This is a genomic window from Bacillus sp. FSL K6-4563 (genome assembly GCF_038630405.1).
GTDB lineage: Bacteria > Bacillota > Bacilli > Bacillales > Bacillaceae > Bacillus > Bacillus pumilus.
Window position 1 is genome coordinate 2298701 of record NZ_CP152030.1, and the last position, 115343, is coordinate 2414043.

The 115343-nt window shown below is 40.7% G+C and carries 128 protein-coding genes and 3 pseudogenes (2 of these 131 running past the window's edge); 24 read left to right on the forward strand and 107 right to left on the reverse strand.

Annotated features, from left to right (window positions below; all coding sequences use genetic code 11):
- Positions 1-1235: the 5' portion of a DEAD/DEAH box helicase gene (locus MHH54_RS11580; RefSeq protein WP_065098411.1), read on the reverse strand. It extends 85 nt beyond the left edge of the window; 1235 of the gene's 1320 nt are visible here — the first part of the coding sequence; the start codon lies at positions 1233-1235; its stop codon lies beyond the left edge, outside the window.
- Between the two features lie 155 nt (positions 1236-1390).
- Between MHH54_RS11580 and vrrA the strand changes: the two genes are divergently transcribed.
- Positions 1391-2089, forward strand: coding sequence for a VrrA/YqfQ family protein (gene vrrA / locus MHH54_RS11585; protein ID WP_342500263.1), 699 nt, complete (start codon positions 1391-1393; stop codon positions 2087-2089).
- Positions 2090-2247: 158 nt separating this feature from the next.
- Complete coding sequence (locus tag MHH54_RS11590) at positions 2248-3192, forward strand: 4-hydroxy-3-methylbut-2-enyl diphosphate reductase (protein ID WP_003217509.1); 945 nt, start codon at positions 2248-2250, stop codon at positions 3190-3192.
- Positions 3193-3226: 34 nt separating this feature from the next.
- Here MHH54_RS11590 and MHH54_RS11595 read toward each other — a convergent pair whose 3' ends face one another.
- From MHH54_RS11595 to rpsU, 25 genes are all read right to left on the reverse strand, one after another.
- Positions 3227-4348 carry a Nif3-like dinuclear metal center hexameric protein gene (locus MHH54_RS11595; RefSeq protein WP_003217458.1) on the reverse strand — a complete coding sequence of 374 codons (1122 nt, stop codon included), beginning with the start codon at positions 4346-4348 and terminating at the stop codon, positions 3227-3229.
- On the reverse strand, positions 4341-5057 hold the full coding sequence (locus MHH54_RS11600; protein ID WP_342500264.1) for a tRNA (adenine(22)-N(1))-methyltransferase TrmK: 717 nt from the start codon (positions 5055-5057) through the stop codon (positions 4341-4343). The genes MHH54_RS11595 and MHH54_RS11600 overlap by 8 nt, the downstream gene beginning before the upstream one ends.
- Before the next feature lie 120 nt (positions 5058-5177).
- Entirely contained in the window at positions 5178-5537 is a 360-nt protein-coding gene (cccA, locus tag MHH54_RS11605) for a cytochrome c550 (protein WP_003217503.1), read from the reverse strand.
- A 303-nt stretch (positions 5538-5840) separates the two neighbouring features.
- Positions 5841-6962: an RNA polymerase sigma factor RpoD gene (gene rpoD, locus MHH54_RS11610; protein ID WP_008342392.1), complete on the reverse strand. Its 1122-nt coding sequence runs from the start codon at positions 6960-6962 to the stop codon at positions 5841-5843.
- 201 nt (positions 6963-7163) lie between these two features.
- Entirely contained in the window at positions 7164-8993 is a 1830-nt protein-coding gene (gene dnaG, locus MHH54_RS11615) for a DNA primase (RefSeq protein WP_106029135.1), read from the reverse strand.
- 33 nt (positions 8994-9026) lie between these two features.
- The gene (locus tag MHH54_RS11620; RefSeq protein WP_003217513.1) at positions 9027-9527 is read right to left on the reverse strand and encodes a YaiI/YqxD family protein; all 501 of its coding nucleotides are present in this window, start codon (positions 9525-9527) and stop codon (positions 9027-9029) included.
- A gap of 261 nt (positions 9528-9788) precedes the next feature.
- Entirely contained in the window at positions 9789-10610 is an 822-nt protein-coding gene (locus tag MHH54_RS11625; protein ID WP_003217375.1) for a pyruvate, water dikinase regulatory protein, read from the reverse strand.
- A 25-nt stretch (positions 10611-10635) separates the two neighbouring features.
- Positions 10636-11274 carry a helix-turn-helix transcriptional regulator gene (locus MHH54_RS11630; protein ID WP_034620854.1) on the reverse strand — a complete coding sequence of 213 codons (639 nt, stop codon included), beginning with the start codon at positions 11272-11274 and terminating at the stop codon, positions 10636-10638.
- A 166-nt stretch (positions 11275-11440) separates the two neighbouring features.
- Positions 11441-13486, reverse strand: coding sequence for a glycine--tRNA ligase subunit beta (gene glyS / locus MHH54_RS11635; RefSeq protein WP_342500265.1), 2046 nt, complete (start codon positions 13484-13486; stop codon positions 11441-11443).
- Positions 13479-14366, reverse strand: coding sequence for a glycine--tRNA ligase subunit alpha (gene glyQ, locus MHH54_RS11640; protein ID WP_003217487.1), 888 nt, complete (start codon positions 14364-14366; stop codon positions 13479-13481). The genes glyS and glyQ overlap by 8 nt, the downstream gene beginning before the upstream one ends.
- A 329-nt stretch (positions 14367-14695) precedes the next feature.
- Positions 14696-15466: a DNA repair protein RecO gene (recO, locus tag MHH54_RS11645; protein WP_034661344.1), complete on the reverse strand. Its 771-nt coding sequence runs from the start codon at positions 15464-15466 to the stop codon at positions 14696-14698.
- A 35-nt stretch (positions 15467-15501) separates the two neighbouring features.
- On the reverse strand, positions 15502-15645 hold the full coding sequence (locus MHH54_RS11650; RefSeq protein ID WP_003217288.1) for a YqzL family protein: 144 nt from the start codon (positions 15643-15645) through the stop codon (positions 15502-15504).
- A gap of 148 nt (positions 15646-15793) precedes the next feature.
- A complete protein-coding gene (era, locus tag MHH54_RS11655; RefSeq protein WP_003217394.1) occupies positions 15794-16699 on the reverse strand; it encodes a GTPase Era in 906 nt (301 codons plus the stop codon).
- Positions 16692-17090 (reverse strand): cytidine deaminase, encoded by a 399-nt coding sequence (locus tag MHH54_RS11660; protein WP_003217296.1) that lies wholly within the window; start codon positions 17088-17090, stop codon positions 16692-16694. Before MHH54_RS11660 ends, era begins: the two co-directional genes overlap by 8 nt.
- A gap of 113 nt (positions 17091-17203) precedes the next feature.
- Positions 17204-17590, reverse strand: a complete 387-nt coding sequence (locus tag MHH54_RS11665) for a diacylglycerol kinase family protein (protein WP_003217363.1) — start codon at positions 17588-17590, stop codon at positions 17204-17206.
- Entirely contained in the window at positions 17568-18047 is a 480-nt protein-coding gene (ybeY, locus tag MHH54_RS11670; RefSeq protein WP_012010615.1) for an rRNA maturation RNase YbeY, read from the reverse strand. The genes MHH54_RS11665 and ybeY overlap by 23 nt, the downstream gene beginning before the upstream one ends.
- Positions 18048-20135: an HD family phosphohydrolase gene (locus MHH54_RS11675; protein ID WP_189286497.1), complete on the reverse strand. Its 2088-nt coding sequence runs from the start codon at positions 20133-20135 to the stop codon at positions 18048-18050.
- Positions 20136-20273: 138 nt separating this feature from the next.
- Positions 20274-21233 carry a PhoH family protein gene (locus MHH54_RS11680; protein ID WP_003217430.1) on the reverse strand — a complete coding sequence of 320 codons (960 nt, stop codon included), beginning with the start codon at positions 21231-21233 and terminating at the stop codon, positions 20274-20276.
- A gap of 3 nt (positions 21234-21236) precedes the next feature.
- Positions 21237-22427: a sporulation protein YqfD gene (gene yqfD / locus MHH54_RS11685; protein WP_342500266.1), complete on the reverse strand. Its 1191-nt coding sequence runs from the start codon at positions 22425-22427 to the stop codon at positions 21237-21239.
- An 18-nt stretch (positions 22428-22445) separates the two neighbouring features.
- Positions 22446-22727 carry a sporulation protein YqfC gene (gene yqfC / locus MHH54_RS11690; RefSeq protein WP_003217398.1) on the reverse strand — a complete coding sequence of 94 codons (282 nt, stop codon included), beginning with the start codon at positions 22725-22727 and terminating at the stop codon, positions 22446-22448.
- A gap of 207 nt (positions 22728-22934) precedes the next feature.
- The gene (locus MHH54_RS11695; RefSeq protein WP_003217339.1) at positions 22935-23432 is read right to left on the reverse strand and encodes a hypothetical protein; all 498 of its coding nucleotides are present in this window, start codon (positions 23430-23432) and stop codon (positions 22935-22937) included.
- 31 nt (positions 23433-23463) lie between these two features.
- Positions 23464-24456: a flotillin-like protein FloA gene (gene floA / locus MHH54_RS11700; RefSeq protein ID WP_003217317.1), complete on the reverse strand. Its 993-nt coding sequence runs from the start codon at positions 24454-24456 to the stop codon at positions 23464-23466.
- Positions 24457-24482: 26 nt separating this feature from the next.
- Entirely contained in the window at positions 24483-25796 is a 1314-nt protein-coding gene (locus MHH54_RS11705; RefSeq protein WP_106029130.1) for a nodulation protein NfeD, read from the reverse strand.
- A 141-nt stretch (positions 25797-25937) separates the two neighbouring features.
- On the reverse strand, positions 25938-26387 hold the full coding sequence (locus MHH54_RS11710) for a GatB/YqeY domain-containing protein (RefSeq protein ID WP_003217508.1): 450 nt from the start codon (positions 26385-26387) through the stop codon (positions 25938-25940).
- Positions 26388-26401: 14 nt separating this feature from the next.
- Positions 26402-26575 (reverse strand): 30S ribosomal protein S21, encoded by a 174-nt coding sequence (rpsU, locus tag MHH54_RS11715; protein WP_003152957.1) that lies wholly within the window; start codon positions 26573-26575, stop codon positions 26402-26404.
- Between the two features lie 182 nt (positions 26576-26757).
- Between rpsU and MHH54_RS11720 the strand changes: the two genes are divergently transcribed.
- Positions 26758-27687 carry a Na/Pi symporter gene (locus MHH54_RS11720; RefSeq protein WP_003217427.1) on the forward strand — a complete coding sequence of 310 codons (930 nt, stop codon included), beginning with the start codon at positions 26758-26760 and terminating at the stop codon, positions 27685-27687.
- A gap of 38 nt (positions 27688-27725) precedes the next feature.
- On the opposite strand, the gene mtaB is transcribed toward MHH54_RS11720, so the two are convergent.
- The 12 genes from mtaB to gpr all read right to left on the reverse strand — a co-directional run bounded on the left by mtaB (position 27726) and on the right by gpr (position 41697).
- The gene (gene mtaB / locus MHH54_RS11725; protein WP_106032753.1) at positions 27726-29084 is read right to left on the reverse strand and encodes a tRNA (N(6)-L-threonylcarbamoyladenosine(37)-C(2))-methylthiotransferase MtaB; all 1359 of its coding nucleotides are present in this window, start codon (positions 29082-29084) and stop codon (positions 27726-27728) included.
- On the reverse strand, positions 29084-29854 hold the full coding sequence (locus MHH54_RS11730; RefSeq protein WP_106032752.1) for a 16S rRNA (uracil(1498)-N(3))-methyltransferase: 771 nt from the start codon (positions 29852-29854) through the stop codon (positions 29084-29086). Before MHH54_RS11730 ends, mtaB begins: the two co-directional genes overlap by 1 nt.
- Positions 29855-29877: 23 nt before the next feature.
- Positions 29878-30813: a 50S ribosomal protein L11 methyltransferase gene (gene prmA / locus MHH54_RS11735; RefSeq protein WP_003217481.1), complete on the reverse strand. Its 936-nt coding sequence runs from the start codon at positions 30811-30813 to the stop codon at positions 29878-29880.
- 22 nt (positions 30814-30835) lie between these two features.
- Positions 30836-31969, reverse strand: a complete 1134-nt coding sequence (gene dnaJ / locus MHH54_RS11740; protein ID WP_342500267.1) for a molecular chaperone DnaJ — start codon at positions 31967-31969, stop codon at positions 30836-30838.
- Positions 31970-32134: 165 nt separating this feature from the next.
- Positions 32135-33973 carry a molecular chaperone DnaK gene (gene dnaK / locus MHH54_RS11745; RefSeq protein WP_050943738.1) on the reverse strand — a complete coding sequence of 613 codons (1839 nt, stop codon included), beginning with the start codon at positions 33971-33973 and terminating at the stop codon, positions 32135-32137.
- 24 nt (positions 33974-33997) lie between these two features.
- Positions 33998-34555, reverse strand: coding sequence for a nucleotide exchange factor GrpE (grpE, locus tag MHH54_RS11750; RefSeq protein WP_003217485.1), 558 nt, complete (start codon positions 34553-34555; stop codon positions 33998-34000).
- 64 nt (positions 34556-34619) lie between these two features.
- Positions 34620-35651, reverse strand: a complete 1032-nt coding sequence (gene hrcA, locus MHH54_RS11755) for a heat-inducible transcriptional repressor HrcA (RefSeq protein ID WP_003217350.1) — start codon at positions 35649-35651, stop codon at positions 34620-34622.
- 81 nt (positions 35652-35732) lie between these two features.
- Positions 35733-36872 carry a radical SAM family heme chaperone HemW gene (hemW, locus tag MHH54_RS11760; RefSeq protein ID WP_342500268.1) on the reverse strand — a complete coding sequence of 380 codons (1140 nt, stop codon included), beginning with the start codon at positions 36870-36872 and terminating at the stop codon, positions 35733-35735.
- A gap of 117 nt (positions 36873-36989) precedes the next feature.
- Positions 36990-38828, reverse strand: a complete 1839-nt coding sequence (lepA, locus tag MHH54_RS11765) for a translation elongation factor 4 (protein ID WP_050943735.1) — start codon at positions 38826-38828, stop codon at positions 36990-36992.
- Positions 38829-38959: 131 nt separating this feature from the next.
- On the reverse strand, positions 38960-39292 hold the full coding sequence (locus tag MHH54_RS11770) for a YqxA family protein (RefSeq protein WP_044139432.1): 333 nt from the start codon (positions 39290-39292) through the stop codon (positions 38960-38962).
- A 14-nt stretch (positions 39293-39306) separates the two neighbouring features.
- A complete protein-coding gene (locus MHH54_RS11775) occupies positions 39307-40515 on the reverse strand; it encodes a stage II sporulation protein P (protein ID WP_106029129.1) in 1209 nt (402 codons plus the stop codon).
- Between the two features lie 66 nt (positions 40516-40581).
- Positions 40582-41697: a GPR endopeptidase gene (gene gpr / locus MHH54_RS11780; RefSeq protein ID WP_342500269.1), complete on the reverse strand. Its 1116-nt coding sequence runs from the start codon at positions 41695-41697 to the stop codon at positions 40582-40584.
- A gap of 198 nt (positions 41698-41895) precedes the next feature.
- Here gpr and rpsT point away from each other — a divergent pair, with 198 nt between their 5' ends.
- Positions 41896-42162, forward strand: coding sequence for a 30S ribosomal protein S20 (gene rpsT, locus MHH54_RS11785; protein WP_003217506.1), 267 nt, complete (start codon positions 41896-41898; stop codon positions 42160-42162).
- Positions 42163-42296: 134 nt separating this feature from the next.
- Here the strand turns inward: rpsT and holA are convergent, their stop codons facing one another.
- The gene (gene holA / locus MHH54_RS11790) at positions 42297-43316 is read right to left on the reverse strand and encodes a DNA polymerase III subunit delta (protein WP_342500270.1); all 1020 of its coding nucleotides are present in this window, start codon (positions 43314-43316) and stop codon (positions 42297-42299) included.
- A 236-nt stretch (positions 43317-43552) separates the two neighbouring features.
- On the opposite strand from holA, the gene MHH54_RS11795 reads away from it, so the two are divergent.
- Complete coding sequence (locus MHH54_RS11795; RefSeq protein ID WP_012010638.1) at positions 43553-43687, forward strand: YqzM family protein; 135 nt, start codon at positions 43553-43555, stop codon at positions 43685-43687.
- A 39-nt stretch (positions 43688-43726) separates the two neighbouring features.
- Here the strand turns inward: MHH54_RS11795 and MHH54_RS11800 are convergent, their stop codons facing one another.
- From MHH54_RS11800 to MHH54_RS11810, 3 genes are all read right to left on the reverse strand, one after another.
- Complete coding sequence (locus MHH54_RS11800; RefSeq protein WP_342500916.1) at positions 43727-46054, reverse strand: DNA internalization-related competence protein ComEC/Rec2; 2328 nt, start codon at positions 46052-46054, stop codon at positions 43727-43729.
- Positions 46047-46616, reverse strand: coding sequence for a ComE operon protein 2 (locus tag MHH54_RS11805; protein ID WP_044139437.1), 570 nt, complete (start codon positions 46614-46616; stop codon positions 46047-46049). Before MHH54_RS11805 ends, MHH54_RS11800 begins: the two co-directional genes overlap by 8 nt.
- A 65-nt stretch (positions 46617-46681) precedes the next feature.
- Positions 46682-47311, reverse strand: a complete 630-nt coding sequence (locus MHH54_RS11810; RefSeq protein WP_106029126.1) for a helix-hairpin-helix domain-containing protein — start codon at positions 47309-47311, stop codon at positions 46682-46684.
- Positions 47312-47401: 90 nt separating this feature from the next.
- On the opposite strand from MHH54_RS11810, the gene comER reads away from it, so the two are divergent.
- Positions 47402-48250, forward strand: a complete 849-nt coding sequence (gene comER / locus MHH54_RS11815) for a late competence protein ComER (protein WP_003217379.1) — start codon at positions 47402-47404, stop codon at positions 48248-48250.
- A gap of 48 nt (positions 48251-48298) precedes the next feature.
- Here the strand turns inward: comER and MHH54_RS11820 are convergent, their stop codons facing one another.
- The 8 genes from MHH54_RS11820 to MHH54_RS11855 are packed head-to-tail and all read right to left on the reverse strand — an operon-like array spanning position 48299 to position 53316.
- Positions 48299-49042, reverse strand: a complete 744-nt coding sequence (locus MHH54_RS11820; protein WP_106035374.1) for a class I SAM-dependent methyltransferase — start codon at positions 49040-49042, stop codon at positions 48299-48301.
- Positions 49039-49395, reverse strand: a complete 357-nt coding sequence (rsfS, locus tag MHH54_RS11825) for a ribosome silencing factor (protein WP_003217467.1) — start codon at positions 49393-49395, stop codon at positions 49039-49041. Before rsfS ends, MHH54_RS11820 begins: the two co-directional genes overlap by 4 nt.
- A gap of 12 nt (positions 49396-49407) precedes the next feature.
- A complete protein-coding gene (gene yqeK / locus MHH54_RS11830) occupies positions 49408-49971 on the reverse strand; it encodes a bis(5'-nucleosyl)-tetraphosphatase (symmetrical) YqeK (RefSeq protein ID WP_106035373.1) in 564 nt (187 codons plus the stop codon).
- Positions 49961-50530: a nicotinate-nucleotide adenylyltransferase gene (locus MHH54_RS11835; protein WP_342500271.1), complete on the reverse strand. Its 570-nt coding sequence runs from the start codon at positions 50528-50530 to the stop codon at positions 49961-49963. Before MHH54_RS11835 ends, yqeK begins: the two co-directional genes overlap by 11 nt.
- A gap of 13 nt (positions 50531-50543) precedes the next feature.
- The gene (gene yhbY / locus MHH54_RS11840) at positions 50544-50834 is read right to left on the reverse strand and encodes a ribosome assembly RNA-binding protein YhbY (protein ID WP_342500272.1); all 291 of its coding nucleotides are present in this window, start codon (positions 50832-50834) and stop codon (positions 50544-50546) included.
- On the reverse strand, positions 50828-51670 hold the full coding sequence (gene aroE / locus MHH54_RS11845; RefSeq protein WP_342500273.1) for a shikimate dehydrogenase: 843 nt from the start codon (positions 51668-51670) through the stop codon (positions 50828-50830). The genes yhbY and aroE overlap by 7 nt, the downstream gene beginning before the upstream one ends.
- 21 nt (positions 51671-51691) lie before the next feature.
- Complete coding sequence (yqeH, locus tag MHH54_RS11850) at positions 51692-52792, reverse strand: ribosome biogenesis GTPase YqeH (RefSeq protein WP_044139444.1); 1101 nt, start codon at positions 52790-52792, stop codon at positions 51692-51694.
- Between the two features lie 2 nt (positions 52793-52794).
- Positions 52795-53316 carry a YqeG family HAD IIIA-type phosphatase gene (locus tag MHH54_RS11855; protein WP_034620856.1) on the reverse strand — a complete coding sequence of 174 codons (522 nt, stop codon included), beginning with the start codon at positions 53314-53316 and terminating at the stop codon, positions 52795-52797.
- Positions 53317-53678: 362 nt separating this feature from the next.
- On the opposite strand from MHH54_RS11855, the gene MHH54_RS11860 reads away from it, so the two are divergent.
- Complete coding sequence (locus MHH54_RS11860; RefSeq protein ID WP_003217327.1) at positions 53679-53819, forward strand: sporulation histidine kinase inhibitor Sda; 141 nt, start codon at positions 53679-53681, stop codon at positions 53817-53819.
- Positions 53820-53954: 135 nt separating this feature from the next.
- Here MHH54_RS11860 and MHH54_RS11865 read toward each other — a convergent pair whose 3' ends face one another.
- From MHH54_RS11865 to MHH54_RS11880, 4 genes are all read right to left on the reverse strand, one after another.
- Positions 53955-54104, reverse strand: a complete 150-nt coding sequence (locus MHH54_RS11865; protein WP_003217499.1) for a hypothetical protein — start codon at positions 54102-54104, stop codon at positions 53955-53957.
- A 78-nt stretch (positions 54105-54182) separates the two neighbouring features.
- The gene (locus tag MHH54_RS11870; protein WP_223251261.1) at positions 54183-54911 is read right to left on the reverse strand and encodes a GDSL-type esterase/lipase family protein; all 729 of its coding nucleotides are present in this window, start codon (positions 54909-54911) and stop codon (positions 54183-54185) included.
- Positions 54912-54993: 82 nt separating this feature from the next.
- Positions 54994-55734, reverse strand: a complete 741-nt coding sequence (locus tag MHH54_RS11875) for a polysaccharide deacetylase family protein (protein ID WP_003217495.1) — start codon at positions 55732-55734, stop codon at positions 54994-54996.
- A 175-nt stretch (positions 55735-55909) separates the two neighbouring features.
- On the reverse strand, positions 55910-57031 hold the full coding sequence (locus tag MHH54_RS11880; RefSeq protein WP_003217469.1) for a Rap family tetratricopeptide repeat protein: 1122 nt from the start codon (positions 57029-57031) through the stop codon (positions 55910-55912).
- 234 nt (positions 57032-57265) lie between these two features.
- Here MHH54_RS11880 and sigK point away from each other — a divergent pair, with 234 nt between their 5' ends.
- A complete protein-coding gene (gene sigK, locus MHH54_RS11885; protein WP_034620857.1) occupies positions 57266-57991 on the forward strand; it encodes an RNA polymerase sporulation sigma factor SigK in 726 nt (241 codons plus the stop codon).
- A gap of 446 nt (positions 57992-58437) precedes the next feature.
- On the opposite strand, the gene MHH54_RS11890 is transcribed toward sigK, so the two are convergent.
- From MHH54_RS11890 to MHH54_RS11925, 8 genes and pseudogenes are all read right to left on the reverse strand, one after another.
- Positions 58438-59451 (reverse strand): NADP-dependent oxidoreductase, encoded by a 1014-nt coding sequence (locus tag MHH54_RS11890; RefSeq protein WP_003217281.1) that lies wholly within the window; start codon positions 59449-59451, stop codon positions 58438-58440.
- 372 nt (positions 59452-59823) lie between these two features.
- Complete coding sequence (locus tag MHH54_RS11895; RefSeq protein WP_003217405.1) at positions 59824-60576, reverse strand: SDR family NAD(P)-dependent oxidoreductase; 753 nt, start codon at positions 60574-60576, stop codon at positions 59824-59826.
- Positions 60577-60762: 186 nt separating this feature from the next.
- Complete coding sequence (locus MHH54_RS11900; RefSeq protein WP_003217300.1) at positions 60763-61548, reverse strand: SDR family oxidoreductase; 786 nt, start codon at positions 61546-61548, stop codon at positions 60763-60765.
- A gap of 338 nt (positions 61549-61886) precedes the next feature.
- Positions 61887-62945 (reverse strand): alkene reductase, encoded by a 1059-nt coding sequence (locus MHH54_RS11905; protein ID WP_003217428.1) that lies wholly within the window; start codon positions 62943-62945, stop codon positions 61887-61889.
- Between the two features lie 16 nt (positions 62946-62961).
- Positions 62962-63810 (reverse strand): alpha/beta hydrolase, encoded by an 849-nt coding sequence (locus tag MHH54_RS11910; RefSeq protein ID WP_003217483.1) that lies wholly within the window; start codon positions 63808-63810, stop codon positions 62962-62964.
- A 109-nt stretch (positions 63811-63919) separates the two neighbouring features.
- Positions 63920-64495, reverse strand: coding sequence for a TetR/AcrR family transcriptional regulator (locus tag MHH54_RS11915; RefSeq protein ID WP_003217451.1), 576 nt, complete (start codon positions 64493-64495; stop codon positions 63920-63922).
- 144 nt (positions 64496-64639) lie between these two features.
- Positions 64640-64764 (reverse strand): annotated as a pseudogene (locus MHH54_RS11920) (TetR/AcrR family transcriptional regulator); the annotation flags it as partial.
- 203 nt (positions 64765-64967) lie between these two features.
- Complete coding sequence (locus MHH54_RS11925; RefSeq protein ID WP_003217523.1) at positions 64968-65804, reverse strand: helix-turn-helix transcriptional regulator; 837 nt, start codon at positions 65802-65804, stop codon at positions 64968-64970.
- A gap of 103 nt (positions 65805-65907) precedes the next feature.
- Here MHH54_RS11925 and fabF point away from each other — a divergent pair, with 103 nt between their 5' ends.
- A complete protein-coding gene (gene fabF / locus MHH54_RS11930; RefSeq protein WP_342500274.1) occupies positions 65908-67140 on the forward strand; it encodes a beta-ketoacyl-ACP synthase II in 1233 nt (410 codons plus the stop codon).
- A gap of 173 nt (positions 67141-67313) precedes the next feature.
- Here the strand turns inward: fabF and MHH54_RS11935 are convergent, their stop codons facing one another.
- The gene (locus MHH54_RS11935; protein ID WP_003217377.1) at positions 67314-67514 is read right to left on the reverse strand and encodes an NUDIX hydrolase; all 201 of its coding nucleotides are present in this window, start codon (positions 67512-67514) and stop codon (positions 67314-67316) included.
- A gap of 149 nt (positions 67515-67663) precedes the next feature.
- On the opposite strand from MHH54_RS11935, the gene MHH54_RS11940 reads away from it, so the two are divergent.
- Positions 67664-67795, forward strand: a complete 132-nt coding sequence (locus MHH54_RS11940; RefSeq protein ID WP_003217310.1) for a hypothetical protein — start codon at positions 67664-67666, stop codon at positions 67793-67795.
- A 52-nt stretch (positions 67796-67847) separates the two neighbouring features.
- Here the strand turns inward: MHH54_RS11940 and MHH54_RS11945 are convergent, their stop codons facing one another.
- From MHH54_RS11945 to MHH54_RS11970, 6 genes are all read right to left on the reverse strand, one after another.
- Positions 67848-68039, reverse strand: a complete 192-nt coding sequence (locus tag MHH54_RS11945) for a hypothetical protein (protein ID WP_003217441.1) — start codon at positions 68037-68039, stop codon at positions 67848-67850.
- A 100-nt stretch (positions 68040-68139) separates the two neighbouring features.
- Positions 68140-69552, reverse strand: coding sequence for a polysaccharide deacetylase family protein (locus tag MHH54_RS11950; protein ID WP_342500275.1), 1413 nt, complete (start codon positions 69550-69552; stop codon positions 68140-68142).
- Positions 69553-69711: 159 nt separating this feature from the next.
- Positions 69712-70251 (reverse strand): delta-aminolevulinic acid dehydratase, encoded by a 540-nt coding sequence (locus MHH54_RS11955; protein WP_095117944.1) that lies wholly within the window; start codon positions 70249-70251, stop codon positions 69712-69714.
- Between the two features lie 116 nt (positions 70252-70367).
- Complete coding sequence (locus MHH54_RS11960) at positions 70368-70703, reverse strand: GNAT family N-acetyltransferase (RefSeq protein WP_342500276.1); 336 nt, start codon at positions 70701-70703, stop codon at positions 70368-70370.
- A gap of 18 nt (positions 70704-70721) precedes the next feature.
- Positions 70722-70889, reverse strand: coding sequence for a hypothetical protein (locus tag MHH54_RS11965; protein WP_159037604.1), 168 nt, complete (start codon positions 70887-70889; stop codon positions 70722-70724).
- Between the two features lie 18 nt (positions 70890-70907).
- Positions 70908-71201 carry a CotD family spore coat protein gene (locus MHH54_RS11970; protein ID WP_003216648.1) on the reverse strand — a complete coding sequence of 98 codons (294 nt, stop codon included), beginning with the start codon at positions 71199-71201 and terminating at the stop codon, positions 70908-70910.
- A gap of 178 nt (positions 71202-71379) precedes the next feature.
- On the opposite strand from MHH54_RS11970, the gene MHH54_RS11975 reads away from it, so the two are divergent.
- Positions 71380-71697, forward strand: a complete 318-nt coding sequence (locus MHH54_RS11975; protein WP_106029119.1) for a hypothetical protein — start codon at positions 71380-71382, stop codon at positions 71695-71697.
- A 35-nt stretch (positions 71698-71732) separates the two neighbouring features.
- Positions 71733-71945, forward strand: coding sequence for a hypothetical protein (locus MHH54_RS11980; protein ID WP_003216677.1), 213 nt, complete (start codon positions 71733-71735; stop codon positions 71943-71945).
- A 35-nt stretch (positions 71946-71980) separates the two neighbouring features.
- Here MHH54_RS11980 and MHH54_RS11985 read toward each other — a convergent pair whose 3' ends face one another.
- The 4 genes from MHH54_RS11985 to MHH54_RS12000 form a co-directional block, all read right to left on the reverse strand.
- On the reverse strand, positions 71981-73321 hold the full coding sequence (locus MHH54_RS11985) for a sugar porter family MFS transporter (RefSeq protein WP_106029118.1): 1341 nt from the start codon (positions 73319-73321) through the stop codon (positions 71981-71983).
- An 81-nt stretch (positions 73322-73402) separates the two neighbouring features.
- Positions 73403-74824, reverse strand: a complete 1422-nt coding sequence (araA, locus tag MHH54_RS11990; protein ID WP_342500277.1) for an L-arabinose isomerase — start codon at positions 74822-74824, stop codon at positions 73403-73405.
- Positions 74825-74841: 17 nt separating this feature from the next.
- Positions 74842-75546 carry an L-ribulose-5-phosphate 4-epimerase gene (locus MHH54_RS11995; RefSeq protein WP_003216476.1) on the reverse strand — a complete coding sequence of 235 codons (705 nt, stop codon included), beginning with the start codon at positions 75544-75546 and terminating at the stop codon, positions 74842-74844.
- Complete coding sequence (locus MHH54_RS12000; protein WP_106029115.1) at positions 75540-77165, reverse strand: FGGY-family carbohydrate kinase; 1626 nt, start codon at positions 77163-77165, stop codon at positions 75540-75542. The genes MHH54_RS11995 and MHH54_RS12000 overlap by 7 nt, the downstream gene beginning before the upstream one ends.
- Before the next feature lie 273 nt (positions 77166-77438).
- Between MHH54_RS12000 and MHH54_RS12005 the strand changes: the two genes are divergently transcribed.
- Complete coding sequence (locus MHH54_RS12005; RefSeq protein WP_342500278.1) at positions 77439-78539, forward strand: GntR family transcriptional regulator; 1101 nt, start codon at positions 77439-77441, stop codon at positions 78537-78539.
- 33 nt (positions 78540-78572) lie between these two features.
- Here MHH54_RS12005 and MHH54_RS12010 read toward each other — a convergent pair whose 3' ends face one another.
- The 13 genes and pseudogenes from MHH54_RS12010 to MHH54_RS12070 all read right to left on the reverse strand — a co-directional run bounded on the left by MHH54_RS12010 (position 78573) and on the right by MHH54_RS12070 (position 88213).
- On the reverse strand, positions 78573-79298 hold the full coding sequence (locus tag MHH54_RS12010) for a DsbA family oxidoreductase (protein ID WP_003216513.1): 726 nt from the start codon (positions 79296-79298) through the stop codon (positions 78573-78575).
- 140 nt (positions 79299-79438) lie between these two features.
- The gene (gene hxlB / locus MHH54_RS12015) at positions 79439-79996 is read right to left on the reverse strand and encodes a 6-phospho-3-hexuloisomerase (protein WP_065098472.1); all 558 of its coding nucleotides are present in this window, start codon (positions 79994-79996) and stop codon (positions 79439-79441) included.
- On the reverse strand, positions 79993-80625 hold the full coding sequence (gene hxlA, locus MHH54_RS12020) for a 3-hexulose-6-phosphate synthase (protein WP_003216301.1): 633 nt from the start codon (positions 80623-80625) through the stop codon (positions 79993-79995). Before hxlA ends, hxlB begins: the two co-directional genes overlap by 4 nt.
- A gap of 189 nt (positions 80626-80814) precedes the next feature.
- Positions 80815-81171, reverse strand: a complete 357-nt coding sequence (locus MHH54_RS12025) for a winged helix-turn-helix transcriptional regulator (protein ID WP_065098474.1) — start codon at positions 81169-81171, stop codon at positions 80815-80817.
- Positions 81172-81246: 75 nt separating this feature from the next.
- The gene (locus MHH54_RS12030; protein ID WP_003216335.1) at positions 81247-82116 is read right to left on the reverse strand and encodes an alpha/beta hydrolase; all 870 of its coding nucleotides are present in this window, start codon (positions 82114-82116) and stop codon (positions 81247-81249) included.
- 169 nt (positions 82117-82285) lie between these two features.
- On the reverse strand, positions 82286-82438 hold the full coding sequence (locus tag MHH54_RS12035) for a hypothetical protein (RefSeq protein ID WP_223251147.1): 153 nt from the start codon (positions 82436-82438) through the stop codon (positions 82286-82288).
- 18 nt (positions 82439-82456) lie between these two features.
- On the reverse strand, positions 82457-82804 hold the full coding sequence (locus MHH54_RS12040; protein ID WP_003216235.1) for a YxiJ family protein: 348 nt from the start codon (positions 82802-82804) through the stop codon (positions 82457-82459).
- Positions 82805-82992: 188 nt separating this feature from the next.
- Positions 82993-83469: a hypothetical protein gene (locus MHH54_RS12045; protein WP_003216582.1), complete on the reverse strand. Its 477-nt coding sequence runs from the start codon at positions 83467-83469 to the stop codon at positions 82993-82995.
- A 93-nt stretch (positions 83470-83562) separates the two neighbouring features.
- Positions 83563-84168, reverse strand: coding sequence for a hypothetical protein (locus MHH54_RS12050; RefSeq protein WP_342500279.1), 606 nt, complete (start codon positions 84166-84168; stop codon positions 83563-83565).
- A 56-nt stretch (positions 84169-84224) separates the two neighbouring features.
- Complete coding sequence (locus tag MHH54_RS12055) at positions 84225-84854, reverse strand: hypothetical protein (RefSeq protein WP_342500280.1); 630 nt, start codon at positions 84852-84854, stop codon at positions 84225-84227.
- Positions 84855-85210: 356 nt separating this feature from the next.
- Positions 85211-85870: a hypothetical protein gene (locus MHH54_RS12060; RefSeq protein ID WP_003216579.1), complete on the reverse strand. Its 660-nt coding sequence runs from the start codon at positions 85868-85870 to the stop codon at positions 85211-85213.
- Between the two features lie 262 nt (positions 85871-86132).
- Positions 86133-86876, reverse strand: a pseudogene (gene blaBPU / locus MHH54_RS12065) (BPU family class D beta-lactamase).
- Positions 86877-87049: 173 nt separating this feature from the next.
- The gene (locus MHH54_RS12070; RefSeq protein ID WP_003216433.1) at positions 87050-88213 is read right to left on the reverse strand and encodes an acyl-CoA dehydrogenase family protein; all 1164 of its coding nucleotides are present in this window, start codon (positions 88211-88213) and stop codon (positions 87050-87052) included.
- Between the two features lie 144 nt (positions 88214-88357).
- Between MHH54_RS12070 and MHH54_RS12075 the strand changes: the two genes are divergently transcribed.
- The 4 genes from MHH54_RS12075 to MHH54_RS12090 are packed head-to-tail and all read left to right on the forward strand — an operon-like array spanning position 88358 to position 91400.
- Positions 88358-89122 carry an amino acid ABC transporter ATP-binding protein gene (locus MHH54_RS12075; protein ID WP_034620634.1) on the forward strand — a complete coding sequence of 255 codons (765 nt, stop codon included), beginning with the start codon at positions 88358-88360 and terminating at the stop codon, positions 89120-89122.
- Positions 89119-89979 (forward strand): amino acid ABC transporter substrate-binding protein, encoded by an 861-nt coding sequence (locus tag MHH54_RS12080; RefSeq protein WP_106035316.1) that lies wholly within the window; start codon positions 89119-89121, stop codon positions 89977-89979. Before MHH54_RS12075 ends, MHH54_RS12080 begins: the two co-directional genes overlap by 4 nt.
- A complete protein-coding gene (locus tag MHH54_RS12085; protein WP_265208139.1) occupies positions 89976-90674 on the forward strand; it encodes an amino acid ABC transporter permease in 699 nt (232 codons plus the stop codon). Before MHH54_RS12080 ends, MHH54_RS12085 begins: the two co-directional genes overlap by 4 nt.
- Before the next feature lie 12 nt (positions 90675-90686).
- Positions 90687-91400 (forward strand): amino acid ABC transporter permease, encoded by a 714-nt coding sequence (locus MHH54_RS12090; protein ID WP_106035314.1) that lies wholly within the window; start codon positions 90687-90689, stop codon positions 91398-91400.
- 156 nt (positions 91401-91556) lie between these two features.
- Here MHH54_RS12090 and MHH54_RS12095 read toward each other — a convergent pair whose 3' ends face one another.
- The 5 genes from MHH54_RS12095 to MHH54_RS12115 form a co-directional block, all read right to left on the reverse strand.
- A complete protein-coding gene (locus MHH54_RS12095) occupies positions 91557-92597 on the reverse strand; it encodes a 2,3-butanediol dehydrogenase (RefSeq protein ID WP_050943700.1) in 1041 nt (346 codons plus the stop codon).
- A gap of 70 nt (positions 92598-92667) precedes the next feature.
- On the reverse strand, positions 92668-93888 hold the full coding sequence (locus MHH54_RS12100) for an MFS transporter (protein ID WP_106032674.1): 1221 nt from the start codon (positions 93886-93888) through the stop codon (positions 92668-92670).
- A gap of 371 nt (positions 93889-94259) precedes the next feature.
- Positions 94260-95009 (reverse strand): SDR family oxidoreductase, encoded by a 750-nt coding sequence (locus tag MHH54_RS12105; protein WP_106032673.1) that lies wholly within the window; start codon positions 95007-95009, stop codon positions 94260-94262.
- A gap of 164 nt (positions 95010-95173) precedes the next feature.
- Positions 95174-96331 carry an iron-containing alcohol dehydrogenase gene (locus MHH54_RS12110; protein ID WP_342500281.1) on the reverse strand — a complete coding sequence of 386 codons (1158 nt, stop codon included), beginning with the start codon at positions 96329-96331 and terminating at the stop codon, positions 95174-95176.
- A complete protein-coding gene (locus MHH54_RS12115; protein ID WP_342500282.1) occupies positions 96328-97779 on the reverse strand; it encodes an alanine/glycine:cation symporter family protein in 1452 nt (483 codons plus the stop codon). Before MHH54_RS12115 ends, MHH54_RS12110 begins: the two co-directional genes overlap by 4 nt.
- A 139-nt stretch (positions 97780-97918) precedes the next feature.
- On the opposite strand from MHH54_RS12115, the gene MHH54_RS12120 reads away from it, so the two are divergent.
- Positions 97919-98812: a LysR family transcriptional regulator gene (locus MHH54_RS12120; protein ID WP_342500283.1), complete on the forward strand. Its 894-nt coding sequence runs from the start codon at positions 97919-97921 to the stop codon at positions 98810-98812.
- Positions 98813-99029: 217 nt separating this feature from the next.
- Here the strand turns inward: MHH54_RS12120 and fdhA are convergent, their stop codons facing one another.
- The gene (gene fdhA, locus MHH54_RS12125) at positions 99030-100244 is read right to left on the reverse strand and encodes a formaldehyde dehydrogenase, glutathione-independent (RefSeq protein WP_050943691.1); all 1215 of its coding nucleotides are present in this window, start codon (positions 100242-100244) and stop codon (positions 99030-99032) included.
- A 421-nt stretch (positions 100245-100665) separates the two neighbouring features.
- Positions 100666-101268 (reverse strand): class I SAM-dependent methyltransferase, encoded by a 603-nt coding sequence (locus MHH54_RS12130; protein WP_003216605.1) that lies wholly within the window; start codon positions 101266-101268, stop codon positions 100666-100668.
- Positions 101269-101585: 317 nt separating this feature from the next.
- Between MHH54_RS12130 and MHH54_RS12135 the strand changes: the two are divergent.
- Positions 101586-101660: pseudogene (locus MHH54_RS12135) on the forward strand (YjcZ family sporulation protein); the annotation flags it as partial.
- A 43-nt stretch (positions 101661-101703) separates the two neighbouring features.
- On the opposite strand, the gene MHH54_RS12140 reads toward MHH54_RS12135, so the two are convergent.
- The 7 genes from MHH54_RS12140 to MHH54_RS12170 form a co-directional block, all read right to left on the reverse strand.
- Complete coding sequence (locus MHH54_RS12140; RefSeq protein WP_223250656.1) at positions 101704-101859, reverse strand: hypothetical protein; 156 nt, start codon at positions 101857-101859, stop codon at positions 101704-101706.
- A 166-nt stretch (positions 101860-102025) separates the two neighbouring features.
- Positions 102026-102160, reverse strand: a complete 135-nt coding sequence (locus MHH54_RS12145) for a YrzI family small protein (protein ID WP_003216232.1) — start codon at positions 102158-102160, stop codon at positions 102026-102028.
- 445 nt (positions 102161-102605) lie between these two features.
- Entirely contained in the window at positions 102606-102836 is a 231-nt protein-coding gene (locus MHH54_RS12150) for a YrhC family protein (protein ID WP_003216296.1), read from the reverse strand.
- Positions 102837-102908: 72 nt separating this feature from the next.
- Entirely contained in the window at positions 102909-104057 is a 1149-nt protein-coding gene (locus MHH54_RS12155; protein ID WP_003216259.1) for a bifunctional cystathionine gamma-lyase/homocysteine desulfhydrase, read from the reverse strand.
- Position 104058: 1 nt separating this feature from the next.
- Positions 104059-104982 (reverse strand): cysteine synthase family protein, encoded by a 924-nt coding sequence (locus MHH54_RS12160; protein WP_003216685.1) that lies wholly within the window; start codon positions 104980-104982, stop codon positions 104059-104061.
- A gap of 55 nt (positions 104983-105037) precedes the next feature.
- Entirely contained in the window at positions 105038-105724 is a 687-nt protein-coding gene (gene mtnN / locus MHH54_RS12165; protein ID WP_003216576.1) for a 5'-methylthioadenosine/S-adenosylhomocysteine nucleosidase, read from the reverse strand.
- 15 nt (positions 105725-105739) lie between these two features.
- Positions 105740-106381 carry a class I SAM-dependent methyltransferase gene (locus MHH54_RS12170; RefSeq protein WP_003216751.1) on the reverse strand — a complete coding sequence of 214 codons (642 nt, stop codon included), beginning with the start codon at positions 106379-106381 and terminating at the stop codon, positions 105740-105742.
- 186 nt (positions 106382-106567) lie between these two features.
- Here MHH54_RS12170 and MHH54_RS12175 point away from each other — a divergent pair, with 186 nt between their 5' ends.
- Positions 106568-106771 (forward strand): YrzA family protein, encoded by a 204-nt coding sequence (locus MHH54_RS12175; protein WP_034620637.1) that lies wholly within the window; start codon positions 106568-106570, stop codon positions 106769-106771.
- 35 nt (positions 106772-106806) lie between these two features.
- Here the strand turns inward: MHH54_RS12175 and MHH54_RS12180 are convergent, their stop codons facing one another.
- The 3 genes from MHH54_RS12180 to greA all read right to left on the reverse strand — a co-directional run bounded on the left by MHH54_RS12180 (position 106807) and on the right by greA (position 109806).
- Positions 106807-107472, reverse strand: coding sequence for a YrrS family protein (locus tag MHH54_RS12180; protein ID WP_050943687.1), 666 nt, complete (start codon positions 107470-107472; stop codon positions 106807-106809).
- Positions 107473-107539: 67 nt separating this feature from the next.
- Positions 107540-109282 (reverse strand): penicillin-binding protein 2, encoded by a 1743-nt coding sequence (locus MHH54_RS12185; RefSeq protein WP_342500284.1) that lies wholly within the window; start codon positions 109280-109282, stop codon positions 107540-107542.
- A gap of 50 nt (positions 109283-109332) precedes the next feature.
- On the reverse strand, positions 109333-109806 hold the full coding sequence (gene greA, locus MHH54_RS12190) for a transcription elongation factor GreA (protein ID WP_003216248.1): 474 nt from the start codon (positions 109804-109806) through the stop codon (positions 109333-109335).
- Between the two features lie 975 nt (positions 109807-110781).
- Here greA and MHH54_RS12195 point away from each other — a divergent pair.
- The 3 genes from MHH54_RS12195 (at position 110782) to MHH54_RS12205 (ending at position 112658) form a co-directional block, all read left to right on the forward strand.
- Positions 110782-111441: a hypothetical protein gene (locus MHH54_RS12195; RefSeq protein WP_342500285.1), complete on the forward strand. Its 660-nt coding sequence runs from the start codon at positions 110782-110784 to the stop codon at positions 111439-111441.
- A 132-nt stretch (positions 111442-111573) separates the two neighbouring features.
- Complete coding sequence (locus tag MHH54_RS12200; protein ID WP_342500286.1) at positions 111574-112395, forward strand: hypothetical protein; 822 nt, start codon at positions 111574-111576, stop codon at positions 112393-112395.
- Between the two features lie 71 nt (positions 112396-112466).
- The gene (locus tag MHH54_RS12205; RefSeq protein WP_226803766.1) at positions 112467-112658 is read left to right on the forward strand and encodes a hypothetical protein; all 192 of its coding nucleotides are present in this window, start codon (positions 112467-112469) and stop codon (positions 112656-112658) included.
- Positions 112659-112703: 45 nt separating this feature from the next.
- Here MHH54_RS12205 and MHH54_RS12210 read toward each other — a convergent pair whose 3' ends face one another.
- The 3 genes from MHH54_RS12210 to MHH54_RS12220 all read right to left on the reverse strand — a co-directional run bounded on the left by MHH54_RS12210 (position 112704) and on the right by MHH54_RS12220 (position 114046).
- Positions 112704-113204, reverse strand: coding sequence for a hypothetical protein (locus MHH54_RS12210; protein WP_137054925.1), 501 nt, complete (start codon positions 113202-113204; stop codon positions 112704-112706).
- A 124-nt stretch (positions 113205-113328) separates the two neighbouring features.
- A complete protein-coding gene (locus MHH54_RS12215) occupies positions 113329-113532 on the reverse strand; it encodes a hypothetical protein (protein WP_137054924.1) in 204 nt (67 codons plus the stop codon).
- Positions 113533-113788: 256 nt separating this feature from the next.
- Positions 113789-114046, reverse strand: a complete 258-nt coding sequence (locus tag MHH54_RS12220) for a DUF5776 domain-containing protein (protein WP_342500287.1) — start codon at positions 114044-114046, stop codon at positions 113789-113791.
- 50 nt (positions 114047-114096) lie between these two features.
- On the opposite strand from MHH54_RS12220, the gene MHH54_RS12225 reads away from it, so the two are divergent.
- On the forward strand, positions 114097-114852 hold the full coding sequence (locus MHH54_RS12225) for a site-specific integrase (protein WP_268492073.1): 756 nt from the start codon (positions 114097-114099) through the stop codon (positions 114850-114852).
- A 69-nt stretch (positions 114853-114921) separates the two neighbouring features.
- Here MHH54_RS12225 and udk read toward each other — a convergent pair whose 3' ends face one another.
- A protein-coding gene (gene udk, locus MHH54_RS12230) for a uridine kinase (RefSeq protein ID WP_003216283.1) crosses the window boundary here: on the reverse strand, positions 114922-115343 show its 3' portion. It continues 205 nt past the right edge of the window; 422 of the gene's 627 nt are visible here — the last part of the coding sequence; its start codon lies off the right edge, out of view; its stop codon occupies positions 114922-114924.

A 115343-nucleotide genomic window follows, 5' to 3' on the forward strand; every position in this document is an offset into this window, starting at 1 on the left:
TTGACGGCTTTCGGTTTTCTCACAAGACGCTTTGCTTTTTCTTCAATTTCATTAGGTGCTTTTTTACGTCTTTGACGCTTCAAGCGGTCATCTGCATCTCGCCATTCGCCATGAACAATGGTTTTGTTTTCAAACACAACGCCCATTTTCTCGATTTGAATGAGTGCATCCTCATCAGCAAGCTCATAAATAGTCATCGCGATTCCAGATGAACCAGCTCGAGCCGTTCTACCAACACGGTGAACATAAAAATCAAGATCAGATGGAAGCTCATAGTTGATCACGTGGCTGACGCCTTTAATATCAATTCCGCGGGCTGCAAGGTCAGATGCCACAATATAAGTGAACTCTAAATCATCAATTTGTTTCATCACTTTTTTACGTTCGCGCGGCGTTAATCCGCCATGAAGCACTCCAACTTTCATTCCTTTTTCTTGTAGGAATGATGCGATTTCATCAACGGTTGTTTTTGTATTGGCAAAAATGATACCTAAATAAGGCTGTACATTCGTCACCATTTCATGGAGCAATTTTAGCTTGTCGCGCTGTTTAGATGGGACTAAAATATGCTGGATGTTTTCAGCTGTAATCCGTTTTGGTTCAACATGGGCATATTTTGGATTGTCCATATATTTTTTCAGGAATGGCTTTAGTTTTTCTGGAATCGTTGCTGAGAACACAAGCATTTGCAGCTGTTCTGGCATTTGTGAACCAATACGGTCCACATCTTCTAAAAAGCCCATATCCAGCATTAAATCCGCTTCATCAATGACAAGAGATGTCGCTTTGTAAACGTTCAGCGCCTGCTCATGAATGAGGTCCGCAATACGTCCAGGTGTGCCGACAACCAAATGCGGCTGGTTTTTTAGCTTTTGAATGGATTTCTGCTTGTCCGTTCCGCCAATGTAAAGCTTTGCTTTAATTTCTTCTTCTGGAGAGGCCTTCTTTAAGATTGTTTGGGCTTCTTTGAAAATTTGATTGGCTAATTCTCTTGTAGGTGCAGTAATCACAACTTGTACTTGCTCTTTGCTTGGATCAATTGAATGAATAAGCGGCAATAAGTACGCGTGGGTTTTTCCTGTTCCTGTTTGTGATTGACCAATCACGCTTTCTCCTTTTAACACAGCAGGGATGATTCTTTTTTGAATATCAGTTGGCTCATAAAAGCCCAGTTCATGAATAGCATCTATTATAAAAGACTTTAATTCATATGTCGTAAATTTTGTTTCGTTCATGTTTTCACTCCTTAAGGCAATGCCTTTTTGCTCATCTCCTCATTATAGCTGATTTTCAGCAAAAAAACCATGTCCGCTTTTCTTACAGGAAACCAATTGATGCTTCCTTGCATAACCTATGATTAGAAAGAGAATGCAGTAAGGGAGGTACAAGTATGTTAGGGCAAAGGCCTATGGGCGATTTTCAGCCGCACCGTCCCTCACGCCGGCATCTTGGAAATGGCGGACAGCCCGGGATTTTTCAAAGGAGGCAGCAGGCTCCTATCGAACAGCCTTTTCAAGGGCAAGGCAATCAATTTCAGCAAATGATGCCTCGCTCCCCGTCTGTACAGGGAGGCGGTGTACGCGGAATGGGCGGAATTCCAGGAGGCGAAAGCCGTGCACTAGGCGGCGGAGCAGGAATGAAAGGCTTGCTCGCTAAATTTCTTCCTGGCGCAGGGGGAGCAGGGGTTTCTGGAGGTGGTGCGGGATTACAAGGAATCCAGAGCTTCGCAAATCCTGCAACCCTCTCAAGCATGTTGGGAAATGTTCAAAAGGTGCTCGGAATGGCGCAGCAATTTACGCCAATGATTCAGCAATACGGTCCTTTAGTCAGAAATTTGCCTGCGATGATTAAGCTGTACAGCCAGCTTGGCAGTGCAGATGATGATGAAACAAGTACAGATGAAGAACCTAAAGAAATCGGCGAGGAAACAGAAGTGCAAAAAGAGGTTGCATCAGGAGATGATGAAATAGAAGAAAACGAAGAACCAGAGGACATCCTCGTCAAAAAAGCAGCTCCTCACACATCACCTGCTCCTGAAGCAAAACCGAAAAAAAGACCTGGCAGCTCTGTTCCAAAACTATATGTCTAGTGATCTTTTAACGGCGAAGTGTCCCCTGCGTATAACAATCTTTGATATATACGCTTACTTTGGCTATAATGGAAGCTAGAGAATGATAAAAAGCCGTTTTTCCACGGCTTTTTATATTGTTCTTCTCTAGCAGCACTTCCCTACAGGAGGACGAATAAATGAATGTAATTAAAATTTCGCCGCGTGGCTATTGCTATGGCGTTGTAGATGCAATGGTCATTGCTAAAAATGCCGCACTTGATAAAAACTTGCCACGCCCAATTTATATATTAGGTATGATTGTGCACAACAAACACGTGACAGATGCCTTCGAAGAAGATGGGATCTACACACTGGACGGCCCAAACCGCTTGGACATTTTAAAGCAGGTTGAAAGTGGAACAGTCATTTTCACTGCTCACGGCGTTTCACCTGAGGTTCGTCAAATTGCAGAAGAAAAAGGTCTTGTCGCCATTGATGCAACCTGTCCCGATGTAACGAAAACACATGAACTCATTTCAGAGAAAACAGCCGATGGGTATGACATTATTTATATCGGAAAAAAAGGTCATCCTGAGCCAGAGGGAGCTGTCGGAGTAGCCCCTGACAAGGTGCATCTTGTCGAATCAGAAGCGGACATTGAGGCGCTCGATTTAACGTCAGATAAATTGCTTATCACCAATCAGACAACGATGTCTCAGTGGGATGTCCACGATCTGATGGAGCTCATAAAAGAGAAATATCCTCACGTCGAGTACCATCAAGAAATTTGTCTTGCGACACAAGTACGTCAGGAAGCTGTATCTCAGCAAGCTGGCCAAGCCGATCTTACCATTGTTGTCGGCGATCCAAAAAGTAATAACTCCAATCGTCTGGCACAAGTGTCAATGGAGATTGCTGGAACGCAGGCTTACCGTATTGGTGACCTAAGTGAGCTCAAGCTGGAGTGGCTGCAAGGCGTAAATACCGTTGCCATTACTGCTGGCGCTTCTACACCAACGCCTATTACAAAAGAAGTTATCCGTTTCTTAGAAAACTACGAGCCGGATGATGAATCAACTTGGAAGATTGAACGATCGGTTCCTCTTTCGAAAATACTACCGCGCGTGAAAACAAAGAAATAAACGTCAGAGCTTCTATGCTCTGACGTTTTTTTGTTTACATAAATTGAAATGGATTTGTGTTTGATTCAGAAACAAAGAGCTGTACATCATACTTTTTCTCTGAACATAGCGATTGAAGCTTCGCCTTTACGCCCTCTTTCATCATCTTTTCTGCATAATGCCCTGGGTCCACTACGTTCAGCCCGAGCATCATGGCATCATGGGCGACATGGAAATAAAGATCCCCTGTCACATACACATCAGCACCCATTCTTTTTGCTTGATGAATGTATTTATTTCCGTCTCCGCCAAGCACAGCTACTTTTTTCACAACAGCGTCCTGATCACCTACAAAGCGAGCACCATTTACATCCAGCTTTGTCTTCACAAATCGCGCGAAGTCTCCAAGGGTCATAGGCTCTCTTAGCTCCCCTATACGGCCAAGCCCTTTTTGAATAGGAGGAAGGTCTGTCGTGTGTACACTATAAGCGACTTCTTCATAAGGATGTGCTTTGATCATTTCACGAATGACTTGTTTTTCAATACTTGCCGGGAAAATGGTTTCAATCCGTACTTCTTTAACAAATTCCAATTGACCGGTCTCACCAATGAACGGGTCCGCATCTTCTGATGGCAAAAAGCTGCCTGTCCCTTCATTTGAAAACGCACAATGGCTGTAGTTGCCAATATGGCCGGCGCCCGCATTTCCTAAAGCTGTCCGGATGGCTTCTTCAAATTCCTGCGGGACATAGAGGGCAAGCTGTTTGATTTGATCTTCATATGTCGGGACTAACACACTTGTTTCTTCAAGCTCTAAAGCCTCCGCAAGCAAGTCATTGACTCCTCCATCAGCCACATCTAAATTCGTATGTGCCACATATACTGCAATATCATGTTTGATGCATTTCTCAATGATTCGTCCAGCTGGCTGATCTGTCGCTACATGTTTTAACGGACGGAAGATCGGCGGATGGTGAGCAATCATGAGATCCACATTTTTTTCGATCGCCTCATCTACCACATTCTCTAGTACATCTAAGGTGATCATGACATTGTTTACCTTTTTATTTAACGTCCCAATCTGGAGACCGATTTTGTCACCTTCCATGGCATATGCCTTTGGTGAAAATTGTTCAAATAATTGGATGATTTCATGTCCGTTTACTGTTTTAGCCAACAGTCAAAACCTCCTTTAGAATCTTTATTTTTACATGCAGCTCTTCAAGACGCTCCTTGTTCTCTTCTGTTCGCGCTGCCTGCTGAATTTGACTTTCTATCTTCTCCATATGCTGAAGCTCTTGCATCCACTTGCGCCGGAAGACGTCATTTTGCTCTTTCGCAAGAAACGGACCAACTAGCATGCCTGTTTCAATTGACATCCCTTCATAGGCTTTATCTTTGTCGCCTTTTTCGGCGATGATGATTTCGTATATTTTGCCATCCTCTTCTAAAATGACTTCACCCATCAATTCATACCCCTCTTGATAGAGCCATAAACGAATGTGGTGAGCATGGGTATTCGGCTGAAGAATAAGCCTTTCATGGCCTGTGAGCTTATGCTTGCCGTCATGTAAAATGCTTGCGATGAGTGCTCCGCCCATACCTGCAATCGTTACAGCATTCACTTCGCCCTTTTCAATGACTTCAAGACCATTACCTTTTCTGACCGAGATCTGGTCATCTAATTCAAGTCTATGTACTTGCTGCTTCGCCGATTGAAGCGGTCCTTCTGTAATTTCACCAGCAACCGCTTTTACTGCTTTTTGATGCAGGATTGCATAGCACGGCAAATAGGCATGATCTGAGCCGATATCAGCAAAGACAGCCTCATGTGGTAAAAAGTCTGCGACTCTTTTTAATCGTTTTGATAAATTCATTTCATTCATACGTATCACTACTTTTCTTTAATGTTCATACTTGTCTATCTTATATAAATTATGGACTTTTTAAAAGTCGTTTTCAAATGAAAAAAGCTCTTCTGATCAAAAAGAGCTTTTTGCGTAACATTATTTAATTTTGGATACCCATTCTGACATTTCATCGAGCTTTTCATTCGGGATTAGCCCGCCTGGCATCCCGTTGCCGCCTTCTTGAATTTTCTTCTTGATGTCTGCTACTTCAAGCTTGTCTCCAACACCTTTTAATGCAGGACCTGCACCGCCTTCATAGTTTTCCCCGTGACAACTCAGACAGTTTTGCTTATACAATTCTTCCGGCGTCGCATTCGCTGTTTCTTCTTGCTTTTGCTCCTCGCCTCCAGAGGCGATTTTGTCTTCATCTTTCAGCCCCTTCATTGATAAGAAAAAAGTGAGTCCAATACCTAAAATGGCAATCAATAAAAATGGTATAAGTGGATTCCGTTTCATTTCTTTCATCCTCCCCTTTGTGAAAACCCCTTTAAGACTATACAAACAATTCTAATTCTACTTTAATTTTACAAAAAGTAAACGAATTATGATACAAAACTTTGGTCAAGTTCACAGATTAGACAAAAATGATGCAAAGATGAGAAATGAAGCCTTCAGCACATTTTGATGTATTTTTTATACATCTTTTCTCTAAGAACGTTGCAAATTTATTATTTATTCAGTAAAATATAATCAGATTGAAAAAAGCGTTTTCATTTTTGATGAAGAAAGAACGGATCTCTTTCAAGATCCGTCCAGTTTCTACTCTAAGAAGTCTTTTAATCGTTTACTTCTGCTTGGGTGTCTTAATTTACGCAGAGCTTTCGCTTCAATTTGGCGGATACGCTCTCTTGTGACGCCGAACACCTTTCCAACCTCTTCTAACGTACGTGTTCTTCCGTCATCTAGTCCGAAACGTAGTCTCAGTACATTTTCTTCACGGTCCGTTAGCGTGTCTAGTACATCTTCAAGCTGCTCTTTTAACAATTCGTATGCAGCATGGTCAGATGGAGATGTCGCCTCTTGGTCTTCAATAAAATCACCAAGGTGCGAGTCATCTTCTTCACCAATAGGTGTTTCTAAAGATACTGGCTCTTGTGCAATTTTAAGAATTTCTCTAACCTTTTCTGGCGTTAAATCCATGTCTTCAGCAATTTCCTCTGGCGTTGGTTCTCTGCCTAGGTCTTGCAGAAGCTGTCTTTGAACACGGATCAATTTATTAATGGTTTCTACCATATGAACCGGGATCCTGATTGTTCTTGCCTGATCGGCAATCGCACGCGTGATCGCCTGTCTAATCCACCAAGTCGCATATGTTGAGAATTTGTATCCTTTGCGGTAATCAAACTTCTCAACTGCCTTCATAAGACCCATGTTTCCTTCTTGAATCAAGTCAAGGAACAGCATACCACGTCCGACGTAGCGTTTCGCGATGCTGACAACGAGACGAAGGTTTGCTTCCGCTAATCTTCTTTTTGATTCCTCATCGCCTTCTTCGATCTTTTGAGCATACGTAATTTCTTCTTTAGCAGATAACAAATTGACGCGTCCGATTTCTTTTAAGTACATACGAACAGGATCATTAATTTTGACACCTGGTGGTACGCTTAAATCATTTAGGTCAAATTCTTCTTCTGCTTTAGCCAGCTGCTGAACATTTGGGTCTTCTGTCTCTTCGTTTTCACTAATGAGCTCTACACCCTGTTCGCCTAAATATTCATAGTATTCATCCATTTGGTCTGATTCAATTTCAAAGCTAGACATACGCTCTGCAATTTCTTCGTATGTTAAAACGCCCCGTTTTTTACCCGTTTCAGTGAGCTTATCTCTCACCTGTTCAAAGGTTAATTCAGTTTCGGTTTCGTGGGCTTGTTTATCAGCCATTATGGATCCCTCCTTCCAAAGCTTGCAACGAATTCTAAAGTAACTTGCGATTTGCTTCCGCTCTGCTTTTCTCTCTTTATCAAACAGATGAGCAAATAGGAATAAAATAAAAAATGATGAAGGCAAGATGCTTGCGGTCTTATGCTCCTCCCGTAAAGGATTCATTGCCAGCCGTAAGTCTTGTCATAAATATTAGACGTATTACTTCAGCGAACGGTTCAACTGAACAATTTCTTTTGCAAGTGTTGCCGCTTTGAAGAAATCTTTTTGCCTCTCCGCTTCTGCACGTTCTAGTTCTTTTTCCTTTATCATTGACAAATTCCGATGATTCAACACTTTTTTTACATAATCACTTAATTCAGCTTCACTTAGTTCGTCTCCAACTTGAATCATGAATATATCCGTCAGAAGCTGATTGATGATATCATCTTCTATACGGTTCATCAGGTGCTGCGGCGTTGGTTCTTTGCCTTCTTCATACAAAGCATAAATGTACGTGGCCAGCGCCCTGTGAGAATCTATATTAAATTCAATCCCTACTCTGTCAAGTACTTTTCGGATCACGTCATCGCTTTTTAACATATGAGCAAGCAGCATTCGCTCTGCATTTTCATATGCTGGCCGCAGACGCTTTCTTCGTACCTGTGTTGACAGATGTGCACGCCGTTTTTCAAGCCCGCTTTCTTCCTGCGTGCTTTTGTCTTCTTGACGCTGCTGTTTTTCAAACAGCTCCAGTTGTTCCTTTAATGAATCAAGTGAGATCGAGAACTCTCCAGCAAGCTGTTTCATGTAAATCTCTTGTTCCAAGGAACCGTTTAATCGGCTAATTTCTCGGAGTACCTGCTTCATATAAGTAAGCCGGTCTCCTTCATCAGATAAATTCTTTCCCCTACGGAAAAAGTTCATCTTAAAAGTCATTAATGTCACACTTGCATCTATGATGTCATTCCTAAATTTCTCGCCACCATATTTACGAATGTAATCATCTGGATCAAGTCCATCTGGTATCATGGCAACGCGAACTTTACATCCTCTTTTTCCAAGCAAATCTGATGCTTTCATGGTGGCTTCATAACCGGCCGTGTCAGAGTCATAGCAAAGAATGATCTCTTCTACGTTCCGTCTGAGAAGTTTTACGTGCTCTTCTGTTAGAGACGTACCCATTGTTGCAACACTTTCGCCGACACCTGATGTGACAGCTGAAATGACGTCAGCAAATCCTTCGAAAAGAACCGCCCGTTCGCGTTTTCGAATATGCATACGCGCGTCATGAAAGTGATAAAGCAGCTTACTTTTATGAAAAAGTGGCGTTTCAGGACTATTCATATACTTAGGCTGCTGATCACCAAGCGATCTTCCGGAAAAAGCGATGACTGTCCCGTGATGATCATGAATGGGAAACATCACACGATCCCTAAAGCGGTCAAAAAAGCCTGTTCCGTTTTCACGTTGAATCAAAAGACCGGCCTTCTCCATCATCACAGGATCAAACCCTCGCTTTTCTAAAAACTTGGTCACGAAATCCCAAGAGTCAAGAGCATATCCGATCTCAAACTTGGCAATTGTTTCATCTGTAAAGCCTCTCGCCCGTAAATAATCGAGTGCATTTTGACCTTCCTTTGTATTTACCAGCAAATGGTGGTAAAATTTCTTAAGAAGCTCATGCGCTTCAATCATTTTATGATCTGCAGTGTCCTCTTGCTGTGAGGAGATGATCTGAGCATTTGCTACATGATCAGGCAAATCAATATGGTACTTATCAGCAACATGTGAAACGGCTTCAATAAATGAGTAGCCTTCCATTTGTCTGAGGAACGAAAATACATTACCTCCTGCACCACAGCCAAAACAATGGAAGATTTGCTTATCTGCTGAAACAGAGAATGAAGGAGTATTTTCACCATGGAATGGACAAAGACCGAAATAATTTCGACCTTGCTTTCTAAGCTGTACGTATTCTCCAATCACTTCGACAATGTCTGCGTTTTTTTGGATTTGCTCCAAAAGTTCATCTGGTATACGTTTGCTCATCCTAATAACACTCCGTCGTACATTATTCGCCTTTTAATTCAAAAATCCTTCATGATTCGACAGGATTTTTTGTAGTTGCGTAATAAATCGCTTTTTATCCTCTTCTAAAAGCTTTTTGGGACCTTTTCCATATACACCTTTTCTTCGCTGTTTACTGGAAACATGTCTGCGTTCCAAATCAAAATCAATTGTTTCGTTTGTGTACATCCGTCCTCTTTCAGACAGTACAATGACCTGTCTTGGAAGCAGTAAGGAGGCAAGACCAATGTCTTGGGTGACGACAATATCATGCGCTGAAGCTGAGTTCGCAATGACTAAATCCGCTGCTTCCTTATGTGTATCTACAAACCGCCAATCTTCAAGTGGAGATCTTTTGGTTTGAAAATGCTCATATGAAGCAATGAACGTCACAGGTACTTGAAATTGAGATGCGACAGAAAGGATTTCGTCTTTTACAGGACAAGCATCTGCATCGACATAAATCGTCCTCTCTTGTTTATGTTCATTCAGGTGACTAATTCTCCATCCCTCCACCTTATTCCTGCTTTAGAGAAGCAAAAAGACCATACTTTTCCCCCATATAGCAAACAACAGTAAAACTCATTTTGTCGAAAAGTTATGTTCAGAATCACTTGACTTCTGCCAATAATAGTTTATTCGTTCTTGACTTAACTTAAACCTAAAATCAATCATTTTATCACAATTTTTTATTATAATACAAATGCAGCAAATATGCCATTGTTTTTGTTTACCCGTTTCCCACCATAGGAAAAACCCAGGAGGAGCATCCTGAGTTTATTCGGAACCTCTTTTGGTCAGCATTTGATGAATGACATTTGCCGTTTCTTCAACTGCTTTATTCGATACATCAACAACTTGACAGTCAATGCGGTCCACCACTTTTTCAAAATACTCTAGCTCTTCTTTAATCCGTTCAATGTTCGCATAAATCGCGCGATCATTTAAACCTAGAGATTTCAAACGCTCTTTACGAATATGATTTAGTTTGTCTGGACTGATTTTCAGACCGATGCATTTCTTTGGATCAACTGAAAATAACTCCTCTGGCGGATCTACTTCAGGAACAATTGGAACGTTTGCTACCTTCAGCCGTTTATGCGCCAAGTATTGAGATAGTGGTGTCTTAGATGTGCGTGATACACCGATGAGCACAATATCAGCCTTTAGAATGCCTCTTGGGTCTCTGCCGTCATCATACTTCACTGCGAACTCAATGGCTTCAACCTTTTTAAAATAATCCTCATCTAATTGACGTACACGCCCCGGCTCATGTTTCGCTTCATTTCCATAAGCAGTCTCCATTTTATCGATCAGTGGTCCGATGATGTCATAATAAACGACTCCGTTTGCTTCTGCCTCTTCAATTAAGAATTGGCGCATTTCTGGCACAACAAGAGTAAAGCAGACGATTCCGTTATCTGCTTTCGCCAGTGAAATGACTTCTTTAATCGTACCGACATCCTCTACATACGGGATTCTTCTGATATTTGAATGGTCTGATGAGCCGCCATCAAATTGGCTAAGTGCCGCTTTGACTACGAGCTCTGCCGTTTCTCCTACTGAATCTGATACCACAAAAATTACGCGATTACTCATAACATCCCCTCGCAGTCTTCTGTAATTAGATTATTTCATTCTCCGATAAGTTAACAAGTATTTTCGTCATGTTTGTTTTCGTAATTCTGCCGACCACTTCAAAGCCTTTATCCGTATCTTTTATAACAGGAAGTGCGTCTATCTGCTTTTCAATCAAGTGCTTCGCCACACCCATAATGAAATCTTCCTTGCGGCAAACGGTGATGTTCGGCATTCTTGTCATAATAATATGGACAGGAATAGATGGAAGCTCCTGTTTTCCAATACTTGCGCGAAGGAGGTCTTTCCTTGACAACACGCCTGTTAAAATAGAGTGATCGTCCACAACGAATAATGTGCCCACATCTTCTAAAAACATCGTACAAATCGCATCATAAACTGAAACATTCTCATGTATCACCACTGGAATGGATTGAAAATCTTTCACTTGAAGTTTTTTCAACTTATCTGCTAGAAGCTGCGTACCTGTTTTTCCTGTGAAAAAGTAGCCGACCCTTGGTCTTGCTTCTAAAAAGCCTGACATCGTTAATATGGCTAAATCCGGTCTGAGGGTCGCCCTAGTTAAGTTCAGCCGATCGGCGATATGCTCTCCAGTGATCGGACCATTCTCTTTGACAATCTGTAAAATCTGCTCTTGCCGTTTATTTAACTCGATTGTACTCACCACCTTTAAATAGAGAGAGCGAATCTTTACTTTATGTATATCATTTTCATAACTCATCATATTATAGCGCATCTTTGTCCGAATGAAACAAAAATCCACTCAAAAACCGTGAATTAAATGAGTAAAAAACGATTGCCCTTCAAAAAAGGCAACCGTTCTTAGGTATTTATTTTACTATTAAATTGTTCATATTCGCAAATGATTGAATGACTTTTGCTAGTTTGACCATTTGTGCCAAACGATTTCGCTTCAGCTTTTCATCATCTGCATGAACCATTGTGTGATCGAAATAATGAACAATCGGTGTTTTTAACGTATCAAGCGCCTCAAGTGCTGCGCTGTATTGCCCTGCTGCTACATGTTCATTGACAGCTGTCTCTACTTGCTGATACGCCTCATATAGCTTTTGCTCATGCTCATTTTCAAACAGCTCAGGCTGAATCTCTGCGTCTTCCCCTTTTTTACTGATTGAAATGACGCGTCCTAATGCTTCTGCTGTTTCTTTGAAGCTTTCTTGTTTCACGCTCTCTTCAAGAACAGCTGCTTTTTTCACGACTGCATAAGGTTCAATATTTTCAACATCCAGTACTGCATCGACAACATCATGACGGATATGCTCTGCTTGGAGGACATATTTTAAACGGTGTGTTAAAAATTCAATGAGAGCCGTTTCATGTGCTGCTTCTACTTGAGCAAGTGCCAAAAGCTCTTTGAATGAAATGTTCCAATGACGATCAAGCAGAATTTGAACGATACCGCTCGCTTGTCTTCTTAGTCCATAAGGATCTTGAGAGCCCGTTGGAATGACATCAATTGAGAAGAAGGAACAAATAGAATCCAGCTTATCGGCTACTGCCACAATCGCACCAATTAAAGTGGAAGGCGCCTCATCACCGGCAAAGCGCGGCATATAGTGCTCATTGATGCTCTTTGCCACTTCTTCATGTTCACCAAGTGCTTTTGCATATTTCTCGCCCATGATTCCTTGTAATTCTGGGAATTCATAGACCATTTGAGTCACAAGATCAAATTTCGAAATACTTGCGGCTCTTGCCACACGCTCTGTCGTTTCGTCATCTGCACCGACATGCGCTGCTAGACGCGTCGCAATGTCTGTCACTCTCTTGAGCTTGTCGCCAATTGTGCCAAGTTTCTCATGGAATACAACCTTATCAAGCTTTTTAATATTGTCTTCAATGACTAGTTTTTCGTCTTCTTTATAGAAGAAGGCAGCATCTGATAAACGTGCACGAAGTACTTTTTCGTTCCCTCTTGCGACATTTTCAAGCGCCTCACTGTTTCCATTTCTCACCGTAATAAAGTGAGGCAATAATTCACCTTGCTCATTTTTCACAGGGAAATAGCGCTGATGCTCTTTCATTGTCGTTACCAATACTTCTTCCGGCAATGCAAGGAATTCTTTTTCAAAGGAACCAGATAGTACCGTTGGGTATTCTACAAGATTGTTGACCTCTTCTAGAAGCTCAGGATCAACAGGTATCACCCAGCCTTTTTCTGAAGATAGAGCATTTAGCTGCTCGGTAATGGATTGTTTTCTTTTATCTGAATCTGCAATGACAAATTGATCGCGCAATGTTTGCTCATAAGAAGCAGGCGAGTCGATGGTGGCTGCCTTACCAAGGAAACGGTGTCCCCTTGTCTCGCGGCCGCTTTTCACCCCAGCAATGTGAGCAGGTACAATCTCCTCTCCAAATAAACAAACAATCCATTTAATCGGACGGATGTAGCGTAAATCTTTGCTTCCCCATCTCATGTTCTTTGGAAAACTTAATGAAGTGGCGATCTCACCTAATGCTGGCAGAAGATCTTTAACTTGCTTTCCTTCTTGAAACTTCTGGACATGGACATAATCTACTCCTTTGATCTCTTTAAAATAGAGATCATCTGTTGAAGCACCTTGTCCGCGGGCAAAGCCTTCCGCTGCTTTTGTCCAATTGCCTTCCGCATCTTGTGCGATCTTTTTAGCCGGACCTTTTGCTTCTTCTTTGATGTCTTCTTGTTTTTCTGCGACACCTTTCACAAGTACAGCAAGACGTCTTGGTGAGTTAAATAGAGCAACATCTTCAAATGAAATGTTTTGCTCTTCAAACCACACTTTTACTTTCTCGCCTAGCTGCTTTGTGCTTTCTGGCATGAAACGAGCCGGCATCTCTTCTAAGCCGATTTCGAGTAATACATCTTGTTTATTCATGAGAAGCCGCCTCCTCTTTTAGCATAGGGAATCCCAATTTTTCTCGTTCTTCATAATATGTTTTGGCTACTTTTCTTGCTAACTGGCGCACTCTTCCGATATAACCAGTTCGCTCAGTAACAGAAATTGCGCCCTTTGCATCGAGCAGGTTAAACGTATGAGAGCATTTGAGCACATAATCGTATGCAGGGTGAACAAGCCCTTTGTCCATTTGGCTATGCGCTTCTTTCTCATAGGTTGTAAATAAATCAAACAGCATATCAGTATTAGATGTTTCAAATGTATAAACAGAATGCTCATATTCAGCCATTAAGAATAAATCTCTCACCGTGAATCCGTCAGTCCATTCAAGATCGAAGACATTTTCTTTGTCTTGGATGTAGGAAGCAAGACGTTCAATACCGTATGTGATTTCAACGGAAACGGGCTTACATTCTAAGCCGCCGACTTGCTGGAAATACGTGAATTGGGTGATTTCCATCCCATCAAGCCATACTTCCCAACCAAGCCCTGCACAGCCAAGAGATGGGTTTTCCCAGTTGTCTTCTACAAAACGAATATCATGTTTCAGCGGGTCAATACCAAGCGCTTTCAAAGATTCAAGATACAGTTCTTGAATATTGTCAGGTGACGGCTTAATGATTACTTGGAATTGATGATGCTGATACAATCTATTTGGGTTTTCTCCATATCTGCCATCAGCCGGGCGTCTTGAAGGCTCTACATACGCTACCTTCCATGGCTCTGGACCAATGCTTCGCAGGAACGTGTATGGACTCATCGTTCCGGCACCTTTTTCTGTGTCATACGCCTGCATTAATACGCAGCCTTCATTTGACCAATGCTTTTGCAACGTCAAAATCATGTCTTGAATATTCAATGATCGCACCTCCATCTTTTCTACACCATCCGCTATGTATGGCGGGTGGGTCTAGAACCCCGCAAAAGAACACAAAAACTCCCGTCTCTATGCTCGCAAGGCTCCTTGCAAACATAGGGACGAGAGTTTTTCCCGCGGTTCCACCCTATTTGCTGGTATCGTAGCATCCAGCCGCTTTGTTTTACGTTGCTCAAGAATGCCTTTCGTTACGCCTCCATCCTTAGCTCACACCGCCCTAAGGTCGCTTTTATGGATTTTGCGCAAGTACTTCTTTCTGTCAATGCAACATATTTTATCTTAGATGATCTTACAAAAAGTCATGGAAGATGTCAACTTTTGTTTTCCCCACCCATGAGCTTTTTCATGGATTCCATCTGATTCATGAATTTTTTTGATTTCAAATAAAGGCCTGAATACTCTTCATAGTAGTGATCGAGCACTTGACGAATTTCTTGTTTCGTCTGCGGTTTCACATCAACCTGACCGAGCCTTGATAAATCAAAATAATGAAATAAACGGAGCAGCCTTGCAGCTGCTGGAGATAAGGGCAGTTTATACGGATCTTTAGAAAAGCAATTTTGGCAAATAAAGCCGTTGTCTCTAATCGAGAAATGAAACTGCCCTTCCTTTTGACCACAGTGGACACATTGATCCAGTTCGGGCTTCATTCCCATCACTGATAACATTTTGACCTCTACGATAAATAAGATAATATCAGCATCTGTGCCTTCATTCAGATGACGCAAAGATTGAAGCAGGAGCTCAAACAAATAAGGGTTTGGCTTTTTTTCTTCTGTGCCTTTATCGAGTAACTCTGTCATATATGCGGCATATGCGGTCAAAAATAAATCCTCCCGAATGGTTCGCATACTTTCAATCATTTCGCCTTGCTGGAGCGTTCCAAGTCCTGTTGATGATTGGATCAGGAAGGTTCCGTATAAAAACGGCTGGCTTATGGCTGACAGGCGGCTGTTTGATTTTTTTGCGCCTCTTGCCATCACACCAATTTTCCCATGTTCTCTAGTGAGCAGCGTGACAATTTTGTTTGTTTCGCCATAATCTGTTGTTCTAAGGACGATTCCTTCACTTTTAATGAGCATTTGTCTACACTCCGAGCATTGGAGGGGGTCAAGAATTATAAGATTGGAAAATCAAATCGTGCTATCTCTTCTTCAAGTACATCGGGTCTTTCCAGGTTCTCCTTTTCTAACTCTTTGAAAAGCAGATACGTGTCAACGCTTCCTGTTTGTGAAAATACGTTCCATGTAAAATTCAACATAAAAACCCCACCTTTCTTTATTAGAAGCAGCAACGCTACATCCAACATATTAATTATATCTTGACCAGGCTACCTCCATTTCATGATAAACAATTTTTACTAATCGAACCGCACCATTGTCAGATTTTATGACAACAGCAGCAATTTTTTAATATTCGTCGTCTCTAAATCCGAAGTCACGAAGGTGAGTGGATTTATTACGCCAGTCCTTCTGAACCTTTACCCAAAGCTCCAGATACACTTTTGAACCGAGAAGTGCTTCAATATCTCTGCGCGCTTTTTGTCCCACTTCTTTTAATAAGCTGCCTCGTTTCCCAATAACAATCCCTTTTTGTGAATCACGTTCTACGACAATGGTCGCCGCCACATGGATCTTGCCATTTTCATCTGGCTTAATGGATTCGATCGCCACTGCAATGCTGTGCGGGATCTCTTCTCTTGTTAAATGCAGCACTTTTTCACGAATTAATTCAGAAATAATAAACCGCTCTGGATGATCTGTTACTTGATCTGCTGGATAAAATTGCGGGCCCTCAGGAAGATAACCTTCAACCTGCTGAAGAAGCGTGTCAATGTTGTTTCCTTCAAGAGCTGAAATTGGCACAATTTCCTTAAATGGATAACGTGTGCGGTATTCATCAATTAAAAGGAACAGCTCATCTGGGTGAATTTGGTCGATTTTATTGACGACTAGGAATACCGGTGTAGATGTTTGCTTGAGTCGTTCAATGATGAATTCATCACCCTTGCCATAGCCTTCCTTTGCATTGATCATAAACAAGATCAGGTCGACTTCCTTCAGTGTATTTGTAGCCACTTTCATCATAAAATCACCAAGCTTATGCTTAGGTTTATGAATCCCTGGTGTATCGATAAAGATCGTTTGTGACGTATTTGTTGTTAAGACACCTTGCACTTTGTTTCGTGTCGTTTGGGGCTTATCACTCATGATGGCGATCTTTTGTCCAATCACACGATTAAGAAAGGTTGATTTTCCTACATTTGGTCTTCCAATAATGGATACAAATCCTGATTTGAAGCTTTCGTTAGTCATTTAAATCCTCCGGTGAAAATGCGCCTGGCAATAGTTCGTTTACTGTTGTTTCGTATATTTGTCCTTTTAAGTTCGTTAGAATCACTGGCATGTCAGGTGCACATAGCTCTGAAATAACCTGTCTGCATGCGCCGCACGGCGAAACAGGCCGGTCTGTATCAGCCACTACCGCTAGCATTTGAAACGATGTGATGCCTTCTGAATAGGCTTTAAAAAGTGCTGTTCTTTCCGCACAATTACACATACCATATGCTGCATTTTCAATGTTGCAGCCGCCATACACTTTTCCATCATTCGACAACAATGCTGCACCGACTTTGAATTTTGAATAGGGTACATATGCAAAATCTCTTGCTTTAACTGCTTCTGAAATCAACTCTTGTTTGTTCATTCCTAGTTCCCACTTTCAGAAGAAATGGACCCACTGTCACATTTATATTTTACATAATTCACGTGACATTTTCACGCCCATTTCTAAAAATGTTAATAAATAGTAATATTGTTCTATTGCATGATCTTCGGTAAGAAGATCATCAACCCAATCATAACCGAAATCGCGGCGTAAACGCAAACAGCGCCTGCTGCGGCGTCTTTCGCTTTCTCAGCAAGCGGGTGCCTCTCTTCTGTCATAAGGTCCACTGTATGTTCAATGGCTGTATTGACAAGTTCAAGCGCAAACATCCCCCCGCATAAAAGCAAAACGATCATCCATTCGAATGGTTCAATGTGAAACCAAAAGCCGCAGATCACCACGATGATGGCTGCGACTGTGTGAAATCGAAAATTCCGTTCATTCAAGAAAGTTCGCCATATTCCTCTAAATGCATAATAAAAGCTCCGAAAAAAACGGGCAAGCGGCCTTCTTTTCTTACGAAGATCTTGAAAGGCCATAATCATCCAAGATCTTTGTCTGTTTGGCGAACATTTCTTTTTCATCTTCCTCTGTCATATGATCAAACCCGAGCAAATGCAGGAACCCATGAATGGTGAGAAATCCAAGCTCTCTCATAAAGGAATGTCCATATTCCTCTGCCTGCTCTTTCGTACGGTCCACACTAATGATGATGTCACCGAGTACAGGCGGAATATCATCAGCACCAATGATTTCAATTTCCCCTTCTCCTTCTTCTTCGAGTGCAAAGGAGATCACATCCGTTGGTGCGTCTTTTCCGCGGTATTCTTTATTAATTTGATGAATCTCTTCATTTGAAACGATCGTCACTGATACCTCCGCTTGATCTTTGACCTCAAGGGCATCAGCAGCGAACTGAAGAAGCTTTTCCACTTCTTCAAGCTGCTCTTTTGATACTTGTCCTGTTTCATCTATTAAATCGATTAACAATGTCATTTACTTCACCTTCTGCTTCGGGGCATCTGGATATTCAATCCGAGAATGGAAAATCCCCTTTAATGTTGTACAAATCGTTTGACTAATAATATTTAACTCTTTAAATGTCAGATCACATTCGCTAAATTGCCCATCCTGCATTTTATCGGAAATAATGCCTTTGACGAGCTTTTCGATCCGCTCTGGATTTGGATTATGCATCGATCGTACCGCCGCTTCCACGCTGTCCGCTACAGAAATAATCGCCGCTTCTTTTGATTGCGGTTTTGGCCCAGGATAACGGAATTCTTCTTCTGTCACCTGATCATCACGCTCTTTTGCCTTATAGTAAAAGAACTTTAACAGCGACTTCCCGTGATGCTGTTCAGCAATATCGACAAGCTCTTCAGGAAACTTCTTTTCTCTCAGCATATCAGCTCCATCTGTCGTATGGGCAATAATGATATTTTTACTTAGCTGAGGAGAAAGCTTGTCGTGCGGATTATCAATATTCATTTGGTTTTCGATAAAGTATTGCGGTCTTTTCGTTTTCCCAATGTCATGATAATAAGCGCCAACCCTTGCTAAAAGACCGTTTGCTCCGACTGCTTCACATGCAGCATCCGCTAAATTTGCCACCATGACACTATGATGATATGTACCTGGTGTCTCTGTTAAAATCTTTTTAAGCAGCGGATGATTTGGGTTTGATAGTTCAATCAGCTTCATTGTTGAAAGAATGCCGAACATACTCTCAAACACAGGCATTAGCCCAATGACCAAAATAGATGATGCAAACCCTGACACAATCGCCATCATAAGGTTCACACCGATTTCAAGTCCTGATGGTGAGGAGTTTTGAATCAGCGTAATGGATAGAACCACAAGGACATTCACCAAAGCGACCGAAAGCCCTGCCTGCAATATTTTTGAACGTGCATTATGCTTTCTCAAAAATAAAATGCCCGCCATCCCGCTCACAAGGTAATAAGCGCAGATCACATAGTTAAAGACGCCGGTTACTCCTTGATTAAACATCATACTGCCGCAAAGAGCAAATACAAGGCCAGAGAAGATCGCTAGTCGTTCATTGATAAGCAGCTTGATCAGCATCGTGCCAAGTGCCACTGGCACCACATAACCTATCGTCGTATACTTCGTTTCCTGGAAGAGACTGAATACTTCCATGATAACTAAAATAATGGTAAAAATGAGCGAGTAGAGCAGCAATGACTTATTCTTATGAACAAGCGATTTTTTCCTCGATTCAAGTGAATGAATAATCGCTGCTAAGAATAGACCAATCAAGATCATAAGACCGCTTACAGGTTTAATCAAATTGGAGCTATTTAAGAGCCCTGTCAGTTCTAATTTACGATACACTTCTCGGTCGATAAGTTCTCCTTCTTCGACTAAGATTTGCCCTTGCTTAATTTGAACCGGCTGAATATTATCAGCGGCTTCTTGCCTTTTCTTCTCTGTCGCCACTGGATCAAATACATAGTTTGGAATGATCGCAAATTCACCGATTTCTTTCGCCGCATTTAAGTATTTGGATGGAATTGAGTTATTTTCAAGCTCTGTTTTCACTTGTTTTTTCTCATCTTGTAATTTCGCTGCTGTGATTTCTTTACTCATCAGTGAATTCACCACTGTGATGATGGAATCCTTAGTAAAAGAGAGATTTTCGTCACTTGCCTGAAGCAGTGCTTTGATGGATTGGTCTGAAACAGCCTCCTGCATATCTGATGTGAGTTTTTCTTTGACACGCTTGACCATTTCTGTATCTGATGGCGGATTTTCTTTTTCATCAGCTGCTTTCTTCTCTTCTTTAATGGCTTCGAAAAGGGAGGAGATGAGGTCAACACGATTGTCAGAATACGCTTTTTTGAGTGTATATTGATCCTCTACTTGATCTGTTGCTTCTTGCTTCTTTTCTTCTGTCGCTTCTTGATCATCGACGGTTGATGGAGAATAGATGGTCTGTTCGCTCACTGAAAATAAATCTAAGTCGAGCGATTCAGGCTTTACATGGAAGAAGAGCACCACGAATAGAATGGCTGCTAAACCAGCGTATAGCAAAACATTTAAATAACGTGAGCGCTCCATTTTCTGAGGTTCTTTTTTAGACAGCAGTCTTTTGCGCTTACTGTCTTTCTGATTCTTTCTCAAGGAAAGTACCTCCTTTTTTACTTTAAACCACGATCGAAACAAAATGACCCGATGAAGACGATCGGGTCACTAAGGTCATTTTTGCTTTTCGTATGCTCCGATGATCTTTGCCACAAGCGGGTGTCTGACCACATCTGTCTGGTCTAGCTCAATAAATGAGATGCCCTTGATCTCTGCAAGCATGTCCTTTGCAGCTGCAAGGCCAGACTGCATGCCCTTCGGTAGGTCAATCTGTGTAATATCTCCTGTAATGACCATTTTAGAGCCAAACCCAAGTCTCGTCAAAAACATTTTCATTTGGGCAGGCGTTGTATTCTGCGCTTCATCTAAAATAACAAATGCATCATCGAGTGTCCGTCCTCTCATATAGGCAAGAGGCGCTATTTCAATCACACCGCGCTCGATTAAACGTTCCGTATGATCACTGCCAAGCACATCATGCAAGGCATCATATAGTGGTCTTAAATAAGGATCTACTTTTTCCTTTAGATCACCTGGTAAAAAGCCAAGACTTTCTCCTGCTTCAACAGCTGGTCTTGTCAGGATAATCCGTTTCACATGTCCATTTTTCAGTGCATGAACGGCATTGACGACTGCCAAATACGTCTTCCCTGTTCCAGCTGGTCCAATTCCAAAGACCAGGTCATCTTTTTTCATCGCCGCAGCATATTCCCGCTGGCCAATGGTTTTTACCCTGATTGACTTTCCTTTAGCATTTTTCGTAATTTCATCTTCATACATATTTTCAAAATAATTGAGCTTGTCTTTTTGCGCCATTTTGATGGCATATACGACATCCCGTTCAGAAATCTCAATTCCTTTTCGGATGAGATGTAAGAGAGATGTCATCAGACGGCTCGCTGTTTCTCTTGATGCTTCCTGACCAGAAACATACACCTTTTCTCCGCGCGTAATAATGGAGACATTCAGCTCGTTTTCCATCAGTTTCAGATAAGCATCTTGATTTCCAAATAAAGCAATGGCTTCGTTTGGGCTATCTAATTTTTGTTGAATTTCAAGTAAATGTTCTGTCATTCTCTAGTCTCCCTGAACAATAGGTGTTGGTTGAACAATATCTTCTATTACTTGGTAAAGGATGATTAACTTAACTTTACCATTCCCTGTTGTCTCGTGCAAAACTTTTTCATTTTTCACCTCTCCTGTTTGACCTAGCTTCTCTTCTAATTCTTTTTTACCCATTTTAATCCCTGCTTGAACCGCTTCTTTATTTGTGTATGTCCGGTTTATTTTTTCGCTTTCGCGTGTCGTTTCTTTTTCATAGGAAAATGGGAGCTGGAAGTTTAAGAAATGGAGTGGGTGAACTTCAGTTTCTGTTTTTGGCTGCTTAAAATCACCCTTTTTAAAGGAAAAGCCCCAAAATGGCATTGAACCTCCAAATGCTGAGAGCTTGTGCTTTGTCTTCATTTTACCCGTAAAGACATCAAAAGATGTTCGAAGAGGGACAGAAACTTCAGAACGATACCACGTTTCACCATAAATTTTCGCTTTAGCACCAACCGTTTTTTGCTGGTCTTCGCTGCCGATGAGGCCAGAGACGAGCATTTGTCCTTTCTTCACATGTTCATCAACTGCGGCAAGCGGCTCCCCTTTTTCCACATACATTCTCGTGATGACCGCCTTCTTCTTGGCCACAATATGCTGAGGACTCGTATATTTCTCTTTTTCCGGCTCATTTTTTTCCACAACTTTCATTTGAAATGTTGTACCGTTTAGTTCAACGCCAACCCATGTAATGCTTTGAATATTGGCGGTCAGTGATTTTTGAATTTTTTCAGGTGTTCCCATTAGAAACTGAAAACGGCCTTTTTGCACACCAATCTCGTCTAAATGCTTTCTCATCTGATGTTCAGTTTCTGGATTGGCCCCTTTAATATCAATTTTCCACACCATGTTTGAAAGTGCCAATATCGTCACTAGAAAAAACACAATCCCAAGGGTAAACCCAATATTCTTCCTTGACCATAGGAGAAGGAACGGAAATCCTTTCTTTTGATGAAATGAACATGTTACCTCATGATGTCTTTGTACTTTTCTGAAGGCATGTACATCTGATAAGCGAATAAATAAGCGCACGCTGTCTTGACGGCGGCTCACTTGAAACATTGTGATCCCCTGTCTCGTGCACTCATTGATGAGCCGCTCAATGCCGTTTCCCTTGATTTCCACTTCCACTCTGCCAATAAAATAGGCGAACCATTTATTCTTCACACTTCTCCCCTCCGTCAGTTAAGAATCAATATAACGGACCTCATCGATTTTCCCTTCTAATAAGATCTCTTCTGGCAAAATCGTTTTAATCACAAAATCTTTCCCTGAAATAATGCATTGTCCTTGTTTGAGCATCAGCCTTACCTCTTGATCACTGAAAAGCAAAAGCCCTTTATGATTCTCTATGTAAATGTGGAGTCTGCCAACCATCGTAATACGGGGAAGATCCATCATGACGTCTGGAGGGATTTCAAGTGTTCTTGTCAGCCATGCTTTAAGTTGATTTTTTCTTTTTCCCATTCAATAAGAACCCCTTCCCGCCTCATGTGTATGAGATCAAACTGAAAGATGGTGAGACTGATGAGAAAGCCTCTATATCATCCTATTCCTCAGCGGTTCAGATCATGCTAATGAATCCCGCAAAACAGCCGTTTCAGCATTTTTACTGCAAGAAATCTCCATCAGGTCAAACAAAAAAAGCCCCTTTATATAAAGGGACTTTCTCGTTTATCTGTTATATGGCCGTTTCATCGTTCTGTGCGGCTTTTTCGCGCGCGGCTCTCCAAATACTTCTCCAAGGATCATCCCCTGAACAATTGTATCTTGATTGAGCTTCTCAATGATCTTTGGCTTCACTTCGGCAGAAGCAGCCTTTGGCCTTGTCAGTTCTCTTTCAAGCGATTGGAATTCTCTATTCAGCTCGCTTTTTCTTTCTTCCATTTCGGCAAGTGTAGCGGTATAGCGGTCCTGTAAGGATTGAGATGTTTTTTTCTTCATCCCGCCATGATCATGTACATCGCCGAAATCGTCCATCTGATCTGTCACGACTGGATCTGGACTTGTTTGTTTTGTTTGCTTTTGGGGCATCTGCTTACGCTGAGGAGCTGGCTTGTTTTGCTGATTCTTTTGTTCGTTCTCCTCTTGTTTGCCGATTTTCCCAAAGACAGCAGAGATGATACCGATGATAATCGCAATTAGTAACGGATTTTCAAATAGAATGTCCATTGGGCTCCCTCCTTAAAGCGTGAGAGGATGCTTATTTGTTTTCATTATCAGATGGACCTTTTGTCATTTTACCAAATGAATCTCTCATGTCCGTATCAGCATCGATATTCTTAATATTCATGTAGTCCATGACTCCAATATTACCTTCACGTAATGCTTCAGCCATTGCAAGTGGTACTTCAGCCTCTGCTTCTACAACTTTCGCGCGCATTTCTTCAACTCTTGCACGCATTTCTTGCTCCTGGGCAACAGCCATTGCGCGGCGTTCTTCCGCTTTTGCCTGTGCAATGTTTTTGTCTGCTTCTGCTTGGTCTGTTTGCAGAATCGCCCCGATGTTCTTACCGATATCAACATCTGCGATATCAATCGAGAGGATTTCAAACGCAGTACCTGAATCTAATCCTTTACCAAGAACTGTTTGTGAAATCATATCAGGGTTCTCAAGAACCTTTTTATGATTATCTGATGAACCGATTGTAGAGACAATCCCTTCACCTACACGAGCAATAATCGTTTCTTCCCCTGCACCACCAACAAGTCGGTCGATGTTTGCACGAACTGTAATACGTGCTTTTGCTTTCACTTCAATCCCGTCCATCGCCACACCAGAGATAAATGGTGTTTCAATGACTTTAGGGTTTACACTCATTTGAACTGCTTCAAGTACGTCACGGCCTGCTAGGTCGATCGCTGCACAGCGTGCAAAGTTCAATTCGATATTCGCGCGTTGAGCTGCGATTAATGCGTTCACAACTCGGTCCACGTTACCACCTGCAAGATAGTGGCTCTCTAACTGGTTAATCGTCGCATCAAGACCTGCTTTATGTGCTTTAATAAGCGGGTTGACCACTCGGTTTGGAATAACGCGGCGAAGTCTCATTCCTACAAGTGTAAAAATGCTTACCTTTACGCCAGCCGCTAGGGCAGAAATCCACAGCATCACCGGTACAAAGGTGAAGAAGATCGATAGAACGATCAGACCTGCTGCGATAATCACAAATAATAGTAAAGTAGATGGATCCATTTTATTCCTCCTATAAAATCAGTTATCTATACTTTCCTCACGACAATGCGTGAGCCTTCCGCTTTCACAATTTTTACTTGTTCATTCTTATCGATGAATGCACCTTCTGACACAACATCAATGCGCTCATCTCCAAATACTATTGTACCTGACGGACGAAGTGCGGTTGCTGTCACCGCGATTTGCCCAACAAGATCTTCTCTTGTTTCATTTGAGACATAACCGCTTTCCTTATTGGTTGAATCGGTTAAAATGAACTTTTTGAAAAATTTCATACGTTTCCCCAACACCTTTGTCAATAAAATAACTGCTACGATTGAAACAGCAGTGGCAATCAAGATGGAAATCGCCATTTCTGTAAAGCTTCCAGCTGCTAAAAACAAGCTGACAACCACACAGATCAGTCCAATGACACCTACGATTCCCCCCGGCAAAAACAATTCCAGAATCATGAGCAATATCCCTGCTATAAACAGGAACAACGTCTCATATCCTGCAAAACCAGCCACGAGATGACCATAAAAGAATAAAAGAAGCGCTGTCACTCCCATGGTGCCTGGAATCCCAAAGCCAGGAGAATAGAGCTCAACAATTAACCCTAAGCTTGCGATGGATAAAAGGATTGGAATGACGATTGGGTGCGTGAGAAAGCGCGCAACCTTTTCAGCAAAGCTCACTTCATCGTATTGAACAGAAGCATCGGCTAAATTCAGCTTTTGAAGCAAGTCATCCATATTTTTCGCTTCCCCTTCTGCATAACCGAATTGAAGCGCACGGTCTGTGTTGAAGGTGAGCAATTCTCCTTTTGGTGCACCAGCTTCTTTTGCGTCTATATCTACATCTGCCATTGCAAGTGCATACTTTGGATCACGCCCCTGCTTTTCGGCAGCATCACTCATTTCAGCAAGCCATAGCGATTCAGATTTTTGATCGGCAGCATTGCCTTCTCCATCAATGATCGCCGCAGCCCCCATCTTTCCATTTGGGGTCATATAGATTTGATCGGCATTTAGTGCAAGGAATGCCCCAGCTGAAAGCGCTCTATGATTCACAAACGCTGTCACAGGGATATCAGACGCACGAATGGTATCTGCGATCTCAAGCGCAGCATCGACTGCACCACCTGGTGTATTGATGTCTAGAATGATATGTTTTGCTCGTTCGGACTTTGCCTGCTCAAATGATCGTTCAATAAATTGAGAAAGTCCTTTTTCTACTGTATCTTCAATTGGGATAACATGAACTTTCTGATCTACTGATTTCGCGGTCAATTGAACCCCTAATAATAAGCATATTATAAAACAACTGAAGAGAGCAATAGAAATTTTTATTTTTTTCATCTATTTGGTGATCCCTCCTCTCTATCTTCCATTTTACTGTTCCTTTACATACGTTACAAATGTATCATAGGTTTCATTTTTATATGACAGAATGATGAAGGTATAAAAAAAGTACCCTTCTAACAATAGAAGGATACTTTTTTATTGAGACAGCTGTTCGCTGACAAGTCTGTTAATGACAGCTCCATCAGCTTTACCTTTTACTTTTGGCATAATAGCGCTCATGACTTTACCCATATCAGTCTTCGATGAAGCACCTGTTTCAGCAATCGTTTCTTTCACGATCGTTTGCAGTTCTTCTTCAGAAAGCTGTTCAGGTAAATAAACGTCTAAGATGTCAATCTCTTTTTGAACTTTATCTACTAAATCTAAGCGATTAGCTTTCGAAAATTCATGGAGGGAGTCTTTACGTTGCTTAATCTCGCGGGAAAGGACGGTTAGTTCCTCATCGCCGGTCAAACTGTCTTTCTTAAGCTTAATTGCTTCATTTTGGAGCGAAGCCTTAACCATCCGAATGACAACAAGCTTGTCTTTCTCACGGTTTTTCATAAAAAGCTTCATATCAGAATTTAATTGCTCAAGAAGACTCATAAAATCCACCCTCTTTAGAATTTACGTTTTCTAGCAGCTTCAGACTTTTTCTTGCGCTTTACGCTAGGCTTTTCATAAAATTCACGCTTTCTTGCTTCTTGCAATGTTCCAGTTTTGGATACACTGCGTTTAAAGCGACGAAGAGCATCTTCAAGCGATTCGTTTTTTCTAACGACCGTTTTTGACATTCTCTTTCCCTCCCTCCGAATACACCAATCGACTGCATTAAAAAAAGATATACATGTAAAACATGTACCTAGACATTATAATATAAGCCTAGTGTGAGGTCAACTAAGTGATTTGGAAATATATTTTCGTCATGAGCAGGTAGACAAGTCCATATATTCATTGGTAAGAGGAGGACTTTTCTATGATGGCGATCATTTATTTTTGTGCACTTATTTTCATTTTTTTATGGTCAATGGGTTTGCTGAGAAAAGGATTAATGGCGCTTGCGTCGTCTCGTATTGAGAAATCACTTCTTCTCTTTACAGATCATCCGGTAAAAGCATTCTTAGTCAGCATCGTATTTACAGGGATTCTTCAAAGCAGTTCAGCGTTTATGGTCATCGTGATTGGCTTTGTCAGTACAGGTATTCTCTCTTTTAAAAAATCCATTCCAATGATTCTTGGTACCAATATTGGCTCTACGTTTACAACAGAATTTATCGCCATTAAAATGGATGTTTTCATGTGGGTTTTAATCCTAGCTGGTCTGATATGCATGATGTTAGGCAAAAAATCTTTTAGGCATGCAGGAAAAAGTATATTTGGACTCGGGATGATCTTTTTTTGTATTCAAGGCTTTTCTAAAATTGCAGGTATGATGACAAGTCAGCCTGAGACATTGCGCTTTCTCGAAATGATGCAGCATTCTGACTGGACGGCGCTGCTTTCGGGTACTATCTTCACAGCGATTGTTCATTCAAGCTCCGTCTGTATCGGCATTTTAATGGGGTTTATGAATGAAGGAACGGTTGGGCTTCAGGAAGGCATCAGCTTTGTGTTAGGGTCCAATATTGGGACATGTATTACAGCCGTAATGGCTGCCATATCTGGCGGCTATGCAGCACGTCAAACGGCTTATGCACACGTTTTGTTTAATGTGCTCGGAGTGCTTTTATGTCTCCCATTTCTCGCCATGATGACAGAATTCGTCGCCCTTCTTGCAAACGCTCCCGCACAGCAAATTGCGCACTTCAGCCTGCTGTTTAATGTGGCAAGCTCTTTGCTTTTCTTCCCGTTCATCCGTCCATTTCACACATTGATTTTATGCCTTTTACCGAATCAATCAAAATAAAACACCGGCTTGCCCTTTTGGCACCGGTGTTTGATTGATTATGAGGTCATTCTCACTTTGTCTGTTTGTACTTCATCGCTTATACGAACGAATTGTCCTTCGTTATAAGGATAACCCGCTTTCGTAATTTTCACTTTGACCAAACGGCCGATCATGTCCTCTGTTCCTTCAAAAACAACCTTCATATAGTTATCTGTATAGCCCACATAAAGATTGTGCTTTCCTTCTTGTTCTTTGAAGGATTCTTCCGGAATAATCTCTAGGACATCTCCTTCATAAGCTGATGCGTATTCTTTCGCAAGCTGATCAGAAAGAGCGATCAAGCGGTGGACACGTTCGTTTTTTACATTTTCATCCACTTGATCTTCCATTCTTGCAGCTGGCGTACCTGTACGTTTGCTGTAAGGGAATACGTGCAGTTCAGAAAATTGATGGTCTTTGACAAAGTTGTATGTTTCCAAAAACTCTTCTTCTGTTTCTCCAGGAAATCCTACAATCACATCAGAGGTGACAGCAAGACCTGGCAATGCTTTTTTCAGCTTTGTTAAACGCTCTGCAAAGAATTCCATCGTATATTTACGGCGCATTCTTTTCAGCACTGTATTAGAGCCAGATTGAAGCGGGATGTGAAGGTGTCTGACAATCTTATCTGACTGATCAAGCACTTCTATCACTTCATCTGTAATTTGACTTGCTTCGATAGATGAAATACGAATTCGTTTTAAGCCGTTGACACGTCCATCTAATTCTTTCAGAAGCTTTGCAAAGTTATAATCCTTTAAGTCTTCTCCGTATCCACCTGTGTGAATACCTGTTAATACAATTTCTTTATAGCCGGCATCCACAAGCTGCTGCGCTTGGTTGATGACCTCTTCTGGATCACGAGAACGAAGAAGTCCGCGAGCCCAAGGAATAATGCAGAATGTACAGAAATTGTTACAGCCTTCTTGGATTTTTAATGACGCACGTGTTCTGTCTGTAAAAGCAGGAACATCGAGTTCTTCAAACACACGTGCTTTCATAATATTGCCAACCCCATTAATCGGCTGTCTTTCTCTGCGATATTCTTCAATGTAACCGAGTAATTTATGTCTGTCTTGTGTTCCCACGACAATATCAACACCAGGAATCGCCATGATTTCTGCTGGAGATGTTTGCGCATAACAGCCTGTTACACAAATGACACCATCCGGGTTATGACGAATGGCTCTTCTAATGACTTGGCGGCTTTTTTTATCGCCAGTATTCGTGACCGTACATGTATTAATGACATATACGTCTGCTTTTGATTCGTACTCTTTTCTTTCATAGCCTGCTTCTTTAAACAGCTGCCAGATCGCTTCTGTTTCATAGTGATTGACCTTACAGCCAAGTGTATGGAACGCTACTGTTCCCATCATGATTCACCTCTTAATAACTCTGTTTGATAAGATATAGCAGAAAGCGCGTAAAGAGGAGCTGTTTCTGTTCTTAAAATGCGTGGTCCAAGCCCGCAAATGACTGCACCATGCGTTTCAAGCGCTTCAATCTCCTTTTCTGCTAAACCGCCTTCAGGGCCAAAAACCACTAGCAAGGTTTGTCCGCCTTTCATCTGTTGGAGCACAGTTTGAAAGCGGCTTTGCTCTCCTTCTTTCGATGATTCTTCGTATGCAACGACACATTTATCGAATTCACCAGCTAATTGAGTCAGCTCTTTAAATGTTGATACTGGATCAACACGAGGAATGATATTCCGGTAGGACTGTTCAGCTGCTTCTTTCGCGATTTTCTCCCAGCGCTCTCGTTTTTTATGTGACTTCTTTTGGTCAATTTTTGTAATAGAACGAGCCGCTTGAAACGGGATAAATGCGCTTGCGCCAAGCTCTGTGCCTTTTTGGATAATCAGCTCAAGCTTATCTCCCTTTGGGAGACCGCTCGCAATTGTTACTCTTACCGGAAGCTCTCTGTTCTGATTTGTCCAGCCTTCAACGTGACAAATGACTTCTTCCTTTGTTATTGTATCAATTTTACTGAGCGCTTCAAAGCCGTCTGTCGTTAAGCAAAGGATTTCCTGCCCTGCTTTCATGCGCATGACGTTGGAAAGGTGATGTACATCTTCACCATTGATGACGATAGATCCCTTTGCAATCACTTCTTCTTTCGTGAGGTCGATAAAATATCGTTGCATACGTGTCCTGACACCTACTCGCTTTATTTTTTCGCTATAATGCTGACCCAATCTTCCATTGACAGCACTTCAACAATGTCAAAACCTGCTTCTTCTAATGCTGTTTTGACTTGTAGTTTCTTTTGTCCAATGATGCCTGATGTAATGAAATAGCCATCTTTCTTCAATAAGTCATAGGCTTGATCTGTAAAGCGCAAAATCACTTCTGCGAGAATGTTGGCGACGATCACATCACGTTCACCTGAAATCCCATCAAGTAAGTTGTTTTGCTTGACCGTCACTTGTTCGCTTACACCATTTAGCTCGATGTTTTGCTTTGCACTTTCAACCGCAACGGTGTCGAGATCAAAGGCTTGAATGTCCTTTGCACCAACCATCGCTGCTGCCACACTTAAAATCCCAGAGCCTGTTCCAACATCAATCACCGTATCGTTTTCCTTCACATAGCGCTCAAGCGCCTGAATACAAAGAACGGTTGTTGGATGTGTCCCTGTTCCAAATGCCATTCCTGGGTCCATTTCAATAATCAGTTCATCAGAATGAACCGGAGTATATTCTTCCCATGTTGGAACGATGGTGAATTTTTCAGAGATTTTCACAGGATGATAGTATTTTTTCCATGCGGTGGCCCATTCTTCTTCATTTACTTCACAAATGGACAGCGTATTTCGTCCAAGGTCAATATCGTATAGAAGAAGATTGTTGATGGCTTCTTTGATCTCATCTACCGTTTCCATTAAAAAGCTGTTCATTGGAAGATAGGCTTTGACGATGACCCCTTCTTCAGGATAGTCATTCGGATCGAGCTGGTAGATCTCACCGTATACATTTTCACGTTCCTTGACTAAATCAAGCGGGTCCTCAATCACGACACCACTCGCACCTGCTTCATGCAAAATATTGGTGATTGGTTCCACCGCTTCATTTGTTGTATGGACGCTAATTTCTGACCACTTCAATACTACCAACTCCTTATCCGTCTTACTCGCCTTTAAATGCGCGTTTTACCTTATCGAAGAAGCTCATTTCTTGTTCGTCCGGTTTATTTCCGCTCACTTCAGCAAATTTTCTAATGATATCTTTTTGATTGTCCGTTAAATTTGTTGGTGTGACGACTCGTACAACGATATGCTGATCGCCTTGGCCATAGCCGCGTACATTTTTCACACCTTTTCCTTTGAGTCTAAACTTCGTGCCAGTTTGCGTGCCAGCAGGAACTTTTAATTTCACTTTACCGTGTAATGTTGGCACTTCAATTTCGTCACCTAATGCAGCCTGTGCAAAGGTTAACGGCATTTCGCAGTAAATGTCATCCCCGTCACGCTCGAAGAATTCATGCGAACGCACATGGAACACAACAAATAGATCGCCTGGAGGTCCTCCATTTACACCTGGCTCCCCTTGACCAGACACTCTGAGCTGCTGACCATCGTCAACACCAGCTGGGATCGTCACATTGATTTTCTTACGCTTACGCACTTTACCAGAGCCGCCGCATGTAGAACATTTGTGATCGATTTGTTTTCCTGTTCCGCTACAGTAGTTACATACTCTGCGGTTGACCACTTTACCAAACGGAGTTGACTGCTCAACATTTAATTGACCAGAGCCGCCGCAATGTGAACAAGTCTTCGCATCTGTTCCAGGCTTTGCCCCTGATCCATGACATGTTTCACATGATTCCTCACGAGGAATTTCAATCGTTGCTTCTTTCCCAAATGCTGCTTCTTCAAATGAAAGCGTCATTGTATATTGCAAGTCTGCTCCTTGACGCGGTGCATTTGGATCTCTTCTTCTGGCTCCGCCGCCAAAAATACTAGAGAAGATGTCATCAAAGCCACCGAAGCCGCCAAAGTCTCCTCCTCCGCCAAAACCGCCGCCACCAAAGCCTTGGTTTGGATCGGTATGACCAAACTGGTCATACTGCGAACGTTTTTGATCGTCAGAAAGCATTTCATAGGCTTCTTTTACTTCTTTGAATTTCTCATCTGAGCCAGCTTCTTTATTAATATCAGGGTGATACTTTTTTGAAAGCTTGCGGTATGCCTTTTTGATCTCGTCCTTTGAGGCGCTCTTACTCACGCCAAGCACTTCATAGTAATCACGCTTACTCATCTCTTCACACTCCCGATTTTCTCACATAAGTACGATTGTATCATTTTGATTTGACCTTTTTCAATTGCTTTCATCGTTGGAAAGAAAAAAAGTCAAAGCCAAGAGATCCTGACTTTGACTTTCTGACGAGTACGTTTCAGCAGTCTTTTTCAAAAGTAAAGGTGATTATTTTTTCTCTTGATCGTCGTTTACTTCTTCGTATTCTGCATCCACTACATTGTCATCTGCTTTTTGAGCACCTTCAGCGCCTTCTTGCTGAGCTTGTGCTTGTTTTGCAGCTTCTTCATAAAGCTTTGTCGTTAGTTCTTGAACGATTGTTTGCAGCTCATCTTTTTTCGCTTTGATGTCTTCAAACTCGCCTTTTTCGATCGCAGCTTTTAGTGCATCTTTCGCATCGTTTGCTTTTTTCACTTGCTCTTCATCGATTTTGCCTTCTAGATCTTTTAATGTTTTTTCTGTTGTAAACACTAATTGATCTGCTTCATTGCGCACTTCGATTTCTTCTTTTTTCTTCGCATCTGCTTCAGCATTTTCTTCTGCTTCTTTGACCATTTTTTCGATCTCATCATCAGAAAGACCTGAAGAAGATTTGATGGTGATGTTTTGCTCTTTGCCTGTACCCATATCTTTCGCACGTACGTTGACAATACCGTTTTTATCGATATCAAAAGATACTTCGATTTGTGGTACGCCGCGTGGTGCTGGCGGAATGTCAGTCAATTGGAAACGACCTAATGTTTTGTTGTCTGCTGCCATTGGGCGCTCACCTTGCAGAACATGGATGTCTACCGCTGTTTGGTTGTCAGCAGCCGTTGAGAATACTTGAGATTTACTTGTTGGAATTGTTGTATTACGTTCAATCAGCTTTGTGAATACGCCGCCCATTGTTTCAATTCCTAAAGAAAGTGGTGTTACATCAAGAAGAACAACGTCTTTGACATCTCCTGTGATGACTCCACCTTGAATCGCCGCACCAAGAGCAACCACTTCATCAGGGTTTACACCTTTATGAGGCTCTTTGCCTGTTTCTTTTTTGATTGCTTCTTGAACTGCAGGAATACGAGTTGATCCACCAACAAGGATGACTTTATCAATCTCGCTAGCAGATAAACCAGCATCTTTCAATGATTGACGTACAGGTGTCATTGTACGCTCTACAAGATCTGCAGAAAGCTCTTCGAATTTAGCACGTGTTAGCGTTAATTCAAGGTGAAGAGGACCTGCATCTCCAGCTGTGATAAATGGCAGTGAGATTTGTGTAGAAGATACACCAGAAAGATCTTTTTTCGCTTTTTCAGCAGCATCTTTTAAACGCTGAAGCGCCATTTTATCTTTTGAAAGGTCAATGCCATTTTCTTTTTTGAATTCAGCTACTAAGTGATCAATGATCACTTGGTCAAAATCGTCTCCACCTAGACGGTTGTCCCCAGCAGTTGAGCGTACTTCAAAGACGCCGTCTCCAAGCTCAAGGACTGATACGTCAAATGTACCGCCGCCAAGGTCGTATACAAGGATTGTTTGATCTTCATCTGTTTTATCTAAACCATAAGCAAGCGCAGCTGCTGTTGGTTCGTTGATGATACGTTCTACTTCAAGACCAGCAATTTTACCAGCATCTTTTGTAGCTTGACGTTCTGCATCGTTGAAGTAAGCAGGAACTGTGATAACAGCTTTTGTTACTTCTTCGCCAAGGTAGCCTTCAGCGTAAGATTTAAGGTGTTGAAGAATGATTGCAGAGATTTCCTGCGGTGTATAGTTCTTGCCTTCAACTTCTACTTTATAGTCTGTACCCATATGTCTTTTAACAGACATGATTGTGTTCGGGTTTGTAATTGATTGGCGTTTCGCTACTTCACCAACTTGGCGCTCTCCATTTTTAAAAGCGACAACAGATGGTGTTGTACGTGCTCCTTCAGCGTTTGCAATGACTTTTGGCTCTCCGCCTTCAAGTACTGCAACACATGAGTTTGTTGTTCCTAAGTCAATCCCAATGATTTTACTCATAATCGATGACCTCCCATTATGTAGTTATTGATTTACTTTTACCATTGATGGACGAATAACTCGGTCTTTGAGTTTATAGCCCTTTTGCAATTCTTCTACTACGATATTTGAATCAAAGTTTTCATCTTCAACTTGCATGACGGCTTGATGAAGGTTTGGATCGAACTCTTTGCCGACAGCTTCAATTGGTTCAACGCCTTCATTTTTCAACGCTTCTACCAGCTGGCGGTAAACCATTTGCATTCCTTCTAACAAACTTTTCGCCTGCTCATTGTCTGGATCAATTCCAAGCGCTCTTTCAAAGTTGTCAAGAGCTGGGAGAAGATCGCTGACAACATGTTGAGAACGATATTTTTGCACGGTCTCCACTTCAGTTCGAGCACGGCGTTTATAGTTTTCAAAATCTGCTTGAACACGCAGAATCTTGTTTTCTTTTTCATCTAGAAGCTGCTGCAATTCATCGATTTTCTCTTGGAAGGCAGACTGTTCATCATGCTTTGCTTCCTCAGTATCTGCTTGAACTGCTTCTTCTTGTGCTTCAACCTCTGCTTCTTGCTCAGGTGTCTGTTTTTCTTCTGACATTGTGTTCACCTCCCTCAAAAGATTCAAGAATACGAAGGGGCAGTGCCCCTATCTTTTTATCACCCTACTCATCATACAAATTGGAAAGTGCGTTTGACAAGTCTTTTGATACATGATGCAAAAGACTAACGACTCGCCCGTAATCCATGCGGGTTGGTCCGATGACGGCAATGGAGCCGAGTGATTTTTGATCAATCGAATAAGTCGCTGTGATCAAACTACAGTTCTCCATTGCTTCCAAATTGTTTTCTGAACCGATTTTAATGGTGATACCTTGCTGATTTGGATGAAACAGCTGCATGACATCATTCTTTTGCTCAATCAGCATCATGAGTGAGCGAATGCGGTCGATGTCATGAAATTCAGGCTGATTCAACATATTAATCTTCCCGCCAAAGAAAAGTTTTGATTCATTTTGTGTCGATGTAAATGTGTTGCCAAGCGCATCTAAAATGTGATCATAATCTTTTAAATGTGTGCGCAGAAGCATGACTACTTCTTTATACATCCTGTCCTTCAACTGGTCCATTGGAACGCCAGCTAAGCGGCTATTCAAAATATTCATCAGCTTCTCAATATCGGAGACATCGAGATGCTCAGAGAAGGTAATGGTTTTGTTTTCAACATGTCCGCTGTCTGTAATCATGATTGCTACGGCTTTATTTGGCTGAACGGGGACAAGCTGAATTTGCTTTAATCGATTTTCACTCAGCTTTGGACCAAGCACGATCGATGTATAGTTTGTGAGATCTGATAAAATTTCCGCCGATTTTTGAACTGTTTTTTCCAGCTCAAAAATTTTCTCCTGAAAAGCCGACTGGATAAGCACAAGCTCTTTAGACGACAGTTTTCGCGGAGAGAGCAAATGATCTACATAATAACGATATCCTTTTTCTGAAGGAATTCTTCCTGATGAAGAATGGGTCTTTTCGATAAAACCAAGTTCCTCCAAATCAGCCATTTCGTTTCTAATCGTCGCAGAGCTGAATGTGATGTCCTCTTTTTTAGAAAGAGTCCTTGATCCAACTGGCTGCGCCGAACGAATAAAGTCATTAATGATGACTTGCAGAATCAAAAGCTGACGATTTGTTAACATCATCATCACCCCTGTTAGCACTCTCTTTCAACGAGTGCTAATTGTATAAACAAAATTACCAAACTCAAATTAAAATGTCAATTATAACTCACCGAGAAACGCTTGAAATACTTCATTTCCTAACAATTTCCCTTTTCTTGTTAAACGAATTCCAATGTCATCTTTTACAATGAGACCTTTTTCTTCTAATTCTTCAAGAACTGAGGGAAAAAGAGCTTCTGGTGAAGCACCATATTTGGCTTGGAAGTCGGCACTTTTCACCCCTTCGATTTTTCGAAGGCCTAAAAACATTTCTTCTTCTATCTGCTCTGCTTTTGTGACTTGATGAGTTTCTTTATACGGGAACCCAGTTTGCTCAATCAGTTCCAAGTAATGCTTCACTGGTCCTGCGTTCACATTTCGGATGCCATCTACATACCCGTGTGCCCCTGCACCGAAACCGAAGTAGTCTTCATTGCTCCAATAGGTCAGGTTATGCTGGCTTTCAAAGCCCGGTTTGGCGTAATTGCTGATTTCGTATTGATGTAATCCATGGCGCTCCATTTCATCCATCACAAGTTCATACATTTCAGCCTCACGTTCTTGCGGCGGTAAATGCAGTTTTCCTTTTTGCATTAAGTTGTAAAACACCGTTTTTGGTTCCACAATCAGTGAGTAGACAGAATAATGCTCTGCTCCTAATGAGAAAGCTGTCTCAAGTGAATTCATGACATGATGCTTTTCTTGATGCGGCAAGCCAAACATAAGATCTAGGCTAATATTGTCAAATCCAACCGCTCTAGCTCTCTCAAAGGACGTGAGAACATCTTTCTTTTGATGAACTCGTCCGATTTTTTTGAGTAAATCATCTTCAAAGGTTTGGACGCCAAAGCTTAGTCGATTGACACCGGCTTCTTTTAACACATGTAGCTTCTCGAGTGATAATTCATCTGGATTCGCTTCAACTGCAAATTCAACCAGGTTTTTTGCCGGCTTTAACACATGGTGAATACTGTTCATAAGCTGGTCTAGCTGGCTAACGGTCAATGATGTCGGAGTTCCCCCGCCAATAAAGATCGTCTTGAGTTCTTGCTCGCCCTTTTGCTCGATCGTGTGCTGCATCTCTTTTTCAAGAGCCGCTAAGTATTCATCGACTGGCTGCGTTTTAATGAAAAATTTATTGAAATCACAATAGTGGCAAATGTGCTCACAAAATGGAATGTGAATGTATGCTGCTTTCATTTGATGACACCTTCTTTACAGGTAAAGAGCCGCAGTTTATCGCTGCGGCACCTTTGTTTGTTTTCGACTATAAACGCCAAGGCTGACATTGTAAAGCAGGTTGCCTTGAGGAGGATGTTATTTTTTCGGTGTGCTGTCGTCCATCTTCAGCACAGCCATAAATGCTTCTTGCGGGACTTCAACAGAGCCCACTTGTTTCATGCGCTTTTTTCCTTCTTTTTGCTTCTCAAGAAGCTTTCTTTTCCGGGAAATGTCTCCACCATAACATTTAGCAAGTACGTTTTTACGCATCGCTTTAATGGTAGAGCGAGCCACGATTTTTTGTCCAATCGCTGCTTGAACTGGTACTTCAAAATGCTGGCGCGGAATGAGTTCTTTCAGCTTTTCTACGATGATCTTGCCTCGTTCATAGGCGTAATCGCGGTGAACAATAAAGGAAAGAGCATCGATTTTTTCGCCATTCAGCATGATGTCCATTTTCACTAGAGTAGATGGACGATAGCCAATCAGCTCATAATCAAAGGACGCATAGCCTTTTGTGTTGGACTTGAGCATATCAAAGAATTCATACACGATCTCCGCCAAAGGAATTTCGTACACAATGCTCACTCGGTTTGCATCAAGGTATTGCATATCAATGAAATGCCCGCGCTTTCCTTGGCAAAGCTCCATGACAGAGCCTACATAGTCATTCGGCACCATCATTGTTGCTTTCACGTATGGTTCTTCAATTTTCTCAATCTTTTGCGGATCAGGCAGATTTGACGGGTTATCGACGATGATTTTTTCTCCGTCTGTCATATACACATCGTAAATAACACTTGGTGCTGTCGTAATGAGATCGATTTTAAATTCACGCTCAATCCGTTCTTGGATGATTTCCATATGAAGCATTCCAAGAAAGCCGCAGCGGAAACCGAAGCCAAGTGCTTGGGACGTCTCTGCCTCATATTGAAGTGAAGAATCATTTAATTCAAGCTTTTCTAGTGCTTCACGTAAATCGTTATATTTCGCTGTATCAATCGGATAAAGACCGCAGTAAACCATTGGGTTCAGCTTTCTGTATCCTGGCAGTGCTTCTTTCGCTGGGTTTACCGCACTTGTGATCGTATCCCCCACACGTGTATCGCCGACATTTTTAATTGCTGCTGTTAAGTAGCCAACATCTCCAACAGTGAGTTCATCTGTCGGCATGGCTTTTGGTGTGAATACGCCGACTTCAAGTACTTCAAATTCTTTCCCCGTCGCCATCATTTTGATTTTCTGACCTGGTTTGACGGTTCCTTCCACAATTCGTATGTACGCAATAACGCCGCGATACGCATCGTAGAGAGAATCAAATATAAGAGCTTGAAGCGGTGCTTCTGGGTCTCCAGCAGGTGCTGGCACCTTTTCGACGATTTGTTCTAAAATATCTTCGATCCCAATACCAGCCTTAGCAGAGGTGAGAACAGCTTCAGATGCATCCAACCCGATGACATCTTCAATTTCTCCTCTTACACGCTCAGGCTCTGCACTTGGCAGATCGATTTTATTGATAATCGGAAGAATTTCTAAGTTGTTATCAAGAGCTAAATAAACATTCGCAAGTGTCTGTGCTTCAATTCCTTGTGCTGCATCTACTACGAGAATCGCACCTTCACAGGCAGCAAGGCTTCGAGATACCTCATAGGTGAAGTCGACATGCCCTGGTGTATCAATCAGGTGCATAATATATTCTTCTCCATCCTTCGCCTTATATTTCAGCTGGACAGAGTTTAATTTAATCGTTATGCCGCGTTCACGCTCTAAGTCCATGGAATCAAGTAATTGTTCTTTCATTTCTCGCTGCGTAATCGCCGCTGTTTTTTCTAAAATACGGTCGGCCAATGTGGATTTCCCGTGGTCAATATGGGCGATAATGGAGAAATTTCGAATTCTTGATTGCCGTTCTAATCGTTTTTCTTTATCTGTCACAATCTATCACTCCTACTATAAAACGCGGGTTGCGCTAGGTTAGATTATATCAATAGGGCTGTAAAGATTCAATCGAAATCAAGAAAAGCCGCTCATTGATTAGCGGCTTTAGTCATATGGTGTAGATTTATTTATTTTCCATTTACCCAATCATAAAGAGAACGAGCTGCATGTGTCATGCCATCAGACAACGCCTTTCCTGCCTTGGAGAAGGCATTAAAGCTCTCTATTTCCTCAAGCTGCTTTTGTTTTTCGGCAAGATCCTTTTCTGTAACAGCCGTTCCTAAGATAGAGGCTTCTCGTTCTTCTTCGTCGTTCATTTGGATGGAGAAAGCGCCTTTTAATTGCGGGTCATGGTAACCCTTCATTTGCAGCATGCCATTATTTGCCTGCTGCATTCCTAAAAAGACGCCAAATAGCAAGACCAGTCCTAAAATAATGGTTTTTCCAATAAATGATCCCATGCACCGTCACCACCTTAAGAACGTTTTTTCTCATCCTTTGCTTTGCCGTCTACTTTTTCCGCATCCCAGAATATATCACTGAAGACATCAGCTGCTGCATTGGATGCATTTTTCAATTCTTCCATATTATTATCCACTCCGCCAAATTCTAAAAGAAGGGCTTTGTCGGATAAATCTTGATTATAAATTCCATTATCACCAATTTCGCCTTTGGCAAACACACCGACACTGAGCCCTTTATATTTTTTCTCCATCAAATGGTGGAACTCCGTCGCAAGCTCGAGGTTTTTCTCATAGCTTTGATTCTTCTTTCCCACAACAAACGCAATTCTCGCATATTTTTTCCCCTTGATCTCGGCAGTAGTGTCTTTCTTTCTTCTTGAGTCACGGTGGATATCGATTAAATATTCGAGATCATCATTTTTCGCTAAGGCTTCTTTTACGACCAGTCTTGATTCATTATAAGACTGGGGATACTTTAGTCCTTTTTGCAGAAGCCGTTTTTCAACTTCTGTTTTGTCGACCGTATTCCCGATTCCTTGCTGATCAAGCGCCTTTCCGAACATGTCGCCGACAAGGGTGACATTCACTTTTGAGTGCCGTGCATTGTTTGGATTCGTTTCTCCTTTTAAAAAAGGTAAATATGATTCCGTATTATGTGTATGGTAAATGTACACAGCTTTTCGTTTTCCTGTCGACCGGTCCGGCTCTTTCGCAGGCTTTTTTGGCACATCTTTGTCGAGCTTGTCCAGCTCTGCTAAATTTGCTTCTTTTTCATCTTGAATGACTTCACTTGGCGGCGGCGATTCCATTGGCATGTTGGTATAATCTGTTCCTTCACCCGCTAAGATGATTTTTGTATCAAAATGTTCAAAGCCTGGAAGTTCTCTCCCTAGAAAACTACGCGGGTCTTCTAAATTGATACTGGTCGCAAGCTTGAGTGACAGTCCAGAGAAATGAAACCCTTTTTGATCTTTCGGGACGGCTGAGGCGAAATATTGGTTTTCCATGCCCATTAATGTGGCGAAAAACGCCCCGGAAAGCTCATCTGCTACACCATATAGCGAGGCTTGTGGCCTCAGCTCAGGTTTTAAAGATGTCAACGCCCCTGACATCACAAACACTACAACAAGCGAGGCTATAAATAAGAAAATGCTTTTGACTACTTTTGTTCCATTAATCGCAACGACCAACTGTCGAGGACGGCGGGGTCTTTTTTTCATGATTTACTCCCTCCAGCACGCTTTCTAGTAATTACACTATGAGCGAGCTAGAGAAAGTAGAACCGATTAATGATTATAAGAACCCATGTTATCTTGAGAGATTTTTTGATGAAGCGCTGTGTTTAATCCATTGGCGAGCACGTTTGCCATATCATCAATGAATGTATCTACTTCCTTAGGCGTGACCATGAGATTTTGCCCTAGCGGCGCAAGCACTTCATGGATCAGCTGCCGTTTCTCTTCTTCTGGAAGAGTTCCTACGATACCTAAGAATGATTGACGCGTTTCTTCATCTGGTAAGTCTTCTTCGTTTAGTACTTTTTTCTTCCCAAACGTCAAACCAGCCGGCACAAGAGAGCGGGACGGCCTGTCATCTCTCAGTTCTCTACCAAAATGCTTTAAGACATAATCAATTGTGTCACTTGCAATGGTGACTGCATCTACCACTGTCGGAACGCCAATCGCAATCACTGGAATTCCCAACGTTTCTTTGCTTAATTCTTTTCGCTTATTCCCTACACCTGAACCGGGATGGATACCTGTATCAGAGATTTGAATCGTCGTATTCACCCGTTCCACTGCACGAGCAGCAAGGGCATCGATTGCAATGACAAAATCGGGTTTGGACCGCTCAATCACGCCTTGTATAATGTCGCTTGTTTCAATACCAGTCAGTCCCATCACTCCCGGTGATAAAGAGGACACTGGGCGGTAGCCTTCCTGTACATTTTCCGGCTGTAATTCAAAGAGATGCCGGGTCACAAGAAGACTTTCAACCGTGAGCGGACCTAACGCATCTGGCGTGACATTCCAGTTTCCTAGCCCTACTACAAGACAGCTTGCATCAGTCTGAATACCTCGATCTTTTAAAAACTGAGCAAAATGATGGGCAAAAACTTCAACAACTTTTTCCTGCATCTCAGAATCTTTCTCCCGAATGCCCTGCGCCTCAAGTGTCAAGTAAGTTCCTGCCTTTTTGCTGGTCAGCTCCTCCCCTTCTTTCGTAATCTCCACCGTTCGTATACGGATGCCGTGCTCCTCTTTTTCCTTTTCGACAATCCCTTCAATTCCATCCTTTTTGACAACATTCGGATCGTTCTCTTGTTCTAGTATCTCTTTTGTTTCAACAGCCAAGTCTGTCCGAATTTGATAAGCACTTAAATCAAGTTTCTGTTTCTCCATAAAAAGACTCCTTCCACCAAGTAATTAACAGTAGTCTTTCCATCTCTTGAAAGAAACATTCGAGCGCTTCATCAATGAAAAATACTTTACATTTATATTGCATTCTAAAGGTGTGTTTGATAGAATACAACTTGTTCTATTGTGAAGATTTAACCTTAAGACAATTGTGTTTAGGTTGTATCTTAGGAGGTGAAACACATGCCAAATATTAAATCAGCGATCAAACGTACAAAAACGAATAACGAACGCCGTGCACACAACGTGACAATCAAGTCTGCGATGCGTACTGCGATTAAACAAGTTGAAGTTTCTGTAGCTAACAACGATGCTGAGCAAGCAAAAGCTGCTCTTTCTTCTGCTGCAAAACGCATTGACAAAGCCGTTAAAACTGGTCTTGTACACAAAAACGCAGCTGCGCGTTACAAGTCAAGACTTGCTAAACAAGTAAACGGACTTTCTGCATAATGCTTGCAACGCCTCAGTAATGAGGCAACTGTTTAACTGTACGTCCGTCCTGACCGGCTCAGCCATTAGGACAGACTGACAATTATACATCTAAACAAAAACGACCCTCTTTTTAGAAGGTCGTTTTTTTATGTTCAAGCGCCTAATAGGCGAAGCAGAAACAATTCTAGCAATAGCTGCTTGTCCTTTTTACCCGTTTTCATTTCATAATCGATCGTTGATAGCTCTTTGACAATCTGCTTCAGCTCTTCTTCTGAAAACAGCCTTGCCTGATCCATAGCAAGTTTGACGCGGAATGGGTGGACTTTTAGATTTGAAGCAATTTGTTTTTGCCCATATCCTTGCTGAGCGAAATACTTCGTCTGCAAAATCAAACGAAATTGAGTGGATATAAGTGCTAATATTTTAATGGGTTCTTCATTTTGTTTCAGCAAATCATAAAACATTTGCATGGCCTGAGAGCGGCGTCTGTTGACAATTTGGTTAATTAATTCGAAAATATTCTGCTCTAAGCTTCTTGCAACGAGCTGATTGACATCCGTTAATTCAATTTCTTCTCGCTCTCCAATATATGTACTTAGCTTCCTCACCTCTTGAAACAATGAGGATAGGCTCCCGCCGCACAGCATCACAAGCTGCTCAGCCGCTTCAGATGTCATCACCTTTCCTTCTGTATTCACCAGTGTAATGGTGAAATCCGTTGTTTCTTTTGGGTTTAACTCTTTTGCCTCAATCATAGCCGCTTTCTTTTTTAGCAATTTGGTGATTTTCTTCCGTTCATCCAGCTTTTCATATGGTGCTAATAAGACGAGAATGGTATAAGGCGCCGGTTTTTCTAAATAAGCTTCTAACAGAGAAAGCTCATGCTCAATCTTCTCTTTTTTCTTTTCCGCTGTAAGAAAATAAGGGTTCTTGATCACAACGAGACGCCTTTCTCCCATGAACGGAAAGGTTTCTGCATCTGTCACAGCCTGTTCAAGCGGCACCTCTTCCATATCAAAGACAGAGAAATTAAAATCCTTTGTCTCTTCGTCTACTACAGCTTGTCTTAATTTAGCTGCTGTTTCTTGCAGTAAATACGTTTCTTTTCCATATAAGCAATAAACGGGATGGATATCCCCTCTTCTTAAATTGTTCCAAACCTCAAAAACCATAAATTGAATCCCTCTCTTTCACTTCCTCCTCTATCCTAAAGTGTGCGAAGACATTAGTAAAGAGGAAGCTGAAAGTACCGCCTCCTCATTTATAGTAAACGTCTGGTGCAAGCTCCCGGGTCAGCTTGCTTCAGACGATATTCATAAAATGATCATGAAAATGGAAAACGGTTACTTTACCTTCTAGCAATTCCAAATGAGTTCAAGTATACTAAAATTAGCCAGGAGGGATGAAAATGAATGAATTTGAAAAAAATGTTCAAAGCAAGCGGAATGATGTGACCGACTCAGCCGTTGGTTTTATCGTCACATTCGGATTTTTCGCCTCAATGTTTATTTTGGCAACCATTATACACCTCGTTGGATCTTAACTTCATGAATGTTACATGACTGCCGTTTTGGCAGTTTTTTTATTGATTTTGTAAGATATCATATGGAGGATGCGTGTAAAACGTTCCTTTCTCCTCAAGAAATTCAAAGGTCACACTCCCATCTCGATCTGTGCGGTACACCTTCGTTTGATGATCCTTTAGTTTTTTCAAGACTTCCTGATGAGGATGCTGATAACGATTGCGTTCACCAGCCGAAATGAGTGCGTGCGACGGCTCCAGATGCCGAAGCCACTCATCACTTGTTGACCCTTTGCTCCCATGATGCCCAACCTTCAAGACATCTGCTTGCAGGTGAGGATAGGCTACTATAATATCTCGTTCCCCTTCATGTTCAAGATCTCCAGTGAACAGAAAGCGTTTCCCGCCAAGAGTAAAAGCTAGAACAAGTGAATCATTGTTCTTACTTGTCACCCGGTCTTGCGAAGGGTGAAGAACCTCAAATATATGCTCTCCAACTTGGAACTGATCTCCTCTTTCTAATTCATCAATTATAATCCCTTTTTCAGCTGCTTCTTTTAGCAGCTTTGCATCTTCTGGACTTCGGGCAAAACCTTTTGGTATGGCTAGCCGCTTTACCTTATTTCGCTTGATTAGACGAACTGCCTCTCCCATGTGGTCTTGATCTGCATGCGTGAGAATCAGCACATCAAGTTTTGCTATACCTTTTGAATGGAAAAACGGGATTAGTGTTTGATCACCGATCGTAGACACTTTACGTCTTTTTTTCCATGGTTCATCATCAAAAGAAAGTCTGCCACCTGTGTCCACAAGTAGATGTCCCTTTCGGTAAGGGAGCTGAATAAACAAACTATCCCCTTGTCCGACATCCAGCATCGTGACCTCCCCTTTTTGGAGAAAATTCGGGGTGAAATAGTGTGCACTCAAGACACCAATGAGTAATATAATCGGCACGGCATAAGATTTCACGGACATTTTGCACTCCATCACAAATAGCAAAAAAACAATGGCGCTCACTTCAAGCAGAATATGCCACCAAGTCGATTTCATAAAAATCAAGTTGAACCCATCAAAAACTGCCATATATGCTGACAACTGATGACTTAGCTGGATGACCGAATCAAGCAGCTGGAACAACACTTGTCCAAGCGGAAGATAAATGATAGACCAAAGATAAAAGAGTAAGGACAGAGGCAGGACAACTGTTGTATAAAAAGGGACAAATATCATATTCAACGGGATGCTCAGCAAAGAAAATTGCTGAAAATGATATAAAAGAACAGGAAGCGAGGCAAGCTGTGCAACAAAGGAGATAAGGAATAACTGCATCACTGCGCTTTTCGCTTGTGATAAGATTTTGGTCGATAACAAAATAAAAAACGTTACCACGAATGAAAGCTGAAATCCGATATCGAATAGATATAAAGGATGAATCGCTAATAAGAATAAAAACGTTGCGCTTAATACGACAGCAGAAGGCTGTTTCATTTCTTTTGGCAGGCTCGTCATCACTAAATAGATTCCTGCCATGAGGCAAGCTCTTAAAACTGATGGTGCAGCACCTGTCAAACAAGCATAAACAGGAAGAAAGCATAATAGAAGAAGACGCGCTGTCTCTCTTGTCACACCGGCACGAAGCAGACACCAAAATAAACAGGCAAGAAGCGTTTGCACATGCAGTCCTGAGATCGCTAACAGATGAATAATGCCGAGCATTTGATAGTCTCTTAGCGTGTCAGGATCAATCAATTCTCGGTCTCCAAAAATAAGAGCTTGTACAATACCTACAGAGTTTTTCGGCACATGATCTTCTAAAAATTTTAAGCCCTTTTGCCTCATCATTTGAAGATAATAGGAAGGGCGATCATTTTTTGTACAGCCTTTGATTGACTGCGGTAAGAAAATAGCGCGAATGCCTTTTGATTTTAGAAATTGATCGTATTGAAACCCGTTAGGAATGGTTGCGTGTTTAGGCGCCCGAACTTCACCTGTCATATGACAGCTCATACTCGGCTCTACGTCTTTTAACGTCTCTTTTTCACGCTCTGTTTGAATGGTATAGAAAGCGGCTAATCGGTCATCTTCTGTTGACACAGTTGCCGAAAAACGATTGCCATCTGTTTTCGGAATCGTTTCAATCACAACAGAGCCGGAAAAGAATTTTTCTTGAACAGGTTGATCCGTTTCAAAAAACTCATGAACCATAAAAATAAGAGTATAGATAGCTCCACATAGGCTGATCATGAGAAAGAGTTTGGGAATTTTTTTCAGTAGGCTGAGAAGTAAGATGATGAGAAGAAAGAGAAGGAAATACATCTGAAGATGATATGCAGCCAGAGCAATTCCAACTGCTGCTGAAATTGCCCCAAACGGCAAATAATTAAACATAGGAAGTAAATAATTGATTCGCCTTCTCATGCATATCGCGAATTTCTGATTCACTAAGTCCTGATTCACTTAGTTTGCCAATTAAATCTGCAACAAAGGCTAATTTTTCTTGATTTTTTAAGTCAATGATCATTTCATCGAGTTCAACTTGTTCCGTTTGAACACCTGCCTGCTCAAATAAATCAATGGCGTATGGGTGATTTTTATAATCCTTTGCATAGTACACGGTTCGAATACCTGCTTGAATAATGGCTTTACAGCACTGCAAACAAGGAAAATGTGTGACATATATTTCAGCATCGGCTGTAGGTGCACCAAATTTGGCACATTGTAAAATAGCGTTCATTTCCGCATGGATGGTGCGAACGCAGTGATGATCAATGACATAGCATCCCACATCTGCACAATGGACATCACCAGCAATTGAGCCATTATATCCCCCTGCAATGATACGCTTGTCTCTGACGATGGTCGCCCCAACAGCTAACCGCTCACAGGTGCTTCGCAGAGCAAGCAAATGGCTTTGCGCCATAAAATATTGATTCCATGAAATTCTTTCCACGAGCTGATCCCTCCAGAATGATGGTTGGTATTAAGTGTACATGCCTTCCTTCTATACCGTCAATTCTACTTAACGGTCAATTCATTTTTCAGCCGTTCAATGGTCTTCTCCCCAAAACCTGAAATGTTCCGCAAATCTTCAATTTGTTGAAATTCTCCGTGTTCCTCTCTGTACGTAATGATGGCTTCTGCTTTAGCTGGCCCTATTCCATTAATGGTTTGCAATTCCGCTGCATCAGCCTGATTCACATTGACACCTTGACTCTTTTCATTACCCGATGGAGCATCTACAACTGCTATTTGTGCCTCTCTTTCTGCTTCTCCCTGCTTCCGGACATAAATCATCATACTGTCTTCTAATTTTGCTGCTTGATTAATTTCAATCGTGTCTGCTTTACTAGTAAAACCTCCTGCTCTTCGAATGGCTTCTTCTACCCGTGCATCAGATTGAAACGTATAAACACCTGGCTTTTTTACAGCCCCTTTAACTTCCACAAAAATGGAGGATGATTCATTATCGGTTTTTTCTTCTTTGTCTTCTAATGTGACTTGTTTGTCTTGATCGCCCTTCAATACACTTGGCTCTCTAGTGCTCTCCTTATTTCCTGCCAAAAGGAAGAAAGTGATGATGATCGTGCCCATGAGCCCAGCTCCGATATAAAGACTGTATTTTTTCAATGGAATGAGTCGCTTCACGTGCTCACGCTTCTTTCAATCATATTTTTATATTGCTCAACATACTGTTTAGAAGATAACAGATCCTATGCGCCTAAGGAGGGAGAACGTTTGAATATCGGGATAATCGGTACAGGAAACATGGGTACCATACTTACTGAGGCATTTATTGAATCAAAGGCAGTCAATCCCTCATCCATCACCATTACAAACCGGACCATAGAAAAAGCGTTCAATATAAAAAAGAACCACCCAGAGCTTGAAGTAACAAAACAGCTTACAGGAGCTGTCATGGATAAAGATTTCATCTTTGTTTGTGTCAAGCCGCTTGATATTTATCCTCTTTTAAAAGAGCTGAGCCCTCTTTTAAAAGAGCACCAAACCATTGTCATCATTACAAGTCCGGTTCATCCTGAACAGCTTCAGGATATCGTTCCTTGTCAAACAGCCAGGCTGATTCCAAGCATTACGAACCGCGCTTTATCAGGTGCGTCACTTTTAACATTTGGATCGTCATGCAATGTCGCGACGAAAACAGCATTAAGACAGTTAGCTTCCTGCATTTCAACACCCATTGAAATTCATCATTCGATTACAAGAGCGGCGTCAGATATCGTCAGCTGCGGTCCTGCCTTTATCAGCTTCCTCGTTCAGAAAATGATTGAAGCAGCCGTTGAAGAAACAGATATTTCTAAAGAAGAAGCCACCACCTTATCAGAAGATATGCTTGTAGGGCTTGGCCGTTTGATTGAAAAAAGAGTCTATACCCTTCCGACGCTGCAAGACAAAGTGTGTGTAAAAGGCGGCGTTACGGGTGAAGGGATTAAAGCACTTGAAGCAGGTGTTCAAGATATGTTCCACCGCCTTTTTCAAAACACCCATGAAAAATTTGATGAAGATCTTGAAGCGGTTGCGCATCAATATCCGCCAAGTGTGTTTACTGATGATCGCAGAAATTAATCAACTCTGCAACAAGCGAAAAAAGGGTTTTAAAAAACCATCGTTCCATTAAACGATGGTTTTTGGTTTCTTAGCTGAAATGAAATATCTTTCGGCGAATTCCCCGGGCGCTTCATTTGTAAAATCAGCGGTCACTTCTATTTGTTCAAAGCCAGCGGACTCAAGGAACGCCGCATAGGTCTCAAATGGAAATGTACGCTGTTCATGTGTCTCATCATAACGCTGATACACGTCTCCGTCCTTTACAAAAAAGCTTAAATCGTGAATGACCGAATACATGTCATCCCCTTTATCACTCTGCCAAATATAGCTGATCTCTTCATCTTGATCGGCATAAGTCGAACCTGGGAATACCTCTTCCATTTTATAAGGAGTATGAACATCAAAGAGTAAAACCCCATCTGCCTCTAAAAGCTGAAACATGTTTTTAAAGGTTTTTTTGACGTCATTTTCGTTTTTTAAGTAATTCAAGGAATCACAGCATATAACCGCCGCTTGAAAGACTTGCTCAAAACCCGTCAGCTCTCTCATATCTTGATGTAAAAATTGAATGGACTGCTTTTTCGCCTGTGCTTTTTGCTGCGCGAAAGCCAGCATTTCTTCACTGAGGTCAATTCCAGTGACTGCGTGACCCTTTTCAGCTAACCGAAGAGAAATCTCTCCAGTTCCACAGCCAACATCAATAATGGCAGCATTCGGTTTGATATTCTGCTGGATCCACTGAACCCATTCATCATAAGGTGCATGTGTCATGAGCTCGTCATACACACCTGCAAACCCTTGATAAATCATGAGTTAATGCCAAGTGAAAGCGTTTCTCTCGGCGCATCTCCCCATAGCTTCTCTAGGTTGTAGTATCCTCTTTCTTCTTTGTGGAACACATGAGCAATGACATCACCAAGATCAATCAATACCCATCTTGCTTCATCAAAGCCCTCCATCTTCTTCACTTCGATTCCACTTTCCTCTGCAAGATGTTTCACTTCTCTTGCAATGGCCTGCACTTGTTTATCAGAGTTCCCGTGACAAATGAGAAAATAATCGGCAACAAGTGAGATTCCTTGCATATTAAGGGCAATAATATCCTCAGCCCGTTTATCATCGCACGCTCCTGCCGCGACGTTTAAAATTGATGATGAATCCATCCAAATTCCTCCTTAATTGTTCTTATGCACAAGTGAGTTGTAAGTCGCAAGCGTATCTGGATAGACTGGCTGATTCTTTTTCAATAAAAAGCTGATCGTGTTTTTTAGTGACTGAATCAGTGCACTATCCAAATCTTGCTCTGCTAACTCTCTTACTTCTTCAACACCAGGGAAATGACGTCCTGGTTCGATATAATCAGCGACATAAATGACCTTTTCAAGTAACGTCATGTTTGGTCTGCCTGATGTATGAAATTCAATAGCCGTTAAAATGTCTTGGTCGTTAATAGCTGCTTCCTTTTTAACCAAATAGGCACCAACTGGGGCATGCCAAAGCTCGGGCGAATATTCCAGCAATAGAGGGTTCATCTGTTTCTGCTGGATAATCCCCTTCATTTCATCCTTTGGCCTAAATTTCGCATAATCATGAAAAATAGCGGCGATCTCTGCTTTTTTCACATCTGCACCGAACCGTTCCGCTAAAGAAATAGCTGTCTCCATAACCCCGAGTGTATGTGTATATCTATGCTCTGTTAACTGCTCTTTGACACAGCTTAATGCTTCTTCACGATTCATATAAGTGATGCTCCTTTATATAACGCTCAACAGCTTTCGGTATCAAATAATCGACAGGTTTTTCCTGCATGATTCGCTGCCTAATCAATGTCGATGATACATCAAAAGCTGGAACATCTGCAAATAAAAGAGGATATGTCGTATTTCCGGTATAACCCGGTCTTTTCATCCCAATAAAAGTAATCATCTGAAGCAAATCATCTATCCGATGCCATTTTGGCAAATACTCGACCATGTCCGCTCCAATCATAAAAAAGAACTCATCTTCAGGATGACGCTTCTTTAAAAGCTCCACCGTATCTACTGTATAAGATGGACCCTCTCGCTCCATTTCAATGAGCTCCAATCGAAAATGTGGATTTGACTGGATCGCCGCATCCACCATTTTCACCCGGTGACGACTATCTGCTCGCTTCCGTTCTGTTTTATGAGGAGGCTTGTGATTTGGGATAAACCAAATTTCATCAAGCCCTACTTGAAAACGCACCTCATTTGCCATCAGCAAATGCCCATTATGAGGAGGATCAAACGTACCGCCAAACAACCCTATTTTTTTCATATCACATCCACCTTTACGGCAGCTTAATTTGTTTATTTTCCTTTGATTCTTTATAAAGGACAATCACATTTCCGATCGTTTGAACAAGTTCAGCTTTTGCACCTTTGACAAGTGCTTTCGCAACTTCCGTTTTGTCCTCGTCGCAGTTTTGTAATATGCTGACCTTTAACAATTCTCTTACTTCAAGCGCCTCGGAAATTTGCTTGGTCATATTGTCATTTACCCCACCTTTTCCTACTTGAAAAATAGGTGATAAATGATGTGCTTTTGCACGTAAAAAACGTTTTTGTTTCCCTTTTAACATGGTGTTCCTCCTAATTTCTGTATCACAATTGACTTCATTTTTCTTGCGTCAGGCGTGATGCCTGTCCACAGTTCAAAGGCTCTAGCTGCTTGTCCAACAAACATGCCGACACCATCTACTGTTTTCAAACCTAACCCGGCTGCTTCTCTGAGCAGTTTTGTTTCTATTGGATTATACACAATATCACATACAACCGCTGTTTTTTTTGCGTTTGCTAAAGAAATCGGGGTTTCTTCAACATTCGGGTGCATACCAATTGAGGTTGTATGGATGATGACATCATATTCCCCAAGCTGCTCTTCCGCCGTCTTTAATGTAACGGCACTAGAAGTGAAGTTCCCATCTGCACTTTCAATTAAAGCCTCAGCTTTTTCAATGGTACGATTGGTGATATCAAAGCTTTTCGGTTCATAGTCAGCGATTGTCGTATAAATCGCATTTGCCGCTCCGCCAGCACCAATCATTAGAAATGACAGCTCTGATAAAGGCTGATCCAAGGCTTCAAGCAATGAATGAAGAAAGCCCTCTCCATCTGTGTTGTACCCGACGAACCGACCTCCTTCAAGCCGCACCGTATTGACGGCACGCAGGCGTTCAGCTGTCACATCAATTTTGTCCAGGTACTGCATGATGTCTACCTTGTGCGGAACAGTGACGTTAAAGCCGCTGATTCCTAAGGCTTTCATACCGCTAATGGCATCTTTCAGGTCATCATTTTCTACTTGAAAGCCATGATAATGTCCATCAATTCCAGCATCCTTTAATGCTGCATTATGAATATCCGGAGACATTGAATGGCCAACAGGGTTACCGATTACTCCGTATAAAGGTTTCAAGGTCTCTCCCCCTCTGAACATTTAAATTAACGAACGTCTCATAAACACATGCACGCCTTTTGGCGCATAGACTTTGATTTGCTTACCTGCATCATTTGCCGTGATCCACCCTAAGCCTGAGAAGACGATATCCATTTTCGGCTGATCAATGGTAAAGGTATGTGGAACGAGTGGAGGAAAATCTTCCATCCCCTCTTTTGATGGCGGTGATAGCAGTTCACCGGCATGTTTTTCATATAAATCATCTGCGTTCTCTAACTTTGTTCTGTGTATGTTCAGCTCATTTGGCATATAGCAGACAAATGACGTTCTGCCGCCTTTTACATAATCAAATCGAGCAAGCCCGCCAAAATAAAGCGTTTGAGCTTCATTTAATTGGAACGTTCTCGGTTTCAATTCTTTTTTCGGCGTTAAGATCTTCAAGTCATTTTTACTGACATAGTGCGCCATTTGATGACGGTTGATAATGCCCGGCGTATCAAATAGAGCAGATCCGTCATCAAGCGGGATCTCAATGGCATCAAGTGTTGTACCTGGATATTGGGATGTGGTGATCACGTTCTCTTCACCAGATACTTCTTTGATGATTCGATTGATAAATGTGGATTTCCCAACATTCGTACAGCCGACGACATAGACATTTCTTCCTTCGCGGTAATGATCGATCGCTTCCATCACCTCAGGTACGCCCTGACCTCTGCTTGCACTGATTAAGAAAACATCGATCGGGTTCAATCCGTTTTCTTTCGCTTCCCGTTTCATCCAATGAATTAAACGATCTTTTTTCACGGATTTCGGTAAAATATCTACTTTGTTGCCGACGAGTAAAATCGGGTTACCACCGACAATACGACTCAGCCCATTAATCCAGCTTCCGTTAAAGTCAAAAATATCAACGACCTTGACAATCAGAGAATCTGTCTCTCCGATACTGTGCAATATATTTAAAAAGTCGTCTTCTGTTAAAGAAACATCTTGTATTTCATTGTAGTTCTTTAACCTAAAACAGCGCTGACAGATCACATCTTCTTTCAATAGAGATGCTGCCGGCGCATATCCTAATTGATCTTTATCTTCCGTCTGAATGGCTACACCGCAGCCAATACAAACAACCTTTTCCATTATTACTCTTCCTCCCACTGAATGTGGCCCTTACGCTTTAAGGCTCCTAAAATTCTGCGTTCAATCTGCCTGTTAAACTTAGTGATAAATCCGTCTGAGGCAGCAACAGGGACGACCAAAATCGTATGGAAGCCGTGACGATTCCCGCCTAGAACATCGGTCATGAGCTGATCCCCAATGACAACCACATCTTCTTTTTTCAATTGCATATCAGCGACGGCCTTATTAAAAGCTCTTCCCATCGGCTTTTTCGCTTTATAAATAAACGGAATATGAACTGGTTCAGAAAAAAGCTTGACCCTTTTTTCATTATTGTTCGATACAATCGTCACTTGTATCCCGTGATCCTTCATTTCTTGAAACCATTCAATTAAGCGGGGCGTCGCACTTGGACGATCCCATTCTACTAGTGTGTTATCTAAATCGGTAATAATTCCTTTTACATTTCGTTCTTTTAGTTTTTGCGGTGAAATGTGGAAAATGCTTTTCACAAATTCATCCGGTAAGAAATACTTCTTTAGCACAATTTGCACCCTTTCTTCCATTGGTTTTTCAGCGATAGTGTCGAATCAAATCACAATTTGTCTGTCTATCGAATACAATGAAAAAGTTTTCGACATATGACGAGGACCTTCAACAGTTGTGGATAATTTTACACACATTATCCACCTATATTTCATCACGCTTTCATTCAATTATAAACACTCTACCCACAAGTTATCCACTTCACCATGTGGATAACAGAACGATTGTTCTTGTTTCCCATTCATGGTAGATTAAAGGTACTTCAGAGACATTCGATCAACCTATGATGATATGTCTTTTCCTCAAGTTTTATGCCAACTTTTTCAGGGGAGGTGTTTTTCCCATCATATGGGTTTCTAGTATGAAAAAGCTGTCAGATGATTTACTTATAGAATCGTATTATAAAGCAAATGAAATGAACTTAAATCGCGACTTCATTGAATTAATTGAGACAGAAATGAAAAGACGTTCGCTCGGGCATATGCTCTCTGTTTCCTCTTAATTCCATATCACAGGAACCATGCCTCCCGAGCATTCTCTTTTTTAAACTCAGGTGACTGATATTATATCACTTGCGCTATAGGCTTACTACTATTTTCCGTAAAAAACACCCCTTCTCAAGTAAAGAAGAGGTGTCTTATTTGCAAGGCTGTTCATTCCAAAACCATAACCCTCCACCTACGACCAAAATAACCACAAGGAATACAACAAGAAAAGCGTAACCGATTCCTGCTCCTTGAGCTGGATAAGGCGAACACGCAGGGTAAGGATAAGGGCATCCCCACATATCAGTTACCTCCTTCTAGGAAGATATACTGTTAGACTATGCTAAATGGATGATCTTGTTTAGGCAGATGGCCATCATTTAAAAATGTTTGATGACATCACGCTCTTTGATTTCGTTATAAATGATTCTTGCCCCTTTTGGCGTCATATGATTGCCAGAAGGGTCGATCAAACCTGATTGAATCAACGCATTGTCACTATCTTCGCCTGCTTCTCGGATGAACGCTTTCCAGTTGTCGACAAGCGGTACTTGATGATCCTTGGCTATTTCTCTCGTGATATCATTATAGGAATTTTGCCAAGCTCTTGCCCCGCCTCTCTCAGCAAAATAAGATGACTTATACCTAGAGTAATAATACAAGCCCTTTTTTCCGCCTTCTACAACAGGTACACAGGTCATGAGAATCGGGGTAATGCCTGCTTTTCTACTCTCAGAAATGAAGTAGGTTACGTTTTCTTTAAACCTTTTTTTCGTCACTCGGGGATGTTTCCCGTCTAAAATCGCCGCATCATTCGTCCCAAACATGATGAGGACGTAAGTTGGTTTCTGCTTTAAAATATCCTGCTCAAAGCGCAGCTTCGCATCTTCAGTCGTCTGCCCGCCAATTCCTGCGTTCTTCACTTGAATTTGACCGCGCTCGACGTTTTTCATGAGATTCACCCATTTTTCAGATGTTGGATAATCTCGAAAGTCCCAGTTTGATCCCTTTGTATTGCTGTCGCCAAATGCAATGACACTTTCTTGTTCTGGCTTTGAGCACCCAGCAGCGACACAAAGTAGGATGAAAAGGACAACATATTTCTTCACAACATTCACCTCCAAAAGCCCTCTTCATATAGTAAACGACAAGACTTTTGGTTTCAATGAATGACTGTTTTTGACGAATCTCCTATTGCAGTTGAACTGGTACATACGCTTTGTCATGATGCAGTAGTTCGCTCACTTTAACAAATTCATATCCTCGATCCTTTAATTCAGGTATTACTTGTTTCAGTGCTTCAACCGTTTGCTTCCGGTTTCCCCCACCATCATGCAAAAGAATAATATCGCCGCCTTGAATGTGATCAATAATCCTGCTCGCAATTTTGTGTGAGCCTGGTCTTGACCAGTCCTTCGGATCTTGCGTAAAGGACCACATGACCACATCATATCCTTGTTTAGACAAAATCCGGAAAGATTTCATCGTCAAGCGGCCACCAGGAGGACGAAATAATAAGGGCCCACCAGGCTGAAGTGAAGCGATATGAGCCGCTGATTCTTTTAGCTCCTGCTTGATCTCCTTTGAAGATAACAGGTCAAAATACGTATGATTCATCGTGTGGTTGCCAAGCTCATTTCCCTCGCCTACGATTCGTTTCGCAATGTCTGGATATGTATGAATCCGGCTGCCTATAGCAAAAAAGCTGGCATTCACTTGATGCTCCTTCAGCACGTCTAAGACTTGATTCGTGTACACTGGATGAGGTCCATCATCAAAGGTCAGTGCAATCTTTTTTCGTTCCTGTCTCATGTCCCAAAAAGCTCGTCCTGTTTTTTCTAGGTCGATTCTTTTTAATGTTCGAGCTTCTATTTTATTAGGAACAAACGTGCATAGCAGTAATATACACAGCAAGACATGCAACCCTCTCATTTGACCGCCTCCACAGAACATTCTTACAGATTAAATTGCCCGCTTTTTAATGATTCATTCAGCATTCATGGTCACGAACTGCATCTCTGACTTCTTTTTTTACATAAAAAAAGCTGGCCATCAGGCCCGCTTTTTGTTTCACGTTTGGTTTCTCTCTTCAACTGTCGAACGTTGCTTAGAATTCATACAGACACTCTCCTTCTTGGATTTGATTTTGAGCCCATAATAATTTCTGATAATACTGGTTGGACTTCTGGTATTGTTGAGAGGCTTCTAAGGCTGTCGCAATTTCTAGTGAGATATCCTCTATATAAGAGTATAGGCTAAGTTTTTCCAAATAATCAATGGTTTTTTGCAGTTGTTCTTCATTCATTTCTTGAACATATAAAGCATCTAGATACTCAAACATATGACAGAACAGCTGGTCTTCATGCTTCTTTGCAGCTAATTTTCCATCTTCTAATATGCGGCATGCTGCTCCTTGTTCATTTTGTCTAAAAAGCAGTTTTGCCAGCGTATAGAGCGTATGTGGAAGCGTGGGAAGTTGCTCTTTACTGGCAATATCAGCCGATTCTGTTAAATAGCGTTCTGCTTCCTCAAGGTAGCCCAGTTCCCCATAACATTTCCCTAAATTATAAAGCGCTGAACTGTATATCCGCGGGTGATCGATTTGTGATGCGAGCTGTTTTGCCTTTTTTAAATGAGGCAGTGCCCGGTCTTTTCGTTTTAAATCTTGATAGTTTCCTGAAATCACAAACAGGCACTGAATGATGCGAATTGAATAAGCATCATGCTGATCGTATATTTCCAGCGCCTTTAAAATATGATGCATCGAGACATGCGTTTGCTTCATAATATAGTAGGCTTCTGCTACTTTAAAATGAAACTCAGCCTGCTCAATATCATCAAATACCATAGACAGCTGTTTTTCTGCCACTCGGTAATATTTGACGGCTTCTAAATATTCTTTTTGACTAAACTCATGCATGCCACGAAAAAATGCATGGTAATAATGCAGCATATCAGATAGCTCATGATTGGAGTTTTCGATTTTATCGACAAGATTAGATACTGAGAAAGGTTGATATTTTGAAGGGTGTATATAGTCAAGCATGATCTGGTGCCGAAAACACATGAGCTGATAATAAATCAGTAAATGCTGGTCCTCTTCCATCCGTTCAATTTCCGCTTCTACTTCTGCTTTCAGGATTTCCGCATCTGGAACACTGAACTGCCGTATCATTCGATACCATTCATTAATTTTCATACCTACATGTGAAGAAAGAACCTTCCCCATGTTCCGAAAAAACCCCTTCCTTTTCGGTCTAATATTACATATTTTAGCACGCTTCTTGACCGCCAAGCACCGCAAAGAAACCGCAAACATATGAGCAAGGCAGCAGAAACAGACGAACAGAAGCCCGTTTTTTTCGAAAAAGATGATTTTTTCATCGTACAGACACAGACAATCCCCCCTTCACATACATTTGAGGATATAGGCAGTGGCCTAAACATGGTGGAGGTGAAAATCGTGGCAGGAGTATTTACAGCGATGGGATTGATGGTCAAAGAATTGGTGTTCTTAGTGTCCTATGTCAAAAACAATGCCTTTCCACAGCCCCTTTCGGGAGATGATGAAAAAAAATACTTAGCCCTCATGGCACAGGGCGATGAACATGCAAGAAACATGCTGATTGAACATAACCTTCGGCTCGTCGCCCATATTGTCAAGAAATTTGAAAATACCGGGGAAGACGCTGAAGACCTCATCTCCATCGGGACGATCGGACTCATTAAAGCCATCGAAAGCTATTCCTCTGGAAAAGGAACAAAGCTGGCAACATATGCGGCGCGGTGTATTGAAAATGAAATTCTGATGCATTTACGCGCGCTCAAAAAAACAAAAAAGGATGTCTCCTTACATGACCCCATCGGTCAGGATAAAGAAGGCAACGAAATTTCTTTAATTGATGTCTTAAAATCAGAAAGTGAAGATGTGATCGATACCATTCAGCTCAACATGGAGCTTGAAAAAGTAAAGGAGTATATCGACATTCTCGACGGCCGAGAAAAAGAAGTCATCGTCGGCCGGTTCGGTCTTGATTTAAAGAAAGAAAAAACGCAGCGGGAAATAGCAAAGGAGCTCGGGATTTCGCGGAGCTATGTATCCCGTATTGAGAAGCGGGCGCTGATGAAGATGTTTCATGAATTTTACCGGGCGGAGAAGGAGAAACGGAAGCGGGAGAAGGGGAAATAATATCAAAGAAGCCGGTCTAAATTCCGGCTTCTTTTCATTCCACTAAGCACTCAACATAATAAAACCATATCATTGGTTATGGAACTTAATTCCATTACACTCCTTATATTCATTTGCCATCGTTTCTATACGTTTATGTGAATTATGGTTAAAATGGTAAGTCAAAACAAGGATCGTTCTTTATTTTTCATCTTATTGATTAAGAATTTTAATCTCTAGTCTAAATATAGTGTTTTTTATAAACAGACAGTAATTACCATGTCGTGGCATGTCTGTTAAAGTAACCACCTGTCTTAAATCCAACTTTTTTATAGGAAAAATTGGATGGCTAGTTCTCCATGTTTTATAATTACTGTACAGAACTCCGGCTTGCTGAAGTTTTCTATCCTTTCAAAATCCTTTACATAAATGATCTCAATTTTTTGACTGCTTTCTTCATATTCCCCTTAAAAATTAATAATCACTTTCCCTTTTGGTCGTCCATTTGCGACTAGTTCTAGCGCTTCATTTACGTTGTCTATAGTAAATAGTATTGGATGAATTGCTGGAACAATGTTGTTTTCTTCAATGATTTTGGTAATCTCTTTAAGTTGTGCGCCGTCAGAACGAACGAAAATAAAATGATATTCCACGTTTTGTTTCTTAGCTTTGCGGTCATAATTTGCGCCAGCAAGGGAAAATAATATTCGTTTCCACAATGGGGAATTTAGGTATTTCCCGAAACGTTTATTTGGTCCTGTACGGAGAGAGAGCAATCTTCCGCCCGGTTTGATGATACTCAATTCACTGTCAAATTCTTTAGGTCCCAGTGTATCAATCACGTAATCCACATTCGACAACAAGTCAACATAGTTTTCTATTGCATAATCCAAATATTGGTCTGCACCCATTTCCAAAGTGCGTTCGCGCGCTTCTGAGTTGCCACTAACAATGACATTTAGGCCCATTTCCTTTGCTATTGGTACAGCCATTTGACCAAAGCTGCCTGATCCACCTGGAATGAAGACAGATTTACCTGACTGTGCCTCAAGTTCTTCATGTAGACCTTGATACGCTGTGAGTCCAGCCAGTGGTACAGCAGCGGCTTCCACGTAAGACAAATTTTTTGGCATGGGTGCAATTGCGGCAGCATCAATTGCGGCATATTCCGCAAAAGCACCAATTTTTTTAAGGGGAAGACGTGTATAGATGGCATCTCCTACGTGAAATTCTGTCACATTTTTTCCGATTTTTTCGATAACTCCTGTCAATTCATTACCAAGCGTTAATGGGAATTCATAATCTTGAATCAGTTTCACGCTGCCTGTAATAATTAACATTTCGAGTGGATTGACTGCCGCAGCTTTGACCTTTACCAAGACTTCGTTTTCATCGATTTCTGGAATTGGAATGTCATTGACTTTGGCATGGATATTTTTTGAATACTTGGTGATCTGAGCTGCTTTCATGAGTGTTTTCATTTTTTCATTAGCATCCTTCCTTGAGATTATTACAGCTGGTGTTCCCACACTCAATCAGTAGAACAGATGTTAGAGTTCATCAGCCCATAGCGTTCGAATGCAGTACACGTCAGCCAGTGTAGCGCAATTCATGCGTCAAGCATTTTTCAGTTGTATGCCTTTTTTAAGCATTACTGTCCATTTTGCAGGTTCAATTTAAAAACTACTTTTCATTCCTTTTTTTTGTTACAAAAATAGAGAGTCACTTCCCAGTCCCAAACTGTTTGTGGAACCTTGATATTTGCCATAAGTTATACTTATCTCTTGCGCTCTGCTACGTGTCATTGGTGCCATCGCTAAACGATTATGTTACCATATATATGAAAATTAGATTTAAAGGCTTTCTAGTATTGGAAAGATCGGCTTTCTCAACTTAAATTCATAGTTTTCATCTACAACCCCAACCGCTTCATCTTTGTCATAAACCTCCATCATAAAACCTGCCATTTGCTTAGCTGTGTGGTACATAGGGAGATTTGCTTTGTAATCAAACTCTTTTATATCATTTGCATGTTTTGCGAATTCTGTTTCCGTCATTGCTGGTGCTAAAACTTTTGCCTTCATTTTCGCACCTTTCAGTTCAAGTTCTTTTGCAAGCCCTTCGGTGAAGGCACTAACATAATATTTAGAAGCAGAGTAAGCAACACTGCCAACAGCAATTACATATCCAAGTGCTGAGGATACGTTAATTAATTGAGTTCCCTCTACATCAGCATATTCTCTTACAAATAGTGTAGAAAGGATTGTCAAGGATTCTATGTTCACGCGTAACATGGTTTCTACTTTATCTAAATTCTGATCTATGACAGAAGAGGTTTCACCAAGACCAGCATTATTAATCCAAGTCTCAATTTGATACTCCTTTAAACTGTTATACAGTGTATATGCCTGATCTTTGACAGATAGGTCACTTGTCCGAATAATAACATCTAAACTAGGATTTAGATTCTGAATGGTTGATTTAAGTTCTTCTAATTTATCTAATCTTCTAGCTGCAATAATTAAGTTTTTGCCACGAGCAGCAAATGCTAATGCTGTCTCATATCCGATACCTGAGCTTGCTCCTGTAATAACTGTGTACTTCATATTATTCTCTCCTTAAAAATATTTCTCCTTGTTCTTGACCATGTTTCAGTAGATCAAATAAGAAGGTTTCCGTCTTTATAAAAATCTCTGTAACTTTTTTAGTGAACGATTTATTCCAATACGAGATCTTGGCTAGATGGCAGATCATAATCAACTGCCACTCCCCCCTGGTCACCCTCAATTAGGTCAATGCCCTGTTCTTTGCTGTGTGGATCTGACCATACGGGTCACCATTTTGCGCGGCATCAGTCGTGGAAGGAATGCCATGAACCGGTTTCGAGCCCCTGGCATTATGAACGTCTTGCCGCGTAAGAAGCCTCGGTACCCTTCCTCAGCCACCTGCCCGGCCTCCATGATAGCACCACTCTGGAACAACTTCGATTCCCCAATACCCGAACGTTCAACAAAGCCGGTTGACGTCAGTCCCGGACATAGTGCCGTCACAGTCACCCCTGTACCGCTCAGTTCGTTCTCCAAAGCCTCAGTGAACGACAGCACGTACGCCTTCGTTGCGTAGTAAACCGACATCATAGGTCCTGGGAAGAAAGCCACCAACGAAGCCACATTCATCACGCCTCCTTGGCCCCGTTTGACCATATCCGGCAAGAACAGTTTCGTCATAACAGTCAGAGCCTTGATATTGACGTCAATCATATTCGTCTCTTGTTCTAACTGCGTCTCCAAGAACGTCCCGTACAAACCGAAGCCGGCATTATTGACAAGATAGTCGACGACGATCCCCTTCTCCTTGAGCTCCGCAAAAATCTCTTTCGGCACACCGGGTGAAGCCACATCCTTTGCGATGACCGTCGCTTGACTGCCATATCTTTTCCTATATTCCTTTGCGAGCTCCAAAAGCTTACCCTCGCTACGCGCCACCAGCACCAAATTATATCCTCCCTTGGCGAAACGATCCGCCAACTCTTTGCCAATTCCACCCGATACCCCGGTGATAAGAACAGTTTTTTTCATTTTACAGCACACCTCCATTTTTAGTTTAATTAAACCTTTAAAACGTTTTACAGCGTTTCTTACTGCGAGTTGTTACTATGGATGTAGGTTATCGATAATTGTAATTTTTGTATAAGAGGATTTATACTTGCCGCATATATCTCAACTGAGACCTCGCCATTATTTATTTTGGGCTTAGGGAAGTCTAAAAAAATTTGGTTTTTCACCGTAGTTTTCAATCGCTAAAACTTTCATGACAATCCTTCACATTTTTAATTAACGCACATGTATCTATTTATAAAGAATCTAAGAAAAAAAGATATGAATATCCCTAGATGGGATATTCATAATTAATTAAATTATTTTAAGAAAGGATAATCTGTATAGCCTTCTTTTCCTCCTGCATAGAGCGTGTTTTTATCAGGTTCGTTTAGAGGAGCACCTGAATGAATCCGTTCTACAAAGTCTGGATTAGCTAGTACCCAAGTGCCTACTGTGACAACATCTGCAAGATTATTATCTACATCAGACGAAAGTTGATCTAGAGGACGACCTGGACGGTTAACAAGAAGTGCTTGGTCCCAAAGTTGACGCACATCTTTTAGGAATTGCTCGTTTCCAAAGTGCATTAAATGCAGATAAGCAAGGTTAAGCTTATTTAATTCACTTATTAAATAGCGATACATCTCAAGGCTATTCTCCCCCTCATCAATGCCTTGCAGTGTTCCTTGAGGAGAAAAACGGATGCCTGTTCTTTCTGCTCCTATTTCATCAACAACTGCTTTAGCTACTTCAATTGCGAATCGAGAACGCCCCTCAATCGTACCACCGTATGCATCTTGACGATGATTGGAGTTTTCACTAAGGAATTGTTGGATCAGATAACCATTCGCTCCGTGAATTTCAACTCCGTCTGCACCAGCTTCAATTGCTGAACGTGCTGCTAAACGAAACTCATTGATAACATCTTTTATCTCAAGCTCACTCAGTTCTCTTGGTGTTGGAATTTCTTTCATTCCTTCTGCCGTGAAAATTTCTACACCAGGTGCAATAGCTGACGGTGCAACTGCTTGGCGGTGGTGAGGTGTGTTATCAGGGTGTGATACACGTCCTACATGCATAAGCTGAATAAAAATATGACCGCCTTCACTATGAACTTTAGAAGTTACTTTTTTCCACCCTCTAATATGATTTTCTGTATAAATACCAGGTGTATTCGTGTAACCTTGCCCATCATCTGAAGGTTGGGTTCCTTCGCTTATAATTAAACCGACTGAAGCACGCTGACCATAGTACTCAGCTACTAAATCGCTCGGCGTACCATCTGGTAAAGCTCTATTTCTAGTCATCGGAGCCATACCTATACGATTTTTTAATTCAATGTTTCCGATACGAACTTTTTCAAATAATTTGCTCATATGAATACTCTCCTTTTTAATAAGAATTAGAATCAAGAAATAAATTTACGTGTTCTGCAAATAGTTCTGGATATTGAAACAGATGCCCGTGACCAGAATCAGGATATATAATCAGCTGTGCTTTGGGTAATTTCTCTGCTAAGATATAACTGTTTTTAGTCGGTACCATCACATCATTAACACCATTAGTAACAAGTACAGGGTGTTTGATGTTTTGTAACCATTCATAATCATGATTAGATTTTTGTTTAGCCCATTTTGCAATAGCTTGTAATTGTGCCTCTTTTACTTGTTCCGAACTATTTACTTTTTTCTGATTAAAAATTCTTTGTAGTGAAGCTATTCCTGCTGATTTACTTGTTTCGGTTTGTTCGTAGAAAAAGAACATAAAATCATTTATTCCATCTTCTTCCGTTCCGCCGTGACGATTCATTCTTTCAAAAATCTCTGGATTTGGATTAATACCAGATTCAGGTGAAGTACCTGCCAAAATCATTTTTCTTACTAAATCTCCTTCTTGTAAAGCTAGCTCTTGTGCAACCATGCCACCAATGGAAAAACCAAGAATGTCGACTTGTTCTAATCCAAGTGCTTTTATAAATGTTGCTGTATCTTTTGCCATATCAGCAATTGTAGTAGGCGTTAGTCCATCGGTCTCACCAACCCCTTTATTGTCAAATAAGATTACTGGGCGTTTATTTGCAATAGGTTCAAGCATGTCTGGATCCCAGTTTTCCAACGTTCCTCTAAAGTGAACAAGAAATACTACTGGTATACCATCTTTTGTACCAAATCTCCTATATGCGTAACGAGTTCCTTCTGCTTCAATAAATTCTGATTCTGTTGGTATTTTAAAATTTCTCATTTTTGTGTTCCTCCTTAGAAATTAAAAAACGATTTATAACTATGCATTATGATGGTTTGTTTCATGCTTATTTTAGAATGAACATTCTAAAAAGGGTAAAAAAAGAAAGCTAGTCCAACACTGAAAGTGCTAGAGAAATGATGCCTTCTAATTCTTTTTTACTGTAATCAGTTTTTATTAGTACTCTTATACCTACCAAATTGTTGTGTAAGAAACGAGATATGTTATCAGAATCGATTTCTTTTGATAGCTCTCCATTAGTTTGACCCTGTTTTATAAGGGAATTAAACATATCTTCAGTACGATTAAACATTTTTGTAACGATGCGCCCAATTTCTTTGTCCAACAAAGATAATTCAATGGCTGCATTTACTGATAGACATCCTTTTGGGTATTGTTTAATGGAATTCAGTACGAAAATAAAAACATCACGTATCGTCTGTTTAATGGATGAAGTGCTGCTGATTATGCTTTCCATCTCATTAACGATGAGCTCTTCATAATGATGAAGGGAAGCTAAAAACAATGAACGCTTGTCGCCAAATGTGTCATATATACTCCTACGGTGTATCCCCATATGATCCACCAAATCTTGCATGGATGTTTTTTCATAGCCCTGTTCCCAAAATAACTCCATTGCTTTTCTTAATACTTCTTTTTCGTCAAACTCTTTACTTCTAGCCATTTTAATTCTCCTTAAAAAAATCCATGAACCAATACTAACAAAAACAAAAGTCATCATCCATTATAGAATGAACATTCTAAAATAAACACATGAATTACAAACCATGATTACATAATACCCTTTTTAGAACGATAAGTAAAGAATTATACTTCTGCGATGAACACCCATATGTCACCAAGTCTTGCATGAATGTTTTTTCATAACCCTGTTCCCAGAAAAGCCCCAATGTTTTCTTAATGCTCTTTTTTATCAAATTTATTTCTAGACATAATCCCACCTTAGAACGTATTACCTCTTAATTCTGAGAAAGGACTAAGAATCATTGATGCATTCATCCCTCCCTCATTCTAAAATAATAAAGAATAATCACTCTCGTTTGAGTAGCAAAACAGTTAGATCTAACGTGTTTCAAGCATAGCAAATTCCAGAACGATCGGTAAAGAATTTAGAATTCATCATATGTTTTATATGGTTAGCTTTCAATTAAACGTTTTAACTTAAGCTCAGTTTCAGTTTTCTCAACTGGAGTATAGACGCTGCATCTTAAATCAGTATCTCCATGCACTTGTAACGAAGTAAGATTAAACAACATTTTACCTACCTTAGCATGACGAAACTCAATTAATACTTCAGGAGCAGAGCTTATCTCATTTTCATTCCAAATTTTATGAAACTCAGGATATGCCTGTTCCATTTCTTGTATAAATTGCTCATACCAGTCATCAGCCACATACTGTCCATAATACGTTCTAAATATTGCGATATATCCTCTAACAAAATGCTCCCAATTCACTGCTAAACTTTTAAATTCCTTTCTTGCGAATAGTAAGCGTATTATATTCCTTTCTGCTGGGGTGATTTGTTCAAAATCCAAAAATACATTAGCTGCTGCTTGATTCCACCCAACAATCTGACTTCTTCTATCTGATATAATTGTTGGACAATAACGAAGTTCCTGCAAAATTTTCACTAAAGCCGGACTGATTTCCTTCTCCTTCTCATTTATAAAGGGTTGTTTCACTCCTTCCTCTAACGCTAGAGCATACAAATATCTCCTTTCATCGTTATTTAATTGTAATGCTCGAGAAATAGCATCTAATACCGAAGTAGACACTTTTATATCTCTACCTTGTTCTAACCATGTATACCATGTAAGACTTACACCGGCTAGTTGAGCCACTTCCTCTCTTCTTAGTCCTGGTGTTCTTCTGCGGGTTCCTACAGGTAAACCAACCATTTGAGGAGTAATTTTCGAACGTTGATTCTTTAGAAATTCTGATAAAGCTTGAAGTCTTGTTTCAGGTTTCATTAAAATCTCCTTTTTAAATAGTGCTAATTATACTAGGATAAACAACAACTGTAATAGGATAACACAAAAGTTAAAGTTAATAAAAAATAAGGAGGGAATTATTATGAAAAGAGTTGTCATTACTGGAATGGGAATTATTTCGCCTCTAGGAAATGATGTAAATAGCTTTTGGAATCAACTAGTTAAAGGTCAATCGGGAATATCTCTAATTGATTCTTTTGATACTATTGATTATAAAACAAAGATAGCTGGAATGGTTCGTGATTTCGATGTAGATGGAATATTTGGGAGGAAAGAAGCCAAACGTTTAGATCGATTTAGTCAGTTTGCTTTAGCAGCAGCCGAACAAGCATTAGAAAAATCACAATTACAGTTAGATAAGGTTGATCTTGAACGTTTAGGGGTATACGTTGGTTCAGGGATCGGAGGTATACAATCACTTGTTGATAATGTGAATGTATTAAATAAACGAGGTCCCGCAAGAGTAAGCCCTAGCCTTGTACCAATGATGATTTCAAATGCAGCTGCGGCTCAAATAAGTATTAGATTAGGGGCACAAGGCCCGTCATTATCACCAGTAACGGCCTGTTCAATCGGGAACACCTCTATTGGTGAGGCTTTCAATGCTATCCGAAATGATGAGGCAGATATTATATTTGCCGGTGGAGCAGAAGCTGCAATCACACAGTTATCTTTGGCTAGTTTTGGAAACGCCCATGCACTATCTACAAAAAACCAAGATCCAAGTCGAGCCAGCCGTCCGTTCGATACAGATAGAGATGGCTTTGTTATGAGTGAAGGCGCAGGTATTTTAGTATTAGAATCATTAGAAAACGCTATTCTTAGAGATGCGCCGATATTATGTGAAGTAGTGGGATACGGAGCTAGTTCAGATGCTCATCATATGGTAGCATCACACCCAGAAGGTAAGGGTGCCTACTTAGCAATGAAAAAAGCATTGAGAAGTGCAAATATATCAACAGGTGAAATTGATGTTATTAGTGCTCATGCAACAAGTACACAAATAGGTGATCGTTCAGAAATTCTAGCTATTAAGAAAATGTTTGGTGAACATTCCCGCAAAATTCCAACAACTGCAAACAAATCATTGACTGGTCACATGCTTGGTGCTGCTGGTGGAGTAGAAGCAATTGCTTTAGTGGAAAGTTTGAGACAAGGAATTATTCCTCCAACTATTAATGTAGAGAATTTAGATCCAGATTGCGACTTAGATGTTGTCTCAAAAACGCGAAATCTTCCAATGAAATATGGACTATCAAATTCTTTTGGCTTTGGCGGACATAATTCAGCAATCGTGTTAAAGAATTATGATTGAAGATCCACCTTTATAATTCAGAGGTGAAATAAATACATCTACCAAGGGTTGATCACCCTTGGTTTCAAATTTAGAATATCATGATCCGGATCTAGAATGTTCATCTGCCCGCCGATGATTTCCGCAAAGAAGGTCACGATGAGTGCATGATGCATTTTATCGTGAAAGAATACTTATCGAACCGAATGAAGTTCATTTACTTTGCAAACATACCCTGTCTCTTCTTTCACCTCACGGACCACGGCCTGCTGCAGGTGTTCACCTTTTTCTACAGTACCGCCTGGAAGTTCCCAATATCCCTTTACATTTTTGACCATTAACATATTTTCTTCCTCATCATAAATAATAGCTGATACTACGTCTACTCGTTTCAAAGAAATCTCCCCAATCATTCTCTGTTTACATCAATTGTCGAATAAATAGCACGAACTGTTCATTTCAATACATTCATTATACTGTATCCTTGACAAGGTAATGGATAAGGAAGCAAAACAGCATTCGTGAGCAGGTAGGAGGCCATAGCATGTGGATCATCATCATTTTACTTATTGTCCTCATTGGGTTTACTGGGAATATCGTTTCTTTATTAAGACAAATGAAAGAGTCAAACGAGAAAATCATACAACTGTTAGAACATCAAAAACCGAAAAAATAAAAACTTCTCTCATTTAGAGGGAAGTTTTTTAGAGAAAGCAATTAGACAATTCTTACCGTTTTTCATGAAGCAACATATATCTGATTCGACGAATATAATGCAGCGCAATATGAACGAGACATAAAATGAGCCCGATCATCGCAAGAATATAGATGGGCAGCATCAAACCAGGTACATAATTGACGATAAAACCCAAACAAAACGCTGTCAGCATATATAGGCTGATCAACCTCATCAATACCATCCGAAGCCCTCCCTTTCCACACTCATTTTAACATCATTTCCCTTTATTTTCATAATTGGCTTTAAAAAAAGATGCGAATCCACTAAGATTCGCATGATCATTACGTATTCAATTCACCTTTCTTCGCCCGCGCTTCCTTCCACTGCTCAAGCTCTGACACTGTCAACAATTGATATCCTTGTTTGGTTAATTCCTTGATAATCGTGACAGCTGCATTTGCCGAGGTGTCATAGATGTCGTGCATTAAGACGGTTTCTCCGCTAGACGCATGTGTGAGAATGTAGCTCGCGACGTACTGGCTGTTGCGATATTTCCAGTCTTCAGGATCTACGTCCCAAAGCGTGACTTTCATATTGACAGCCGCGTTGATTTGCCCGTTTGTTCCTCCATATGGCGGTCTAAAGTGAGTCGGTGTAAAACCGCTCGCTTTTTCAATGATTTGCTGGGTCTCTTCTACCTGTTTGACGGCTTGTTTTAATGGCAGTCTTGTGAGTAAAGGATGGCTATAGGAATGATTTCCGATTTCATTCCCACCCTTTCTGATTTTACTTAGCATATCGGGATAATATTGAACCCTGCTGCCTAATACAAAAAATGTCGCATGTCCTTTGTTTTCTTTTAAAGCTGTTAAAATTTTTGAGGTCGTTGATGGATTTGGTCCATCATCGAACGTAAGGGCAATGGCTTTTTGATTTGGATTAAACGCTGACTGTTTTGGCAGTTTTACGATCTTTCTTTTTGGGATCGGTTCTTTTTTCTCATTTTTGTTCTTTTCTTTATTAATATATTCAGGCTTTAGCATTCCTTTAAGCAGGGTTTTTTTAATCGCCAGCACTTGAGAGCCTTGTTTGTCTGATCCGATTTGCCCTACTGGAAAGTAGAATTCAATAAAACGATCCTTGATGGCAAAATACTGATAATGCTCTGCCGCAGGAGACGTTCCTTGCTTGAGTAAATGCTCATTTTCAGCAAGAGAACGATCTTTCTTTAACTCCTCAAATGTCATTTGAGACAGTTTTTGCAGATCTTCTTTCTTTGATAAAAATAAATCATCTATTGATAAAAAATGCTGTTTCTTGAAATCAAAATTGAATATCTTCGTTTGATGTGCGCCTTTTACTCCGCCTTTCAATTCATATGTATTGAATTTAATCGCAGCAGTTTGCTTGGCATAATGAATAATCTCGTAATCTATATTTAATTCGTATCGATTCTCTTCATCGACATCGCTCGCTTCGCTAAATGATGTTTTGAATTTGTCTAGCGCTGTTTCTGCAAATCTTTTCATCTCTTGATCTAGCTTTTCTTGATGAAAGACCGGATAGTTGACAGCATATCTCATGTATCTCCCGTCATTCACGAGGGTGACTATCTCAACTTCTTTATAACTCGCATCTGGTTCTACCTTCTTCTTCTCCGTCCCACTTGCCTGCTGATTATGATAAAATGCAGCAATTCCGATGATGATTGCAAGTCCGCATAGGACGAGACTGATTTTCCATTTCATTGACACAATAATTCCCCTCTCGTGATGGCGTCATGCCTTGATGACGTGTGTTTGTAGGATAGACTTTGTGCGAACCTAATTTAGTTTTCAAAAAACATAATCGTCACACTTTAGACACATTTTAAAAGAGGAATAGAAAAAGGGCTTGATTTCTCAGCCCTATCATTATTTTTGCATATATAGTTGAAATAATCTCGTTTCTTCATCAATCGAACTCGCTCGATCAAAAGCCGCTCTGACCGTCTTTGTATTGTTTAAGCGCTCATAAAGCAAGGTCAATACAAAGATAAATGCCGCATCTCCATCAATGTAATCATCCGGCGCTATATAGGACATGGCACCTGCTTCTAAGAAGGCATCTGCTAATTTTTTCTCACCTAGTGTGCAACCTGTAGAAATGACGTGAATCCCCTTTAATGAAGCATACTGCTTGATTTCATCCGCTCCAAAAGCAACGCCTCTAGGCTCCTCATCTTCGTATACATCTTCCCCTAATTCAGGCATGATCAATGCTCCTTCTTCACCGTGAAACGATAAAAGAAGGTAATCTATTTCTCTTCTATTTCTACCAGATAACACATGAATCAGGTCATTCGGTCTTCCAATCCAATGCATATCGACTTTCGCGCCGAAGTTTTCAAGTGCTGCACGCAGTGCAAAAGATTCCAGCTCACTATTGGGTCCTGCTACTAATGTGATGCACATGGCTTGTTGATCCACTTCTATCTCCTCCAGACTATGATAAAAATAAAACCATTTTTTCCTCATCTGCATATGTATGATCTGGCCATTTTAGTGCTTTTTCTTCAAGCGCGTATGACTCAAATCCAATAGAGCGATACAGGCGTTTGGCTGAGTGATTGGTCGTCACGACTGATAAATACATTTGCTCGATGTCGTGTCGTTCTCCGGCGAATGAAAGAACTTCTGTACATCAAGGTCTTGCCTACTCCTTTTCCGCGGGCACCCGCTGTAACATAATACATCGCTGCCACATTCGCTCGGTGCTTTAATTTCTGTAAGTTTTCTTGGATGAGGGTGACCATTCCCACTAGCTTCCCTTGATCAAAGGCGCCAAAGGTCCACATCAATTGTACCGAAGCAAAACGAGCTGCGTATTTTTCTATTGTACCGATTTGCTCTTCTTCATAACTCATCGCAAAGCCCTCTGGATGTCATCGTAGTGCTTCTAGTCTCAACGCGGCATATTCTTCAGCATCATCTGGAATTAACAATCGAATATTCAGAACATCGCCCCCAACAGAATGATTCATACTTCCAATTTTATCTTGAAAGGAGATTTTGATCAAAATTTTTCTTCTGAAAATAAAAAGGCATCCCATAAAAGGATTCCCCCTTCATTACCACTTGCAGCGTTTCACTGGACGGCAGCAAGGGTTTTTGATATCACTGCCGCAATCGTATTCTTTCACGATATACTCGTTATGAGTCGACTCAGTGACAGGATAGTAGTTTTCAATTCTTTTGATGTTTTTATTGACGTTTGTGATATGCGTTGGATGAATTTTTCTGATGGTTTGTTCATTCGTTCTTGTGTTGACAATTTGACGTGTGGGGAAAACAACCGTTTCATCTTCTCCATGGTTTCCTCTGCGAGGTCCAAAGAAAAAATCATCTAATCGATTCCGGCTCATCTCAACACCCCTTCAATTTGTCTTTCACTTACACTCTATCGTATGTAAGAGACGTCATTCGTGATTAGATGCTTGTCTATTTTTAAAAAAATCCACTATTCATCTCGTTTTCTCTTTCTTTACAAAAGGTCATTTTTAACATATTATACAAATGATATCTTGCGCAGAAAGGACATCTATGAAAACAAAACATAAACTCTTTTTATTCATGACATTTATTGTCATCATCATTGCTCTTCCAATGCTATCACCTATGATCTTCACAAATTCAACCGAAAAAGGCGCTATCCGGAAATCAATTTACCAAGAAGGATACGCTTACCAAAGCTATTTTGCTATTTTGAAAAAAACGAAGTACAAAGATCCTGAGTATGGCCAGCTTTATGATGTTTACTGGCAGGCTTGGAAAAGTGAAACAGGGATGACACCTTCTGTCTGCTATTCGAAAAAGGTCGAGAAAAATGAATATAAGGTTAGCTGCGGTACCGCCCCATAACCTTCCCACTCATCATCAAACACGAGGTGAACGATATGATCAATACGACACAACCAATCGAACGAAACAAGCTGGACATTGCACTTGAACTGACTCAATTGCATTTGAATCGATATGAAACGAATCATCCTGATCAGCTGAGTGAGGTTTATGCAAAATATTATGCGCTGCTTGAAGTGCTGGATTTATCTTCTTATGATCAATTGATTGATTTATTGCCAGATGAGCTAAAACAGACGCTTGAGTAAAAAACCCTCTATCCACATGGGATAGAGGGTTTTCTTTATACTCGTGCTGCCATATCGGTTTCGATTTGCTCTAAGCTTCTTCCTTTTGTTTCAACTAGTACAAAGCGGGTGAACAATAGTCCGATTAAGCAGATGACACCAAATGAGGAGAAAATGACCCCAAAGCTGAATTTATCTGCCAGGATAGGGAACACGAGTCCAACGGCTAACGATCCCGTCCAGTTAAAGGCAGATGAAATACCTGCGCCGATACCTCTGACAGAAAGCGGGAAGATTTCGCCGATGATGATCCACGTGATCGGTGCCCATGAGAAGGCGTAGCACAAGATAAAGCAGCAAAGCGAAATCAATGTCACCCAGTTTAAAATCCCTTCACTCACGCCAAGTGCACCTAATGCGGCTGGTGCAAAGAAAGAAAGGGCCATGCCCGTTCCCCCTACGGTGAGAATCGTTCGGCGGTCGAACCGGTCGACAAATTGTAAAAAGATCACGGTGGTGACGACAAAAATGACACCGACAATGACTGTAAAACCTGCGGCAACCTGAGGTGCAAGCCCTACATTCCGAGCAATACTCGTTGCATAATACACAATGGAGTTCGCCCCTTGAATTTGCTGAAGGGTCGCCATCCCAACCCCTATGAAAAGAGCCATTCTAAATTTCTTTTGGAACAATTCGCGAATACCAGAGCGTTCTTCTTTTGCGACTTCTAAAATTTCCTGCATCTCTGCTTCGATTTCCTCATCAGAAGAGCGCAGTGATCCTAATACTTCCCGTGCTTTATGAGGCATTCCGTGTTTAATTAAATATCTCGGAGATTCAGGGAGCTTCAGCATACCAATATAAAGCACGATGGCAAATAAAGCGGCACTACCGAGCATCCAGCGCCAGCTGTCTGGAATAGGTTCAAACACAAATGCGACAATATAGCTCAGCAATAGTCCGCTCACGATCATGAGCTGATTGAGACCGGACAATTTCCCGCGAATTTTAGCAGGAGCAATTTCAGACATGTATGCCGGCACCAAAGATGAAGCTGTTCCTACGGCTGTCCCTAAAAAGATACGTGCAATGGTTAATGAAATCTCTTCTGGTGCGATAGCTGATCCGATCGCTCCGACAAAAAAGATAACGGATGAGACCAAAATAAGCTTTCTGCGGCCAAATTTATCCCCTAACAGACCGCTTAAAATGGAGCCGATAATCGCCCCGCCCATTAATGAAGAGACGACAATTCCAAGCCATAATGGGCTGAGCTGAAATTCTTGCTGAATATGTCCTTCTGCCCCTGCAATAATACCAATATCATATCCGAATAAGATGCCTGCAAAGGATCCGAAAAAGAAAATAAATTTGCTTGACACTTTTTTCTCCAAGTGGATGACCCCCTCACTTAATTAACCGCTTTCATTTCATCCCGTGCTTCTACTGCACTCAGTAGAAGACCTTTCACCCTTCTATAAAACCACATATTCTGCACTCACAAGTTTTGCAAAATGAACAATTTGATCAACCGTTAAATTGAGGGATACGACTGTATGATGACCCCCGCCTTGCTTAATCCATGCTTTGACGCCGTCCTGAAAATTCGGCTTGATTTTCCAGAGCACACGTGCAACCGGTAAATGAGGTGCTGCTTCCTCCGGCTCAAAGGCTTCGACTTCTTGTATGAGCCATTTGAAATGAGTTCCAAAGTCAGCAATAGAAACAACAACACCTTCCCCTGCTTTTCCATCAAACACAAGGCGAGCTGGATCTTCCCTGTTTCCGATTCCAAGTGGAGATACGACAATGACAGGTTTCGTATGGGCGAGCGCCGGATCTACTTCTAACATATGAGATTGCAGCACTGCTTCCTGTCCAGAGGTCATTTCATACGTGTAGTCCTCCATAAAACCAGTGGATTGATGATGACTCATCACTTTTAATAACCGGTCCAGCGCAGCAGTTTTCCAATCGCCTTCCCCGGCAAAGCCATATCCTTTTGCCATTAGCCGCTGTACCGCAAGTCCTGGCAGCTGCTTCATTCCATGTAAATCTTCAAAGTTTGTCGTAAAGGCATTGTACCCGCCTTCATCTAAAAAGCGTTTGATAGCGATTTCATAGCGCGCTTGCACCTTAACACTTTTTTCCCAATCTTCAACTGAATACGTTCCATAATCCACATCATATTGCGTTAAATACTCTGCAAATAATGCATCTACCTCTGCTTCTTCTACTGCACTCACATATTCGACAAGATCGCCTATGCCAAAGTAATCAACGGTCCACCCTAGTTGAATCTGGGCTTCGATTTTATCACCTTCTGTTACAGCCACGTGGCGCATGTTGTCACCAAACCTAGCCACTTTGATCTGAAAGCTTTCATGATAGGCAGCTGCCACGTCCATCCAATCAGCGATTTGCTGCTGCACATCCGGCTTAGACCAATGACCGGCAACAATTTGGTTTTGTTTATTTAAACGTGCATTGATATAGCCATATTCTCTGTCTCCATGGGCAGATTGATGAAGATTCATATAGTCCATGTCGATCGTGTCCCACGGAATCTTTTCATAATACTGTGTGACAAGATGCAAAAGAGGCTTCTGCAAAAGATTGGTCCCGCGTATCCACATTTTTGCCGGTGAAAATGTATGCATCCACGTCATGACGCCGACAACTTCATCATGATAATTGACCTCTTTCATCAGCTTTGTGATTTGATCCGCGCTGACAGCTAGCTCCTGCAAGATCACTGGATAAGGAAGTAAACCGCTCTCATTTAAGGCATCCGTCATTTTTTGTGCATCTGCTTTTACTTTCTGCAGTGCTTCATCTCCGTATAAATGCTGTGATCCGACAATAAACCAGCATTCTTTATGTTGACTTGTTAACATAGATATCCCTCTTTTCTTTATCTTGAAGGTTTTTGTCCGTAATACGCATGTTCGCCGTGTTTTCTTAAGTAATGTTTATCTAAAATTCGCTGCGGAAGAGGTTCTGCGTATTCATTTAATTGCTTTGCGAACAAATTCATTTTGGCAACTTCATCTAAAATCACACTGTTTGTGACCGCACTTTTTGCATCTTTCCCCCACGTAAATGGACCGTGGCCTTGCAGCAATACACCCGGCACCGCCATCACATCTAGGTTTCTTTTCTCAAACGTTTCGATGATTAGCCGGCCCGTTTCTACCTCATAACCACGATTCACTTCATCTTCTGTCAGAAATCGAGCACACGGAACAGCGCCGTAAAATGTATCGGCATGTGTTGTGCCCATTGCCTGTAAATCGAGACCTGCCTGCGCCCAAACGGTTGCCCACATGGAATGGCTATGTGATATACCACCAATTTCCTCAAAGTGTTTGTAAAGGACAGCATGTGTTGCTGTATCTGATGAAGGGCTGTATTCCCCTTCCACTACTTCACCGTCAAAGTCGACCACAACCATGTCTTTAGCTGATAATTGGTCATACGCTATACCGCTAGGCTTAATAACGAATAGACCGCTGTCACGATCACACGCACTGACATTGCCCCATGTGAATTTCACAAGTCCATATTTCGGTAAATCTAAATTGGCTTCGTATACTTCTTCTTTTAAGCGTTCTAGCATACGGTTGTCACTCCTTTCTTTGGCATCAGATGTGATACTGCCGCCTCTTCAATCGGAAGGCCGTCTTGATAGCGCTTTAAAAATTCGCCAAAGCCTTTGACATCAAGCGGATCGGGTTCTATCAGTTCTTCTGATGTATGGGCAAACACTTGATGCGTGAGAAATTCAGCCAATGTTTGCTTTTGATGATGGACCATATAGGAAGCGAGGACAGCCATTCCAAACGCACCGCCTTCTCCCGCAGTGGAAACGACTGATACAGGTGTATCAAGCGCTGCCGCCACCATTTTTTGACCAACGAGCGGTGTTTTAAATAACCCTCCATGTGCTAATAAACGATCAATCACAACATGTTCTTGTTCTTTTAAGCGATCCATCCCTATTTTCATTGCGCCAAAAGCAGAAAAAAGATGGGTACGCATGAAGTTAGCCAGATTAAAGCGGCTTTCAGCTGATCTGACAAAAAGAGGTCTTCCTTCTGGCAGTCTTGTAATATTTTCACCAGAATAATAGCCATAGCTTAAGAGTCCGCCGCCATCTCGATCTGCTTCTAACGCCTGCTGCAATAAGGCTTCGTATACCTTTCCTGACGACACTTGCACGCCTAGTGCGTCAAATGCCTCTCTAAAGATATTCATCCAAGCATTTAAGTCACTTGTACAGTTGTTCGCATGAACCATTGCGACTGGCAGTCCGTCCGGCGTTGTGACCATATCCACTTCTGGATACACACCCTTTAGCTCCTGCTCTAGCACAATCATGGCAAAAACAGATGTCCCAACTGAAATGTTCCCTGTCCGTTTTTCTACACTGTTTGTTGCCACCATGCCCGTTCCGGCGTCACCTTCCGGGGGGCAAAATGGAATGCCTGGCCGCAAATGTTTGCCTTGATCTAAAATGGCTGCTCCTGCTGCCGTTAACACGCCAGCCTCCTCGCCGGCTAAATAAACACGCGGCAGAAGGTGACGGAGCTTCCACGGATAGCCTTTTTCTGCGATCAAGTCTTCAAATTGATGGAGCATTTCTTCATTGTAATCTTTCGTTTGTTCATCAATTGGGAACATGCCTGACGCATCCCCAATTCCAATGGCCTGCTTTCCTGTTAACAGCCAGTGAATGTATCCTGATAGGGTGGTCATATATTCTAAACGGGAAAGATGTTTTTCCTCTTCTAATATGGCTTGATACAAATGGGCAATGCTCCATCTTTCTGGAATATGAAATTGGAAGACATCCGTCAGTTTTTGACTCGCCTCAATGGTTGTTGCATTCCGCCATGTGCGAAACGGAACGAGGACCTCTCCTGTATGATCACATGCCACATAGCCATGCATCATAGCTGATACCCCAATTGAGCCAATGGTTTGAATGGTCACGCCATACCTTTGCTCGACTTGCTCTTTCATCTCTCGGTACGCTACTTGAAGACCTGTAATGATATCAATTAAGTTGTACGTCCAAATTCCTTCCTGGAGAGAACTTTCCCACTCAAATGCACCTTGGGCAATTGGCTGAAACGCTTCATCTATTAAAATGGCTTTAATTCGTGTTGAACCAAATTCAATCCCTAAAGATGTCCGTCCTTCTTTTAAGGCTTTGGTCGTCTCTTCATGATTCATTCTGCGTTCACCTCCATGAATGATAACGGTTTCAATTTTCGTTTTCTAGATTCATTGATTCTCTGTGCACATTCACAATATAATATTTGTACGTACATATGTCAATGATAAATATAGTTGTACATACACAATATGACAAAAACCTGCACTTTTCTAAAGCTGGTACGACAAAAAGGGGAAGCGCCTGTTTTTGATTCGACAACCATGTTAAAATATGTCCATACAATTTCTTCTCAATCCGAGTAGATGATCAACTGAGAAAGAAGTGAAACGATGAAAAAGAAGTACCAGATCATTATCGATGATATAAAAAGCAAAATACTCACAGGGGATTACCGGATCGGGGAACGTATTCCAACTGAATCAAGCCTGCAGGAGATGTATCAAGTGAGCAGGCATACGGTTCGAAAGGCCATCTTAGAATTGTCGAGTGAAGGGTTTTTGCGAAGTGAAAAGGGTTCAGGCACATTTGTGACCAATCAATATCAAACAAAGCCTGCTGGACATACGCATATGAGAACGATTGGGGTTATCACGACATACATATCCGATTACATTTTCCCTTCCATCATTCGAGGCATTGAAAGCCGATTAAACGAAGAGAACTATTCTTTGTTACTGGCGAGTACGAATAATGATGTAGAACAGGAGAAAAAAGCGCTCGAAATGATGCTGTCCTTTGGTGTGGACGGACTCATTGTCGAGCCGACGAAAAGCAATTTACACAACCCGAACATCTCGTACTACCTATCTTTTAAAGAACAGGATGTACCGCTCATTATGATCAATGCCTATTATGAGCAGTTAGAGGTCCCTTTTCTCTGTTTGGATGATGTGAAGTCCAGCTATTTAGCCACAAAAGAGCTGATCACCTCGGGACATCAGCAAATCGGCCTGATCTCAAAAACAGATGATTTACAGGGAAAGTACCGAATGAAGGGCTATATTCAAGCGCTCGGTGAAGCCAAGCTTAATTTCCTGCCTGAGCACGTACTCTTTTTCGATACAGAATCGAAGCAGCATTTGGGGGATGATATTAAAACTTTCTTATTAAAGCATCAGCATGAGCTGACTGCCATTGTTTGCTATAACGATGAGGTTGGATTAGAAGTTGCCAATGTATGCAGTGACATCGGGCTGTCCATTCCAGAGGATCTTTCCATTATTGGACAGGATAATTCGTATATTGCCCAGAAAAATGCCCATGTGAAGCTGACAACACTGACGCACCCTCAGGAGCAAATGGGCCGGGATGCAGCAGACTGGATGATTAAAAAGGTGCAAGGGAAGAAGAATCTCCCTCATCAAACCTTTTACGAACCTGAATTGGTTCCAGGTGAAACGATCAAACAAATGAATGCAAGAAAAAAATGAGCCCTTTTTGGAGAAGGCTCATTTTTTATATGGTTAGATCTCTTCTTTAGGGGCAGGCACTGCGCATACGCCATCTGCACATGCTGCTTCAAATGAATTGGCAGCCTCTTTCTCAGCTTGAGCTGCTTCTTCTGTCCAAGCCGTTTCAAGTGCACGCAGGAAGGTATCGGCTGGCTGTGCACCTGCCACTGAATATTTGCCATTGATCAAGAAAAACGGAACAGCATTGATACCAAGCTGTCTCGCTTCTTGTTCGTCTTTTCGGACATGATCTGCAAACTCTTCGCCGCCTAGAACTTGCTGTACTTCCTGCAAATCAAGACCTGCTTTTTCTGCAATATCTAAAAGGGTTTGACGATCACCAACATGCTTTCCATCTGTGAAATAAGCTTGAAACAGCTCTCCCATGACGAAATCGCCTTTTCCCATTTGACCAGCATATTGCGCCAGCTGGTGGGCATCAAAGGTGTTTGTCAACACGAGTGGATCAAATTGAAAATCGATTCCTTTCTCTTTGCCGGCCTGCTTCACCTGCTCATTCATCGCCATGGCCTGGCTGCGGCTCATCCCATATTTTTTGACGAGCATATCATGGACATCAAAATCGACCTGAGCAGGTGCATGTGGATCAAGCTCAAAGCTTTTAAACTCGATTTCTACCTGTTCCTTTTGAGGGAATTGTTCAAGCGCTGTTTCTAGTTGTTTTTTTCCTATATAACAAAAAGGACAGGCGATATCTGACCAGATTTGTACTTTCATCTTCATCTTCCTTCCGTGTTTACGCTTTTTCTTTAACGATGTAACAATTATAGTTACAACAAATCGGTTATGTCAAGATTCTGATCTTGATTGAAATGAAAAAACCTCTCCTTTTAAGAAAGGAAAGGCTTTGAAAATGACTATTCTAAATTGGCATGGTGACCGTACATTTTATGAGTGTCGAGTTCTTTTATTTCCATTAAACGTAAAATGACCGCATCGTATGTCAGAAGTAGCGCTTGCTCAAATAGCGAGCCCATTGGCTGAATGGTATGATGACTTCCTTCCTGTTGATCCTTTGGTGCACCTGACAGTAAGATGACTTTATCCGATAGATCAGCTAGAGGTGACTCAGCAGAAAGCGTGAAAGCTGCCACTTTTCCGCCAATTGCTTTCGCCTTTTTTGCAAGGACAAGCAAAGTCTCTGTTCGGCCAGATCCGCTCCCCACAATCAAGAGATCTTCTTCAGTAAAGGAAGGTGTATTGGTCTCACCGACCACATAAGCCTTGACTCCAATATGCGAGAGTCTCATGGCAAATGATTTTCCCATCAAACCAGACCTGCCAGCACCTGCCACAAAGACCTTTCTTACAGTTAAAAGGCTTGAGACAAGCCGCTCTGCTTGATCGTCTTGAATAGCGGGCGAGTGCTCAGAAAGCTCATTCAAAATGGCTTTCACATAGTCACTGGTCTTCATGATTGTGCGATCAGCTGCTTCATTTGTGCGGCCACTTCTGCTTTATTGTCCTGGCTTGCGATACCGCCGCCGACAATGATCAAATCAGGGTTTAATTTCACGACTTCAGGTAACGTATCAAGCTTAATTCCGCCTGCAATGGCTGTTTTCGCTTGTTTGACGACTTGTTTAATGGTCATAAGGTCAGCAAATGAGTTTTGTCCAACCGCTTGCAGGTCATAGCCTGTGTGCACACAAATGTAATCGACTCCAAGCTCATCCAGCTCTTTTGCCCGGCCAGCGATATCTTTGATACCAATCATATCAACTAAAATCTGTTTCCCTCTTGCTTTCGCTTCTTTCACCGCTCCTTGAATGGACATATCTTCTGCCGCTGCAAGAATGGTCACGATATCTGCTCCAGCTTCGGATGCCTGCTGCACTTCATAGCCGGCCGCATCCATAATTTTCAGATCAGCGAGTACACGTAAGTTTGGAAATGCCTGTTTGACTTCTTTGACGGCACGCAAGCCTTCGTTGATCACAACAGGTGTTCCAATTTCGACTACATCAATAGATCCTTCTACTTCTTTGATCAGCTCAATCGCTTCTGGTATATTCACTAAATCTAACGCTAATTGTAATTTCATGAACGTTCACTCCCGTTTTTTCATCTCATCTTCAAGAGCTACGTGAATAGGGCTTCTTGAACGATGAAATGAGTATAACAACAGGATGGAAGCAATCCAAGTACGCACTTTTTTTTTACATACTATACTTTTTCGCATATGGTTACAAAAAAGACACTGTCTTTCGACCAGTATCTTTTGCATGTATTACTATTTATCATCCTTTAAAAAATTGCTGTCGAGATACTGTTTTCCCCAATCATACATCGACTCTAAAATCGGCATTAAGCTTTCTCCTAGTTCTGTCAGAGAATACTCAACCTTTGGCGGAACGACAGGATAAACCTCCCGATGCACAATGTGATCTTCCTCTAATTCTCTTAGCTGATTGACAAGCATTCTTTGCGTAATCCCAGGCATTAACGACTTTAGCTCACCAAATCGTTTTGTCCCTTCTCTGCCCAGGTGCCATAAAATCAGCATTTTCCACTTACCGCCGATAATATTTAGCGTCAGCTCTTTTTCGCAATTGAACACTTTATTTTCCATACGTGATGACAACAACATACACTCCTTTGGTACAAACCATTTACGCTTTATCATATACTGCGGCAAAATGGATTGTCGAGCATACAGTCTTTGTTATTGATTTTGTTTGTTCACAAATGTCATAACAGACTCTGTCATTTTTTGCGCTTCTTTTGGCGCTCTGTCTGATCCAAACCATTTATTTAAATCACTGTGGCTCAGCGAATGGACCCGAAACACAAACTTAGAGCCTTTATCATGATTCAGTTTTTCTGCAAATCGATACACCTCAGGATTTTCCCACCCCGTGACCAAATAAACAGGCGGTACATTCGCTTGATTCATATAAGTGACAGGTGATGCCTTTGTCCAGCTCTTCTCCTGTTTACCAAATACTTTTTTATACGATGGAATGGCTTGGATAAATTGATTGATGTTTAACGGCCCATCTAAAATCACGATAGAATTGATCGTTTTTGGCGACAGCCCCACACGTTTTAAGTAAGTCGAATCTGTGGCCACCAGTGCCGTTAAATGACCGCCCGCTGAGTGACCCATGACATTGATTTTTGATGAATCAATTAGATACTCATCTGCATGATCCTTGACCCATTTAATGGCGTTTGCCGTATCATCTGCCATCTGCTCATAGTTGGCATCAGGGTGAAGCCTATAATTCATCGAAACAAACACATACCCTTGACCGGTAAAATAATCAGCCTTTGAAGCGACTCTATTCTTATCGCCGCCTGTCCAGCCGCCGCCATGGAGATAGATCATGACTGGATGCTTCTTCTTTTTGCCTTCATCTTTTCCCTTTGGCATGTACATATCGAGTGTTTGCTGTTTGTTTTGTGTGTCTGCATAATGGATGTTCGTCGTCGGCTTAGGCTGGTTTAAACGGAACACAAAGAATGCGCATACCAATAAGCCAGCGATGACTGCCGCAAATAAAAGCCATTTCATCATTCGATTCAATGTCATTGCACCTTTCTATGTTGGGATGGGGAAGTATCATTCGCACATATGTAGAGAGACTAGCCCGATTCATTTGATACGACTTGAATCATCGTTTGTTAACTCCAAATTTTTGATTTGAACAGAAGCGACATTGGTGAATTTTAGATGAATGTCTGCTTGTAGATTCGGGGATTCATATGGGATGTGTAGAAAGAACAATACAGTTGATCAAGTCGTAATGTTCATTATACTCTTTAAAGTAGTGAAATTCATTGATTTGCTTTAGAAGACTGATATCGAAATCAGGGATTTGCTTCTGGACTTTTTCATTTAAAAACCATGTCATCATTTGTCCTCCAAGAGGTTATTGTATAAGTGCAATCATTCGTTTTCTTGTTTCTTCATGGTATTGAACATAGGAATGCAATAAAGGGTACGATTCAAGGATCTGTTGATACGATTTGATTTGGGGATATTGCTCTTCAAATGACTGACGTAGCACGTTTAACTGTTTTTTCGGTATTCGTTTATGATCGATCACATAACTTAAGCTGCCTGCAACAAGTGAAAAAAACATATAAAAATCATCTGAACATATACCAGTTTCTTCTTCAAAAGAGACGATCTCATCTGGATAAGCTGAATCTAATAAGTATTGATAACGTTGTTTTAAATCATCGAATAAATCTTGTTTATCACGGCTGATTTTCATGGACCTTTCCCCAATCTCTCATTGTTTCTAAAATCTCATCTAGACTTTTATGTTAAATAGACAATTTGCATTTGTATCAAATTCTTCAAGTAGTTCATTGTACAGGTTCCATATTCTATGAGGACGGTAGCTGCATTCGATCCATCTTTCTAAACTACTAAACATCTCATTTCTCCTAACGAATCATGTCACGGAGTTTGTAAATATTCTTCAAATGAAATAAAGTCCGCTTTTTTTCGAAATTCGCTTAAGATTTTCTGATCTCTTGTAAAAATAACATCTGTCGAATCAAAAAAACCGATTTCAAACACAGCTTGGGGGATAACGGGTGTATAATTCACGTTCCAATATCGTTCATTATCTTCAATTTGAGGTATTGAACTGATATTCAAATGATCTACATGACGAGGCAATGCGGTCAAAACAGCGAAAATAAAAGAATAAGAATAGTCATGTAAGAATTTTTTGAAATGTTCACCCTTCAGAAATAAAAAATACGTATAATCCGGCCTGACTTCTGAATGAAATTGATTATTCCGACCATGAACCATTGTGAGTGTCACATCACTTATGACCCAATGATACTCTTCTACGTTTAAATTGATTTTCTTTATTAATTCATTTACTTTGAATAAATTTTCCTCTTTTGCTAATACGATTCTCATGACTTGCTCCACCTCATCGATTTAAAACATCAAACAAAACTAAAAATATTCTACAGTATCAAAATCAGATCATGTAGATATAAATAAAATTTATTATTTAGTTTTATAATTTCGAATCAGTTCCTTTTTAAAATCATCAGGAAGTTTTTGATTCGGAAATACAACTGAAATCCAATCTAATACAATCTCATCTAAAGTTCTCCACGTTTTTAACAATTGTTTATTCATTTGTTCTAATTGATGAACCGCTAGTACTCCTATGTCATAACCTCTTTCGCCATAAATGATCCATTTCGCAGAAGGGGAAAACCATATCACACGTGAAGCAATATCCATCATGCTATCATTTACACTCTCTATCGGATAATCCGTTAAGAGATCGAGGTAATCACTTGGCGTGAGGTTTAACGGGATTTTCACCCAAGGATAATAACCAAAATTAAAATAATAGTCATCTATGCTCTGTTGCTCATCTAATACAGCCATGAGTATATAGTCATCATGATGATTCAAAGCTAAACCTTTTAACATTTCCCAGCTATCATCTGATAACAACCAATGGAATTCTTCGAATAAATAATGAGGGGGGTTCGTTTTCAACACTTGATCAGGGAATGTTTTTGTCCTGTGAACGAGCGAATGAACAAACGATAGAACATGTTCAAATTCTTTTGGATCGGATATAAACAAATGTTTCACTTTATGCTCCTTTCATATCTTCGGGTAATTCTATCATTAGTCGTTGATACTCCATCTCACCGCTTGTAACATGACGCATAATGAGAAAGCATTTGAGTGTAATAGTCATTGAATGTTTTTTGATCCTTCAATAATCCTTCAAACCAATTTGCTAAAACAGGGTGATCCATTGGTTTCCACCCTTCTTTTAATAACCTATTTTTCACAGAATCTTTTGTTGATACCATTCCTATGATACAAATTTCCATATCTCTATCTGCCCAAATCGCCCACTGCAAAGAATGCGATAACCAGACCACTATGTACGAATTCGTTATGATATCATCCGCTATTGACTCTTTTGGGTGCGTCCATAGTGCATTTACATAATCCTCACCTGAAATGTTCACACTCGCTTTCAGCCAATTATAATAACCAAATTCCTTCAAATAATATTTGGTTGGATCTGGTTGAAGGACTGCAGTTAAAAATTCTCTATCTTGTGTAACAGCTGATAACTCTTTTATGGTTGGTAAAATATCATCACTCAATGCCCAATCAAACTCTTGAAACAAAAAACAATCAAATGTCTTACGGAAGACTTGTTGTGGCAGCTCTTTATTTGTGTCAAACACATGGTCTACTAAATTCTGATACAATTTGAATTCTTTTTCTGCACGAATAAATAAGTCTTCAAGCTGTTTCAAACAAATACCTCCACTCTTGTCGAACTAGTAGTTTTTTAATTCTTCCTCTATCTCTTCTTTTAATGTTTGAATTTTAATTGAAACCGAGTCATTTCGATTATAGAAAATGGAAGGATTGATTCCATTTGCTATCATTCCCAGCAGCCACTCTTCTATCAAATCGTCTAAATCAATCATTTCTGGTAATGATTTTCTCCCTGGTTCAGATGCTTCTTCAAAATTATCTAATCTTCATCACCAATAATGATGTTCTTTTTCTTATGTCCTTCTTCCCAAAAACCCATTAAAAACATACACTCCTTTGTAAGTTGCGTTCTTGATTTCCACAAGTGTTATGCTATTCTCATTTTGCTTTATCACGATAACCGTACACTTGTATAAACAGGTTTATTTGTATGTTTGAATAGTGCCACTTCATGATCATTTAGCCACTTAAGCTCTCGCATGTGATAAGAAATTTCTTCTAAATAAGTATCGGTTTTAGCAATTAATTTTTTAGATAAGATATTTCTTTTATTGTCTTCAATGACAAGATAGAGAGTAAACTGCTTTAGATCTAACTCGATCAGAGGATATGCTTTCTTTTTTTTATCGGGACTAAGTTTGGTTTGTTTTCCTTTTATCTCCGCTTTGTATTCCTTTTCTTTCATTTTTTGAAATGCCGCTTTGACTAGCTGACTGTCCCAATTTTTCAGTTCACATAGATAGAGCATCGCTTTTTCTAAAGTATCAGCTAAGATCTCTTTCTTATTTACTGCATTTTCAAATTCACTATAACTGAGGGGTACTTCTAGCTCATAGGTATTTTTTAAAAATAACATGTTAGGTTCTTCTTTTGAGGTACTCATTAATTTGTAGTCTTTAAATGAGCCACATATCAAAACAATGGCCTCACAATCTTTCGTTTGAATTCTTTTCCCTAATTCCCATAAAAACATTTCTGTCACACAAAGGGATTGGCTTGCTAAGTTCCCATCATCATCATCTGACATTAATTGTATATTTTTCAAATACACTTCTTATAAGCCTCCTAATGAGATTTTAATCAACTTATTTGTTGTATCTTTTTCGATATCTGCGATAGATTCTTTGGTCAAAACACTCAATTTAATTTTGTTAAAAATTCTACCTCTTGTATCTCCTAAATAATTGCTTAAGAAGAGATATTTTATTTCTAGTCAATTTCAATATTTTTCTATAAATATACCATACTTTCAAACTAAACCATATATCATCAACTTATCAATATATCCCCTTTTTCAATTGTAAAAAAGCACCCTAAACGGATGCTTCCATCAAATGATATTTTTTCAAAATGCGATAGGTGATGTCTTTTGCTTCTATGCCGGTGCCTTCGATATTTGTGGCGAAAATGTAGGTTTTATTTTCATGTTTGATAAAGCCTACGTACCAGCCGATACCTGATCCCGAGCCTGTTTTTCCGTATAGGGTGGCGTGTTTCTCTTCTTCTTGTACCATCATTCGTTTGACTGTTCTTATGACAGTTAGGTCAAATGGAAGAGTCTCTTCATATAGCTGTTTGAGGAAACGAACTTGTTCGATTGGAGAAATTCGCAGGGTACTGCTTAACCAAAATTGATCGATTCCGCCAGATATGTCTTTGTTCCCATAATGAATGGCTTTCACCCAATGATTCATGCGTTCTTCTCCAATGTCACGCGCCATGGCTTGATAGTACCAGACGACTGAATCTCTCATCCCAGATCCTAATGTATGATCCCTGTTCCAGCTCTCAATCTCTCTTTTTACTCCATCCCAATATTTGATGTCATATTCATCTCTCACTGCGCCCGTTTGGAGTCCGATTAAGGCATTTGTTACCTTAAATGTCGATTGAGGTGCAAAGCGCTCTTTCGCTCTTTTTTTGTTATACACTCAAGGTGACTTTTCTTTTACTTCTTGAATCACAAACGTGCCTTCCCGATTTTTAAAGAATTCATCTACTGACCACGCTGGTGATCTTGCTTCAGTTGATGAAGGCTGGCTGATACAAAGTGCCATCAGCATGATGCTAGAAAACAGCCATTTTATATACTTTTTCTTCAAAACAATCGCTCCTTTTCTCATGATTTCCATGATTGTAGCATGCTTAAGCGATGGGATATAAGGTACGCTTGTCCTCTTTTCTTTCAAATAAAAAAAGCCGGTTTATATCCGGCTTTTTGCTCTATATATTAGCTCTCTTTTTTCTCTTGAATGGCCTGTTTCGCCATTTTTGATATCGTCATATCGTCCATTGGCGGGTTATGGAGCCCGGCACGAATATCTCGATAGTAGCGCTGCAGTGGACAGTCTAGGCTTAAGCTTTTCGCACCCACTAAACGCATAGCTTTATCGACAACTTGCAAACTGTGATTAACGACGGTATGCTTTACAGCACCAAATTCATTGATTAACAGCTCTCTTTTCTCTGGCTTTTCATACAAAGTGGTCGTTGAGTAGATGACGTGGCGTGCTTGCTTTAATAGTAAGTCGATTTCGCCAATCAGTGTTTGGACATTTGGCAGATCACTAATCGTTCCACTGATGCTGTTCGGTGAGTGGGTGATGGCATACTGAACAGCATAGTCTCTTGCCGCTTGCGCAATCCCTAAATAGCAGGAAGGAATATGTGCAATCCAAGGATTTAGCGTAACACCCCGCGGCCCTTTTTGCACCTCCACAAGCATGTCATCTGAAACCTTCACCTGATCTAAGATTAAATCATGACTTTCAGTTCCTCTCATGCCCACAACATTCCACGTTTCTTCTATTGAAACACCTTCTGTCTCACGATGAATTAAGAAGAAGCCCATGGCCTCTTTTTCCTCGATCCATACGCCGACTAAAAAGTATGTAAGTGCTGGTGACATCGTTGTGAAAATTTTACGTCCATTGATGATCCACTCATTACCTGATCTAGTGGCTGTTGTCCCAGGCTTCCCGCCTCTTGTTGGACTGCCTGTCTGCGCCTCGCTCACGGCACGGTTGACAAGGGCGCCCTTCTTCACTTCTTCCGCAAAGAATTGTAGCTGCTGCTCATTCCATTGTTTCTTTTCGTAAATTTCGCCTACAACCCCTTGGTGCCAGCCGATTGATAAAGTAGTTGCTCCGTCCATACTGCCGAGCGTCTCTTGAAACAGAACCATATCCGTGACAGATTGACCTCCGCCTCCGTATTCAGCAGGAAGAGACAACGTCGTATAGCCCATCTCTACTAATGATTCAATATTTTTTTCAGGAAAATAAGCGCCTTCATCATGTTCTTTTGCCGTTTGTTCGATCGTTTCACGAAGAGATTCCAGTTGATTGAGCCATGTTTTTTGAAAATCGGTATCGACAAATAATGCTTTAGACAAAACGTATCCAACTCCTCTATATCTCACAATCTATCATATCTGATTTTTCCAATCGGAATAAATAAAACACACTTTACTTATAGGATTTAATGTGTTAAATTTTATCAATATTAAGTACATATGTCAAAGGAACGTGATGCTTTTATGATTTCAGCTACTAATCTACATAAATCTTATGGGCAGACCCATGTGTTAAAAGGCATTGATTTCACCGTACAAGAAGGTGAAGTGGTCGCCATTATTGGACCGAGCGGGTCAGGAAAAACAACACTTCTTCGCAGCTTAAACAGCCTCGATATTCCAGACAAAGGTGAGCTGACGGTTGGTGAAGCCACGATTCAATTTGAACGATATCATAAAAAAGATCTGCTAAAACTCAGGCAGCAATCCTCCATGGTGTTTCAGCATTATCACTTGTTTCAGAATAAACGAGCACTTGAAAATATTACAGAAGGATTGATCGTGTCTCAAAACATGTCTAAAAAAGAAGCTGAAAAGGTCGGGGAGCAATTTTTAACGCGGATTGGACTGCTTCATAAAAAAGATGCATTTCCGAGTGAATTATCCGGCGGTCAGCAGCAGCGAATTGGTATAGCCCGCGCACTTGCGATGAACCCTTCAGTGCTTTTGTTTGATGAACCTACGTCGGCACTGGACCCAGAGATGGTAGGAGAAATTCTAGAAATGATCAAAGATATTGCAAGTCAAGGCATGACAATGGTCATTGTGACGCATGAAATTTCTTTTGCAAAGGACGTGGCGGATACGGTGATCTTTATGGCAGATGGCGAAATCGTTGAAAAAGGCTCACCAGAAGACGTCCTATTGAAGCCACAGCATGAACGAACGAAACAATTTTTATCAAGAATTCATCGCGGCATGTGGCAAGAATCGGAGAAAGACAAATGAAACAAAAGACAGCATTCATGATGTCCGGTGTCCTTCTGCTTTTTCTTTCTCTGATGGGCTGCAGCAGTGTGAAAACCACGACCGACGATGGCAGAAAAATTGTAAAAGTCGCACTGAGTGCAGAGGTCAATCCACCCTTTTTAGCAACAAATGACCGAAACGAACCGATTGGCTATAACATTGATTATTTAAATGAAGTGGAAAATAGACTTCCTCACGTACATTTTGATTACATTTTTGGCGAGGAAGAATCGAATTTAATTGGTGTAGGCGCAGGGAAGTTTGAAATGGCGGCTAATTGGTTTTTTAGTAATCCTGAACGTGAAAAGCGTTTCCTTTACCCTAAGGTTCCGTATGGTTATTCGATGACAGGTTTAATTGTGAATGAATCAGACAAAGAGATTCGATCGCTTGATGATATGACATCTAAAAAGCTGGCTCCTGTCAGCCCTAGCGGAGGCTTGCGTTCGATATTAAATCAATATAATCAAGAGCATGATCCGGATATTCCGCTGACGACTATTGAGAGTCCTTCAAATGAACTTAACTTAAAGCGCGTTGAAAGCGGACGGTCCGATGCAGCTTTTATGAACATTTCAACCTTTGATACCATTCAAAAACATTTAAACCTAAAGGTCAAAGTTGGCGGCATTGTGTCAAAGGAGCCTATCTATCTTGTCTTACAGCCAAGCGAGAAGCAGCTTGCAAAAGATTTGGACCGGATCACACAAGAGATGATTGATGATGGAACACTGCCTAAGCTGGCGAAAAAGTGGTTTGGGATTGATTTCTTTCAAGATATTGATGACATCTCAGAGCAAGGCGATCAAAATGAAGGAAGGAATGAAGCGTCATGACGTTTACAGCTGGAGATTGGCTACGCATTTTTTTACAGGTGCTTGAACGCCTGCCACTCACTTTTCTCATTATTATCGTGTCATTGTTTTTTGCCATCATCATCGGCTTGCTATTTGCATGTATTCGTATCAAGCAAATTCCAGTGCTGAAGCAATTGGCTGTTATTTATTTATCTTTTACACGGAGTACGCCTTTAATTGTTCAGCTTTTCTTGATTTATTTTGGACTTCCTCAGCTTTTGCTTGTGGCAGGGATTCAAATCAATCATTGGGATCGTGTGCTATTTGTGATGATGACGTTTTCTTTACATACGGGCGCTTATTTATCTGAAGTTTTTCGCAGTGCGTATTCATCTGTCGGGAAGGATCAGCTGGAGGCCGCCTACATTGTTGGGATGACAGATACACAAGCGTTGATTAGGATCATTATCCCGCAGGCCTTCCTCATTGCACTGCCGAACCTCGGAAATTACACCATTGATCTCGTCAAAGACACGGCAATTGCCTTTACAATCGGACTCATTGATATCATGGGACAGGTGAAGATCATTTTAGGAAATAACTACGGAATCGGTATGTTTGAGGTGTATGTGATCATTGCGATTGTGTATTGGCTTATTTGCATGAGTATTGAACTGATCACCATGCTGCTTGAAAGGAAATTTGTAAAAGGCCGCACCAGCCTGTCACGTTAAGGAGGCGATTTGATGCAAACCATTGATATTCAATTTGCGATTGACCAAGTACCTCATATTCTAAAAGGCGTTCCTTTTACCTTATTGATTGCACTCGTTTCCATGGCTGTAAGCCTGATGATTGGATCTGTTTTTGCTTTCATTCGTCTCTTCCGCATTCCTGTACTCAGGCAGCTTGTGACGCTCTATGTCTCCTTTTTTAGAGGAACGCCTCTTATTGTTCAGTTGTTCACTTTCTTTTATGGACTTCCTTTTGTTCTAACCAAAGTGAGCGGTACATTCGGGCTGACCTTTCATCCAGATATGGTCTCTCCATTAGCTGTTGCCCTTATTACATTCAGCCTTCATTCAGCCGCCCATTTAACAGAGGTCGTTCGGAGTGCACTTCTTGCGGTAGACAAAGGACAGCTTGAAGCGGCAAAAATTGTGGGGATGACGACACGCCAAGCGATGATGCGCATTATTTTGCCGCAGGCATTTGTGGTAGCCCTGCCGAACTTAGGCAATCAGCTCATTCAGCTATTAAAAGCCACCTCTCTTTCGTTTACGATTGGAGTACTTGAGATCATGGGGATTTCCCGAATCATTGCGAACGACGGCTATCAGTTTTTAGAAACGTATCTCGTCTCTGCTTTGATCTATTGGCTGCTGAGCATTTTCTTTGAACTCGCTTTTGCCTTGTTAGAGAAACGAGTCAGCGTGTACGGAAGATCTCTTGGACGATAAAAAAGTCGATCAGGCACGAGAACCTGATCGACTTTTTTTGATCCATTTATTCACCTTTTTTTAAGTGTGTTAAAGGAAATTGTCCTGCTCTTTCCATTGATTGATCACTATGAATAGAAAAGAGAATGGCTTTTGCCATTCCCCTTCGTTGTCTTACTATTCAGCACTAACTAAAATTTTCACTTGATCTTTTTCATTGATTAATGCATTGAAGCCATCCTCGATTACATCGTCAAGCTTGATTTTTTTCGTAACGAGTGTATCAGCAGAGAAATAGCCTTTTCTCATTAAGTTTAATACAGATGGGAATACGTCTCTATAGCCGATGATCCCTTTAACTGTACGTTCTTTAATGACGATGTCATTTGGCATAATTTCTGCGCCTTTTTCCCAAATGCTTACAATGACTGTTTCACCTGAAATTCTAGTTGATTGGATTGCTTGCTTCAATACAACAGGTACACCTGTCACTTCAAAAGAAACATCGACGCCACCGTTTGTACGGCGTGCAATTTCTTGAACAACATCTTCATATTGAGAAGGATCAACAATGATCGCTCCAAGCTCTTTCGCTTTTTCTTGGCGTTCTTTAGATAATTCTACTGCGTAAATATCAGTAGCACCAGCTGCTTTTAATGCTTCAATAACAAGCAAGCCAATTGGTCCGCAACCAAACACAGCCGCTGTATCGCCAGCTTGTACTTTACTAGAACGAACCGCATATAAAGCAACTGCTGAAGGCTCTACAAGTGCCCCTTGCTCATATGAAATTTCGTCTGGTAATAAATGAAGTAATTCTTCATCGACAGATACATATTCAGAGAATCCACCGCCGCCTCCGGCAAGTCCTAAAAAGCCCATGTTTTCATCTAAGTTGTAAGCACCTTGATGTCCGTGAGTTGCAAAAATAGGCTCAACAACCACTCGGTCGCCTACTTTGTAATTGCTGACGTCTTCTCCTACTTCAACAACCTCACCAGAAAATTCATGCCCCAGTGTAATAGGTGCTTTTTCTTTTGTCAGTGGATGAGGTTCATTCACTGGAATGAAGATAGGTCCTCCTAGATATTCATGTAAATCACTACCACAAATGCCGCACCATTTCACTTTAAGTTTCACTTTTCCTGGAGCAACTTTTGGTTCATCAATTTCCTCTAGTCGAATGTCCTTTTGATCGTGCCAGCGTAGTGCTTTCATGTGTAAGACTCCTTTTCTCATCAATTTAATTAACTTACTTAAATAATCATAACATAATTTTTTTAATTTTCTAAGTAGGATGCACTATCTTTTTGCCAGTCAATGGACGAAAGATGACAAAACATAGCAATAAACAGACAAGAAGCATACATAGACTCCCGGTGACAACGGAGGTTCGGATTGATAAAACATGTGCAAGCCCACCAGAGACACCTGTCAGCATGATCGTTAGAATGGCTTCAACTAAAGCATAAAAACTGGCTACCCTCCCCATCACCTCTATCGGGATATTCGTTTGATAGAAAGTCATAAAACCTGTGTTCGCAAATGCTAAAAAGAATGCTAATATAAAAAATCCAACAGCGGCTATAAACAATGTGCTGGAAAAAGCATAAATGAGATAGCCACATGCCACCAACAAACTGCCAATCCCAAGCATGATCGAAACAGGCAGCCTCTCCACAATCACCGAATTGAGACCTGCGCCTGCGATAATGCCTGCCCCAGCTATACTCACAAGAAGACCATATTGTGTATCAGTTAGCAGAAGCACTTCTTTTGCAAAGGCTGTTTCAAGAGAGTCAATGGCAGTAGGAAGTACCGTGATAGCGGCACTAAATAACAAATACACCGCCATAATTTGGCGTGATGTCAAACTAAATCGAAGAACAAGCCTCGCATCCTCTTTTAACATTGAAAGGGTAAAACCCTTTTGGCCAGCATCTTGTTTGAGCAAATTCGGTAAACACATTGTTAACAGAGCAGATACCAACAAGCAGATCGCATTTATATAAATTGAAAAAACAGGTGTACCGACTAAAAAAAGCAGACCTGCTGCAGCGGGGCCAAGTAAAAACCCACCCGATTGTAATAATGAGCGAAAGGCATTAAACCGTTTTCGGTTATTCGCCGGGATCAATCCTGTCATATAGACCATCGACGCTGGATGAAACATCGCTTGTGCCATTTGAATGAGAAGCACTAGCACATAAAGGATAAGGAGATGTCCTGAAAATAACGCAAAGGGTACACATGCGATCAGGATAGCCCGGGTGATATCTAAGCTGATCATCACTTTCCGCTGATTCAGCCTGTCAATCAAACTGCCAGACCAGCTGTTTGTCAAAAGAGCCGCAGCCGGTCTCAGCATATAGACGGCTGTTACAGCCAGCACAGAGCCCGTTTCTTGAAAAATGAGCAGATGGAGAGCAATCATATAAATCCATTCTCCTATGTTCGCAATTCCGATGGCTCCAAGCAGTAAACTCATATCCCGCCAATGTTTTTTCATCACTTTTCCTCCTATTTGTCATAAAAAAATCCCGCCCCCAAGACATTTCTGTCTTGAGGACGGGATTTACTCCGCGTTGCCACCTCAGTTTATTCATCTGTTGCCAGATGAACCTTAGCAGGTCATCATGAACCCATCTCTGTAACGGGAGAATATCGCTGCACCACCATCCGAAGGAATCCGGTGCAGAGCTAAGAGGCTTGGTTCCATCATGCTGCCCGGCTCCTTCTCAGCTTCACGGAGTTCTCTGTGCGGGACAGCTCATGATGTACTCTTCTCTATTTGCGCTATGTCTTTATTTCATCACGATCTTCAGTTGAATTGTTACATATTGTACTGCGCCTTGATCAAAGCGTCAATGTTTTTTCAAGTTAATCAGCATAGATCATCTTTCTGGTCATGCCGCCATCAACGACTAAATCTGTGCCGGTCACAAATTGATTCTCCTCATCGGTTAAATAAAAGCAGGCCTTCACAATATCCTTTGGCGTGCCGACTCGATTGGAAAGATGCTGCTGGTGATCGATCTCTCGAAGATTCTCCTCATCCTTCGTTTCAATCCATCCAGGTGAAATGCTATTCACCGTGATATGATCCGAACTAAAAGAAGCCGCTAAGGCATGAGTCAGCGCAGATATTCCGCCTTTTGATGCGGCATATGCTTCTGTATGAGGCTCTGACATGGTCGCGCGGGTGGATGAAATGTTCACAATAGAACCGCCTTTTGGATTCTCTTTTATATAACGTGCTGCTTCTCTTGCACATAAAAAAGTCCCTCTTAGGTTCGTCTGTAACACACGATCCCACTCATCAAGCGTTAATTCATAAGGCGATACTGTGCACATGACACCAGCATTATTAATGAGAATATCAATCGTTTTACAGCGCTCCGCCGCAAACGACATGAACTGCTGAATCTCCTTTTCTTGCCTCACATCCGTTTTCTTAAAATAAGCTTCTAATGATTCTTTTTTTAGCTCTTCCTCCAAGCGCTTACCCTTTTCTTCATCTATATCCGCAAGCACCACTCGTGCTCCTTCTTTTGCATAGCCCCAGGCGATCATTTCACCAATTCCATTGGCTGCGCCTGTGATGATAACGGTTTTATTGTGAAATTTCATTGTTTATCCAACCCTTTCTCCATCAGATGTTGTCGTCTATCATACCACTCATATATAGACGATACCTAGCCACATGAAACATAAAAGAACACCCTCCAAGTGATCGTGTCATGAAGAGGGTGTTTCTTTGGAATTCATTGATTCTATTTTTCTATATGGTGATTTTAAAAAGCAGCCTTTAAAATATCTAAGTAGTCGGCTTTTGTAACGGTACGAACATTGCTTGATGTAGAGCCGTTTTGTTCTGCTAATTCAGCCATTTTTTCAAAATCCTCTTCTTTTACATAAGATAAATCTTTTAGTGCTGGAATACCTAAATTTTTTGTGAATGTATACATGCCATCAATTAATTTTTGAATCGCCACATCATCTGAATCCGTTTTATCTGCAAAGCTCATTATTTTGGCAAGCTCTGCGTGTAATGCCTTATTTTCGACTGCATTGAATTGCATAACATAAGGCAAAAATACCGCGTTTGCGATACCATGAGGTGTATCATAAAGACTACCAAGTGCTTCTGCTAAGCAATGAACGGCTGCGACATCGGCTGAACCGAAGCATAAGCCGGCTAGTAAGCTCCCTTCCTGCATTTTATATCTCGCTTCTAGATCAGATCCATTTTCATATGCCTTGGGTAAGTATTTCACAATTGTCTCCATTGCACTTGCACCCATTGCTTTCGAAATAGGATTTGTTACTTTACATGAATAGCCTTCAATAGCATGTACCAATGCATCCACGCCTGTTGCGGCTGTTATGCCTTTTGGCACCGTCAATGTAAGGGCAGGATCTAAAATCGCAATGGTTGGCCGAAGCAAGCCATGCTTTAATGTGATTTTTTTATGTGAAGCAGCTAACGTAATGACAGATGAACGGGTCACCTCAGAACCAGTACCAGCCGTTGTTGGGATACAAATTAATGGAGATAGATTAGCATACGCCTTCTTCCCTGATATATAATCTTCAGGAATGCCGCCATTTGGACCTAATAAAGCAATCGCTTTCGCCGTATCCATTGGACTTCCGCCACCAATCGCAATGACCGCTGATGCTTGTTCTTTTCTAAAGAGCTCTGCACCAGCTAGACATTCACTATCTCTAGGATTTGGAGATACTTGATCAAATACAACGACAGGATAACCAGCTTCCTGCAAATACGCTTCAATAGGCTGAACGAGCCCTGCGCTCTTCACACCAGAGTCCGTCACCAGCATAACTGTGGCACCCGGCAATACAATATCTTCTACTATAGAACCGATTTCTTTTGATTGACCAGTCCCCATCATCATTTTTGTTTGGCAATGATATTCAAAATTCATCATGATTTTTCTACTCCTTCATTTGTGTTTATGGAGTTAGCAGTTTGTTTTTCTGCTCCCCACCATTCTATTTCTTTTAAACCTGGTATGCTAGATGCATAAAAGACAGGATCTTTGCCTAACAATCTTTGTTGAATGTAATCATCCAAAGCGGCAAAAGCGAACTTGCCTAGAATTGCAATCGCAATCAAGTTGACAATTGCCATAATGGCCATCGACAAGTCGGCCAACGTCCAAACGATTTGTATGTTGGCCATAGCCCCAAACATGATCATCATTAATACCATAATTCGATACATCAATAGCGCTGTTACACTGTTATGGATAAAACCGATATTGGCTTCACCATAATAGTAGCCACCTACAATAGAACTAAAAGCAAAAGTAAATATAGCAAATGCTAAGAAAATACTAGCCCAAGATCCAAAATGCTGTGCCATTGCTGCTTGTGTAATTTCGATACCAGATAATTCACCAGCTGTTTCTACTGTCGATAGCATAATAATAAAGGCAGTACAGCTACAAACAACTAATGTATCAAAAAATACACCTAATAATTGAACAAACCCTTGTTTTACTGGATGCGAAACATTAGCGGCAGCAGCGGCATTTGGAGCACTTCCCATTCCTGCTTCATTGGAAAAGAGCCCACGTTTTACACCGTTCATTATCGCAGCACCAATCCCGCCCCCAACGATTTGCTCTAACCCAAACGCACTTTTCATAATACTTGTTAATGCCGCGGGTACAGCACCGATATTTGTGACAATCACATAAAGTGCTAAAATGATATAAAATGCCGACATAATTGGCACAATGATTTGTGTAAAATTAGCGATTCGCTTGACACCACCAAAAATGATGCAAGCAGTAAAAATTGTGACAAATAGCCCCATGGCAATTGGGCTGATCCCAAATGAATATTGAAAGGCATTTGTAATTGTATTCGTTTGTACAGCGTTAAAAATTAAGCCGAAACTAAGAATAACAGAAAAGGCAAAAATCCTGCTTGGCCACTTCATTCCGAATTGCTTTTGAATATAGTAGCCTGGTCCCCCTTTAAATCCATCATTTGTTCTAATCTTATAGATTTGAGCTAGTGTACTTTCAACAAACGCAGAAGCTCCCCCTAAAACGGCCGCAAACCACATCCAGAAAATAGCTCCTGGACCGCCCACTGTGATGGCAATGGCTACGCCTGCCATATTTCCAGTACCAATTCTTGTAGCAGCTCCAATAAAAAAAGCTTGCATAGATGAAATTTCATGACTTCCCTTTTTGGTTTTGGGCGCTTTTTCAAAAATAGAACGGAAAATCTCTTTTAGTAAGACAATTTGCATAAATTTCATTCTCACTGTAAAGTAGATTCCTATGCCGATTAACATGACTACTAAAATATATGTCCATAAAAAATCATTCACTGAATTGACAATCATATCAAACAAAGCCATCTCCCCTTTGCAAATCTGAATATTTTGAAATAACACAACTTGCAAGCGCTTACTTTTATGATAGTAAAAATGTTATGATCAATCTATAGAGGTTTTCTGATGATATCAATCGGCTGATCCGATTTAGGGAGGCTTGAAGTTGGAGATCAAACAACTGATGATGTTCCAAACAGCATCAAAAGTATTAAACTTTACAAAAACTGCACAAATGCTTGGTTATGCTCAATCTAGCATCACAGCAAATATTGTTGCATTGGAAGAAGAGCTAGGAACCCCTCTATTTGAAAGGCTTGGAAAAAGGGTGATCTTAACAGAAGCTGGCAAACAATTTCAACATTATACGGATAAAATTTTAGGCTTAACAGGGGAAGCATTAGAGGCTGTTGGCGGAATGAATGAGCCAAGCGGCATTTTGAGAATATGTGCATCTGAAACACAATGCACCTACCGGCTTCCTCACATTTTAACGGACTTTCAAACAAAGTATCCAAAAGTCGAACTGATCTTCCGCCCAGGAATAGCAGAAAAGGATGTTCTAAATCTATTATTAGAAGGACAAATTGATGTCGCTTTATTATCCATGAATCCTGTAGTATCCTCACATTTACTTGTAAAAAAATTAAAAGATGAACCGATGGCCATTGTATGCTGCCCAACAAATCCTTTGAGCAAAAAACAAAAAGTATATCCAATTGATTTGAACGAGCAAAGATTGTTGTTAACTGAAGACTGTGATTATCGCTACGCCTTTGAACATTCATTAACACAGGCGGGAGCAAAACCGAGAAGTAAACTAGAATTAGCAGATGTAGAAGCCATAAAAAAATGTGTAATGGCTGGCTTAGGAATTGCTGTACTTCCTGAAATTTCTGTGAAAAGAGAAATTTCAGAAGGCAATATCATCAAAATCAATTGGATGGAACCCTGTTTCTCAACGAAAATTCAACTATTTTGGCATAAAAACAAATGGATGTCCCCTGCTTTAAAAGCATTTGTGGATTTAACAGAGGACTACATACTCTTGCATGGCTAGCAGAGATCAACTCTAGATTAAATAAAAGAAGGACTGTTATAACACTTACTGAGAGATTTGATCATTCTAAATAACTAAACAAAGCTAATCAGTGGCTGTGTAAGTTTTGTTTCTTATATTTAGAATGGAAACCTCTGAATCTTAAAAGTCTATTTACACAAAAAAACTTACAGGATATAATCTCCCGTAAGTTTTTTCGATTATTCTCATTGATTCATTATTTAGAAATCATCCCATGCGGGTCAATGACAAATTTCTTCGCTACACCGGAATCAAAGTCGCTGTATCCTTGAGGGGCTTGATCAAGGTTAATGACGGTTGCATTCACCGCTTTGGCGATTTGTGCTCTTCCGCTTAAAATGGATTTCATTAGACTGCGGTGATATTGCATGACAGGGGTTTGGCCTGTCACAAAGGTATGGGCTTTTGCCCAGCCGAGTCCAATTCGCACTTTCAGTGATCCAACTTTTGCATCAGCATCCACTGCACCTGGGTCTTCTGTGACGTAAAGCCCTGGGATTCCGAGTTTACCGCCAACTTTGGTAATATCCATAATTGTATTTAAAACGGTTGCAGGTGCTTCTCCTTGATCTCCATGACCTGAAGCCTCAAAGCCGACACAATCGACGGCACAGTCTACTTCTGGCTCTCCTAAGATATTGGTGATTTGTTCGCCGATTCGATCATGTTTTCTTAAATTGATCGTCTCACAGCCAAAGCTTCTGGCCTGCTCCAGCCTTTGTTCATTCAAATCACCGACAATGACCGTAGAAGCGCCAAGGAGCTGAGCGGAATGTGCTGCGGCAAGACCTACTGGCCCTGCACCGGCAATATATACGGTCGAACCAGGCTTTACTCCAGCTGTATAAGCACCGTGAAAACCTGTCGGGAAAATATCGGAAAGCATCGTCAGATCAAGTATTTTTTCCATCGCTTGATCTTTGTCTGGAAATTTCAGCAGCTGAAAATCTGCATATGGTACCATGACGTACTCGGATTGGCCGCCAACCCATCCGCCCATATCGACATACCCATAGGCAGAGCCGGGACGGTCCGGGTTTACATTTAAGCACACATGGGTTTTTTGTTCCTTACACATGACGCATCGTCCACAAGCAATATTAAAGGGAACGGACACAAGGTCTCCTTTTTGAATAAACTCCACATCTCGTCCAACCTCAACGACTTCACCTGTAATTTCATGACCAAGGACTAGTCCTGCAGGCGCAGTGGTACGACCTCTCACCATGTGCTGGTCACTTCCGCAAATATTCGTCGTCACTACTTTTAAAATGACGCCATGCTCACATTTGCGCCCCACATTGGCTTTCGGTACACCCGGGCCATCTCTTAAAATCAAATCAGGGTATCCAATATCCTCAACTGCTACATTTCCTGCTCCTTTATAAACGACACCTTTGTTTCCCGACATATTTTCATTCCTCCCTTTTTGTTTAAAAATGAAGTCTCTACAATTTTCTCTACTTCTGAAGCAATTCCCTGCTCCAATTGGCACAATTGATAAAAAAAAAGCGAAAAATGTCTATCACGGAGAGAAAAATGTATCTTCCAGTCAAATAAAAAAGAAAATATTGAAAAAAAAGCTAAACTTTTGAAGAACGGTGTCGATATAATAAATAAGCCAGACAGGTATCCTTAATCGACAAACAAATTCCTTATATATACTATCATTCCTTACACACCTGGCTGGCGCCTACATCATATACAAAAGTCTCTTCTGGTGAAGAGACTTTTTTTAATTCGTTCAAACATGATTCAATGACACGCAAAGAAGCTCCTCTCACGAAGAGCCTCTTTTAGAATGCTTGTTCATTACCTGGGAAATATTTTCATCATTTTAACGCTTTGATACAGATGTATGTATCATAGTGATAAACCGAAACTTCTCTAAAGTGATACGCTGAAAATAGGCGGCTGATCTCTTGTTCACTATACGATGAAAAAGAATGTGACCGCTTTTGTTCCTTCATCAGTTCCTGCTGTTGGAATGATAAGAATACTTCTCCATCCACTTGAAGAACGCGGTACACTTCCTTCATGACTTGCTCAATATCCTTCAAGTAATAAATGGTCTGCACCGTAAATAATTTATTGAATGATCTGTCTTCAAAAGGTAAATGCTCGGCTTTACCAAGAGTCACAACGGCTTTATCCTGTTCCACAAGCTTCTTATGTTTTCTTTTTGCATATTTGATCATATGACGAGAGGCATCCACTCCATATACTTTACCGCGATCAAGTTTCTCTGCTACCTTCGATAATGTCATGCCTCTTCCAGTACCGATTTCTAAAATCCGGTCATTTTCTTGTATATTTAAGAGTTGAATCGTCCATTCATTGATATTATGATGATTTTTTTCCATATAGCGGGCAACCCATTTTGAGAACAAGCCTTTTGGTTCCCTCATTTGTTTTCCAATCCAGCTTTGAATCAATGTTAACACCTGCTTTGCACCAGTAAATAAAACTATTTACGAATTTTCTTACTTTTCATATCGGCTCACACCTAACAAAGTTTAAGACCTAGTCCTAATCATTTGTTATTGATTAGACGGCATCTTTTCAGAAAATGTTTCGCAGAACTTCAAAAAATTTAATCCGAATAGGCGTTTTCATTAATTGTGCTCAGATTGATTTCGTTTTCTGCATGAGCTGCATATTTTATGAATGTATCTTGATTAGATAAAGGTGGTGCTAGATTATGGGCTTTGGTGGAGGTTATGCTGGAGGCTGCGGTGGTTACGGTGGCGGCTTTGCAGGCGGATTCGCATTGCTTGTTGTACTGTTCATTTTGTTGATCATCATCGGTGCAAGCTGGATTTGCTAATGTAAAAGGAGCAGGAAACGATAACGTTTCCTGCTCCTTTTCTTTAATACCAATAAGCTCGGTACTGATACATATATTGTCTGAGCATTTCCTCTTGCTCTCTTTGCATTCGGTACGGATTGCCGTATCCATGCTTTAAGGAATGCGGAATGGATGTATATCCGTGCCCCACTGACGGAAACCTCATATATGGTGACATCGACATTCGTTGATCACCTCACAATCTCCTTTTACGGATATCATATGTGCAGATGATCAATGTGGAGCGTGTCTAAACCTGGTCCTTCTCCATAGTATAACAATCAAGTATTGCAAGCATCATAAACATGTCAATCTCCTCCTTTTCGCATTTTTCTTTTCGTATTTTAGTTCATGTACTTTAGTTGTTTCTGCTTCATTTCTTCATACAATGTTTCGACTTGTTGTTCATAAAGAACTGTTTCAATGTCTTTGTATTTTCGTCGGATCGTCAATGTGATAAAAAATAAATGGATTGTCATATACGCTCACCTCCCTTCAGTTCGCGGCACGCGAAATAGCCCGCAGATCTTCTTTGTCAGTTGACCTGTGGGCACACAAAAATGCAGATCAAAAGACAGTGTCTTCCAACCTGCAATGGATGATACGTAAAATCCTCGTTTACTTAAACAGTTCTGAAGCGTGCACCGTATAAGGTAAAGGAAGGACACGAGCTCTTCCACAGGCTGATGACATGATGAAATTGTTGGTTGAATTGTTCACAAGTAGATACGAATAACATATTCTTCAGCCTCCTTTACGTTTTTAATTACTTTGTTAGTATATCCAGCAAGCACCATTTTGTAAACCTGTTTTTAGTAAAATAGATGATTTTTGTGTGTTTGACTAAATTTCTACATTTATTCTTGTCCGATTGTCCAATACAATCAAAAAAGCCCCCTCACGTATATGAGGAGACTTTTCGAATTAATCTTCATCTAGTTCTTGCAGTTTCTTTTGAAAAAAGATCGCGCGTCTCACACAAAGAAAAGCTGCTAATAAGAAAATACAATCAATTCCCATCATCAGCATTTTTGGAGATGCTTCGATGTGTTGGCTTGGTATGATCGTACCAATATATAAAAAGGTGCTGACAGCAAGCAAAATAAAAGCGTACTGCTTGTAATCTGTCACTAAACCACTCCACTTTTTCTTCACTTGAATCACCTTCCTGTTTAACATGTCTATTGATAGCTTAACATAGTAAAAGAAAGGTAGTGGCATGTAAATCTATCCATTCACTAGTGCGTTTAGTCCCTGCTTCATATCATTCAGTAAATCATCCACATCTTCAATCCCGACAGATATACGAATTAGCCCATCAGTGATGCCAAGCTCCTCGCGGCGGTCTTTTGGAATGGACGCATGAGTCATTCGAGCAGGAACAGAGATTAAGCTTTCAACCGCTCCAAGGCTTTCTGCGATCGTAAACAGCTTAAGCTGACTTAAAAACACATCGACATGTTCTTCTTTTCCAATGTCAAAAGAGATCATGCCGCCGTAGCCTGATGCTTGCGTTTTTGCAAGTTCATGTCCAGGGTGAGCATCAAGACCTGGGTAATAAACACGTGTGACTGCTGGATGTTGTTCTAAAAACTCAGCGATTTTCTGTGCATTTTGCTGATGTGCTTCCATTCTTAGTCCAAGCGTTTTGATTCCTCTCATGAGAAGCCATGAATCCTGCGGTCCAAGAATTCCACCAGTAGAATTTTGAACAAAATGCAGTTCTTCCCCAAGCTCTTCCGTCGCTGTTACAACTAGCCCGCCTACGACATCACTGTGGCCGCCTAAATATTTAGTGGCACTATGCAGGACAATGTCCGCCCCATATTCAATCGGCCTTTGGAAATAAGGTGTGAAAAATGTATTATCAACAATCATTAAGATGTTGGCTTCTTTTGTCAATTGGCCGATCGCTTTGAGATCAGTCATTTTCAGTAAAGGATTGGTTGGTGATTCAATGTAAACCGCTTTTGTTTCAGGTAAAATCGCCTTTTTCACTGCTTCAGGATCACTTGTGTCAACAAAGGTCGCTTGAATGCCAATACGGTTGAGTACCTTTGTGATGACGCGGTACGTTCCGCCGTATACGTCATCTGTCAGGACAATATGATCTCCGCTGTTAAACAGCATCATCACTGCCGTAATGGCAGCCATTCCTGAACCAAATGCGTAGCCGTTTGCTCCTCCTTCAAGGTCACGAATGACGGTTTCTAGTGCCGTTCTTGTTGGATTCGCAGTTCTTGAATATTCATATCCTGTATGTTCGCCTGCTTTCGGCTGCTTATATGTGCTCACTTGATATATCGGCACAGACACAGCGCCCGTTTTTTCATCACCAGTTGTTCCGCTGTGTATCATCATTGTTTTTCGTTTCATTTTATTTTCCTCCCTCATAAATTCCTTTACTTAAATACCGTTCACTGCTGTCAGGAAAAATGGTGACGATGACTGTCCCAGGTGCTGCCTTCTTCGCTTCTTCTAAAGCGGCAAATAACGCTGCACCCGAAGAACTCCCGATGAGAACGCCTTCTTTTTCAGCAGCTACTTTCACCATTTGGAAAGCATCATCATCACTGACGGTATATATCTCATCGAATAAAGCAGATTCCATATAATCTGGGATAAATTCAAGGCCGATTCCTTCCGTTCTATGCGGACCCGGATCTCCTCCATTTAAAATCGATCCTTCAGGTTCGACAACAACTGTTTTTAACGCAGGATGCTGCTCTTTTAAATAGGCAGCACACCCTTGAAAAGTCCCGCCAGATCCCGCTCCTGCCACGAATACATCGATATTTCCTTGCAAATCGGACCATAATTCTGGGCCAAGCGTTTTATAGTAAGTCAATGGATTTACTTGGTTTTTAAATTGTAAAACGCAATAGGCATTGTCAAGGCTTGCCTCTAGTTCAAGGGCTCGATCAATCGCACCCTTCATGCCCTCTTTTCTTGGTGTATGAATAATCTCTGCACCGAGCGCTTTCATGAGCTGTTGTTTTTCTTGACTAAAATGTTCTGGTACGCAAAAAATGGTCCGCAATTGATGCTTTCTTGCACTGAGGGCAAGCCCAATTCCTGTGTTTCCAGCAGTTGCTTCAATGATGGTTCCACCAGGGCGCAATTTGCCAGATGCCAATGCTTCTCTTATGAGCATATCACCTAAACGATCTTTAATACTTCCACCCGGATTCATCATTTCAAGCTTTGCATATACCTCTACACCTTCCGGGATGCCGATTCCTGACAGTTTTAAAAGCGGTGTGCGGCCAATTAATTCTGTAATATCCTTTATGACAGCCATATGATTCCCTTCCTTTGTATGGAAAAGAAGGGGGAATCCCCTTCTTTTATTGAGTTTACTTTATCATACGCAAGACAAGGTCGGTTGAGTGAATCGCTGCTTGTTCAAGAAATTGATCAAATGAGACATTGGATTCTTTCCCTGCAATATCAGATAGCGCTCGAACGACAACAAATGGCGTTCCAAAGAGCTGGCAAACTTGTGCAACGGCTGCGGCTTCCATTTCCACCGCATATAGCTCTGGAAACTTCTCTCTCACAAACGCTACACGATCCGGATCATTCATAAATGAATCTCCGGTTGCAATCGTTCCTTTTGCCACTTGGATATGATCGATCTCTAAAGCCGATTCCTCTGCCAGCTTCACAAGCTTTTCGTCTGCAACAAAAGCAGCTGGCAATCCTGGTACTTGTCCGTATTCGTAATTAAAGATCGTGACATCCACATCATGATGTCTAACATCAGTAGAGATGACAATATCCCCTACATTTAATGTGTGATGGAAACCGCCAGCTGATCCTGTATTGATCACATAATCCGGCTGAAAGCGGTCAAGCAGAAGTGTTGTGCTGACCGCTGCATTCACTTTTCCAATCCCTGATTTTAATAAAATCACTTCTTTATCTTCATAAACACCTGTTGTGAATTCACACCCAGCGATGTTTTCTTGTGTAGCATTCTTTAGTTGATCTCTTAATATCGTCACTTCTTCTTCCATTGCACCTATGACTGCGATTTTCAAATCAAAAACATCCTTTCATTCCCTTTTCTTCGCTTCTACGATCCAAACAAAATCATTCATTTGATGAAAGGACGTACTAAAACCTTCTTCTTCAAAGATTTGCTTTAGCACATCGATGGATGGATAATATTCTGTTTCTAAATCTTCAGCAAGCTGATCGAATCCTGACGCTTTCGCTTTGTCAATTTCAGCTTGATGTGCTGCTTGATTTTGAAACATTGTATCAGCAAAGACTATTTTACCATCTGAGTGAAGGATGTTGCTATAGGTGTGAATGGCTTGTTTTTTTTCTTCGTCCGTTAAATGGTGGAAAGCATATGAACTGACGATTGTATCCGGCTCAAATGGCGGCGCTGGAAATGATAAAAAATCCCCATCATGAATCACATCGGGTATTCCCTTTTGAAGAGCCGCTTTCTTCATGGCGTCTGATGGTTCAACGCCAAATACGTTCTTATCAGCTGCGAGCAGTGCCGCTGTTAAATTCCCCGTGCCGCTTCCAAACTCAAGAACATCTTGACCTGCACGCAGAACAATTTCTTTTAAAATAACCGGATACCGGCGAAACACTTCTTCATACTGCTCATCATGACCACTTACCGTGTCGTCATAAGAGTCAGCCCAATGATCAAATAAAGAAAGAAACTCACGTCCCATTTTCTTTCCCTCCACTTTATCTATTTATTCCTATGCGTATAGTATGTTTTAATCCGTCGAACAGTTCCTATCCTACCACATGTTCAGTTTCTTTCCTACTAAAAAATACTGGGAGGGGTAGAAAAATATTTGCTCTTTTAGAGGAGAGAGATTAAGATGAATGAAGAGTATGGAGAGGTGAATCAAATGGATTTCCAGTTGGATTTTCTAAAGGATAAAATTGAATTCTTTGAAGCATCGTCTTTAAAAGAACTTGAACAAAAGATCCAAAAACAAATTGAACATAATCAGGCAATCTTGCTGACCGTTCATTCTGTCAGTCATCAAACGACTGTGATCGATGACCGGATTTTGTATACAGCGGTTGTTCATTTTAAGGCGAATATCTAAAAAAAGATAGCATGGCTGCTATCTTTTTTTCATGTTTATTTTAATTTTTCAACCTTTACAGGTTTCCAGCCTTTTTCATCTACCCATGTGATTTCCACGCGGTAGCGTTCGCCTGTTGATTTGTCACGGATGGTTCCCTTTGCATCTTGAGGGCCTCCGTTATTTCCTAACCAAAGAACTGTCATTTGATCTTCTGAAATTCCCGTTGCATAGGACATGGCTTTCATCATTTCTTTCCAGTCTTTTGAGTTAGAATCATAGGTTGCTGTATGTGAACCGGATTGCTCTGTTCCTACAGGCTCCCAGTCATCGCTTTCGTATGTTTTGTCTACGTCACTCGTTTTGCCGCCATCTGTTTCTTTGGCGTCTTTTAACGCATCTTTATTAGGCTCTTTTTCATCATCTGACTTCTTCGCATCGTCGTCTTGATCAGATGAGTCATCTTTTTTTGCATCTGAATCATCGGATGTGTCTTTCTTTTGATCTTTCACATCTTCATCTGATTTTTGTTTATTTTCACTTGTTGCAGGCGCTGTTTTAGATGGTTCTTTCGCTACATCTGTGTCTTTCGGTTTATTAAAAATTAATAAACTCGTTGCGACCACCAAAATAAGCACCACAACGATACCAATTAATATGTTAAGCACCATATTGGCCTTTCTGCGCTTATCACGATGTTCAAATCGAGAATTTCTACTCAAAATCTCTGCACTCCTTTGCCTCTGTTCCCTAAGTCGTTACTATTTTAACATGACATGAAGGGATGTTCTATGTCTGTTTCTTTTCAATTTCGTTGACCTTTTTTACAATATCATAAAACGCATCATTTGTCTTAGCCCGGCCACTTGTCTCATCAAGGTGAACAACGACAAGAGCATATTTTGGTTTTTCCACCGGAAAGTATCCAGCAAACCACTTATGATAAAGCGGATTCCCCTTTTTATCTTTACTGCCAGTTTGGGCAGTGCCTGATTTCCCCGCCACATCAAATGGAAGGTCTTGAAACCTTCTTCCTGTTCCTTTGTCAGACGTTACCACCTGCCTTAAGTACTTTTGCAGTTTTTGTGCTGTATAGCGGTCAATACTGCCCCCTTCTGGTCGTTTGTTTTGAAAGGTTAGCATCGTTGTTCCGTTTTGATACAGCACTTTTTCAGCGATTTTCACTTCTTTTCGTTCTCCGCCTCTTGCAATCGACGCCATCATATTGGCCATTTGCAAAGGAGTCGTTTTGACATTTTTTTGCCCTATTGCGGTTTGGGCAATAGCCTTTTTAACATGCTTGTCTCTTTTATCCCCCCACACATTGCCGGTTTCTTCACGATCAAACTGTTTGAAATGCTGCTTATGATAGACATCCCCTTCCCAGCCAGCTCGATCAATGAGTCCAAGCTTTGCAGCCGTCTTTTCAATGATTTGATCATCTGTTTGGATCAGCTTGTCAGCAAGTGTTGCAAAGGTATAATTACAGCTCTGCGAAAAGCTCTCAGACAGATTCAGGACTTCCTGCGTTCCTTCTGGCTCTCCATATAAATTCTTTCGACAGTCATACATCGTTTGTGGCTGGTCGAGGTTTTTTTCGATTGCTGCGGCAAGTACAGCGGTTTTAAAGACAGAGCCTGGTGCCATGGCAGTCAGCATGTAATTTCTTGCTTCATGCCGGTTTTTGCTTGTGACGTTTGGCATACTTGCCATCGCCAGCACACTGCTGCTTTCAATGTCGAGCAGAACGGCCCCGCCTTTTTCGACGCCCTGGTCTTTCAGTACCTTCTCCATTTCAGCTTGCATGTTTTCATCAATTGTTGTTTGAACTTGAAGAGGATAAAATGAATGAGCCTCTGCTGTATATTTGACGTCCATCCCAAACAAAGGGTTTCCCCTTCCGTCCACATGATATAACAATTTTGTGTCTTGCTCGGGTAATAAAAATTCGTCAAAGGTACTTTCCAGCCCAAAAGTGCCGATTTCTGTACGGATGGAAAGCTCTTTTTTGTCAGGATAACGCTTTCTGAGCAATTCTGGATTCTCGCTCGTGAAGCCTAATGTGTGGAGGGCAAGTCTTTTTTTGTCCTTCTCTTTCATATATACGCCGTACACACCTGAATATTTCATATCATTGATGTCTTTCAGCTTTTTTTTCGTGATGTCATCTTTGAGAATCAGAGGTTTTTTGGTTTCTGTCAGCTGTTTTTTGAGTTCATCTTCTTCCATCTCAAGAATAGAGGCGGTTTGTTTTAAATGAGGAAGATCATATTGCAGGAAAGGAAATAAGATCACCGCAGGCTGTTCTTTTGTGAGAAGCGCCTCGCCGTTTCGATCTAAAAATTCACCGCGGCCATCTGAAATGACCACTTCTTCTGTACGCTGTTTGACACTTTCTTGTATTAAATTGATATCAAGCTTTGAAAAAGATTCTGTGAAAAACAGTTGAATTTCTGCCAGTCTGATGAGAAGACCAAGCAGCAGTATAAAAATAATAGCACCTGTCCATTGAATTCTACGTTTTTTGCGCATAAAAACACCTCGTCCCTATTGTGGACGAGGTGTTTATCGTATAAACGTGATTATGAAATTTTTACAATTTGGACGAACATTTCTCCGCCAGGTGTTTGAACGGTTACTTTGTCGTCTACTTGTTTGCCTAATAGGCTTTTTGCAATTGGTGAATCGTTTGAAATCTTTCCTTCGAACGGATCAGCTTCTGCACTTCCAACGATTGTGTAAGACTCTTCTTCTCCGTCTGGTAATTCAACGAAAGTGACTGTTTTACCAAGTGAGACAATATTTGAGTTTCCTTCATCTTCGATAATTTTGGCATTGCGAATCATATTATCAAGCGTAGTGATACGCCCTTCTACAAACGCTTGCTCTTCTTTAGCAGAATCATATTCCGAGTTTTCAGAGAGGTCTCCAAAGCTTCTAGCAATTTTAATACGCTCTACAACCTCTTTACGTTTAACCGTTTTCAAATGTTCAAGCTCTTCTTCTAATTTACGTTTTCCTTCTTCTGTCATTGGAAATACTTTCTCTTGTGCCATGAATCATTCACTCCTTCTATTAATCCTCATCATACATACTTTCTGCACGTGAGTGACGACTGAAATATACAAGAATGAGGACTTCTTCATGCCCTCATTCCTTCTGTCCCATATTTGTAAAAGTCCATCTTACATGGCGTCCCTTTTAGATGCAACTATTATGCCTTTTCTCAGATAGGACCATCCGCAGCGGTCAAAAGATGATCTATCTTATCGCACAAACTGTGGAAAGGCACAGGAAGCTCCTGTACCTCGTTCGCCATTTCGATCATATGTAGAAGAATAGCTTATCCATTCTCCATCTTCCCAATACATAATATGGTCAGTGTACGATATGTCTATGCTATATTATTACATAATTGCTTTTTGATCAAGAATTGTTTGAAAATTTGTGATGATTTGTTTGTCGTTTTTTTAATATACTTTTACAAAATCGAAACCACTTCAATATTCAGATTGAAAACGACATTTTTCTACATCTATTTCACATCATTGTTTTCCTATCATATCAAATCTTTCATTCAAAGTGTTACTTCTTAAAATATTTAAGCAGCTTCTACTTTTAGAAACAAGTGAAATAGGGTATTTATTCTCTTTATTATGATGCTGAAAAGACTTTACAATGTAAAGGTTTTTTTCTCCTCCACCATTTACTCTGCTCGGTTTTGAAGAATCGTTTGAATTTTTGTCACCATTAAGTCAATGGTCTTGATATGTTATTTATTGATAACGAAATCAACTAAAACCCAATGCTTTCAGAGTTTCTCCCTGTTCCACTATGTTGTTATTTTCATTATTTTTAGATCAATTATATTTTTTTGTGGGCAATCTGTGGGCAGAGACAGATTTTGCAACAGAAATCTTTTTGAATACTGTTTTTAGATTCATACTCTTCAAAAACCCTTTGTTTTTAAACTTCAATTATGGATATTATGGTAAACTAATATGGAAAATAATTGTTATGGAGGGTTTATATTGAATCACATAAAATCGTGTTTCTTCCTATTATTATGTATTACATTGTTAAGTGGATGCAACAACACTTCAAAAGAAAGCGGGACAACAACCACAGAGAGTGAAAGCTATAATTCCAATAACAACTTAGAAAAGAGCAATAAAAAGACATTAGATAAAGTTGGTGACAGTTTATACGACCCTGATACCGGAACAGTCACTTTAAACAATGTAAAAGATATAAGTGATAAAAAGGTCCGAATAGGTGATTTGAAAATCGTTTTCCACAATATAAAAGTTATTACAGTCACCGATCTTACTGATAATTTTAAAGCTGAATTGGAGGAACATTTTGATGGGAAACTAAATAAATTCACTTATGCCCAAATCCTTTATGAAACAGAAAACACAGGTAAAGATCAAATCTCTTGGAGAGGATTTAGAACTGCTGTCACTCAGGGAAAACACCAAGTAAATTTAGATTTTAATTTATATATGGGATTACCAAATCCATCATCTATAGAAATGTTGCCAGAATCGAAATTGGAAAATAACATGGTCTGGATTCCTGTAAATGAAAATGAGAGGGCTATTAGAATAAAAGCCGAAGATGTATTAAAGAATGACAACAACAAGCCTGATGCAATCGTCTATGGAAAAGAAGTAAGTTTTGATATCTAAGGAAGTTCATCATGACTGATCTTGAAGAGTGGTCATCATATTTGAAGATTTCGTTGAAAACCATTCATAAATTCCTTTATTGTTACATAATGGTTATTTACTTAAAAGAGCACCATTCTTAGGGGGAACAAAATGGGAATTTTCATTTCAATATTTGCCGGTTTAATGATTATAGGAATTTGTGTAGGACTTATTCTATTAATTTTCTCAAAATCAAGGAAAATAGGAAAAGGCGTTTTTATTACTTGTCTTCTTATATTGTTATCAATATCATTTTTGAATTCATTTGTTTGGAAATATGAAAGCTCAGAAATAGCATCAATAACTCCTGAAAAATATAGTCAATTAAAGGAAGGTATGACTCCTAAAGAAGTTAAGAAAATTGTTGGTGGTTCCGCTAGATCAGAAGAAATAAAAGAAGATAATTATTTCATTTGGGAATATGAAGGGGAAAAAGGAATTGAAAATGATGCCTCGGCAGACTTAATATTTGAAGATGATCGACTAAGTTCTAAATTTGAAAGTGGTTTGCTGACAAAGCACAATGAAACAGATTCCGAACAGGTATACGAGTCAGAAGTAGCAGGTGAAGAAGATGAATTAGAATCTTTGAAAAGTGATGCTGAATATGAAATTGAATCTATTGTAGAAGATAATTACACTACTGCCTCAATTGAAATTAATGAAGATATGGGATCGAGTGAGCCAAATAAATTAATTGCTCTTGTTCACTTGTCATTTGATGCAAAGAATTCTGCTCAAACCTCTTATAATATGACGGAAATGTTTAGTGAAGATCTAGCTGCTAAGATTGGATCGGATAATGACTCAATTTCGCAGTTATCCGTATTCTGGAAAGTGCCATACAAAAGCGATAAGAGCGCAGCCAAATTCTCCTACGAACGATCAGGGGATAACATGATAATTAAAAGCAAATCAACCATTCTGAAATAGTCCTTCGACTTGAAGGGCTATTTATTTCCGTTTATAATCGAACATATATTCTATTTTACAAGAGGTACGCCGTGACCGATCTTGAAAGGAAACTTTATCGAATCATCTATAACATGAGCAGATTCAGAAAGAATCCCTCGATGGATGACCTTAAGAGGAAAACAGGTAAAGATGAGCCGGCGATCCGTAAGGCGGTTAAGAACCTTATATCAAGAAATAAATTAAAATGGGATAAAGAGAAGAAGGAATGGAGGTTTAAATAAAAGAGAAAAGCCGCCCAGGTGGACGGCCAATTTCACATAATAATCTTATTCATATTGAGCAGGAGCAATTTTAGCTACTGGTGCACCACAAACTAGCATGAATGCGAATAATATAGGCGGCTTAATTGCTATATTCATAACTGCAAGAGCGCCTAATACAGATATCCAATCTCCCTTTTCAATTGATTTTTGCAGATGCTTTAATGTGCCCTTAGCGACACCAATTGCATCCTCGACACAGCGAGTTACTGTGTTACTTTTTGTAGTCACTTCTTGATTCATGTATTTTGCAAAAGCGACCATTCCATCTTTCACTTCAGCCGAGTAAGGTGACTTTGCAAGCTCTTCGTCATTAATAACGAAGCCCTTTTTCTCAGAAACGATAATCTTTGTGAAAATGTATTCAATTTCTTTTAAAGACTTATCGATTTGTTCTTCTGTCAAACCTTCTAACCCCTTTGTGCTTTGTGTCTTTGCGGCAGCAGCTGGCGCAAATGCAGTTACAGCCAGAACTAATGCTAACATGAAAAATAATAATCTCTTCATATTAAAACCCCCTTTAAGTTTTCAAAATAACTTTATCATACATTTTTAGAAAATAAAGGGTTTTAATAGAGAGTTAATCTCTTATTACAAAAATCGACATATCGTGACACATAATAGTTGGGTGTTAACCCCACATAAATAGAAGGAAGAATGATAGCGCCCAAGCATATATACCAAGCATTACGAATACTTTCAGAAAACTCTCGTACTTTGTAAGAGGACGTTCCTTTTTTAATTTCGACAATCTCCGATGAAGAGCATAACCAGATAACAACAGTATTAATTGACCAATTTTCGAGACATTCTCCAATATATCTATGCCATTCATTATAGTTCACCTCCTAATTCAGAGAAAAATCAAACAGTCCACACGCTGACTTTTAATCACTATTCAACGTGATTTCAATTTATTATCGCAAATATCCTTTCACTTTCCAATATTTATGTAAAAATAAGCAATAAGAATCATGACACATAATAGGTGAAAACCTCCTTTTGCTGCTTGTTTTCGAAAATATATAGGTGAACTTGTGGTAACTGAATAAAGACAAAAAAGCCCCTCCAATAAGGAAGGGCTTCTCTGTTTACTTCTGTTTAACTTCAATATATTTAGATGCAGCTGTGATATAAAGACCTGATTTCAGTTTATACATTTTTGACCCGTTGTCCGTAACGGACTTATCAATCGTAAATGCTTCACCCGGCTTTACTTTTTTGTGCTTTGCTGACCAGTTCGGCTTATCATAGACCCATAGCCACCCGTCAGCATTCGGCTTCACTACGGTCATTTTAACGCCTTTTGGTGCCGTTTCCTTTTTAGGGCTTGTTTTATAAGATCGCACCAGAGTATGCTAAAAACACATTAACTAATATTCATCAAGTTTTTAATATGATGATCAGTGAAGCTGTGCGAGATTCTTACTTTAAGGAAAATCCAATTCATGCCGTGAATCTTCCGAAAAAGGCAAAGGAGAAAAAAGTAGAGGAATTAGATGAAGATCTAAAGGATATGAAATTTTGGGAGAAAGAAGAAATAAAACTGTTCCTTCAAGTTGTCAGCAGAAAAGGGCGTCCCAGAGATTTAGCTATGTTTCTCCTGCTCATTTATTCGGGTTTGAGGATAGGTGAAACAGTTGCATTGACATGGGATAAAGTAGACTTTAAAAAATCGGAGATTAAAGTGAGATACACTCTTTTTAGAGAAAAAGATTTAAAGAGTAATTATGAATTACTCAGTCCCAAAACTGAATCGTCTATTCGAAATGTACCTGTGCCACCTCAAGTCATAATGCAATTAAGGATTTTAAAGAACGTTCAGGAACAAGTAAAGAATGATGTGGGCGAACTATACAAAGATGAAGATTTCGTTTTTGCTGATAATTCTGGAATGCCTGAACCGGCTAGAAACTTCAATTATAGAATGGCCACCTATATAAAAAAGGCGGGTGTTACAAAAATAACACCCCACAATCTTAGACACACATATGCGTCTTTGCTATTTGCAGCAGGAATAGACCTTAAAGAAGCACAAAGGCGCTTGGGACACTCTAGCTCCAAAACCACTCTTGATGTCTATTCGCACGTAATGCGTGAAACAAAAATAGAATCTGTTATACAGTTTAACGCAATAGCAAATGATATTTTTTAGAATATTTGGGGCAGAAAGTGGGCAAAGTCATCTAATTACACTTTGCTCACTTGATTACACCCTATTAAATCAACGATCTTGAAGAATCGTTTGAATTTTTGTCACCATTAAGTCAATCGCCACATGGTTTTGGCCGCCTTCTGGGATGATGATGTCAGCGTATCGCTTTGTCGGTTCAATGAATTGATTATGCATTGGTCTGACAACAGATACATACTGTTCAATCACAGAATCGATTGAACGGCCTCTTTCTTTCGTATCGCGTAAAATGCGGCGAATGATGCGAAGATCTGCATCTGTATCGACATACAGTTTAATATCCATTAAGTCTCTTAGACGTTCGTCTTCTAGTGCAAAGATGCCTTCAACAATGATAACATCCTTTGGTTCAACATGGACAGTCTCTTCTGAACGTGTGTTGAGCTTGAAATCATATATTGGTTTTTCAATGGATTCGTACTTTAAGAGCTGTTCCAAATGCTCAAACATCA

What these genes read in the sequence shown, in the direction of transcription:
- vrrA (WP_342500263.1), top strand. Translation starts at nt 1,391, where the DNA reads ATGTTAGGGCAAAGGCCTATGGGCGATTTTCAGCCGCACCGTCCCTCA.
- MHH54_RS11590 (WP_003217509.1), top strand. Translation starts at nt 2,248, where the DNA reads ATGAATGTAATTAAAATTTCGCCGCGTGGCTATTGCTATGGCGTTGTA.
- MHH54_RS11600 (WP_342500264.1), bottom strand. Translation starts at nt 5,057, where the DNA reads ATGAATGAAATGAATTTATCAAAACGATTAAAAAGAGTCGCAGACTTT.
- cccA (WP_003217503.1), bottom strand. Translation starts at nt 5,537, where the DNA reads ATGAAACGGAATCCACTTATACCATTTTTATTGATTGCCATTTTAGGT.
- rpoD (WP_008342392.1), bottom strand. Translation starts at nt 6,962, where the DNA reads ATGGCTGATAAACAAGCCCACGAAACCGAAACTGAATTAACCTTTGAA.
- dnaG (WP_106029135.1), bottom strand. Translation starts at nt 8,993, where the DNA reads ATGAGCAAACGTATACCAGATGAACTTTTGGAGCAAATCCAAAAAAAC.
- MHH54_RS11625 (WP_003217375.1), bottom strand. Translation starts at nt 10,610, where the DNA reads ATGAGTAATCGCGTAATTTTTGTGGTATCAGATTCAGTAGGAGAAACG.
- glyS (WP_342500265.1), bottom strand. Translation starts at nt 13,486, where the DNA reads ATGAATAAACAAGATGTATTACTCGAAATCGGCTTAGAAGAGATGCCG.
- recO (WP_034661344.1), bottom strand. Translation starts at nt 15,466, where the DNA reads ATGCTCATTAAAAGTGAAGGAATCGTCCTTAGAACAACAGATTATGGC.
- MHH54_RS11650 (WP_003217288.1), bottom strand. Translation starts at nt 15,645, where the DNA reads ATGTTGAATTTTACATGGAACGTATTTTCACAAACAGGAAGCGTTGAC.
- era (WP_003217394.1), bottom strand. Translation starts at nt 16,699, where the DNA reads ATGACTAACGAAAGCTTCAAATCAGGATTTGTATCCATTATTGGAAGA.
- MHH54_RS11660 (WP_003217296.1), bottom strand. Translation starts at nt 17,090, where the DNA reads ATGAACAAACAAGAGTTGATTTCAGAAGCAGTTAAAGCAAGAGATTTT.
- MHH54_RS11665 (WP_003217363.1), bottom strand. Translation starts at nt 17,590, where the DNA reads ATGGCCTTTCAAGATCTTCGTAAGAAAAGAAGGCCGCTTGCCCGTTTT.
- ybeY (WP_012010615.1), bottom strand. Translation starts at nt 18,047, where the DNA reads ATGACATTGTTAATCGATTTAATAGATGAAACAGGACAAGTATCAAAA.
- MHH54_RS11675 (WP_189286497.1), bottom strand. Translation starts at nt 20,135, where the DNA reads ATGGAGCGCTCACGTTATTTAAATGTTTTGCTATACGCTGGTTTAGCA.
- MHH54_RS11680 (WP_003217430.1), bottom strand. Translation starts at nt 21,233, where the DNA reads ATGACAGAACATTTACTTGAAATTCAACAAAAATTAGATAGCCCAAAC.
- yqfC (WP_003217398.1), bottom strand. Translation starts at nt 22,727, where the DNA reads ATGGGAAAAAGAAAAAATCAACTTAAAGCATGGCTGACAAGAACACTT.
- MHH54_RS11695 (WP_003217339.1), bottom strand. Translation starts at nt 23,432, where the DNA reads ATGGACATTCTATTTGAAAATCCGTTACTAATTGCGATTATCATCGGT.
- floA (WP_003217317.1), bottom strand. Translation starts at nt 24,456, where the DNA reads ATGGATCCATCTACTTTACTATTATTTGTGATTATCGCAGCAGGTCTG.
- MHH54_RS11705 (WP_106029130.1), bottom strand. Translation starts at nt 25,796, where the DNA reads ATGAAAAAAATAAAAATTTCTATTGCTCTCTTCAGTTGTTTTATAATA.
- MHH54_RS11710 (WP_003217508.1), bottom strand. Translation starts at nt 26,387, where the DNA reads ATGAGTCTTCTTGAGCAATTAAATTCTGATATGAAGCTTTTTATGAAA.
- rpsU (WP_003152957.1), bottom strand. Translation starts at nt 26,575, where the DNA reads ATGTCAAAAACGGTCGTTAGAAAAAACGAATCGCTTGAAGATGCTCTT.
- MHH54_RS11720 (WP_003217427.1), top strand. Translation starts at nt 26,758, where the DNA reads ATGATGGCGATCATTTATTTTTGTGCACTTATTTTCATTTTTTTATGG.
- mtaB (WP_106032753.1), bottom strand. Translation starts at nt 29,084, where the DNA reads ATGGGAACAGTAGCGTTCCATACACTTGGCTGTAAGGTCAATCACTAT.
- MHH54_RS11730 (WP_106032752.1), bottom strand. Translation starts at nt 29,854, where the DNA reads ATGCAACGATATTTTATCGACCTCACGAAAGAAGAAGTGATTGCAAAG.
- dnaJ (WP_342500267.1), bottom strand. Translation starts at nt 31,969, where the DNA reads ATGAGTAAGCGTGATTACTATGAAGTGCTTGGCGTGAGTAAGAGCGCC.
- dnaK (WP_050943738.1), bottom strand. Translation starts at nt 33,973, where the DNA reads ATGAGTAAAATCATTGGGATTGACTTAGGAACAACAAACTCATGTGTT.
- grpE (WP_003217485.1), bottom strand. Translation starts at nt 34,555, where the DNA reads ATGTCAGAAGAAAAACAGACACCTGAGCAAGAAGCAGAGGTTGAAGCA.
- hrcA (WP_003217350.1), bottom strand. Translation starts at nt 35,651, where the DNA reads ATGTTAACAAATCGTCAGCTTTTGATTCTGCAAGTCATCATTAATGAC.
- hemW (WP_342500268.1), bottom strand. Translation starts at nt 36,872, where the DNA reads ATGAAAGCAGCATACATTCACATTCCATTTTGTGAGCACATTTGCCAC.
- MHH54_RS11770 (WP_044139432.1), bottom strand. Translation starts at nt 39,292, where the DNA reads ATGGGATCATTTATTGGAAAAACCATTATTTTAGGACTGGTCTTGCTA.
- MHH54_RS11775 (WP_106029129.1), bottom strand. Translation starts at nt 40,515, where the DNA reads ATGAAAAAAAGACCCCGCCGTCCTCGACAGTTGGTCGTTGCGATTAAT.
- gpr (WP_342500269.1), bottom strand. Translation starts at nt 41,697, where the DNA reads ATGGAGAAACAGAAACTTGATTTAAGTGCTTATCAAATTCGGACAGAC.
- rpsT (WP_003217506.1), top strand. Translation starts at nt 41,896, where the DNA reads ATGCCAAATATTAAATCAGCGATCAAACGTACAAAAACGAATAACGAA.
- holA (WP_342500270.1), bottom strand. Translation starts at nt 43,316, where the DNA reads ATGGTTTTTGAGGTTTGGAACAATTTAAGAAGAGGGGATATCCATCCC.
- MHH54_RS11795 (WP_012010638.1), top strand. Translation starts at nt 43,553, where the DNA reads ATGAATGAATTTGAAAAAAATGTTCAAAGCAAGCGGAATGATGTGACC.
- MHH54_RS11800 (WP_342500916.1), bottom strand. Translation starts at nt 46,054, where the DNA reads ATGTTTAATTATTTGCCGTTTGGGGCAATTTCAGCAGCAGTTGGAATT.
- MHH54_RS11820 (WP_106035374.1), bottom strand. Translation starts at nt 49,042, where the DNA reads ATGATTTATCAAGGGTTTGCAGGTGTGTATGACGAGCTCATGACACAT.
- rsfS (WP_003217467.1), bottom strand. Translation starts at nt 49,395, where the DNA reads ATGGATTCATCATCAATTTTAAACGTCGCGGCAGGAGCGTGCGATGAT.
- yqeK (WP_106035373.1), bottom strand. Translation starts at nt 49,971, where the DNA reads ATGAATCGTGAAGAAGCATTAAGCTGTGTCAAAGAGCAGTTAACAGAG.
- MHH54_RS11835 (WP_342500271.1), bottom strand. Translation starts at nt 50,530, where the DNA reads ATGAAAAAAATAGGGTTGTTTGGCGGTACGTTTGATCCTCCTCATAAT.
- yhbY (WP_342500272.1), bottom strand. Translation starts at nt 50,834, where the DNA reads ATGTTAAAAGGGAAACAAAAACGTTTTTTACGTGCAAAAGCACATCAT.
- yqeH (WP_044139444.1), bottom strand. Translation starts at nt 52,792, where the DNA reads ATGGAAAAGGTTGTTTGTATTGGCTGCGGTGTAGCCATTCAGACGGAA.
- MHH54_RS11860 (WP_003217327.1), top strand. Translation starts at nt 53,679, where the DNA reads ATGAAAAAGCTGTCAGATGATTTACTTATAGAATCGTATTATAAAGCA.
- MHH54_RS11865 (WP_003217499.1), bottom strand. Translation starts at nt 54,104, where the DNA reads ATGTGGGGATGCCCTTATCCTTACCCTGCGTGTTCGCCTTATCCAGCT.
- MHH54_RS11875 (WP_003217495.1), bottom strand. Translation starts at nt 55,734, where the DNA reads ATGAGAGGGTTGCATGTCTTGCTGTGTATATTACTGCTATGCACGTTT.
- MHH54_RS11880 (WP_003217469.1), bottom strand. Translation starts at nt 57,031, where the DNA reads ATGGGGAAGGTTCTTTCTTCACATGTAGGTATGAAAATTAATGAATGG.
- MHH54_RS11890 (WP_003217281.1), bottom strand. Translation starts at nt 59,451, where the DNA reads ATGAAAACACTCATGAAAGCAGCTCAGATCACCAAGTATTCAAAAAAT.
- MHH54_RS11895 (WP_003217405.1), bottom strand. Translation starts at nt 60,576, where the DNA reads ATGAAGTACACAGTTATTACAGGAGCAAGCTCAGGTATCGGATATGAG.
- MHH54_RS11900 (WP_003217300.1), bottom strand. Translation starts at nt 61,548, where the DNA reads ATGAAAAAAACTGTTCTTATCACCGGGGTATCGGGTGGAATTGGCAAA.
- MHH54_RS11905 (WP_003217428.1), bottom strand. Translation starts at nt 62,945, where the DNA reads ATGAGCAAATTATTTGAAAAAGTTCGTATCGGAAACATTGAATTAAAA.
- MHH54_RS11910 (WP_003217483.1), bottom strand. Translation starts at nt 63,810, where the DNA reads ATGAGAAATTTTAAAATACCAACAGAATCAGAATTTATTGAAGCAGAA.
- MHH54_RS11915 (WP_003217451.1), bottom strand. Translation starts at nt 64,495, where the DNA reads ATGGCTAGAAGTAAAGAGTTTGACGAAAAAGAAGTATTAAGAAAAGCA.
- MHH54_RS11925 (WP_003217523.1), bottom strand. Translation starts at nt 65,804, where the DNA reads ATGAAACCTGAAACAAGACTTCAAGCTTTATCAGAATTTCTAAAGAAT.
- fabF (WP_342500274.1), top strand. Translation starts at nt 65,908, where the DNA reads ATGAAAAGAGTTGTCATTACTGGAATGGGAATTATTTCGCCTCTAGGA.
- MHH54_RS11940 (WP_003217310.1), top strand. Translation starts at nt 67,664, where the DNA reads ATGTGGATCATCATCATTTTACTTATTGTCCTCATTGGGTTTACTGGG.
- MHH54_RS11945 (WP_003217441.1), bottom strand. Translation starts at nt 68,039, where the DNA reads ATGGTATTGATGAGGTTGATCAGCCTATATATGCTGACAGCGTTTTGT.
- MHH54_RS11955 (WP_095117944.1), bottom strand. Translation starts at nt 70,251, where the DNA reads ATGTGCATCACATTAGTAGCAGGACCCAATAGTGAGCTGGAATCTTTT.
- MHH54_RS11960 (WP_342500276.1), bottom strand. Translation starts at nt 70,703, where the DNA reads ATGAGTTATGAAGAAGAGCAAATCGGTACAATAGAAAAATACGCAGCT.
- MHH54_RS11965 (WP_159037604.1), bottom strand. Translation starts at nt 70,889, where the DNA reads ATGGGATGCCTTTTTATTTTCAGAAGAAAAATTTTGATCAAAATCTCC.
- MHH54_RS11970 (WP_003216648.1), bottom strand. Translation starts at nt 71,201, where the DNA reads ATGAGCCGGAATCGATTAGATGATTTTTTCTTTGGACCTCGCAGAGGA.
- MHH54_RS11975 (WP_106029119.1), top strand. Translation starts at nt 71,380, where the DNA reads ATGAAAACAAAACATAAACTCTTTTTATTCATGACATTTATTGTCATC.
- MHH54_RS11980 (WP_003216677.1), top strand. Translation starts at nt 71,733, where the DNA reads ATGATCAATACGACACAACCAATCGAACGAAACAAGCTGGACATTGCA.
- araA (WP_342500277.1), bottom strand. Translation starts at nt 74,824, where the DNA reads ATGTTAACAAGTCAACATAAAGAATGCTGGTTTATTGTCGGATCACAG.
- MHH54_RS11995 (WP_003216476.1), bottom strand. Translation starts at nt 75,546, where the DNA reads ATGCTAGAACGCTTAAAAGAAGAAGTATACGAAGCCAATTTAGATTTA.
- MHH54_RS12000 (WP_106029115.1), bottom strand. Translation starts at nt 77,165, where the DNA reads ATGAATCATGAAGAGACGACCAAAGCCTTAAAAGAAGGACGGACATCT.
- MHH54_RS12005 (WP_342500278.1), top strand. Translation starts at nt 77,439, where the DNA reads ATGAAAAAGAAGTACCAGATCATTATCGATGATATAAAAAGCAAAATA.
- MHH54_RS12010 (WP_003216513.1), bottom strand. Translation starts at nt 79,298, where the DNA reads ATGAAAGTACAAATCTGGTCAGATATCGCCTGTCCTTTTTGTTATATA.
- hxlB (WP_065098472.1), bottom strand. Translation starts at nt 79,996, where the DNA reads ATGAAGACCAGTGACTATGTGAAAGCCATTTTGAATGAGCTTTCTGAG.
- hxlA (WP_003216301.1), bottom strand. Translation starts at nt 80,625, where the DNA reads ATGAAATTACAATTAGCGTTAGATTTAGTGAATATACCAGAAGCGATT.
- MHH54_RS12025 (WP_065098474.1), bottom strand. Translation starts at nt 81,171, where the DNA reads ATGTTGTTGTCATCACGTATGGAAAATAAAGTGTTCAATTGCGAAAAA.
- MHH54_RS12030 (WP_003216335.1), bottom strand. Translation starts at nt 82,116, where the DNA reads ATGACATTGAATCGAATGATGAAATGGCTTTTATTTGCGGCAGTCATC.
- MHH54_RS12035 (WP_223251147.1), bottom strand. Translation starts at nt 82,438, where the DNA reads ATGACATGGTTTTTAAATGAAAAAGTCCAGAAGCAAATCCCTGATTTC.
- MHH54_RS12040 (WP_003216235.1), bottom strand. Translation starts at nt 82,804, where the DNA reads ATGAAAATCAGCCGTGATAAACAAGATTTATTCGATGATTTAAAACAA.
- MHH54_RS12045 (WP_003216582.1), bottom strand. Translation starts at nt 83,469, where the DNA reads ATGAGAATCGTATTAGCAAAAGAGGAAAATTTATTCAAAGTAAATGAA.
- MHH54_RS12075 (WP_034620634.1), top strand. Translation starts at nt 88,358, where the DNA reads ATGATTTCAGCTACTAATCTACATAAATCTTATGGGCAGACCCATGTG.
- MHH54_RS12080 (WP_106035316.1), top strand. Translation starts at nt 89,119, where the DNA reads ATGAAACAAAAGACAGCATTCATGATGTCCGGTGTCCTTCTGCTTTTT.
- MHH54_RS12085 (WP_265208139.1), top strand. Translation starts at nt 89,976, where the DNA reads ATGACGTTTACAGCTGGAGATTGGCTACGCATTTTTTTACAGGTGCTT.
- MHH54_RS12090 (WP_106035314.1), top strand. Translation starts at nt 90,687, where the DNA reads ATGCAAACCATTGATATTCAATTTGCGATTGACCAAGTACCTCATATT.
- MHH54_RS12095 (WP_050943700.1), bottom strand. Translation starts at nt 92,597, where the DNA reads ATGAAAGCACTACGCTGGCACGATCAAAAGGACATTCGACTAGAGGAA.
- MHH54_RS12100 (WP_106032674.1), bottom strand. Translation starts at nt 93,888, where the DNA reads ATGAAAAAACATTGGCGGGATATGAGTTTACTGCTTGGAGCCATCGGA.
- MHH54_RS12105 (WP_106032673.1), bottom strand. Translation starts at nt 95,009, where the DNA reads ATGAAATTTCACAATAAAACCGTTATCATCACAGGCGCAGCCAATGGA.
- MHH54_RS12110 (WP_342500281.1), bottom strand. Translation starts at nt 96,331, where the DNA reads ATGATGAATTTTGAATATCATTGCCAAACAAAAATGATGATGGGGACT.
- MHH54_RS12115 (WP_342500282.1), bottom strand. Translation starts at nt 97,779, where the DNA reads ATGGCTTTGTTTGATATGATTGTCAATTCAGTGAATGATTTTTTATGG.
- fdhA (WP_050943691.1), bottom strand. Translation starts at nt 100,244, where the DNA reads ATGTCGGGAAACAAAGGTGTCGTTTATAAAGGAGCAGGAAATGTAGCA.
- MHH54_RS12140 (WP_223250656.1), bottom strand. Translation starts at nt 101,859, where the DNA reads ATGTCACCATATATGAGGTTTCCGTCAGTGGGGCACGGATATACATCC.
- MHH54_RS12145 (WP_003216232.1), bottom strand. Translation starts at nt 102,160, where the DNA reads ATGACAATCCATTTATTTTTTATCACATTGACGATCCGACGAAAATAC.
- MHH54_RS12155 (WP_003216259.1), bottom strand. Translation starts at nt 104,057, where the DNA reads ATGAAACGAAAAACAATGATGATACACAGCGGAACAACTGGTGATGAA.
- MHH54_RS12160 (WP_003216685.1), bottom strand. Translation starts at nt 104,982, where the DNA reads ATGGCTGTCATAAAGGATATTACAGAATTAATTGGCCGCACACCGCTT.
- MHH54_RS12170 (WP_003216751.1), bottom strand. Translation starts at nt 106,381, where the DNA reads ATGGGACGTGAGTTTCTTTCTTTATTTGATCATTGGGCTGACTCTTAT.
- MHH54_RS12175 (WP_034620637.1), top strand. Translation starts at nt 106,568, where the DNA reads ATGGATTTCCAGTTGGATTTTCTAAAGGATAAAATTGAATTCTTTGAA.
- MHH54_RS12185 (WP_342500284.1), bottom strand. Translation starts at nt 109,282, where the DNA reads ATGCGCAAAAAACGTAGAATTCAATGGACAGGTGCTATTATTTTTATA.
- greA (WP_003216248.1), bottom strand. Translation starts at nt 109,806, where the DNA reads ATGGCACAAGAGAAAGTATTTCCAATGACAGAAGAAGGAAAACGTAAA.
- MHH54_RS12200 (WP_342500286.1), top strand. Translation starts at nt 111,574, where the DNA reads ATGGGAATTTTCATTTCAATATTTGCCGGTTTAATGATTATAGGAATT.
- MHH54_RS12210 (WP_137054925.1), bottom strand. Translation starts at nt 113,204, where the DNA reads ATGAAGAGATTATTATTTTTCATGTTAGCATTAGTTCTGGCTGTAACT.
- MHH54_RS12215 (WP_137054924.1), bottom strand. Translation starts at nt 113,532, where the DNA reads ATGAATGGCATAGATATATTGGAGAATGTCTCGAAAATTGGTCAATTA.
- MHH54_RS12225 (WP_268492073.1), top strand. Translation starts at nt 114,097, where the DNA reads ATGATCAGTGAAGCTGTGCGAGATTCTTACTTTAAGGAAAATCCAATT.